The organism is Pseudomonas sp. MPDS, assembly GCF_013283895.1.
Taxonomy (GTDB): Bacteria; Pseudomonadota; Gammaproteobacteria; order Pseudomonadales; family Pseudomonadaceae; genus Aquipseudomonas; species Aquipseudomonas rhizophila.
Window position 1 is genome coordinate 1,452,740 of the sequence record NZ_CP054128.1, and the last position, 115,343, is coordinate 1,568,082.

The window sequence follows — 115,343 nt, forward strand, 5'->3', positions numbered from 1 at the left end:
GAAGCTTTGCGCCGAGAGTTTGAGAATCGAGGCGATGAACAGCACCAGCACCAGCGTGCGCATCACGTAGCGCGGCCAGTCAGCGACCCAGTACGCCGGTTGCACCTGGGCTTCGACGCCCACGGTGTAGCCCGGTTGATGAATGCTCGACGGGTTGTCGCCCGGTACAGCCTTGATCAGTCCCGGTTGTGCAGTGGCCGGGCCATCGGCCTCGGTGTTCACTTCAGGCTTGGTCTTGACCGGTGGACGATTGGTGTAGAGATCGCGCAGGCCAAAGAAGGCGAGGGTGGCGTAGGCCACCGCCAGCGTGGCGATTTGCAGGCCGGTGAGGTTGGCACGGGTCAGTTCCGACAGCGACCAGTCACCGAAGCTGAACATGGCGCCATACATGCGGCCGGCCACATGCAGGTTCTCGGCACGGAAGATCACCCAGCCCATCACCACCAGCAGGAACGTCAGTGCCCAACGGATCGGATTGATGCTGCGTGGCGTGGTGTTGATCCCCACCGCTTTTTCGATGGCCAGCCACATACCGTGCCAGGCACCCCAGATCACGTAGGTGATGTTCGCGCCGTGCCACAGACCACCGAGCAGCATGGTCAGGAACAGGTTGCGATAGGTCATCAGCGTGCCTTTGCGATTGCCGCCCAGGGTGATGTAGAGGTAATCGCGCAGCCAGGTCGACAGGCTGATGTGCCAGCGCCGCCAGAACTCGGTAATCGACTGGCTGATGTAGGGCTGCTTGAAGTTCTCCATGAAACGGAAGCCCATCATCAAGCCCAGGCCGATGGCCATGTCGCTGTAGCCGGAGAAGTCGAAGTACAGTTGCGCGGTGTAGGCCAGGGCGCCGAGCCAGGCATCGCCCGTGGTCGGGTTCTCCAGGGCAAAGCAATGATCGGCCACCACCGCCAGGGTGTCGGCGATGAACACCTTCTTGATGAAGCCCTGCATGAAGCGCGTGCAGCCTTCGGAGAACTTGTCCAGGGTGTGGGTGCGGTTGTTGAACTGATCGGCCAGGTCGCGGAAACGCAACACGGGGCCGGCGATCAGGTGCGGGAAGATCGCCACGAACGCTGCAAAGTCGATCAGGTTGTGGGTCGCCGGGGTATCACCGCGATACACGTCGATGATGTAGCTGATGGACTCGAAGATGTAGAACGAGATCCCGATCGGCAACAACACGTGGGTCAGGATGAACGGATTGAGACCGAAGCCGGTAATGATCGCGTTGAGGCTGTCCACACCGAAGTTGGCGTACTTGAAGTAGCCCAGGATGCACAGATCCACACCCACGCCGAGCAACAGCCAGCGCTGGGCGGGTTTGGTGCGCACGCCGGCGGCGCCGACTTTCAGGCCGATCCAGTAGTTCCACAGGGTGACGCCGGCGAACAGCGCAAGGAAGTCCACGCGCCACCAGGCATAGAACACATAGCTGGCCAGCAATAACAGCAGGTTGCGATAGCGTTGCCCGCTCAAGTAGTACAAGCCGAGAAAGATCGGCAAGAACAGGAACAGGAACACATTGGATGAAAATACCATCCCGATCTCTCCATGTTGAATCAACAGTCAAGGGCCAGAGCCCCCCCAAACCCCCCCATGAAAACCGGGAGGTTTTATTACATTTCAGACGCTTTGCTCCCACAGCTCCCCTGCCAGGCAGGGGATACGGCATCAGCTACCTTTTTCGCCTTTTTCCCATGACGGGTCGTACACCTTGGTCAAGTCCCCGCCGAGGCGGAACGTCTTGAACGGTTGCATTTCATGCTTGCGTTCCAGCACATCCTCGGGGCATGTGTAGAGGCTGCAGAACGGTTCCAGCCAGGCGAACTTGGAATCGATTTTCAGATCCTTCATGTCCTGCTCATCGCCGTTCTTGTCTTCGAATATCTCCGGGTCTTTCACCCCGGCCAGCACCTGGTCACCCAGGCGCTTGAGGGCGCCGTTGTTTTCCTGGCGCAGGTCCACGCCGTTGACCTGGGCGAAACTGGCGATCATCGCCAGGGGCGGCAGGGCATAGTTGTGATAGGACAGCGCCCGTTGCTTGCGCTTGAGTTCGTTGGGCAAGAAGCCCTCGGCGTCGACTTGGTTGACGCCGACCTTGTATTCCTTGACGGCCCAATCGAACAGGTCGCGGCGGTTGGTCGCCACGGCGGTGGCCATCACCGACCAGGCGGCCCAGTAGGAGTGGTTGTTGATTTTTTTCAGCGGCAGGTTGTCCCAGTCGCTCACCACCTGATCGGCCATCTTGCTGAACCAGCCTTCGATCAGTTGCGCCTGCTCCTGGTGATTGGCCAGTGGGCGAGACTCGGAGAACTTCAGGCGTACGTAGGCCGAAGCCATGCTTCCCAGGGCCCATTTGCGCATGGACTTGCCGGTGTGGTTGAAGTCCTTGGACATCAGCGCATCGGCCTTGGCCCAGGCGGTCAGCCAGTTCAGGGTGCATTCCAGCTGCTCGGGGCGGCCGTCACGCATGAATTGCATCACTTGTTTGCTGACGCCGCGTTCGATCCGGGTGATGTCGGAAGTGGCATCACGGAAGGCTTTTTCCGATTTCACGTTCAGCGTTGCGCGGGCCTTGTCGGAACCCTCGTACTTGCTGCGAAATTGCAGGGCGCCCGTGTAGGGCGTTGGTACTGCCTCGCAGCGCTCGTCAGAGCTGCCCGTCTTGAATTTTTCAATCGGTGCGAAGTAACCCTGGGGCGGGCGTAGCGGGGCCGCGGCCTGCGTCGCGCCGGCGAATATCGCCAGGGTCAGCAGGGACGGCGCCAGCAGCGTTTTCAACGTTCGGGTGCGCATGGTTCTAGTCATGAGACGAGACCTCATTGTCCGATTTGAGCCGTTTGTTGCCCGGCTTGCGGAGATGCGTTGCGTTTGCAGACTTTCGCTTCGATTTGCTGTGGCTCGGCACCGGCTTCAGGTCCCTGGACTTCTACAGCCAGCAGGTTCTGGGAAGCCCAGTCCTCGTCGGTGCGCAATTGGAAGGCGAAACGTCCGTCGGTTTCGGAAGTGTCCGGTTTTTCGATCTTGATATCCTCGTGGCGCCCATTCATGTACCAGAGGGTGGCTTGTAAGGTTTTCACCGACGTATCGGCGAAGCGGATATCGATCTGGTGGCTGCCGTTACGCAGGTCCATGTTCTTGCTGTTGACCATCAATTCGTTCTTGCCGGGCTTGAGGGCAGTCTTGCTGCTCATCAGCGCGGGCTTGCCTTCGCAACCGTTGTTGTCCAGCAGCGCCATCATCTGGCGATAGATGGTTTCCTGGTCCAAGCGATACAGCGGCGAGAATTCCCAGATGAGGATTTTCGGCGGGCTCTTCTGGAATTCTTCGCTGCCCAGGTACTGGATCATCGCGCCTTCCAGACCGCCGCCGGGGAAGGCGACGTTGAGGACGTCGGCGCCGATGGCTTCTTGAAGGAAGCCGGCGAAGTTGTAGTTCTTGCCGCTGTGACTGGTGCCCACGAGGGTGATTTGCGGATCACTGGAGTCGCCGAACAGGTCGCCGTCGCCGGCCTCGCCTTTAGGCTCGGTGGTGAACTGGTCCATGTACTGGACCGCGTAGCTGGTGCCGCACAGCTGGCCGGCCATGTTGTGCAGGGTGCCGGTCTTGCCCATGCGGCCGGACTTCTTGGTCTCGAACTCACGCTTGGGAATGTCGGCAAAGGCCGGGATCTGCTTGACCTTCTCGGCCACGATCTTCGCCGTGCGCTGGGCGCCGTACGGGGTCCAGTGCTGGTCGCCACGGAAGTAGAAATCGTGGGCCGGCAGGGTGTCGGGCAGGTTTTCGTTGGTCAACGGCGACAGGTCCGGCACCACATAACCCATCTGCGCGAAACGCCCGAGCATGCTCTTGTAGTTGGTCAGGGCCTTGTCGAAGTCGTAACTGGCCTTTTCCTGAGGGTTGAGTTTGTTGCGGTTCACCAGGCCCCGGGTCGGTTGATACACAAGCACCAGCTCAACGCCTTTTTTCTTGAACGCGTCGTGCAACTGCTGCATGCGCTTGTAGCCGGCCGGGGTGGTATTGAATTCGGTACGCAGGTCTTCCTGGGTACGGAACAGCCAATCACCCTGGGCCTGTACCAGCGTGGTGAAGTTCTGCTGATAGCGCGTGGTGTAGTTCTTCGCGTCATGGGCAGCAGGGCACAGGTTGCAGCACGGTTCGGCAGTAAACACAGGCGCTGTGATTTCAGCGGCGCGCGCGCCGCTTGTGGCGGCGAGAATGCCGGCAGTCAGGGCGGACAGGCCCAGAAGTTTGATCATCTGTGGGTTCATAAAGGTCATCCTCAGTCCCGCAATTCGGTCTGGCGTTCGACAGGGTCGATCAGCACGGCTTTCTGCTGGCGCACCAGCAGGTCGAGAATTTCATCCTGGCGCTCGCCCAGGATCCCCGAGAAGCTGATGCCGCTGGATTTGGTCGGCGCGAGCATGGACACGCGGTACAGCTCAACGCTCAACGGTGAGTCGATGGACAATGGGCCGCTGCCGTTGGCAGCCAGTTCACCACCGACCACGATCAGCGAGACCTGGGCGTCGAACGGGTCGAGCTTGATGTCCCGGTCGGTGTCGGACAGGTCCTTGATGTGGCCGTAAAGACCGGTCAGGCCGTTGGCCATGGACACGTTTTCGTAAAGGCGGATGTTCACGCTGTTACGAATCCGGATGCCGTGGCGCCGGTTGCTGATCACTTTGTTGCCCCACAACAGGTTGTCACCACTCTCGTAAAGCGTGATGCCGTCGGTGTGGTTCTTGTAGATCTCGTTGTAGGCGATCAGGTTGTTCACGCTGTTACGGTCGATCACCAGGCCCGAGAGTTTGTTGTCGTAGCTGCGGTTGTTGAAAATGAAACTGTCGTTGACCTCACGGGAAATAATGATCCCGTGCTTCTTCTTGGTCCCGTAGACGGTGTTGTCGGCGATGATCAGCCGATGGGAACGGTCGTGGGGGTCAATGCCGTAGACGATGTTGTCCTTGTAGGTGTTGCCCTTGACCACAAAGTCGTTGGTTTCGTAGCAATAGAAGCCGTACCACATGTCCGAGAACTCGGAATCGATGATCCAGCCGGTCGGTTCCGGGCGCTTGAGGACCTTGGCCATGTTGGGCGTGTACTGGGAAATACTGACCCCGTACGACTTACTGTTGGCGTAGCCGAAGCTGGCCATTTTGGTATTGACGATGTAAGTCTCGGTGCCGCCCCAGGACAGCAGGAACGGACGGAATTCGTTGGCCGAGCGGAACGTGGCGGGGCCATTGTCCTTTTCGCGCCAGCCAGTGACCTTGGTGTCGCGGATGAACATCTTTCCATCGTTGACCAGGAAGGAGCCGCCCTCTTGGGACAGGCGCAGTTCCTGGGTCTGTTGGTCGATTTCCAGAATGCCTTTTTCACCCACCACAATCGGAATCCTGGCCAGGAAGACACCTGGCGAGGTTTCCCTGAGGTACTGCTTGGGCACTTTCTTGGCCAGGTCCTTGAGGTTCATGTAGCCATCGTCGATGAAGATGGCCTGTGGGATGCCGTGCTGGCGCACCACCCACTCGGCCATCTTGTTGTCGCCGCCGATGAAGTCCTTCAAGGCGTTTTCCTGCATCATCCGGCGCACGCTGACCTTGCCGGGCTTGCTGCGCACGATCTTGGCCGCGGCCGCTTCGGCGGTGAAGCCTGTGAGGTCGGGCAGGGTCGGCGCAGCCAGTTCCAGCGGAGCGGTCGGCGCGCTGCTGACGGTGTAGGTCTTGGCCTGCTGCAGTTCCTTGACCACGTTGCCCGGTTTGACCACCGGTTCAACGTTGGCGAACGCCGACGAGCCGGCCAGCAGCATCGCTGCGGCCAACAGGCTGATCGAACCTTTCATCGCCTGGCTGTTCCTGAGGTAGCGGTTCATATCGGGCACTCCCATGGTCATTCGCATCAGAAGCGCCAGATCACGTCGACAAAGGCGCGATGCATGTATGAATCGACCTCTTTGCCGTAGGCGTCGCCAGGCTTGAACACACCGCCACGAAAGCGCACCAGCGCCGACGGCTCGTCGATGGACTGGCTCAGCGCTGCCGGCAGCAGGCCTTGCTTGAAGTACTTGGTGACCACAAGGTCGACTTCCTGGCCCAGGTCCTTGTTACCGTCGCGCAGTGGCAGGGACGAGGTGGACAGGATTGCGCCGGTCACATCGTCGGTGTTGTTTTCCACCGCGTTGATGCCGTTACTGCCCACAGGCTTGTTGCCGTCCACGCGCCAGAACTTGTGGTACACCAGGCTTGCGTCGTATTCGTCACGCAACTGCCAGGAACCGAACAGGCTGGCGCTCTGGGTGTTGGCCATTTCGCCACGGAAGGCTTCACCGAAACGGTGGACCCGCGAGCGGGTACCGGTGTAGTTCGAGCGGTTGCTTTGCAGACCGTTCTGTTCGTAGTCCTCGCTGGCGCGGGCATAGGCCGCACCGACTTGCCACTGCGGATCCAGGCGCAGACGGATGCCCAGGTCGGTGGCCCAGCCATCGACGTCGTCACTGCGCTTGAGTTGCGTAGGGCGCGTGCCATCGGCGTTGAGCGGGTTGACGGTGTCGCGATCGCCGGTCATGCCGGTCAGGCTGGCCCAGTAATTGACGGTGTTGGTGTTACGCCAGTTGTAGGCGTCACTGTTGGCTTCCAGGCCCAGCCAGGACAGGTCACCGTTCTGGGTCTTGTCCAGGGAATCGGTGGCTTCGCCCGGGGTCGGGTAATCGAGGCTGCCATTGTCGTGGGTATGGTGGGCACGGATTCCGGCCCACTGGCCTGGCATCCACTGGTAGCCCACGTCACCGTAGACGTGCAGGCGGTCCTTGTCGTCAGGCGACAATTCCTTGAGGTCGGTGCGGTATTCGCTGAAGCGCTCGGCGACACCCAGGTTGGCCCGCAACAAGGTGGTATCGAAGGTCCAGTTCAGGGCTTCGATGTTGGTGTCGCGCCATTGGCCGTCTTCGTTGCGCAGGCGTTGGCGACCGAATTTCAGCTGTTCGCCCGGGTAAGGGGTCAGGCCCCGATAGCCAATCCAGAATTCGCGCATGGCCAGGTAGTTCTTCTTGACTTCGCGATCACCGCTGTCGGTTTGCGCGGTCGCGTCATCGGACTGTTGCAGGGTGTCGGTCTCGATGGTGTCGGTAGACGTCACGGCCTGGGCCATGGCGTAGGCGCTCCAGGCACCGCGCTCACCGTAGATCCACGGACGCAGGTCCAGACCGATACCGTTGACGTCGCCGCCGCGCTGGGTGCCGAGGTCGCGATCGTCTTCGGACTGGGCGGTGATTTTCACGTCCAGGCCGAAGTTCTGGTCTTCAGTCAGGGCCGCCAGGGTCGGACAGGACCACAGCAGGGCAAACGACAGGCCAATACCGGCCTGCACAAAAGGATTGAGCTTCAAAGGCTTCATAGAGGTTCCTCGCCGTCATCTTCTTTTAGGGCTTGCAGTTCCAGCGTATCGGGGCTCATGGAGCCGCGAATGGCCTGCTCTTGTTGTAGCAGGCGCTGGGCTTGTGCAAGCTGGTTCGGCGGTAATTGGGCTTCGAGGGTCTGGGCAAGCTCGATGGCTTGCGGGGTGTTCTGGGCCTTGGCCAATTGACTGAACACATAGGCATTGACCGGGTCGGGCTTGGTGCCCTTGCCTTGGGAGAACAACTGGGCAATGGCGAAATCGGCGCTGTTCTGGCCGTTACGGGCGGCCTTGAGCAGATGGTCCAGAGCCTTTTGCGAATACACCTGGCCCAGGTAACCACGGCGATAGATCTGGCCCAGGTAGTAATCGGCGGCCACTTCGCGGCCAACGGCTTTCTGGAAATGCGCTTCGGCGACCTTGGCGTCAGCCGGCACCCATTTGCCTTCGTAGTACAGCTTGCCCAGCAACAGATCTGCACGTGGCTGATCGGCGGCGCGGCCGTTTTCCAGGTACTGCATCATCTTGTCGACGTCACCCAACTCGGGGAAGTCGTAGAGAATCTGCGCCAGGCTGACCCAGGCAGCGGGATAGCCAGGGGCGATGCCTTCGAGCAACGACTGTGCGGTTTTTTCGTCGGTCTTGCCCAGGCTCGCATCGGCCAGGACACGGGCGACGCTGTCCACACGCTGGGCGGAGACGGTGCCACTCTGGTGACCGGCCTGCATTTGCTTGAGCAACTCGGCCTGCTGTTCAGGCTGGCCGCGTTTCTGATAGACCGTGGCCAGTTCGACGTAGCAGATGTCGGTGGTGGCCAATGCCGCCTTGCAGACTTTTTCCACTTCATCCAGATGCTGGTCGTAGGTGCCCTGGGTGCGATAGAGCAGAATCTGCGCCAGGCCCGCTTCCGGGTAACCGGCGCTGCGCCATTGGCTGATCTGCTGCTGAGCGTTGACGTTCGGGAAGCTTTGGGGATATTGCAGGTACAGCATCGCCAGCGGGATCAGGGTGCCGCCCTGACCGTTAGCGAAGGCTTTCTTCAACAGGCCTTCGGCTTCGTGCTTTTCCGCTTCGCTGGAGCCAGGCTTTGCCACCAGCAGGCGACCCAGGCGAGCCTGGGCCCGTGGCGAGATATCGGCCGCGGCGCGGTAAGTCGCCTCGGCCTTTTTCATCTGCTCGGGGTCGCGGCTGTCCACCTGGATGTCGGCCAGGCCGACCTGGGCTTCGCTGTAGCCCAGGTCTGCCAGTTGCTGATAGTTCTGCTGTGCCAGCGTCGTGTCACCGCGCTTGAGGGCTTCGTTGGCCAGGCGCTGGTCGGGCAGGCCGGCGCAGCCGCTGAGGCCGATTGCCAGCGCCAGCGCACACAACGCATACCCTGTGTGGGAGCGAGCCTGCTCGCGATGCGGGCGGCTCGATACACCAGGCACACCGCTTTGATCCCATCGCGAGCAGGCTCGCGCCCACAGGGTATGCGGCGTCTTGTTGTCTTGTGGAGTCGTCACGAGCATGTCCTCCGCTTAAATACCGACAGCCATGGCTTTGTCGATCAGCCAGTTCAGGTTCGGGCCACGGTCGCTGGTAACTTCTACCGGCCGGCCGGCCAGCGAGCTGTCCAGGGGTTCGTCAGGCTGGATCAGTACACGGATATCAGACGACAGGTCGGCACTTTTCAGGCTGGTGCTGCTGACGATCTTGCCGGTACGGGTGGTGTCTTCGCCGGCAACCTGGAAGCTGACCGGAGTGCCTGGGCGCACGTCGCCGAACTGGCGATAGGAGAAGCGTGCTTCGACGTTGGCTTCGGTGCCCCGTGGGACCAGTTGGAAGATCACGTCACCCTTGCTGGCGTACTGACCGTCGGACACCAGTTGCTGGGACACGATGCAGTCGCACGGCGAGGTCAGGGTGCCGGTCATTTGCTTGCCGAACAGCTCCTCGACCTTGGCCGGTTGCAGCTGGTTGTCGTCCAGATGGCCCTTGAGCACATCGAGCATGCTGGTGCTGAACGTGGCCAGCGGGGCGCCTTTGGCGGCAACGCCGTCAGCCTTGACCAGACTCTGCACGGTGCCGTCGCGCGGCATGGTGATAGCCATGCCCGGTACGTTCACCAGGCCCGCCTGGGCGTGGCTGACGAAGTACATGCCGTACACCGACTTGAAGATGAAGCCGAATGCCGCCAGGCCGACGATAAAAATCGCCAGGCTGAAGGTCACGGCCCGCAGGCGGCCCAGGGCGGTCATGCCACCGTTGTCGTCCTTCTGCTTGCGCGCCTTGGTGAAGTTGTCGCGTTGCAAAGTCGCCAGCACATCGCCGACGCCGACGATGTCGCCGGCCAGGTGCGAGGTGATGATGTGACGCAGCGTCGAGATGTCCCGAGGCTCCAGATTCTGGAACTGGCAACCGGTACGACCGGTCTGGCGGTCGTAGGAGCGAACCTGCAGTTCCACGTCCATGGCCAGGCCAAGGTTGTCGATCACGAATTGCAGGCGGCCTTTGTACGCTTCGCCGACCTTGAGCGGCATCTGGCCGGCGTTGAAGCACAGGCCTCCGGCCGACAGGTCCAGGACCTTGACTTCCATGGGGGTACGGTCGGGACCGAAGAAGCGCAATTTGGCCGGGATTTTCACTCGGGCGTGTTGGCGCTGGGCTTCGGATTCATGCACTACGTTGACATTCACGGCGGTGTTCATAGGGGCGATTTCCTAGTTAATTCAGGCGAGTTCGGTCAGACCATCATCAGCAGCACGGCAACGAAAACGCTGCCGGCGGAGAAGGTCATGGTCCGAGACGACCAAGTGTTGAACCAACGTTGAAAGCTGGCGAGATCACGGGTCAGATGGGTGGGCTGGCGAGTCCAGGACTGTTGGTCGAGGCGGAAGAACACGTAGATCTTCACCAGCGCGCCAACGATCTGGTTGTAATACAGAATCGCCGGGTAGGCCGGACCGATCCGGTGTCCGGAGCACGACAGCAACAGGGTCAAGAGCAACCGAGTGATGCCGATCCACAGCAGGTACACCAGGATGAACGCGGTGCCGTACTTGAAGCTGGCAATCAGCGCCACGGTCAGGCCCAGCAGCGAGGTCCACATCGACACGCGCTGGTCGAACAGCACCACCGAAGTGAACAGGCCCAGACGCTTCATGCCCAGGCCCAGTGCCCGGGAGTTCTGCCGCAGGTTGTTGCCATACCAGCGGAACATCAGCTTGCGACTGGCCTTGATGAAGCTTTTTTCCGGCGGGTGCTCGACGGTGTTGATCGCCGCATCGGGTACGTAGAACGTGTCGTAGCCCAGGCGCATCAGGCTGAACCAGCTCGATTTGTCGTCGCCGGTGAGAAACTTGAAGCGGCCCAGGCGCCAGTGTTGCAGCGAGTCGCTTTCCACGTCGGCGATGAAATCCGGGTTGGTGACCACGGTGGCGCGGAACACCGACATGCGGCCGGTCATGGTCAGCACACGCTTGGACAGGGCCATGGAGCACATGTTGATGTGGCGCTGAGCGAAGCGCAGTTTGTGCCATTCGCTCATGATGTAGCCGCCGCGCACCTCGCAGAACTCGTTGGTGGTCAGGCCGCCGACGTTGCCGAACAGCTGGAACCACGGCACGGTCTTGCGCACCACGCCTTCGCCGAGCACGGTATCGCCATCGATCACGGCGACCACTGCACGGTCGTCCGGCAAGTGGCGGGAGATGGCGCGGAAACCGAAGGCCAGGCCGTCACGCTTGCCGGTGCCAGGAATGCGCACGAAGTCCAGCTTGACGTGCTCTGGCGGGTTCATGCGGGCCCAGAGGCTCTTGACCAGTAGTTCGTCGGACATTTCCACGATGGAGCAGACCACAGTGGTCGGCAGCCCGCAGTCGATGGCTTCGCGAATTACCGAACTGTAGACCTGGGCGGTCGTCAGCGCGTCGATCCGGAAGCTGGTGACCATCAGGTATACGTGGGACGGATCCGCCGCCTTGCCCAGCTTGCGTACCTTGCGGCGCAGATGCGGGTAGACGATGTACAGGAAGATCATGCCGCGCACGAAATGCGTCGCTCCCATGGAGTAACGCCAGATGCCCACGGCGCCGATCAGGAAAATGAAATCCTTGGATTCGGAATCGAACGTGGACGTGGGCAACGCCATGGCGATGCCCATCAATAAACTCAAGTAAAACAGCCAACCGGCGGCCTGAAGCAGGCCGTGCTTTAGCCTGTGCATAATCTGCATCCGTCTCTATCTCGGGCGGGCCTTGTGGGCGGCCCGATGGGTTAAGGCAGGCGAAAGGCCGGCCGGGCCTGGGCCCGGCCGGCAAACAGACTTACCAGCAGATGCCTTCGGTCCGGCCACTCGGGTTGGTGGCCTTGGACATGAAGCCAACCAGGTCGATGACCTGCTTGCCTTCCGGTACGTTCTCGGTCAGCGCGCGGAACTTCTCGTCGCGGTTGCCCAGGATGATGATGTCGGAGCTGTCGATCACCGAGTCGAAGTCGGAGTTGAGCAAGGACGAGACGTGAGGGATCTTCGACTCGATGTAATCCTTGTTCGCACCGTGGACGCGGGCGTATTCGACGTTGCTGTCGTAGATTTTCAGGTCGAAACCCTTGCCGATCAGCATTTCCGCCAGTTCCACCAGCGGGCTTTCACGCAGGTCGTCGGTGCCGGCCTTGAAGCTCAGGCCCAGCAGGGCGACTTTGCGCTTGTCGTGGCTGGAAACGATGTCGAAGGCGTTCTGCACCTGGGATTCGTTGCTGCGCATCAGCGAGTTGAGCAGCGGCGCTTCCACGTCCAGGGAACCGGCGCGGTAGGTCAGGGCGCGAACGTCCTTGGGCAGGCACGAGCCGCCGAAGGCGAAGCCTGGGCGCATGTAGTACTGGGACAGGTTCAGGGTCTTGTCTTGGCAGACCACGTCCATCACTTCACGGCCATCGACGCCGACTGCCTTGGCGATGTTGCCGATCTCGTTGGCGAAGGTCACCTTGGTGGCGTGCCAGACGTTGCAGGTGTACTTGATCATCTCGGCGACAGCGATGTCCTTGCGGATGATCGGCGCATCGAGCTCTTCGTACAGCGATTGCAGAACGTCGCCGGAGGCTTTGTCGAACTCGCCGATGACGGTCATCGGTGGCAGGTCGTAGTCCTTGATCGCGGTGCTTTCACGCAGGAACTCAGGGTTGACCGCGACGCCGAAATCGACACCGGCTTTTTTGCCGGAGCAGTCTTCCAGAATCGGGATGACCACATTCGCCACGGTGCCTGGCAGCACGGTGCTGCGAACCACGACGGTGTGGCGGGTGGTCTTGTCGCGCAGGACAAAACCGATCTCGCGGCACACCGCTTCGATGTAGTTGAGTTCCAGATCGCCGTTCTTCTTGCTCGGTGTACCGACGCAAATCATCGACAGGTCAGTATCACGAATCGCTTCGGCGAAGTTGGTGGTTCCGCGCAGACGGCCTGTTTCAATACCTTGTGCCAACAGCTCGCCCAGACCGGGTTCAACGATCGGCGATTTACCGGCGTTGATCATGTCGATTTTGTCTTTGGCGACATCTACGCCAACGACATCATGGCCCCGTGCAGACAGGCAACCGGCACATACTGCACCGACGTAACCCAAACCAAATATGCTAATGCGCATCGCATTTACCTCTGTTTTTCACGCCATTAAATGGCCGGAGTTAATAGTGTTCAGCGGTCATAGTGCACTCGGAAGTGTGGAATGCAGGCGCCACAGTGCCGTGTGCAGGCATACTAAGTTCCGAGTGTCTAAATAAGTGCACTCAAGTTGTGCGCAATGCGGCCTAGTTGTTATGACCTGCCCTGTTATGCAGCCAGTCCTCGTATTCGGGAACGTTCGTGCAAAGGTCCTTCACCTCCGATCCCTGGAAAAAAGCCCACAAAATCAGAAGCTTGTGTGCTCTGGCGAGCACGTTATAGGGGCGCAGCCTTGGCCTTGTAGGGGATAGTAATGGTGCGTTATCTCCTGTCCTTTATAAGATGGATCCAAATAGGCGACCGTTTCGCTAAATTGCCATGACAACTTGGTTACTTGGATCGACGGCCTATGTAAGTCATCTCTTACACGCACGGCGAGAATCGTTACGGGTGGTATGAGCCGTGCAATTTCACATAGTTCCGATCCGCTCATCGCGATTTTCGAAATTTTTCGAAATATTATGAAAGATGGCACTGACCTCATGATGATGGCACTCACCGTTTTGACCTTTGATAACGGGGAGTTAAGGGGGGTAGATATTTTTGTGCCACTACCGAATAAAAAATTTGGTGCCACTACGTAAAAAACTGACAGGTGTCGAGTGAAACAAAAGTTAGCGAGGGAAGGGGGCGATTTATTGGCGTCATGGAACTGACGAAGTGGGCGGGGAAGTTGGATGACGTGTTCGGGTTTGATCAAGGCCCCTGATCAAGGGGCCATATAAAGATGTGCTTTATTCGGGGGCATGGTCACGCAGGAACACCAGTTTGTCCGCGCTCGATTGTTGAGCATTGAAACGGTAGCCCTGGGCATCGAACTGCTTGAGTGCTGCTGGATCGTTGATGCGTTCCTGAATCACGAAGCGGCTCATCAGGCCGCGGGCCTTCTTGGCGTAGAAGCTGATGATTTTGTACTGGCCGTTCTTCAGGTCCTTGAACTCGGTATCAATGACCCGCGCTTTGAGCGCGCTGCGTTTGACCGCCGAGAAGTATTCATTGGAGGCTAGGTTCAACAGTATGTCGTCGCCCTGGTCAGCCAGCGCTTCGTTCAGCCATTCGCTGATGCGTGTGCCCCAGAAGGCATACAAGTCTTTGCCGCGGGCATTGGCCAGCTTCGTGCCCATCTCCAGGCGATAGGGTTGCATCAGGTCCAGTGGGCGCAGCAAGCCATAAAGACCGGAGAGCATGCGCAGATGCTCCTGGGCATAGTCGAAATCGGCTTCGGCAAAGCTTTGTGCATCGAGGCCGGTGTACACATCACCCTTGAAAGCCAGCAGAGCCTGTTTGGCATTGGCCGGGGTGAACGCCGGCGTCCAGCTGCCGAATCGTGCGGCATTGAGACCGCCGATCTTGTCGGAGACGTGCATCAGCTCGCTGATCTGTGCCGGCGAGAGTTCGCGCAACTGTTCGATCAGTTCCTGGGAATGATCCAGGTACTGCGGCTGGGTAAAACGCTCGGTGGCCGGCGGTGTTTCGTAATCGAGGGTCTTGGCGGGGGAAATCACCATCAGCATGCAATCGTCTCCTTCAAAGGTGCGGCGATTCTAGGGGGTTGTCCGGGTGGACTCCAGCTATTGGGGTGATAGGTGATGGATGGGCAAGCCTTGCTCCCACCGAGTCCTCTGACCACAAGGGTATTGCGTCAGGATCGGCTATGATGCGGCGCGGGTTTTGTTATGGAGACATCCCTTTTGCGCATCGTCCTTCTATTGTCGGCCTGGTTCCTGAGTTTCGCGGCCATTGCCGCACCCAGCGACATCGCCACCCTGGACCGCAGCACCTGGCCGGAACAGCTCACCAGCCCGACGCTGTTCGACGTGGCCTCGCGAGCCGAGATCCTGATGTTCGCCCGGGTCCTGCTGGACACCGATGCCATGGACGAAATCGCCCTCAAGCAGCACCTGGGGCTGCGCACAATCAATATGGCGGCGATCGACACCCTGCGCGCGCGGTTGTGGCAGCGACTGCTGAGCAACTACAACTTCGCTCAGCAAAGCTGCGATCAGGACGCTTCGTTCTGTTTTCTGGTGGAAGACCTGGCGACGTTGCGCGAAGAGGCGGGCAGGCTCACGCTCGATGAAAACTCCTACTACATCAAGTGGGCTGAGCCGAGCCGGATCTTCCACGCTCAATATCTGGACGAGTTGCTGCGCAAGGCCGCGTTGTTTCCGCAGACCAGCAGCGAAATTGCGCGTTTCGGCGATTACGAGCGCAACGGTGATGATCTGAATGACCGGCTGTTCCTGCTGACCTTCGACAGCGCGGCCAACATCACGCCGGACAATACCCCGTGGCTGACTGAATACCTGCGCAAGTCGAACATGAACGGCACCTTCTTCGTGCTGGGCAAGGACATCCAGGCGCGGCTTGCAGAGCGCTCGGTCAACCACCTCCAGGCCTTGTATTCGGGGCAATGCGTCGGTGTCCAGGGTTGGGAGTTCCGCTCCCACAGCCATTGGCAGGATTGGCAGGACTCGGTGCGGCGCAGCGTCGATCTGGTCAAGGGCAAGCTGCCGGAAAACTACGTGCCGCTGTTCCGCCCGCCCCAGGGCCAGCGCCGTGGCGATGCCGGCGCATTTTTCCGCAACCAGGGCCTGCAAGTGGCGCTCTGGGATATCGATCCTCAGGACAGCGCCGGCCGGCTCAACCCCGAGCAAAGCGCTCAGCGCACACTGACCCTGATGCTGTTGTGGCGCCGCGGCGTGATCAATTTCAACGTCAAGCAGGATGCGCTGAAAACGGCGCTGCCCTGGCTCATTACGCAAACGGCGCAAAGCGGGATCGGCTGGGAAGATTGTCGGGTCGCGTTTCGCTGATTTGGCCAAAGGCCCGGAAACACTGGGGGAGGAGGAGAATTCGGCGCACTTTCATGACGACCGGACTTCCGACTTTAACGGCGCAACGGCGCAACGCCAAGCGTTATTCGTCACTCTGAAAAATAAACTTCAAAAAAGCGTCAAAGTGCTTTTTCCTGTCATGTGTTTTGGAGTATCAAGAAGTCAGACCGCCGAAACCTGCAACACAGGTGGCGTCTTCCAAGACCCAGTTGTGTGCAGTTCACCTCAAGCCTTGCGGGTGAATTCGGTGGCTACTTCGAGGCGCAGCACTGTCACGGTATTGCGTCGAATGGCCCCCACAAAGGTGACCGAGTATGGATGACCACGGACGTAGCCCTTCCTCCAACCAGCCAATCCTCTATGTACTCGATACCAACGTATTGATCCACGATCCAAACGCACTCCTGAACTTCGAAGAACACCATGTTGCCATCCCGATGACCGTGCTCGAGGAGCTGGACAAGCTCAAGAGCGGGCATCACAGCGTCGCCGCCGAATGCCGGCAGGCGATCCGCCTGATCGACAAGACCCTGGGAGACGCGTCGCCCGAGGACGTTGAACTGGGTGTGCCGATCCAGCGTGGCAAAAGTGGTCCCAAAGGCCTGCTCTCGATCCTGATGAGCAAGCGCACCGAACCCAACCTGGTGCTGCCCGAACACCTGAACGACAACATCATCATCAACCAGTTGATCGACCTGCACGCGCGCAACCAGGATCAGGCCGTGGTTCTGGTGACCAAAGACATCAACATGCGCCTCAAGGCCCGCGCCTGCGGGATCGCGGCGGAGGACTACAGCACCGACCAATTGGTCGACGACGTATCACTGCTGCCCAACGGCTATCACACCATGACCGGCTCCTTCTGGGACCGGGTGAGCAAGGTCGAGACCCGTCAGGACCATGGTCGCACCTGGCACCAGGTGCAGTTGATCGACAATCTGCCGGCGGTGCACATCAATGAGTTCATCATCGACGAACAGGGTTTCGTCGGCTGGATCAAGGAAATCCAGGTCGACAAGCTGCTGATTCTCGATCTGCACCAGGAACCCCTGCTGCATCAGGAGGCCTGGGGCCTCAAGCCGCGGGATATCTACCAGAGCCTGGCCTTGTTCGCCTTGCTCGACCCGGATATCCACCTGGTCAACCTGTCCGGCGCCGCCGGTTCGGGCAAGACCATCCTGGCGCTGGCCGCCGCCATCGAACAGACCATGGTCAGCAAGCGCTACCGGCGCATCATCGCCACCCGTAGCGTGCAGGGCCTGGACCAGGAAATCGGCTTTTTGCCCGGCACCGAAGCGGAAAAAATGGAGCCTTGGCTGGGCGCCATCACCGATAACCTTGAAGCCTTGCACATGGATGACGAAAGCACTCATGGCAGCGTCGACTACATCCTCAGCAAAGTGCCGTTGCAGTTCAAATCCCTCAACTACATTCGCGGCCGCAGCTTCCAGCAGAGCCTGATCCTGATCGACGAATGCCAGAACCTCACCCCGCACCAGATGAAAACCATCATCACCCGTGCTGGCGCCGGTTCCAAAGTGGTGTGCCTGGGCAACCTGGCACAGATCGACACCCCTTACCTGTCCGCGACCAGTTCCGGGCTGACCTACCTGACCGAACGCTTCAAAGACTTCCCCAACGGGGTCCACATCACCCTGCAGGGCGTACCGCGCTCGATCCTGGCCGAATACGCCGAATCTCACCTGTAACTGACCATCAGAACCGGGCGACCTCAAGGTCGCCCGGTTTTTTTATGACTGTACGAAAACCCTGTGGGAGCGAGCAGGCTCGCGATAGCGGTGCATCAGCCACTATTTTTATCTGATACACCGCCTTCGCGAGCAAGCCCGCTCCCACAGGAGGATTTGCGGTGATTGGGCAATTGCGCTCGCCACAGGTGCGACAATCAGGCCTGCCGGAATCTGACTCACAGGTTTACAATCGATGCTCCCGATCAGGAGTAACCCTGTGCTGACTCATCTCGATTCCCAAGGTCGCGCCAACATGGTCGATGTGACCGACAAGGCCGTGACGTTCCGTGAAGCCACGGCCGAAGCCTTTGTGCGCATGCTGCCCGAAACACTGCAGATGATCGTCAGCGGTGGTCATCCCAAAGGCGATGTGTTCGCCGTTGCGCGCATTGCCGGCATTCAGGCGGCGAAAAAAACCAGTGACCTGATTCCGCTCTGCCATCCGCTGATGCTCACCAGCGTCAAGGTCGAGCTCAATGCCGAAGGCGAGGACCGGGTGCGCATCGTTGCCCGTTGCAAACTGTCGGGGCAGACCGGCGTGGAGATGGAAGCCCTCACCGCCGCCAGTGTTGCTGCGCTGACCATCTACGACATGTGCAAGGCCGTGGATCGGGGCATGACCATTGAAGGCGTGCGGGTGCTGGAGAAACTCGGCGGCAAGAGCGGCCACTTCCAGGCGGATGCACCATGAAAATTACCGTGAAGTTCTTTGCGCGTTATCGCGAAGCGTTGGGCGTTGATTCGCAGAAGGTCGAGGGCGATTTCTCCACGGTGGACGACGTGCGGATACTGTTGGCCGCGCGTGAAGGTTTCGATGTCTTGAAAGAACAAAACCTGATGTGCGCCCGCAACGAAGACCTGTGCCAGCTCGACGAGCCGCTGGTCGATGGTGACGAAGTGGCATTCTTTCCCACCGTGACCGGAGGCTGAGCCATGGCGATTCGGGTGCAAGCCGATCCGTTCGACCCGGGCGTCGAAGTCAACGCGATGCACGCGGCCAATGTTGGCGTGGGGGCGGTGGTGAGTTTTGTCGGCTACGTGCGTGACTTCAATGACGGCCTTGATGTGTCCGGGATGTTCCTGGAGCACTACCCGGGCATGACTGAAAAAGCCTTGGGCAAGATCGTCGCCGAGGCCGAGCAGCGCTGGCCGTTGCTCAAGCTGGAGGTCCTGCATCGCATCGGTGCCCTGGAGCCGGGCGAACCGATCGTCTTCGTGGCGGCCGCCAGTGCCCATCGCCAGGCGGCATTCGACGCCTGCGCCTTTGTCATGGACTACCTCAAGACCCGTGCGCCGTTCTGGAAAAAAGAAAACACCGCCGATGGCCCGCGCTGGGTCGAGGGGCGCGACAGTGATCATGCGGCGGCGGATCGCTGGAAGCGGTAGATAGCCTGTTGCTGATTCATTGCCTGCCAACCGCTATCGCGAGCAGGCTCGCTCCCACAAGGGATCCAGGTTGTACACAGTATTCGTGTTCGACGCAGGCCTCCTGTGGGAGCGAGCCTGCTCGCGATGAGGCCATTAGCCTCCCATCACTTTTCGCGGTTGCCCCAATTGACGATATGTACATTAAAGTCCAGTATGGATTTATAAGTACATAAAATCCGTCGCTTCACCTTTCTCTGCCAAAACCAACAACAAATCCGCGAGAGATCGATCATGAAAAAGCTCCCCCTCATCACCGGCCTGGCCTTGAGCCTGCTGGCCTCCAGCAGCCTGTTCGCCGCCGACAAGACCTTGCGTATCGGCATTGAAGCGGCGTATCCGCCGTTTGCTTCCAAGACCTCCGAAGGAAAGATCGAGGGCTTTGACTATGACATTGGCAACGCGCTGTGCGCGCAGATGAAGGTCAAGTGCCAGTGGATCGAAAGTGAGTTTGACGGGCTGATTCCGTCGCTCAAGGTGAAGAAAATCGACATGGCGCTGTCGTCCATGACCATCACCGAAGAGCGCAAGAAGTCGGTGGATTTTACTCACAAGTACTACTTCACCTCGTCGCGGCTGGTCATGAAGGAGGGCGCGGTGGTCGATGATCAGTACGCCAGTCTCAAAGGCAAGACCGTGGGTGTGCAACGGGCGACCACCACCGACCGCTTCGCTACGGAGGTCTTCGAACCCAAGGACGTGACAGTCAAGCGCTACAGCAACAACGAAGAAATCTACATGGACCTGGCGTCCGGTCGACTGGACGCGATATTCGCTGACACCATCCCGCTGGAGGATTTTCTGTCGATGCCCCGGGGCAAGGGCTACGCGTTTGTCGGGCCGGAGCTCAAGGACCCGAAATACGTCGGTGAAGGCGCGGGTATCGCGGTGCGCAAGGGCAATACCCAACTGGTGTCGGACTTGAACAAGGCCATCGACGGGATTCGGGCCAGTGGGGAGTATCAGAAGATTCAGGCCAAGTATTTCAAGTCGGATATCTATGGCGACTGATTGATCGTTATCGCGAGCAGGCTCGCTCCCACATTGGATCTCATTGAACACAAATAGCGTGTTCGACACAGACCCCCTGTGGGAGCGAGCCTGCTCGCGATGAGGCTAGGTCAGGCAAGAAAAACCTCAGCCCTTCAACTCCTTCAAATGCTTGTAAACCGTCGCTCGTCCCATGTTCAGCACATTGGCCACATAGTTGGACGCGCTCTTGCCCTTGAACGCGCCTTCGGCATGCAGCGCCAGCACCAGTTCGCGTTTATGGTCGCGGGTCAGCAGGTTCAGGCTCAACTGACGCTCGCGCATCCAGGCGTGGAGGAAGGTGTTGATCCGTTCCTGCCAGTCATCGCGAAACAGTGAGTCCGGTTGCGGGATCAACTTGCCCGGCGACAGGAACAGGTCCAGCGCGGCCTTGGCATTCTCGAACAGCGAAATATTCAGATTGATGCACAGCACCGCCAGCGGGCGCCCCCCTGCATCGCGTAGGACGCTGCTGAGGCTGCGGATTTTCTGCCCGTCCCAATTGAGTTTTTCGTATGGGCCGATGTTCCGTTCGCTGATCTCTTCGCTGAGCATGTCCTCCAGGGACGAGTCATCCCCTATCACGCGCTTGGACAGGTTGTTGGCGATGTAGTCGACTTTCTGCGTACGCAGGTCGTGCAGCACCACTTCGGCGTGAGGGTAGAACAGCGTGGCGATGGCGTCGGCGATGGTGCGGAAATTATCCAGTGTCGGATCAGGTTGCGGGGCATTCATGACAGGGCTCCGGGCAGCGTCAGCGCCCCGTGAAGCAGGGGCGCGCAGGAGTGTGCCGCAATCGTGGCGATGCGTCACCTGGGTGGGTTCAAGCCAGGCGTGCCGGCGACAGCTGGGTGGTGCTCAGGCCGAAACGGGTCAAGGTCTCGGGCAATGGCTCACCGCGCACCAGGGCCGCGCTGGCCTGACCCATGGCCGGGGACGTCTGGATGCCGTAGCCGCCCTGGGCCGCGACCCAGAACAACCCCGGTACCTGGGGATCGAAACCGGACAAGAGGTCGCCGTCGGGGACGAAACTGCGCAACCCGGCCCAGGTGCGGGTCGGACGGCGGATGGTCAGGGTGGTGGCTTCTTCGATCTGGTAGATGCCCATGGCAATGTCCAGTTCTTCAGGCTGCACGTCGTGAGGTTCCACCGGATCGGCATTTGCCGGCGAGCCGAGGAACATGCCGGCGTCGGGCTTCATATAGAACGACTCGTCGAGGCTCACCAGCATCGGCCAGTCATGAATGTCCACGCCCTCGGGGCCGGCAAAAATGAATGCCGCCCGCCGCTTGGGTTGCAGGCCCAGCTTGCGCGCGCCGGCCATTTCGGCGATGTGATCGGCCCAGGCGCCGGCCGCGTTGATCAGCACCGGAGCGCTGAAGGTCTGGCCAGCGGTTTCTACCTGCCACATCCCCTGATCGTCGCGGCTCAGGCCCAGCACTTCGGTGTCGGTGTGCACCTGACCGCCGTTGCGGCGGATACCGCGCAGGTAGCCTTGGTGCAGCGCATCGGTGTCGATGTCACAGGCGGTGGGGTCGTAGATTGCACCATGCACCTTGTCCCGTCGCAGGATCGGCAGTCGCACACAGGCTTCTTCGGCGCTGAGTAGCTGCATCTGCGGCACCGTGGCCTTGGCGCTGAGGTACTGGTTGTTCAGCTCGGCCGGGTCGCCGGTGAAATCCACGGTCATTTCGCCCCGTGGGGTGAGCAGCGGGTGCTCGCAGAAACCGGCCGGTGGGGCGTCGAAAAAGTCACGGCTGGCCTGGGTCAGCGCCCGCACCTGAGGCGTGCCATAGGCCGCGCTGTACAGCGCCGCCGAGCGCCCTGTGGAGTGGTAGCCCGGATGGGATTCGCGCTCGAGCACAATGACCCGACCGTGGGGGGCCAGCCAGTAACCGGTGGAAGCACCGGCGATGCCACCGCCGATGATGATGAAGTCTGCTGAGGTCATGAAGCTCTCCTGTGGAGCGCGGTGCCGGGAGTTAGTAAAACCTTGTGGGGAAATTGGCTGTGTCAGTTGTGCAACTGATAAAGCGCATTCGCCAGCGCAACGTCTTCCAACCCCAGGCCGATGGAGCGGAAAAACACATGGCGCTCATAGCCGGGACGCGCTACGTGTTCGCTGAGCAGTTCAGGCAAATCCCCAACCAGGCGTGACGCGTCCCAGCCGTGCTGTTCAGCGGCAATCAACATTTCACCGGCCGAACCGGGGGTGGTCTGACGATAGTCACAGAACACGTCCATGTCGTTGAGGCTCTGGGGGGGCACTTCGTGGGCACGCGGAGCATTGGTGCTGATGGAGGTAATCAGGGCTGGCTTGCTCAGTGTCTGTGGGTCGAGCACTGCCTTGGCGGACGAGGTGCAGAGCATCACCACATCGGCGTCGTGCAGCGCCGCTTCAAGGCTGGCAGCGATTTGCAGGCGCGGATCCAGCTCGGTGAGCGAAGCACGCTCTTGCGCCGATTTATTCTGCAGGCTGGGCGAATAGAGGCTGATGCTTTGCCAATCCCGCAGACCCTTGACGTATTGCACGTGGGCCCTTGCCACTGCGCCGCTGCCGATGACTGCCAAGCGCCGGGCCTGGAATGGGGCAAGGGCATCCACGGCGACGGCAGTGGTGGCTGCGGTGCGGGCGGTCGTCAGTTCGGCGGCGTCGCACAGCAGCAGTGGCTGGCCGGTCTGCATCGACATCAGCAGGGTCCAGGCGGTCACCAATGGACCTTGCTCGCGCACGATATACGGTGAGGTCTTGACCCCGTAGACCTGCTCTTCAGCCAGCACGCCCAGGTAGTTGATGAAATCCCCGGCGCCTTGGGGAAACTCCACAAGTTGCTGGGGCGGTTGGACGGCCTGTCCGGCGGCGAGGTCGTGGAACAGCTTGCGTAAAATCTGCGGTACGTCGACTTGGCCGAGCAGCTCTCGGGCCTGGGCTTGGGTCATCACGTAGGGCGTGCTGGACATCGGGACTCCGGGGTGCTTTGTGTAAACTAATTTGTCCATTATGGACTTATAGTTCTGTTGGGCAATATCCCGGACGAAAAAAAAGCGCAGCGTTAGCGGCTGCGCTTTCTGGTTCCTGACGACGGTTAAGGGCGTTTGCGCTCAACCGGCCGAAGTAGATGAGTCGGTGGGGTTTCGCAATTGATCTTCTTCCCCAGCAACGCTTCGATGGACGGCAACTGATAGGAGTCATCCTCACCGGCGAAGCTGATCGATACGCCAGCGGCGCCTGCACGCCCAGTACGCCCGATCCGGTGCACATAGTCATCCGGCACTTCCGGCAGGGTGAAGTTGATCACGTGGCTGATCCCGTCGATATGAATCCCGCGCCCGGCCACATCGGTGGCCACCAGCACACGGATCTTGCCTTCGCGAAAGCCTTCCAGCGTCTTGATACGCTTGTGTTGCGGCACGTCGCCCGACAACTGGGCGGCGTTGACGCCATCGCGTACCAGGCGCTCCTCGATACGACGTACTTCGTCCTTGCGGTTGGCGAACACCATCACGCGCTCCCAACCGTTGTCGTTGACCAGGTTGTAGAGCAGCTTGTACTTGTCGGCGCCGGCCACAGCGTAGATGTGCTGCTCGACGTTTTCGCTCGCGACGTTCAGCGCCTCGATCTCGACGATGGACGGGTCGGTGGTCCATTGCTTGGCCAGGTTCATCACGTCTTCGGTGAACGTGGCGGAAAACAGCAGGGTCTGGCGTTCGCTTTTCGGTGGGGTCTGGCGAATGATCTGGCGCACTTGCGGGATGAAACCCATGTCGAGCATGCGGTCGGCTTCGTCCAGCACCATCACTTCGACCATGTCCAGGTGCACATCGCCGCGCTGGTTGAAGTCCAGCAGGCGTCCCGGTGTTGCCACCAGAATGTCGCAGTGACGGGCTTCGAGGTGCTTGAGCTGCTTGTCGAAGTCCATGCCGCCGACGAACGTCATGACGTTCAGTCCGGTGTACTTGGTCAGGTCGGCGGCGTCCTTGGCGATCTGCACCACCAGCTCGCGGGTCGGTGCGATGATCAGCGCCCGTGGCTCGCCCATGTAGCGTTCTTTGGGCGGCGGGGTCTGCAGCAACTGGGTAATGATGGAAATCAGGAACGCGGCGGTCTTGCCGGTACCGGTCTGGGCGCGGCCGATGGCATCTTTACCGGCGAGGGTGAATCCCAGCACCTGCGCCTGGATTGGCGTGCAGTAGGGGAAGCCCAGGTCCTGGATGGCATGCATCAGTTCAGGGGCGAGTTTGAAATCATGGAAGCGGGTCTTGCCTTCCTGGGGTTCTACGACGAAATCCTCGAGCTTCCAGGCGACGACCGGCGGTTTTGGGGCGCGCTCGCGGCGTGGCTTGGGGGCTTCGTTGTGTGGCTGTTGCGGCGCGGGAGCGACAGGCGCGGTGGCCGCGTCTTTTTCTGTGTTCGCAACAGGCGTTGTCCGCCGCGGCTTTTTTTGCACCTCGGCACGACTCGGGCTGTGGGCAGGTGCGCTGGGGCCAGGCACGAGCTGCTCGGCCTCGCTTTTACCGAACATCTTCTTGAGTGCTTTGAGCACGGTCATCTCATCGATTGGTTAAGGAATGTACGCCGGCCAGTGTAATGCAAGAAACGGGCGCGGCGTAGTGTGATCGTCAAGGGGTTGACATGTCCTCACGCCCGCTTAGCGCAACCGCTCGCTCAGCCAGGTGCCGATGTCGCGAATCTCTTCGGGTAACACTTCATGGCCCATTGGGTATTCTTGCCATGTCACGGTGACACCATGCTGTTTCAAATACTCTTTCGCGGTCCGCCCCATGGGGTTGAGTACCACTTCGTCGTACTGGCCGTGTAGCGCCAATACCGGAATGCGCTGCTGGCTGGCCGACAATTGCAGTTCTTCGCTGAAAGTCGGTGCATAAGTGGACAGCGCGACTACGCCCCCCAATGGACCCTGCCATTTCACGAACGCGGTGTGATAGACCACCGCGCCGCCTTGGGAGAAACCTGCGAGGAAAATCCGCGAGGCGTCTATTCCAAGGGCTCGCTGGGCTTCGATCAGGTCGATGACCCGCTGCGCCGACACTTCCAGCTGTTGCTCGTCGATGGCCCGCGCGGGGCTCAGGGCGCGGATATCGTACCAACTCGGCATGGCGTAGCCGCCGTTGATGCTCACCGGCTGGGTCGGCGCTTGAGGCAGAACGAAACGTGTCGTGAGCAGGCTTTGCTGCAGCATTTCGGCCACCGGCAGGAAGTCGTAACGATCGGCGCCCAGGCCGTGGAGCCAGATGACGCACGCGTCGGCGGTGCCGCTGGGCTCGAGAATCAAGGGGTCGGTCATGGTCTGCTCCAAATCTGTGCGGGCGCGCTCATTCAGTGCGTTATTACAGTGCGGGCCCGGTGCCTCAGTTAATTAGATGTCGCAATCTTAAAAGTTTTTGTCTTGACGTGTCTCATAAGGGTCAAGCGCAGCGGTGTGGTACGGCGTTTGCTTTGAGGTAGCTTGAGTGATGATTCTTACGCTGCGCGGTAACACTATCAGCTTGACGCGCCGCATGGGATATCAGAAATCCGGTGATGGATGTTCGCCAATAGCCGCTACGGGCTTCGCGAACGTGAAGGGCTACAGCCCGTTCGGCCGATTGGTGAGAGATGAGGCAGGCGCCCTGTTTAGGGGCATTCTCATTATTAGACTCATAGCGAAGGTCCAGACGTCGGTTGACCCTAAAAAAAGCCAACAAGGGTCTGCAATGCCCCATAAGGGTGCGACAGGGCTCGAGCTCCGACACAACAAGAGCAAAACTGGAGGTTTGAATGAAGTTACTGAAATCCACCCTGGCCGTCGTGACTGCAGCAGCAGTGCTCGGCGTCAGCGGGTTCGCTCAGGCGGGTGCAACCCTGGATGCCGTACAGAAGAAAGGCTTTGTGCAATGCGGCGTGAGTGATGGCTTGCCGGGTTTCTCGGTACCCGATGCAAGTGGCAAGATTCTCGGCATTGACGCGGACTTCTGCCGTGCCGTGGCGGCTGCTGTGTTTGGCGATGCGACTAAGGTGAAGTTCAGCCAGTTGAACGCCAAGGAGCGCTTCACCGCGCTGCAGTCCGGCGAAATCGACATCCTTTCGCGCAACACCACCATGACCAGTTCCCGTGACGCGGGCATGGGCCTGAAATTTCCAGGCTTCATCACCTACTACGACGGCATCGGCTTCCTGGTAAACAACAAGCTGGGCGTCAAGAGCGCCAAGGAACTGGACGGTGCAACCATCTGCATCCAGGCCGGTACCACTACCGAGCTGAACGTCTCCGACTACTTCCGTGGCAATGGCCTCAAATACACCCCGATCACCTTCGACACCTCCGATGAAAGCGCCAAGTCGCTGGAATCCGGTCGTTGCGACGTGCTGACCTCCGACAAGTCCCAGCTGTTTGCCCAGCGCAGCAAGCTGGCCGCGCCGAAGGACTACGTGGTTCTGCCGGAAACCATTTCCAAGGAACCACTGGGCCCGGTCGTGCGTAACGGCGATGACGAGTGGCTGGCCGTTGTGCGCTGGACTGGCTACGCCATGCTCAACGCCGAAGAAGCCGGCATCACTTCGAAGAACGTTGAAGCTGAAGCCAAATCCACCAAGAACCCGGACGTCGCCCGTATGCTCGGCGCTGACGGTGAATATGGTAAAGACCTGAAGCTGCCCAAAGACTGGGTTGTCCAGATCGTCAAACAAGTCGGTAACTACGGTGAAGTGTTCGAGCGCAACCTCGGCAAAGGCACCCCGCTGGAAATCGATCGCGGCCTGAACGCGCTGTGGACCAACGGCGGCATTCAATACGCACCACCAGTGCGCTGATGGTTCTATCACCCGGTGGGCCAACCACCGGGTGATGTTCTGTTCCATTCTTTGCGGGGCACTTCATGCAAAATTCAATCGGCGCACCTAAGCAGAGGCTTAGCCTCAGCGATCCACGCGTGCGTGCCTGGGTATTTCAGATCGTCACCATTGTGGCGGTGGTTTCACTGGGCTGGTTTCTGTTCGACAACACGCAAACCAACCTAGAGCACCGGGGCATCACCTCCGGCTTCAGCTTTCTGGAGCGCAGTGCCGGGTTCGGCATCGCTCAAACCCTGATCGACTACACCGAAGCGGACAGCTATGCCCGCGTCTTTGTCATCGGGTTGCTCAACACTCTGCTGGTGACGTTCATCGGCGTGATCCTGGCGACGATTCTCGGTTTCATTGTCGGCGTGGCCCGACTGTCGAAAAACTGGATCATCGCCAAAGTGGCAACGGTGTATGTGGAGGTTTTCCGTAATATCCCGCCACTGCTGCAGATCCTGTTCTGGTACTTCGCGGTATTCCTCACCATGCCGGGGCCCCGCGCCGCCCATAACTTCGGCGACACCTTCTTTGTCAGCAGCCGGGGCCTGAACATGCCGGCCGCGCTGGTGGCGGACGGGTTTTGGCCATTCGTGATCAGCGTCGTGCTGGCCATCGTCGCCATCGTGCTGATGACCCGCTGGGCCAACAAGCGTTTCGAAGCCACGGGTGAGCCGTTCCATAAATTCTGGGTGGGCCTGGCGCTGTTCCTGGTAATCCCGGCGCTGTGCGCCCTGGTCTTCGGAGCCCCTGTGCACTGGGAAATGCCGGAACTCAAGGGCTTCAACTTCGTCGGTGGCTGGGTGCTGATTCCCGAATTGCTGGCATTGACGTTGGCACTGACGGTGTACACCGCGGCGTTCATCGCCGAGATCGTGCGTTCGGGCATCAAGTCGGTCAGCCACGGCCAGACCGAAGCCGCCCATTCCCTGGGCCTGCGTAACGGTCCGACCTTGCGCAAGGTGATCATCCCGCAAGCCCTGCGCGTGATCATCCCGCCGCTGACCAGCCAATACCTGAACCTGGCGAAGAACTCCTCGCTGGCGGCCGGTATCGGTTATCCGGAAATGGTTTCGCTGTTTGCCGGTACGGTGCTGAACCAGACCGGGCAGGCGATCGAAGTTATTGCGATCACCATGAGCGTGTACCTGGCGATCAGTATCAGCATTTCCCTGCTGATGAACTGGTACAACAAGCGCATTGCGCTGATCGAGCGGTGAGGAAAAACGCGCATGACATCCCATACTTTCAAACCTGACATGCCCCCACCGAGCAGTAGCATCGGCGTGGTGGCGTGGATGCGCGCGAACATGTTCTCCAGCTGGCTCAACACCTTGCTGACGTTGTTTGCGTTCTACCTGATTTACCTGGTCGTTCCACCGATCATCAGTTGGGCGATCCTCGACGCCAACTGGGTCGGCACCACACAGGCTGACTGCACCAAGGAGGGCGCCTGCTGGGTGTTCATCCAGCAGCGCTTCGGCCAGTTCATGTACGGCTACTATCCGACGGACCTGCGCTGGCGCGTGGACCTGACCGTGTGGCTGGCGGTCATCGGCGTGGCTCCGCTGTTCATCTCGCGCTTCCCGCGCAAGGCGGTCTACGGCCTGAGTTTCCTGGTGCTGTATCCGATCATCGCCTGGTGCCTGTTGCACGGTGGTGTATTCGGCTTGACCACCGTGCCGACCAGCCAATGGGGCGGCCTGATGCTGACCCTGGTGATCGCCACCGTCGGTATCGCCGGGGCTTTGCCGTTGGGCATCGTGCTGGCTTTGGGGCGGCGTTCGAACATGCCGGCGATTCGTGTGGTCTGCGTGACCTTCATCGAATTCTGGCGCGGCGTGCCGTTGATCACGGTGCTGTTCATGTCCTCGGTGATGCTGCCGCTGTTCCTGCCTGAAGGCATGAACTTCGACAAGCTGCTGCGGGCACTGATCGGCGTGATCCTGTTCCAGTCGGCCTACGTGGCTGAAGTGGTGCGTGGCGGCTTGCAAGCCATTCCCAAAGGTCAGTACGAAGCGGCCGCGGCGATGGGCCTGGGCTACTGGCGCAGCATGGGCCTGGTGATTCTGCCGCAAGCCCTGAAGATGGTGATCCCGGGTATCGTCAACACCTTCATCGCGTTGTTCAAGGACACCAGCCTGGTGATCATCATCGGCCTGTTCGACCTGCTCAACAGCGTGAAACAAGCTGCCGCCGACCCGAAATGGCTGGGCATGGCCACCGAAGGCTATGTGTTCGCCGCCCTGGTGTTCTGGATTTTCTGTTTTGGTATGTCCCGCTATTCCATGCATTTGGAACGCAAGCTGGACACTGGCCACAAGCGTTAGGAGCGTAGTTTATGAGTGAAGCGATCAAACAGCCTGTGAGCCCTGAAGGCATTATTCAGATGCAGGGCGTGAACAAGTGGTACGGCCAGTTCCACGTGTTGAAAGACATCAACCTGAACGTCCAGCAGGGCGAGCGTATCGTGCTGTGCGGCCCGTCGGGTTCCGGCAAGTCCACCACCATCCGTTGCCTCAACCGCCTGGAAGAACACCAGCAGGGTCGCATCGTGGTCGATGGCGTGGAACTGACCAACGACCTCAAGCAGATCGAAGCGATCCGCCGTGAAGTCGGCATGGTGTTCCAGCACTTCAACCTGTTCCCGCACTTGACCATCCTGCAGAACTGCACCCTGGCGCCGATGTGGGTGCGCAAGATGCCCAAGCGCAAGGCCGAGGAAATCGCCATGCATTACCTGGAGCGCGTACGCATTCCAGAGCAGGCGCACAAATACCCGGGCCAGCTCTCCGGCGGCCAGCAGCAGCGTGTGGCCATCGCCCGTGCCCTGTGCATGAAACCGAAAATCATGCTGTTCGATGAACCGACTTCAGCGCTCGACCCGGAAATGGTGAAAGAGGTTCTGGACACCATGATCGGCCTGGCCGAAGACGGCATGACCATGCTCTGCGTGACCCACGAAATGGGCTTTGCCCGCACCGTGGCCAACCGTGTGATCTTCATGGACAAGGGCGAAATCGTCGAACAGGCCGCGCCGAACGACTTCTTCGATAACCCGCAGAACGACCGCACCAAGCTGTTCCTGAGCCAGATTCTGCATTGATCCGGCCTTAGGCATTGAAATAGACCCGGACTTGTCCGGGTTTATTTTTGCCTGGGATTCAGGGTGTCAGAACGGTTGCCTGTTCCGGATGGCGGGTAGTCAACAACTGCTTCAAATCGGTGCCCTCGCTCAGTGCGAGTACTTCCGCCATCAGGTGGGGATGACGATCGAGCAGGCGCATCAGCATGAACAGTGGTTGCGGTGGGGCGACTTCGCCACGCTCGTAACGGGAAAAGGCGTTGTGTCCGCCGCCAGACAGCAGTTTCACCGCGTCTTTTTGCGTGAGGTGCAGTTTGCGGCGGATGCGTTTCATCTCCGCCGCCATCGCCTGGGCACAATCTTCGAGCAACTGATCGCTCGCCTGGGAATAACGTTGCGCGCTGTCGGTGTCGTGATCAAATTCGATTTCACCACAGACCCGGCACTCCCATCCGGCGATGTCGTGCACCTGCCGTGCTACCTGCTTGTAGTCGATGGTAAAGCTGCGGCCCTCAAAGTGCTGCATGGCGTCTTGAGTACCGCAGTTGACACATTGCTGCGTTTTCATTGGTCTTTCTCCTTGAAGGAGACTACCGGATGCCCACCGCCAGGGCGGTAGGTCACCTTGATGTAAATCTCCCGATCCTGAAATGTGGTGTGATAAACGTCCTGCCAGATTCGATGATCGGCATAGGTCGTCATCGATTTGTGCAACATCCTGTACTCCAGCGAGGCCATGATTTGCAGCATCCGGGCAGTGCTTAACGACATTCTTCGAGCGCCTTGCTGAGCGCTCATTGTGAATGCCTTGTTCCCCAGCCTGAGGACTTCGGCCTTGACGACTGCCAGGTCGTAGTGGGGTGTGCTCTTTTCCATAGAACTGTATGCCTTGTCCTTAAAATTACCCTTAAGGGGTAATTTTGACCAATCGAAAATTTCGCTCCTTTTCCCTCGCATTGACCTTAGGCGGTTGCCGTCCTACAAGAAGCTGACTAATCTGTCAGAAAATTCAACCCATGCTGCCTACCCCTGCGCTCAGCGAAGGCTATCGTGACTTCCCAAGCGTCATCGGCGCGCAGTGGCGCCAGAGCTTCGTCCTCGTCCTCAACCGGTGTTCGATCTGCACATCGAATCCTCGACGCTGTCGAACAACAGGTTCGGCAATGGGCCAAGGCCCTCCGTCGACAGTTGATCAATGAACCCTGAACCAGAGCTTTCCATGTCCCGCGATACGCTTGACCGCATGACCCCGACGACGCCCAAACGCGCCGCAGAGCTTGAACATTTGCTGATCGACGCCGAAACCGACGATGAGCAGACCCAGCAGGCCCCTCCATTGCTGCGCAAACCCTGGCTGTTACTGCTCGGGTTGATCCTGGTGGCGCTGAACCTGCGTCCGGCGCTGTCGAGCATGGCCCCATTGCTTAGTGAAGTTTCAAAAAGCCTTGGTTTGTCGGCTGCCCAGGCCGGCTTGCTGACGACGCTGCCAGTGCTTTGCCTGGGCCTGTTCGCACCGCTGGCGCCGGTGCTGGCGCGGCGCTTTGGAGCTGAGCGGGTAGTGTTGGGAATCTTGCTGGCCCTGGCCGGTGGGATCATTTTGCGCAGTTCTTTCGGCCAGATCGGCCTGTTTGCTGGCAGCATCCTGGCCGGCGCGAGCATTGGTGTGATCGGTGTGCTGTTGCCGGGCATCGTCAAGCGTGACTTCGCCAAACACGCCGGCGCCATGACCGGCGTCTACACCATGGCGCTGTGCCTGGGGGCGGCGATGGCGGCCGGGGCCACCGTGCCGTTGAGCGAGCATCTGAATCACAGCTGGGCGATGGGCCTGGGGTTCTGGGTGGTGCCGGCGCTGCTGGCCGCCGTGTTCTGGCTGCCGCAAGTGGGCCAGAAACACGGTGCTCATCAGGTGGCATATCGGGTTCGCGGTTTGCTGCGTGACCCGTTGGCCTGGCAGGTGACGTTGTACATGGGGTTGCAATCATCCCTGGCCTACATCGTGTTCGGCTGGCTGCCGTCGATCCTCATTGGCCGTGGCCTGACGCCGACCCAGGCCGGGCTGGTGTTGTCCGGCTCGGTCATCGTGCAACTGATCAGTTCCCTGGCGGCGCCCTGGCTGGCGACCCGGGGCAAGGATCAACGCCTGGCCATTGTGATCGTCATGGTCATGACCCTGGGCGGGCTGTTCGGATGCCTCTATGCGCCCATTGAAGGCTTGTGGGGCTGGGCGATCCTGTTGGGGCTTGGGCAGGGAGCAACGTTCAGCCTGGCGCTGACGCTGATCGTGCTGCGCTCGCGGGACGCCCATGTGGCGGCGAATCTTTCCAGCATGGCCCAAGGGTTCGGCTACACATTGGCGTCCATGGGGCCGTTCGCGGTCGGGGTGGTCCACGACTGGACCGGCGGCTGGAATGCCCTGGGCTGGATCTTCGGCGTGATTGGCCTGGGCGCGATCATTGCGGGCATCGGAGCCGGCCGGGCGCTATACGTTGGGGTCAGCAGCGAAAGAGTCAGTGATCTTCGCTGATGTTATTTTCATGGCGAATGACGATAGTGTTCCTCGCCAGAGCAGATTATCGTGCAGCTCTACTGAAGATTTTCGGAGCTTGTCCATGAGTGATGCCCACAACGCCTTGATCACCCGCTTCTACCAGGCCTTCCAGCGTCTGGATGCCGACGCCATGAGCGCCTGCTACACCGACGACGTGGTGTTCAGCGACCCGGCGTTCGGTGAGCTGCGCGGGCGCGATGCCGGCGACATGTGGCGCATGCTCACCACTCGGGCCAAGGATTTTTCCCTGACCTTCGATAACGTGCGCAGCGATGAGCGTACCGGCGGTGCCCACTGGGTCGCGACTTACCTGTTCAGCCAGACCGGCAACACGGTGGTCAATGACATTCAGGCACGGTTCGTGTTTCGCGACGGCAAGATTTGCGAGCACCATGACAGTTTTGATCTATGGCGCTGGTCCCGCCAGGCATTGGGCACCAAGGGCCTGCTGCTGGGCTGGACGCCGCTGGTGCGCAATGCCGTCAGAGCCCAGGCCCTCAAGGGGCTACGGGCGTTTCAGGCCAGTCGCTGATAAGATTGCGGCTTGTTTTCTACACGTCTGCTGAACATCCTGTGACGACCGCCAACCCATCCTCCGACCTGCCAGGGCAAGCTGCAGCCGAACCGGGCAAGCCCTGGTTCGTCTACCTGGTGCGGGCCGCCAACGGTTCGCTGTACTGCGGCATCAGTGATGATCCGGTACGGCGTTTCGCCAAGCATCAAAGCGGCAAGGGCGCGCGTTTTTTCCTTTCCAGCCCGGCGGTGGCGCTGGTGTACACCGAAGCCTGTCGCGACAAGGGTGAAGCCCTGCGCCAGGAGCGATTGATCAAGAAACTCAAGAAAAGCGCCAAGGAGTGCCTGGTGGCGAGTGCATCGATGTTCCATCAACCGCGCTGATACGGCTTCATCAGAAGGGTAGGCTGTCGGACCCTGGCACGCTAAGCTGCGGGACTTCCTCCCCGCAGTGGCGAACCTCATGTCAGAGCTGATTCTTCATCATTACCCGACGTCTCCCTTCGCCGAGAAAGCCCGCTTGTTACTGGGTTTCAAGGGCCTGTCCTGGCGTTCGGTGCATATCCCGCCAATGATGCCCAAGCCCGACCTGACGGCACTGACGGGCGGCTATCGCAAGACCCCGGTATTGCAGATCGGCGCGGATATCTATTGCGACACGGCGCTGATCGCCCGTCGGTTGGAGCAGGAAAAAGCTTCGCCGGCGTTGTTTCCCGAAGGCCGGGAGATGATTGCAGCGTCTTTTGCCGCATGGGCCGATTCGGTGGTGTTTCAACATGCGGTAAGCCTGGTGTTTCAGCCGGAGTCGGTGGCGGTGCGTTTCGCTAAGTTGCCGCCTGAAGTCATCAAGACGTTTATCAGCGATCGGGCCGGGCTGTTCAGTGGCGGTACGACCAAGCATCTGTCTGCCGAACAGGCCAAGCACCAATGGCCCACGATCATGGCGCGTCTTGAGCAACAGTTGCAGCGCGAGGAGGGTGACTTTCTGTTGGGCGATCCATCGATTGCCGACTTCGCCATGGCTCACCCTCTGTGGTTTCTCAAAGGCACTGCGGTGACTTCGCCGCTGGTAGACACCTACCCGGCGATCTCGGCATGGTTGGCGCGAGTGCTGGGTTTTGGCCATGGCGCGTCGCACGCGATGAGTTCCGAAGAGGCTTTGGAAGTGGCTCGCAACGCTGCGCCGGCAGCGCTGCCGGATGAGTCATTCGAGGAACCGAACGGGTTCACGAAAGGGCAGCAGGTGACGATTGCCGCAACCGATTATGGCGTCGACCCGGTGGCCGGAGAGTTGTTATTTGCCGGTCGTGAAGAGCTGATCCTGCGTCGCGAAGACGCGCTTGGCGGTGTGGTGCATGTGCACTTTCCACGGCTGGGTTTTCAATTATCAACCTGATAAGAAAGTCAGGCGCTCGATTAAAGCCGATCTGTCGCCCGGAGCAGGCAATTCCGGGCGTTTATTCCAGAAGCGATCACCCGATATTACAGCTCGCATAGAACCAGGTGTGGCGCATTGGGAGGAATAAGGCCTTGCAGGTCGAAGATCGTTGTGGCGCGGCGGATTGCATCGCTCGTGCTGCTCCCGTTGAAAACGGTGGTGGTCTGTATGACGGTTTGGTTCGGTGGCAGGAAGAGTTGGCAGGTGTATTGCGCGGCAGAGGCGGAACCGGCGTAGATCGCAATGAAAGACAACACCAAGGCGCGGTGGGTGATTTTTATAACGCGGTTTCGGGCTGGGTAGTGCTGTATCGAGTTCATTTTATATGCTCCGTCTGTTCAGGCGTTCTCGCAAGAGGTTCGGCTCAGCGACGGCTTCGGCTGAGGGGGCATATAAAAAATGAACGCTATTTCAGGCATTGATACTGTAGGAGTTGACAGTCCCGACTAATGGGCGCTTACCGTCTACCCAGGGCTTGCGCTCTGACTGGACCACCGCCATCGCGAGCAAGCTCGCTCCCACACTGGATTTGCAGTGGTAACAGGCTTGGCGTCCGCCACGAATCCCTGTGGGAGCGAGCCTGCTCGCGATGAGGCCATCCGATCCAGCATCATCGCTAGCGGACAAACCTATTTCGCGGACAGTGCCTCAAGGATGTTCTGCGGCTCAAAACCACGAATCAGCGTGCCATTTACATCCAGAATCGGGATCCCGCGCCCGCCCAGCGCCTCATAGGCCTTGCGCGCCTGAGCGTTTTTCTCGATATCGAACTCGCGATAGGGCACGCCTTTTTCATCCAGAAACCGCCGGGTCGCCTTGCAGTAACCGCACCAGTCGGTGGCGTACAGCACGACCCGGGCATCGGCCCGGATCTGTTCAGGCAGCATCTGCGAGGGATTGAATACCCGCTCGATCTTGCCCCAGTTCTGGTACGCCACAACCACCAGCAAAATCAGCAGAAACTTCTTCAGAACCTTTGCGAGCATCAGTTACGGCGCTTGAGCTGATCGGTCAGCGACGTGGGCAGGCCCTTGATGATCAGCGTGCCGGCTTCTTCGTCATATTCGATCTTGGAGCCCAGCAGGTGGGCTTCGAAACTGATGGACAAGCCTTCGGCGCGGCCGGTGAAGCGGCGGAACTGGTTGAGGGTGCGTTTATCCGCCGGAATCTCCGGCGACAACCCGTAGTCCTTGTTGCGAATGTGGTCGTAGAAGGCTTTCGGGCGATCTTCGTCGATCAGTTCGGACAGCTCTTCCAGGCCCATCGGCTCGCCGAGCTTGGCCTGGCTGCTGGCGTAATCCACCAGGGTCTTGGTTTTCTCCCGGGCGTCGTCCTCGGGCAGGTCTTCGCTTTCGACGAAATCACTGAAGGCCTTGAGCAGGGTGCGGGTTTCGCCGGGGCCGTCGACGCCTTCCTGGCAGCCGATGAAGTCGCGGAAATACTCCGAGACCTTCTTGCCGTTCTTACCCTTGATGAACGAGATGTACTGCCTGGACTGTTTGTTGTTCTGCCATTCCGACACATTGATTCGCGCTGCCAGGTGCAGTTGGCCCAGATCAAGGTGACGGGACGGGGTCACGTCCAGTTCGTCGGTGACCGCCACGCCTTCGCTGTGGTGCAGCAGGGCGATCGCCAGGTAATCGGTCATGCCCTGTTGATAATGGGCAAACAACACGTGGCCGCCCACCGACAGGTTGGACTCTTCCATCAGCTTTTGCAGATGCTCCACCGCCACGCGACTGAATGCGGTGAAATCCTTGCCGCCGTCGAGATACTCCTTCAGCCAGCCGCTGAACGGGTGCGCCCCGGACTCGGCATGGAAGAAGCCCCAGGCCTTGCCTTGTTTGGCGTTATAGCTCTCGTTGAGGTCGGCGAGCATGTTCTCGATGGCCGTGGACTCGCTCAACTCGGAGTCACGGGCATGGAGCACGGCGGGCGTGCCGTCGGGTTTTTTGTCGATCAGGTGGACGATGCAATGACGGATCGGCATGGATTTCTCGGCTGATGAAAGAGAGGAGGGCGCGCTCCCCCAAAAAGGCCCAGTGTACCGCAATCACTGGTTTTGGAACCCTGCAAAGCCCCTTTCAGACCCGTCCGACACGCCATATGCATTTTTTTACCGTTTTCGCGCAAGAAAGCTGACCAAATGGGTAGCTAGAGGCGGATATTTCACAGGCGTTGTGCTAGTTTTGCCCGGTCTTACGCGAAGTCACTGCGTTAAGCGTGCATTCAGCATTTGTCAGGTCGAACCAAACCCGGTTTTCGGCATCTATTACCCCGATCCGTCGTGGTGATTACCGAGGGTGTCTGATCCTCTGAGATCGGGCTCGATGGCTGACACTGCACTCTGCAATCCATATGAATTTGATAGGGAAGGAACACTACATGGCTCTTACTAAAGACCAACTGATCGCTGACATCGCTGAAGCTATCGACGCGCCTAAAACCACCGCGCGTAACGCTTTGGACCAACTGGGTCAGATCGTTGCCGATCAGCTGGAAAATGGCGGCGAAATCACCTTGCCAGGCATCGGCAAGCTGAAAGTCACCGAGCGTCCTGCCCGCACCGGCCGCAACCCTTCGACTGGCGCAGCCATCGAAATCGCTGCCAAGAAAGTTGTTAAGTTCGTTCCAGCCAAAGCGCTGACCGACGGCATCAACAAGTAAGATCGCGTTTAAAAGAAAACCGTGCTGCGGAGTGATCCGGGCACGGTTTTTTATTGCCTTGGAAAAAGTGGTCTGTGGTCAGGGCATTTGTGGCAGCAAGGCCTTGCTCCCACTCAGCCCTTGCGAACCCAACGCGACTGGCGCCACGCCTGCTGCTGTGCCTCGGTCTGGAAGGTCCAGGCCACAAAGCGGCTCTGCTTCTGCCCCTGGGACATTTCCACCACCTGGCTGTGCAGCGCCCCGGCCTTTTTCAAGGCGGTTTGAATCGCCGGTAGATTCGACGCCTTTGACACCAGCGTGCTGAACCACAGCACCTGGCTGGCCACCTGTGCGCTCTCGCCGATCAGTTGCGTCACAAACCGGGCCTCTCCGCCCTCGCACCACAACTCCGCCGCCTGACCGCCAAAATTCAGCACCGGCAGCTTGCGCTTCGGGTCGGCCTTGCCCAGCGCACGCCATTTGCGCTGGCTGCCCTTGGTGGCTTCCTCCAGGGAGGCGTGGAAGGGTGGGTTGCACATTGTCAGGTCGAACCGCTCGGCCTCTTCCAGCAAACCCAACAGGATCTGCTTGCGGTTGGCTTGTTGGCGCAGTTGGATGGCTTTGTTCAGCCCGTTGGACTGGACAATGGCTTTGGCCGAGGCAATGGCCGTCGGATCGATTTCCGAACCGAGGAAATGCCAGCGGTAATCGCTGTAGCCGATCAGCGGGTACACGCAGTTGGCCCCCGTGCCGATGTCCAGCACCTTCACCGCCGCCCCGCGTGGAATCGTTCCTTCGTTGTGACTGGCCAGTAAATCAGCGAGGAAATGCACGTAGTCCGCACGTCCTGGCACCGGAGGGCACAGGTAGTCGGCCGGAATGTCCCAATGGGCGATGCCGTAGAAGGACTTGAGCAGCGCCCGGTTGAACACCCTTACGGCTTCCGGGCTGGCGAAGTCGATGCTTTCCTTGCCATAGGGGTTGATGATCACGAACTTCGCCAATTCGGGCGTGGACTTGATCAATGCCGGGAAGTCGTAGTGACCCTGGTGGCGATTGCGTGGGTGCAGGCTGGCTTTCTCCCGCGGCACTTTGGCCTCGATGGCGGGTTTGGGCTTGGAGCGTGCTGGCTTGGGCGTGCGAGGGGCGGTCATGTGCGGGTCGATTCGGGGAGGGTTCAAAAAGTGGCGGGCATTGTCCCACATCCTGCCCCTGCGAACCCAACTGCAACGATCGGCGCGATCTACTGTGGGAGCGAGCCTGCTCGCGATAGCGGTGGGTCAGCTTGCACCAATGTTGAATGTACCGCCGTCATCGCGAGCAGGCTCGCTCCCACAGGGGGCAAGCGTGTTCACTAGAAAGTACCAGGCATAAAAAAAGGAGGTCCATCAGGACCTCCTTCTTCATTGGCAATCCCCGTTACAGGCTGGAGATCCGCGCATGTTGCTCGGCCAGCTTGCCCAAGGCCTGTTCAGCCTCGGCCAGTTTGGCGCGTTCCTTCTCGATGACTTCAGCCGGCGCCTTGTCAACGAAACCGGCGTTGGACAGTTTGCCGCCGACACGCTGGACTTCGCCCTTCAAACGCAGGATTTCCTTATCCAGGCGCGCCAGTTCGGCAGCCTTGTCGATCAGGCCGGCCATCGGCACCAGCACTTCCATCTCGCCAACCAAGGCGGTGGCGGACAGCGGTGCTTCTTCGCCAGCGGCCAGGACGGTCACTGATTCGAGCTTGGCCAGTTTCTTGAGCAGTGCTTCGTTCTCGTGGAGGCGGCGCAGGTCTTCGGCGCTGGCATTGTTCAGGAACAGGTTCAGCGGTTTGCCCGGACCGATGTTCATTTCGGCGCGGATGTTACGCAGGCCCAGCATGAAGGTCTTGAGCCATTCGATGTCGTCTTCGGCGGCCGGGTCGATGCGGGTTTCGTTGGCCACCGGCCACGGCTGCAGCATGATCGTCTTGCCTTGGGCGCCCGCCAGCGGAGCGACACGCTGCCAGATTTCCTCGGTGATGAACGGCATGAACGGATGCGCCAGGCGCAGGGCGACTTCCAGCACGCGCACCAGGGTGCGGCGGGTGCCGCGCTGGCGTTCGACCGGGGCGTTTTCGTCCCACAGCACTGGTTTGGACAGTTCCAGGTACCAGTCGCAATACTGGTTCCAGATGAACTCGTACAACGCTTGTGCCGCCAGGTCGAAACGGAACTGATCGAGCTGGCGGGTCACTTCGGCTTCGGTGCGTTGCAGCTGGGAAATAATCCAGCGATCAGCCAGGGTCAGCTCAAAGGCTTCGCCGTTCTGGCCGCAGTCTTCGCCCTTGTCCAGCACGTAGCGCGCGGCGTTCCAGATCTTGTTGCAGAAGTTGCGATAACCCTCGACGCGGCCCATGTCGAACTTGATGTCGCGACCGGTGGACGCTAGCGAGCAGAAGGTGAAGCGCAGGGCGTCGGTGCCGTAGCTGGCGATGCCGTCGGCGAATTCTTCGCGGGTGGCCTTCTCGATTTTCTTCGCCAGTTTTGGCTGCATCAGGCCCGAAGTGCGTTTCTGCACCAGGGTTTCCAGATCGATGCCGTCGATGATGTCCAGCGGGTCCAGGACGTTGCCCTTGGACTTGGACATCTTCTGGCCCTGACCATCGCGCACCAGGCCGTGCACGTAGACGGTCTTGAACGGGACTTGTGGCGTGCCGTCTTCGTTTTTCACCAGGTGCATGGTCAGCATGATCATCCGGGCGACCCAGAAGAAAATGATGTCGAAGCCGGTGACCAGTACGTCGGTGGAGTGGAATTTCTTCAGGAACTCGGTCTGCTGTGGCCAGCCCAGGGTGGAGAAGGTCCACAGGCCCGAGCTGAACCAGGTATCGAGTACGTCGTTGTCCTGTTGCAGAGCTACGTCCGGACCGAGGTTGTGCTTGGCGCGGACTTCGGCTTCATCGCGGCCGACGTAGACCTTGCCTGACTCGTCGTACCAGGCCGGGATGCGGTGGCCCCACCACAGTTGGCGGCTGATGCACCAGTCCTGGATGTCACGCATCCACGAGAAGTACATGTTTTCGTATTGCTTGGGCACGAACTGGATGCGGCCATCTTCTACCGCAGCGATCGCAGGCTCGGCCAGCGGTTTGGTGGATACGTACCACTGATCGGTCAGCCACGGCTCGATAATGGTGCCGGAGCGGTCGCCTTTCGGCACTTTCAGGCCGTGATCATCGACGCTGACCAGCAGGCCGGCTGCGTCGAATGCCGCGACGATCTGCTTGCGCGCTTCAAAGCGGTCCAGGCCGGCGTATTCGGCCGGGATCTGGCCGTCGACGCTTTCGTTCAGCGTGCCGTCGAGGTTGAACACCTGGGCCGCCGGCAACACGTTGGCGTTCTTGTCGAAGATGTTCAGCAGCGGCAGGTTGTGGCGCTTGCCGACTTCGTAGTCGTTGAAATCGTGGGCCGGGGTGATTTTCACGCAACCGGTGCCGAATTCGGGGTCGCAGTAATCGTCGCCGATGATCGGAATGCGCCGGCCAACCAGGGGCAGCTCGACGAACTTGCCAATCAGGGCTTGGTAGCGCTCATCGTTCGGGTTCACCGCAACGGCGGAGTCACCCAGCATGGTTTCCGGGCGCGTGGTGGCGACGATCAGGTAATCCTTGCCTTCGGCGGTCTTGGCGCCGTCGGCCAGCGGGTACTTCAGGTTCCACAGGAAGCCTTTCTCGTCGTGGTTCTCCACTTCGAGGTCGGAAATGGCCGTGTGCAACTTGGTGTCCCAGTTGACCAGGCGCTTGCCGCGATAGATCAGGCCGTCTTCATGCAGGCGCACGAAGGCTTCCTTCACCGCTTCCGAAAGACCGTCATCCATGGTGAAGCGTTCGCGGCTCCAGTCCACGGACGAGCCCAGGCGACGGATCTGGCGGCTGATGTTGCCACCGGACTCGTCTTTCCATTCCCAGACTTTCTCGAGGAATTTCTCGCGTCCCAGGTCATGGCGGTTCTGGCCCTGGGCTTCGAGGCGACGTTCCACCAGCATCTGCGTGGCGATGCCAGCGTGGTCGGTGCCCGGCTGCCAAAGGGTGTTGCGGCCTTGCATGCGGCGGAAACGGATCAGGGCATCCATGATCGCGTTGTTGAAACCGTGGCCCATGTGCAGGCTGCCGGTGACGTTCGGCGGCGGGATCATGATGGTGTAGGAATCGCCCGCGCCTTGCGGAGCGAAATAATTCTCGGACTCCCAGGTGTTGTACCAGGAAGTTTCAATGGCGTGCGGCTGGTAGGTCTTATCCATGCGCGGCGGGACCCTATTGGCATTTATTCAGGAAAAGCCGGGAAGTATAGCGGGCGGGGGAGATGCAAGCCACACGCAGCAAGCGAGAAGCCGGACACGGTTGAACCCTGTGGGAGCGAGCCTGCTCGCGATGAGGCCAGCAGATTCAACATCAATGGGGACCGACAGTCCGTTATCGCGAGCAGGCTCGCTCCCACAGGATGTTCACAATGAGGCAGAGGGCGTTATTCGTACTGACTCAGCAATCGCTCCATCCGCGCATCCAGCCGGCGCTTGATCTCGGTCTCGATGTGCGGAGCGAAGTCGTCGATGACGTCTTGCATGATCAATTGCGCGGCGGCGCGCAGTTCGCTTTCCAGGTGCAACAGCGCATCGGGGCCTTTGGCCTCGGCCTTGGGCGCCGGCTTGGGTTCGGGCTGGCCGTTGATCGGCTCGAACAGCAGTGGAATCTGCTCGTCATGCTCGGGCTCGTGCTCCACCGTATCGGTCAACAGCGGTGGTTGCAGGTTGTCGTCGCCGAGCAGTTGGCGGATCGACTCGAGGTCGTCCAGCAGGTGCGTGGGCTTTTGTGGCGGTTTTGGAGTGTCCATCGTGGGCTCAGAGTCGCTGTAAACGGTGGTCTTGCAGAGGATAGCCCTGTTCGCGGTAGAAACGGAAACTCTCCCGCGCGGCTTGCCGGATGCCCGGGTCTTCCACCACCACTTCCGCCACACGGGCGAAGCGCTGGGCAAAAGGCGGCACTTTCAGGTCAAGGTTGACCAGCAAGTCCTGGTGCTGACCGCAGTCATCTCCCAGCCCGAGCACGATCAATCCTTCGGGTTCGTTTTCGGCCGGGCCATGGGGTACGAAGCTCTCGCCCTTGAAGGCCCACAGACGTGCATCGAGGTCATCGCGCTGGGCGGCATCGCTGCAATGCAGGTAGATGCGGTGGCCCATGCGCCAGGCCTTTTCGGTGAGCTTGCAGGCGAAATCCAGCCGCGCCGACGGATCGGCGCTGGGCAGGATGTAGAAATCGACTTTGGTCATTGCAGTTCCTGAGCCGCCGTTGGCGCCGCCCGAAGGCGACGCCAACGCCGGTCATCGGTGTCAGGCCTTGGCGCGGTCCAGCAGGTATTGGGTCAGCAGGGGAACCGGCCGGCCGGTGGCGCCCTTGTCCTTGCCGCCGCTGGTCCAGGCTGTGCCGGCGATGTCCAGGTGCGCCCAGTTCAGGTTCTTGGTGAAGCGCGAGAGGAAGCACGCCGCGGTGATCGTCCCGGCTTTCGGGCCGCCGATGTTGGCGATGTCGGCGAACGGGCTGTCCAGCTGCTCCTGGTATTCGTCGAACAGCGGCAATTGCCAGGCGCGGTCGTCGGCTTGCTGGCCGGCGCTGAGCAGTTGACCGATCAGCTCGTCGTTGTTGCCCAGCAGGCCCGAGGTGTGGGCGCCGAGGGCGACGACGCAGGCGCCGGTCAGGGTGGCGATGTCGATCACCGCTTGCGGCTTGAAGCGTTCGGAGTAGGTGAGGGCGTCACACAGCACCAGGCGGCCTTCGGCGTCGGTGTTGAGGATTTCCACGGTCTGGCCGCTCATGGTGGTGACGATGTCGCCTGGACGCGAGGCGTTACCGCTGGGCATGTTCTCGGCGCAGGCCAGGATGCACACCAGGTTGATCGGCAGTTGCAGTTCGAGCACGGCGCGCAGGGTGCCGAACACGCTCGCGGCGCCGCCCATGTCGTACTTCATTTCATCCATGCCGGCGCCCGGCTTGAGGCTGATGCCGCCGGTGTCGAAGGTGATGCCCTTGCCGACCAGTGCGTACGGCTTCTCGGACTTCTTGCCACCGTTGTATTGCATGACGATCAGGCGTGGCGGCTGTGCGCTGCCCTGGCCGACGGAGTAGAACGAGCCCATGCCCAGGTCTTTGATTTTCTTTTCGTCGAAGACTTCGACTTTCAGGCCCTTGAATTCCTTGCCCAACGCCTTGGCCTGTTCACCCATGAACGTCGGGTGGCAGATGTTCGGTGGCAGATTGCCCAGGTCGCGGGTGAAGGCCATGCCGTTGGCGATCGCGGTGGCGTGGGTCACGGCACGCTGAACTTCAGCCTGGGCAGCCTTGATGGTCAGCAGGGTGATTTTTTTCAGGGCGCGGGGTTCGGCTTTCTGGCTCTTGAACTGGTCGAACTGGTATTCGCCGTCCACCAGGGTTTCAGCCAGCAGGCGGTTTTTGCCGTAGCTGTCGCGACCCTTGACCACCAACTCGTCCAGCGCCAGGACGGCATCAGCGCCACCCAGACCCTTGAGGGTGCCCAACACGCCGGCGATGATTTTACGGAACGGACGGTCGCCCAGTTCGGCGTCCTTGCCCACGCCCACCAGCAGCACGCGCTCGGCCTTGAGGTTGGGCAGGTTGTGCAGCAACAGGCTCTGGCCGACTTTGCCAGCCAGGTCGCCGCGCTTGAGCACAGCGCTGATGGCACCGCCGCTCAGGCTGTCGAGTTGGGTGGCGACGACGCCGAGCTGGCGGTTTTCACCGACGGCAACCACCAGCGTGGCGGTTTTCAACGTTTCTGGGCTGACGCTTTTTACAACCAGTTCCATGTCCGGATCCCTGAATGAATGGTCAAGATGCCAGGCGCCGACACAATGGCGCGCTGAGCGAGCTTCTTCTATATAAGAGAAGCGCCGGTGCTTGCCGGCGACAAAGGCCGCAGTTTGAACCCCGGCGCCAGGGCCTGACAACCCCACCGACAGCGCTAAATTGTGGCTTTAAGCACCGGGTTAAAGCGTGCGAAGTGACAGGCGCCCCCAATCACAGGATAATGCGGCTCTTTTTTCGGCGGCGCGCTGTGGCGGGCCGGCTCGATACATTTGCTTGTTTGGCCGCCTTAGGGTTTGTATGAAAAGTCGCCGAGCGGCGATCAGGCAAGGCGAAAACAGGCGAGGAAGCGGAGTTGACTGGTTGTCAATGAGCATTCCGAGCCTGTTTTCAACGCAGCATGATCGTCGCGCAGGCACTTTTCGTACAAATCCTAGCCTGACAGCCCTGGAGTGTCTGGTGTGATCGTCTTCCGTTATCTATCCCGCGAAGTCCTGCTGACCCTGAGCGCCGTCAGCGCCGTGCTGCTGGTCATCATCATGAGCGGGCGCTTCATCAAATACCTCGCCCAGGCGGCCTCCGGTGCCCTGGACCCAGGCTCGCTGTTCCTGATCATGGGCTTTCGCCTGCCGGGCTTTTTGCAACTGATCCTGCCGCTGGGGTTGTTCCTGGGCATTCTGCTGGCCTACGGCCGGTTGTACCTGGACAGCGAAATGACCGTGCTGTCGGCCACCGGCATGAGCCAGCAACGCCTGTTTCGCATGACCCTCTTCCCGGCCACTCTGGTGGCGCTGGTTGTGGCCTGGCTGAGTCTTAGCCTGGCGCCCCAGGGAGCCAACCAGTTCCAGATGCTGATCAACCAGCAGGACGCCCTGACCGAGTTCGACACCTTGGTGCCCGGGCGCTTCCAGGCCCTGCGCGACGGGACTCGCGTCACCTATACCGAAGAACTCTCGGAAGACCGGGTCGACCTGGGCGGCGTCTTCATTACGCAAAAGAACGTGTCTTCCGACACCAAGAAGGACCGCGGCATTTCGGTGCTGGTGGCTGAGAAGGGGCGTCAGGAAATCAACCCCGACGGCAACCGCTACCTGATCCTGGAAAACGGCTACCGCTACGACGGCAAGCCGGGGCAGGCCGATTACCGGGCCATCAAGTACGACACCTATGGCGTATTGCTGCCCAAGCCCGAGGTCAGCGACGAAGTCACCGACCGCGATGCCATGCCCACCTCCAGCTTGCTGGGCAACAACGACATTCGGGCGCGCACTGAATTGCAATGGCGCCTTTCGCTGCCGCTGCTGGTATTCATCGTGACCCTCATGGCGGTCCCACTGGCGCGAGTCAATCCGCGCCAGGGCCGTTTCCTCAAGCTGCTACCGGCGATTCTTCTGTATATGGCTTACCTGACCATCCTGATTTCCGCCCGTAGCGCGCTGGAGAAAGGCAAGATCCCGCCCGCGCTGGGCCTTTGGTGGGTGCATTCGATCTTCCTGGCGATTGGCCTCGGGTTGCTCTACTGGGAACCACTGCGCCTGAAGCTGGCCAGTCGTCGCAGCGCGCTGGAGGTGGCCCGTGGTTAAACTCGATCGGTACATCGGCAGCAGTGTGTTCATGGCGATTCTCGCGGTGTTGGGGATCATTCTTGGCCTGGCGACCCTGTTCGCCTTCATCGATGAAATGGGTGATGTCAGCGACACCTATACCTTGATGGACGTGTTGAGTTACGTATTGCTGACCGCCCCGCGGCGACTCTACGACATGTTGCCGATGGCGGCGCTGATCGGTTGCCTGATCGGCCTGGGCAGCCTGGCAAGTAACAGCGAGCTGACCATCATGCGCGCCGCCGGTGTTTCCGTTGGTCGGATCGTCTGGGCCGTGATGAAACCGATGCTGGTGCTGATGCTGGTGGGTTTGCTGGTCGGCGAATACGTTGCCCCGGCCACCGAAAACACCGCTCAGGCCAACCGTTCCCTGGCCCAGGGTGGTGGCGACGCACAAAGCGCCAAGCACGGCCTGTGGCACCGCCAGGGTGACGAGTTCATCCACATCAACTCGGTCCAGCCCAACGGTGTCCTGTACGGCGTGACCCGCTACCGCTTCGACGACCAGCGGCACATGCTGTCGTCGAGCTTCGCCAAGCGCGCCAAGTTTGTTGAAGATCACTGGCAGCTCAATGATGTCACCACCACGTTGTTCCATGACAAGCGCACCGAAGTGGTCGCTGCGCCGCAAGAGCGTTGGGACGTGGCGCTGAGCCCGCAGTTGCTCAGCACTGTGGTGATGGCGCCGGACTCCCTGTCGATTACCGGTTTGTGGGGGTATATCCACTATCTGGCGGATCAGGGCTTGAACAACGGTCGCTACTGGCTGGCTTTTTGGGTCAAGGTGTTGCAGCCGCTGGTCACCGCAGCCTTGGTGCTGATGGCGATTTCCTTCATCTTCGGCCCGCTGCGTTCGGTGACCCTCGGTCAGCGTGTGTTTACCGGCGTACTGGTGGGTTTCACCTTCCGTATTGCCCAGGATTTGCTGGGGCCGTCGAGCCTGGTATTCGGTTTCTCGCCGCTGTTTGCGGTGCTGGTACCGGCCGCCGTCTGCGCCTTGGCCGGGCTCTGGCTGTTGCGCCGGGCCGGTTGATCAGCGCACCGATGGCGAGGGGGCTGCGGGGGCAAGGCTGTGTGGGAGCAAAGCTTGCTCCCACTTGCGCGGTGTATCAGGTACAATTCCCGGCTATTTTTCGGCGGGCCATGCCTGCAGCCTTTTTGAGTGTTGATCCGTGAGTGATTTGAGTCATATCCGCAATTTCTCCATCATCGCCCACATTGACCATGGTAAGTCGACGCTGGCTGATCGCTTCATCCAGATGTGCGGCGGCCTGGCCGAGCGTGAAATGGAGGCCCAGGTCCTGGATTCCATGGATCTGGAGCGTGAGCGCGGGATCACCATCAAGGCCCACAGCGTTACGCTCTACTACAAGGCCCGCGACGGCATTACCTATCAGCTGAACTTCATCGATACCCCGGGCCACGTCGACTTCACCTATGAAGTCAGCCGGTCGCTGGCGGCCTGTGAAGGTGCATTGCTGGTGGTCGATGCCGGCCAGGGCGTCGAGGCGCAATCGGTTGCCAACTGCTACACGGCCATCGAGCAGGGCCTGGAAGTCATGCCGGTGCTGAACAAGATCGACCTGCCCCAGGCCGATCCGGACCGCGTGAAGGAAGAAATCGAGAAAATCATCGGCATCGATGCCACCGACGCGGTCACTTGCAGCGCCAAGACCGGCCTGGGCGTGGACGAAGTGCTCGAGCGCCTGGTGACCACCATTCCTGCGCCGACCGGCAATATCGAAGATCCGCTGCAAGCGTTGATCATCGATTCCTGGTTCGACAACTACCTGGGCGTCGTCTCCCTGGTTCGCGTGCGCCACGGCCGCGTCAAGAAGGGTGACAAGATCCTGGTCAAATCCACCGGCAAGATCCACCTGGTGGACAGCGTCGGTGTCTTCAACCCGAAACACACCGCCACCGTTGATCTGAAGGCCGGTGAAGTGGGTTTCATCATCGCCGGCATCAAGGACATTCACGGTGCACCGGTCGGTGACACCCTGACCTTGAGCTCCACCCCCGACGTCGATGTGCTGCCCGGCTTCAAGCGTATCCAGCCTCAGGTCTACGCCGGCCTGTTCCCAGTCAGCTCCGACGACTTCGAGGATTTCCGCGAAGCCCTGCAAAAGCTGACCCTGAACGACTCGTCCCTGCAATACACCCCGGAAAGCTCCGACGCCCTGGGCTTTGGCTTCCGTTGCGGATTCCTGGGCATGCTGCACATGGAGATCATCCAGGAGCGCCTGGAGCGCGAGTACGACCTGGACCTGATCACCACGGCGCCGACGGTAATTTTCGAGCTGCTGCTCAAGAACGGCGAAACCATCTACGTCGACAACCCGTCCAAGTTGCCGGATCTGTCGGCCATCGAGGATATGCGCGAGCCGATCGTGCGGGCCAACATCCTTGTGCCGCAGGAGCATCTGGGCAACGTCATTACCCTGTGCATCGAAAAGCGTGGCGTGCAGCACGACATGCTGTTTCTCGGTACTCAGGTCCAGGTGACCTACGACCTGCCGATGAACGAAGTGGTGCTGGACTTCTTCGATCGCCTGAAATCCACCAGTCGCGGCTATGCTTCGCTGGACTATCATTTCGATCGTTACCAATCGGCTAATCTGGTGAAGCTGGATGTGCTGATCAACGGTGAGAAAGTCGATGCCCTGGCATTGATCGTGCACCGTGACAACGCGCACTACAAAGGTCGTGCATTGACCGAGAAGATGAAGGAACTGATTCCGCGGCAGATGTTCGATGTGGCAATCCAGGCCGCCATTGGTGGGCAGATTGTGGCGCGTACAACCGTCAAGGCGCTCAGAAAGAACGTATTGGCCAAATGCTATGGCGGCGACGTCAGCCGTAAGCGCAAGCTGTTGGAAAAGCAGAAGGCCGGTAAAAAACGCATGAAGCAGGTTGGTAACGTGGAAATTCCACAGGAAGCCTTCCTTGCGGTGCTCAGGTTGGATAGTTAGGTCCTATGTCGCTAAATTTCCCGCTGTTGCTGGTTATCGCCGTGTTCGTCTGCGGCCTGTTGGCGTTGCTTGATCTGTTGTTCCTGGCGCCGCGGCGCCGGGCTGCCATCGCCTCCTATCAGGGCAGCGTCAGCCAGCCTGATGGGGTGGTGGTCGAAAAACTCAACAAGGAACCGCTGCTGGTCGAATACGGCAAGTCGTTCTTTCCGGTGTTGTTCATCGTACTGGTGCTGCGCTCGTTCCTGGTGGAACCGTTCCAGATCCCGTCCGGCTCAATGAAGCCGACCCTGGATGTGGGCGATTTCATCCTGGTGAACAAGTTCTCCTACGGGATCCGCCTGCCGGTGATCGACAAGAAGGTCATCGAAATCGGTGACCCGCAACGCGGCGATGTCATGGTGTTCCGTTTTCCTAGCGATCCGAACGTCAACTACATCAAGCGTGTGGTCGGCTTGCCGGGAGACAAGATTCGCTACAGCGCCGACAAGCGCCTGTTCGTCAACGGCGAACTGGTGGCCGAACGGTTGATCGGCTCCGAGCCGGGCACACTGGGCAGCGCCGAGCTCTACCAGGAAAAGCTCGGCGAGGCCGAACACCTTATCCGCAAGGAAATGAGCCGTTACCGCGCCGCACCGGACCATTCGTGGACCGTGCCGGCCGGGCACTATTTCATGATGGGCGACAACCGCGACAACTCCAACGACAGCCGGTACTGGGATGATCCGAACATTCCCAAGGACATGCTGGGCATGGTCCCCGACCGTAATATCGTCGGCAAGGCCTTTGCGGTCTGGATGAGCTGGCCGGAACCCAAACTCAGTCACCTGCCGAATTTCTCGCGGGTTGGCCTGATCAAGTAATCACACACGGCGCTGTTGAACACAGCGCCGAATGCATTTCTGGAGCCTGCACAAGGCTGCCCGAAGGCATGAAGCCAACGATAGTCAGGACGTCATTTTTGAACACAGCGTTAATTGTCCCAAGCCAACGGCGCTTCGCGGCCGTGGTGGTGGAATCCAGCCACGAACTCAGCGTGGGTAAACCGTGAGCGTTTCTCTAAGCCGTCTCGAGCGTCAGCTCGGCTACACTTTCAAGGATCAGGAGCTGATGCTTCTGGCTCTCACTCACCGCAGTTTTGCCGGGCGCAACAACGAACGCCTGGAATTTCTGGGTGATGCCATCCTCAACTTCGTGGCTGGCGAGGCATTGTTCGAACGCTTCCCGCTGGCTCGGGAAGGCCAGTTGTCGCGTTTGCGCGCGCGCCTGGTCAAAGGTGAGACCCTGGCCGTGCTGGCCCGCGGTTTCGACCTGGGTGAGTACCTGCGCCTGGGCTCCGGTGAATTGAAGAGCGGCGGTTTCCGTCGTGAGTCGATTCTGGCCGATGCCCTGGAAGCGCTGATTGGCGCGATCTATCTGGACGCCGGCATGGAAATGGCGCGCGAGCGCGTGCTGGCCTGGCTGACCTCCGAGATCGACAGCCTGACGCTGGTGGACACCAACAAGGACCCGAAAACCCGTTTGCAGGAATTCCTGCAATCGCGCAGTTGCGAGTTGCCGCGTTACGAAGTGGTGGATATCCAGGGCGAGCCGCATTGCCGAACCTTCTTCGTCGAATGCGAAGTGGTCTTATTGAATGAAAAAAGCCGGGGTCAGGGTGTGAGTCGTCGTATTGCCGAACAGGTAGCGGCCGCCGCAGCACTGATTGCCCTGGGCGTGGAGAATGGCAATGACTGATACAACCGTCACCCGCTGCGGCTATGTCGCCATTGTCGGCCGGCCGAACGTGGGCAAGTCCACGCTGCTCAATCACATCCTGGGCCAGAAGCTGGCGATCACTTCGCGCAAGCCCCAGACCACCCGCCACAACATGCTGGGTATCAAGACCGAAGGCGCCGTACAGGCGATCTACGTTGATACCCCCGGCATGCACAAAGGTGGCGAAAAAGCGCTGAACCGCTACATGAACAAGACTGCTTCGGCGGCGCTGAAAGACGTCGATGTGGTGATCTTCGTGGTTGATCGCACCAAGTGGACCGAAGAAGACCAGATGGTTCTCGAACGCGTCCAGTACGTGACAGGTCCCTTGATCGTGGCGCTGAACAAGACCGACCGCATCGAAGACAAGGCCGAATTGATGCCGCACCTGAGCTGGTTGCAGGAGCAACTGCCCAACGCCCAGATCATGCCCATCTCGGCCCAGCACGGCCACAATCTCGATGCGCTGGAGCGGGTGATCGCCGAGCACCTGCCGGAAAACGATCACTTCTTCCCCGAAGACCAGATCACCGACCGCAGCAGCCGCTTCCTGGCCGCCGAACTGGTGCGCGAGAAAATCATGCGCCAATTGGGCGCAGAGCTGCCGTACCAGATCACCGTGGAAATCGAAGAGTTCAAGCAGCAGGGCAAGACCCTGCACATCCATGCGCTGATCCTCGTCGAACGCGACGGCCAGAAAAAAATCATCATTGGCGACAAGGGCGAGCGTATCAAGCGCATCGGCACCGAAGCGCGCAAGGACATGGAGCTGTTGTTCGACTCCAAGATCATGCTCAACCTGTGGGTCAAGGTGAAGGGTGGTTGGTCCGATGATGAGCGGGCGCTGCGGTCGTTGGGTTACGGCGACCTGTAAAGCTCTTCCTGAGTGCATGAATTTCCATTGTGGGAGCGAGCCTGCTCGCGATAGCGGTCTGTCAGTCAACATTCCTGTTGAATATCAGTCCCTCATCGCGAGCAGGCTCGCTCCCACAGTGGTTTGTGGTTGTCAGTAATACTGCGTTTACTCATTGAGAGCTGCGATCCCATGCCGCCAACCCAACCCACCGCCCAACCCGCCTACGTTCTGCATTCGCGCGCCTACCGCGAAAGCAGCGCCTTGGTGGACTTTCTTACGCCCCAGGGGCGACTGCGGGCGGTGTTGCGGGGCGCGCGTGGCAAGGCCGGAACGCTGGCGCGGCCGTTCGTGCCGCTGGAAGTGGAATTCCGGGGGCGGGGCGAGTTGAAGAACGTCGGGCGCATGGAAAGCAACGGTGTTGCGGCCTGGCTTAACGGCGAGGCGTTGTTCAGCGGCCTTTATCTCAACGAGCTGCTGATCCGCCTGCTGCCCGCCGAAGACCCCCATCCCGCAGTGTTCGATCACTATGCCGCCACACTGTTGGCCCTGGCCGAGGGTCGCCCTCTGGAACCGCTGTTGCGTTCCTTCGAATGGCGGCTACTGGACGATCTGGGCTACGGTTTTGCCCTGAACACCGACCTGCATGGCGAGCCCATCGCAGCGGACGGTTTGTATCGGCTGCAGGTGGATGCCGGCCTGGAACAGGTCTACCTGCTGCAACCCGGGTTGTTCAATGGCACCGAACTTCTGGCCATGGCCGAGGCCGACTGGAGTGCGCCGGGCGCGCTCTCGGCGGCCAAGCGTCTGATGCGCCAGGCCCTGGCGGTTCATTTGGGCGGTCGGCCGCTGGTCAGTCGCGAGCTGTTTCGCAAGCCTTGATCAACCCGTATGCTGTGGGCCGAATCTCTGTCCATCTCAGGAGCGCTTTTCGTGAGCACCAGCAATCGCATTCTTCTCGGCGTGAACATCGACCATGTCGCCACCCTGCGCCAAGCCCGTGGTACCCGCTACCCGGACCCGGTCAAGGCCGCGCTGGATGCTGAAGAGGCAGGCGCCGACGGCATCACCGTGCACCTGCGTGAAGACCGCCGTCACATCCAGGAGCGCGACGTACTGCTGCTCAAGGACGTGTTGCAAACGCGCATGAATTTCGAAATGGGCGTGACCGAAGAAATGATGGTGTTTGCCGAACGCATCCGCCCCGCGCACATTTGCCTGGTGCCCGAGACGCGTCAGGAGCTGACCACCGAAGGCGGCCTGGACGTAGCGGGGCAGGAAGCACGGATCAGGGCGGCGGTGGAGCGTTTGTCGAAGATCGGCGCAGAGGTGTCGCTGTTCATCGACGCCGACGAGCGGCAGATCGAAGCCTCCAGGCGCGTCGGTGCCCCGGCCATCGAACTGCACACTGGCCGTTATGCCGATGCGCAAACGCCCACCGAGGTGGCTGAAGAGCTGCAGCGGGTAGCCGACGGCGTCGCCTTCGGTCTGGCCCAGGGCCTGATTGTGAATGCTGGCCATGGCTTGCATTACCACAACGTCGAGGCCGTCGCGGCCATCAAGGGCATCAATGAACTGAACATTGGCCATGCGCTGGTGGCCCATGCATTGTTTGTCGGGTTCAAGTCGGCGGTGGCTGAAATGAAAGCGCTGATCCTGGCAGCCGCCAAAGTTTGATGCATACGCAGGGCCCATGTGGGAGCGAGCCTGCTCGCGATAGCGGTCTGACATTCACCATTGATGTCGACTGACACACCGCTATCGCGAGCAGGCTCGCTCCCACAAGGGGGCCTCAGTGTATTGGGGATTCAGAGCGGCGGGGTTTCTGGATTTGGCTTGCTCTTGTCGACGCCCGGCACGTGCAGGTTGCCCTCGGCCACCTGGTCGCCTTCGAGCTGCGGCTGTGTGACCCAGGTCAGGATGTCGTAGTAGCGGCGGATGTTTGCCACGAAATGCACCGGTTCACCGCCCCGGGCGTAGCCGTAGCGGGTTTTGCTGTACCACTTCTTCTGGGAAAGGCGCGGCAGGATCTTCTTCACATCCAGCCACTTGTTCGGATTCAACCCTTCCTTGGCCGCCAGTTTGCGAGCGTCATCCAGGTGACCGCCACCCACGTTGTAGGCGGCGAGGGCGAACCAGGTGCGGTCCGGCTCCTCGATGCTCTCGTCCAGTTGTTCTTTTATGTAGGCCAGGTACTTGGCGCCACCCATGATGCTCTGCTTGGGGTCCAGGCGATTGGACACACCCATGGCCTGGGCGGTGTTCTGGGTCAGCATCATCAGGCCGCGCACACCGGTCTTGGACGTGACTGTCGGCTGCCACAGTGATTCCTGGTAGCCGATGGCCGCCAGCAGGCGCCAGTCGACTTTTTCCGCCTTGGCGTAGTTCTTGAAATGCTTCTCGTACTTGGGCAGACGCTGCTGCAAATGCTGGGCGAAGGTGTAGGCGCCGACATAACCCAGGACATCAACGTGCCCGTAGTAGCGATCCTTCAGGCGTTGCAGGGTGCCATTCTTCTGCACTTTGTCCAGGTAGGCGTTGATTTCGTTGAGCAGGCTGTTGTCTTCGCCAGGGGCCACGGCCCAGCTCTGGTTGCTGGCATCGCCCAGGTCGAAAGCGACCCGCACGTTGGGGAAGTACACCTGGTTCATTGCCACTTCGTTGGAGTCCACCAGCGTCAGGTCGATCTGGCCTTCATCCACCATGCGCAGCAGGTCGACGACTTCTACCGCGTCGGACTCTTCGTATTCGATGCCGGGATATTTCTGTTTCAACTGCGCCAATTGTTCGGCGTGGGTGCTGCCCTTGAGCACCATGATCTTCTTGCCCGCCAGGGCGGCCGGGTCGGTGGGGCGTGACTGGCCGTTGCGGTAGATGATTTGTGGGGTGACTTCGAGGTAGGAGTGGGAAAATCGCACCTGACTCTTGCGTTTTTCGCTGCTGACCAGGCCGGCGGCAGCCAGTACCGGGCCGTTGGGCTTGCCCAGCTGGGTGAAAAGGTCATCGAGGTTGTCGGCGGTCTCGATTTTCAGCTCCACCCCCAAATCGTCGGCGAAACGCTTCACCAGCTCGTATTCGAAGCCGGTTTCACCATTGCGATCCTGGAAGTAGGTGGCGGGGCTGTTTCGGGTAACCACCCGCAGCACGCCATCCTCCTTCACGCGCTCCAGTGTGTTGGGTTTCTCAACACAACCACTGAGCACCAGGAAGAGTCCGGTTGCGATCAGCCACTTGGCGTACCGCGGACGCAAAGCCGTTGGGGAAAACATCTGCGCAGTATACGCAAACGGCCCCGACCGCCATATCTCGACAGCAGAAGGCCAGTCTGCTAGCGGTTGCAAAACGTGTCCGCAACACAGGCGGGCCGGGGGGCGCCGTGTTTTGCCCCGATGAAAAATATCTCGGTACGACCGTGCAAACGGGGGCCGGAAGAGCCATTCCTGCAAAGACCGACATTCGGCCAGCATCGTACGTGCCGTTTCGGGTGCCGTCGCCAGCGGTTTAGGCTAGAATGCACGGCCTCAAAGCACACCCCCTTCCCGAGGCTGTCCCGAAGATGTTGATCCTGCGCGGCGCTCCTGCCCTTTCTGCCTTTCGCCACAGCAAACTCCTTGAGCAACTGAGCCAGAAGGTTCCGGCTGTCAGTGGCTTGTATGCTGAATTCGCTCACTTCGCCGAAGTCACCGGCGGTTTGACCGGCGACGAACAGCAGGTGCTCGCGCGCCTTCTGAAGTACGGTCCCAGTGTTCCTGTCCAGGAGCCGACCGGTCGTCTGTTCCTGGTGCTGCCACGTTTCGGCACCATTTCGCCATGGTCGAGCAAGGCCAGCGACATCGCCCGTAACTGCGGCCTGGCGAAAATCCAGCGCCTGGAGCGCGGCATTGCCTTTTATGTCGCCGGTGAGTTCAGCGAGGCCGAGGCCCAACTGATCGCCGAGGGCCTGCATGACCGCATGACCCAGATCGTCCTGGGCAACCTGGAGCAGGCCGCGGGCCTGTTCAGCCATGCCGAGCCAAAACCGCTGACCGCCATCGATGTGCTGGGCGGCGGCCGTGCCGCACTGGAAAAAGCCAACGCCGAACTGGGCCTGGCCCTGGCCGAAGACGAGATCGATTACCTGGTCAACGCCTTCCAGGGCTTGAAGCGCAACCCCCACGACATCGAACTGATGATGTTCGCCCAGGCCAACTCCGAGCACTGCCGGCACAAGATCTTCAACGCCAGTTGGGACATTGATGGCCAGAGCCAGGAAAAAAGCCTGTTCGGCATGATCAAGAACACCTATCAGATGCACAACGAAGGTGTGCTCTCGGCCTACAAGGACAACGCCGCGGTGATCGTCGGCAACGTCGCCGGGCGTTTCTACCCGAACCCTGAGACCCGCCAGTACGGTGCGGTCCAGGAGCCGGTGCACATCCTGATGAAGGTCGAGACTCACAACCACCCGACCGCCATCGCCCCGTTCCCGGGTGCGTCCACCGGTTCCGGTGGCGAGATCCGCGACGAAGGCGCCACCGGTCGCGGTGCCAAGCCCAAGGCTGGCCTGACCGGCTTCACCGTATCGAACCTGCAGATCCCGGGCTTTGAACAGCCGTGGGAAAAGCCCTACGGCAAGCCCGAGCGCATCGTCAACGCGCTGGACATCATGATCGAAGGTCCTCTTGGGGGCGCGGCGTTCAACAACGAATTCGGCCGTCCGGCCCTGACCGGTTACTTTCGTACCTTCGAGCAATCCATCACCACCCCTCGCGGTGAAGAAGTGCGCGGCTACCACAAGCCGATCATGCTCGCCGGCGGCATGGGCAACATCCGCGCCGAACACGTGCAGAAAGGCGAGATCCTGGTCGGTTCCAAGCTGATCGTCCTCGGTGGGCCGGCCATGCTGATCGGCCTGGGCGGCGGCGCCGCTTCCTCCATGGCCACCGGCACCAGCTCGGCGGACCTGGACTTCGCCTCGGTCCAGCGGGAAAACCCGGAAATGGAACGCCGTTGCCAGGAAGTCATCGACCGTTGCTGGCAGTTGGGTGAACACAACCCCATCAGCTTCATCCACGACGTCGGCGCGGGCGGCCTGTCCAACGCCTTCCCGGAATTGGTCAACGACGGTGGCCGTGGTGGCCGCTTCGAACTGCGCAACATTCCGAACGACGAGCCGGGCATGGCCCCGCACGAAATCTGGAGCAACGAATCCCAGGAACGTTATGTCCTGGCGGTCGGCCCGGCCGACTTCGAGTGTTTCCAGGCCATTTGCGAACGCGAGCGCTGCCCGTTCGCCGTGGTCGGCGAAGCCACTGCCGAGCCGCAACTGACCGTGACCGACAGCCACTTCGGCAACAGCCCGGTGGACATGCCGCTGGAAGTGCTGCTGGGCAAGGCTCCGCGCATGCACCGTTCGGCCGTTCGCGAAGCCGAGCTGGGCGATGATTTCGACCCGTCGACGCTCGACGTTGCCGATTCCATCGAACGCGTCCTGCACCACCCGGCCGTGGCGAGCAAAAGTTTCCTGATCACCATCGGCGACCGCACCATCACCGGCCTTGTGGCCCGTGATCAAATGGTCGGCCCGTGGCAGGTGCCGGTGGCCGACGTTGCCGTGACCGCCACCAGCTTCGACGTCTACACCGGCGAAGCCATGGCCATGGGTGAGCGCACGCCGTTGGCGTTGCTGGACGCTCCGGCGTCGGGCCGCATGGCGATTGGCGAGACCCTGACCAACATCGCGGCCTCGCGCATCGGCAAGATCTCCGACATCAAACTGTCGGCCAACTGGATGTCCGCCGCCGGTCACCCGGGTGAAGACGCCCGCCTGTACGACACCGTCAAGGCTGTCGGCATGGAGCTGTGCCCGGAGCTGGGCATCACCATTCCGGTGGGCAAGGACTCCATGTCCATGGCCACGCGCTGGAACGATGAGGGCGTGGACAAGAGCGTCACCTCGCCGCTGTCGCTGATCGTCACCGGTTTCGCCCCGGTCACCGACATCCGCCAGACCCTGACCCCGCAACTGCGCATGGACAAGGGCACCACCGACCTGATCCTGATCGACCTGGGCCGTGGCCAGAACCGCATGGGCGCCTCGATCCTCGCCCAGGTGCACGGCAAGCTCGGCTCGCAAGCGCCGGACGTCGACGATGCCGAAGACCTGAAGGCGTTCTTCGCGGTCATCCAGGGCCTCAACGCCGACGGTCATCTGCTGGCCTACCACGACCGTTCCGACGGTGGTTTGCTGACCACCGTGGTGGAAATGGCTTTCGCCGGCCATTGCGGCCTGAGCCTGACCCTCGACAGCGTTGCCGAGTCTACGGCTGAAATCCCGGCCATCCTGTTCAACGAGGAACTGGGCGCGGTGATCCAGGTTCGCCAGGACGCCACCCCAGACATCCTTGCCCAGTTCAGCGCAGCGGGCCTGGCCGACTGCGTCTCGGTGATCGGCCAGCCGATCAACAACGCCCACATCAACATCACCTTCAACGGCGACACCGTCTTCGAAGGCCAGCGCCGTCTGTTGCAGCGCCAGTGGGCGGAAACCAGCTACCAGATCCAGCGCTTGCGGGACAATGCCGACTGCGCCGAGCAGGAATTCGACGCGCTGCTGGAAGAAGACAACCCGGGTTTGAGCGCCAAGCTCAGCTACGACGTCAATCATGACGTGGCCGCGCCTTACATCAAGAAAGGCATTCGCCCACAAGTGGCGGTGCTGCGTGAGCAGGGTGTCAACGGTCAGGTGGAAATGGCGGCGGCGTTCGACCGCGCCGGTTTCAACGCGATCGACGTGCACATGAGCGATATCCTGGCCGGCCGTGTCGACCTGAACGACTTCAAGGGCATGGTCGCCTGTGGCGGTTTCTCCTACGGCGACGTGCTGGGTGCCGGTGAAGGCTGGGCCAAGTCGGCACTGTTCAACAGCCGCGCCCGCGACGCGTTCCAGGGCTTCTTCGAACGCACCGACAGCTTCACCCTCGGCGTGTGCAACGGTTGCCAGATGATGTCCAACCTGCACGAGTTGATCCCGGGCAGCGAGTTCTGGCCGCACTTCGTGCGTAACCGTTCCGAGCAGTTCGAAGCGCGCGTGGCGATGGTCCAGGTCCAGGAATCCAACTCGATCTTCCTGCAGGGCATGGCCGGTTCGCGCATGCCGATCGCCATCGCCCACGGCGAAGGCCATGCGGAATTCGAAAGCGAAGAAGCCCTGCTCGAAGCCGATTTGTCCGGTTGCGTGTCGCTGCGGTTCGTCGACAACCATGGCAAGGTCACCGAAACCTACCCGGCCAACCCGAACGGCTCGCCGCGCGGAATCACCGGCCTGACCAGCCGCGACGGCCGCGTCACGATCATGATGCCGCACCCCGAACGTGTGTTCCGCGCGGTGCAGAACTCGTGGCGTTCGGACGACTGGAACGAAGACGCACCATGGATGCGCATGTTCCGCAACGCCCGCGTCTGGGTGAACTAAGGGCGTGTACAAGCTCTGCTTCTTCGTCCCGGCCAGCCACCTGGACGTGGTCAAAAGCGCCGTATTCGCCGCCGGTGGCGGACGGATCGGCGCCTATGACCACTGCGCCTGGCAAGTGCTGGGCCTGGGCCAGTTCCGCCCCTTGGACGGCAGCCAGCCGTTCATTGGCGAAGCGGGGCAGGTCGAGCAGGTCGAGGAATGGAAAGTGGAGCTTGTCGTGGCCGATGAGTTGATTCGTGCGGCGGTGGCGGCGTTGAAGCAGAGCCATCCCTATGAGACACCGGCTTATGAAGTGTGGCGGTTGGAGGATTTTTGATCGTCCGACCGTTGAATGAGAAACCCGCTGATTGATTCAGCGGGTTTTTTATTGGTCGCGATATAGGTTGAAACACAACTGTGGGCACGGACCTGTGGCGAGGGGATTTATCCCCGCTGGGCTGCGCAGCAGCCCTCAAGCCAGGCAATTCGGTGTTTCAGGCAGATTGAGTTGTTGGCTTAGGGGACTGCTGCGCAGTCCAACGGGGATAAATCCCCTCGCCACAGGGAACTCATGTGTGGTCGGGCGCTACGGCCGGATCTCGATCATGGTGCCATCCGGCACCAGGTTCCACACCTCGCGCATGTCCACATTGCGCATGGCAATGCAGCCGTCGGTCCAGTCCAGGGTGTGGAACAGCTGCTCAGGGTTTTCTTCGGAATCCGGGGTGCCATGGATCATGATCATGCCCCCCGGTTCCACGCCTTCACGGCGGGCGCGGGCGGCGTCGCTGATGTTGGGGTAGGAAATGTGCATCGACAGGTAGAAGCGGTCGCTGGTCTTGCGCCAGTCGATCCAGTAGAAACCCTCGGGGGTGCGTTTGTCGCCTTCGATCAGCTTGGGGCCTTTTTTGGCGCCTTTGCCCAATGAAATGCGATAGGTCTTCAGTGGTTTGCCGTCGTTGATCAATTGCAATTGATGGGCGGACTTGAGCACCAGCACTTTTTCGATGGTCTTGCCGTTGTAGGTTCCCACCGCAGAAGCCTGGGACACCGCAGCGAACGACAAGCAGAACAGGACAAGCAACCAGCGCATTGAAACGATATCCCTAGAGGTGTCGCGGCTATTATGGATTTTTAGGTATTGGCAGGCTGGGCCAGCGGCGGGATCGATTCGGATCGCACCGGGTAGTCCTCGGTTCGCCGGTCAGCATAGAAGTATTCTAGGGTACGGCCCACCGTGCGGAAAGCCAGCTCGTCCCAGGGAATGTCCGCTTCGTCGAACAGTTTCACTTCCAGGCTCTCGGGCCCGGCGGCGAAATCTTCGTCCACCAGCTCGGCGCGGAAGAATACATGCACCTGGCTGATATGCGGAACATCGATCAGCGTATAAATGCTCAGGTTGCGCACGCGGGCGCAGGCTTCTTCGGCGGTCTCGCGCACGGCGGCCTGCTCGACGGTTTCGCCGTTCTCCATGAAACCTGCCGGCAATGTCCAGTAACCGCGCCGTGGCTCGATGGCACGCCGGCACAGCAGCACTTTGCTGCCCCAGGTCGGCACGCAACCGGCCACGATATTGGGGTTCTGGTAGTGGATGGTGTGGCAGGTATCGCAGACAAAGCGCAAGCGCGAGTCGCCTTCGGGGATACGCTGGGTTACCGGGTTACCGCACTGGCTGCAGAATTTCATGCTTGGGTTCCTGAATGCTGCGCCTATCTTGGCGTCTGCGGGCGGCTGTCGGCAAGTTGTCGTTTCGCGACACGTCGCAGTGCAGGGGTTGGGCGGCTTGCCTGATTGGTGCATGATGCAAGGTAGCGAATAAATCGAGAAGTCTCATGCTGGACGAGCTACTGCATCGAGTAAGCAACCATACCCCACGTGATCTGGAGACTGACCGACGTTTCCCTGAAGCGGCGGTGCTGGTGCCCATTACCCGCAGTGACGAGCCGGAACTGGTCCTGACCCTGCGCGCCAGCGGGCTTTCGACCCATGGCGGCGAAGTGGCATTTCCCGGTGGGCGTCGCGACCCGGAAGACCCGGACCTGATTTTCACCGCCTTGCGCGAAGCCGAAGAAGAAATCGGCCTGCCCCCCGGCCTGGTGGAAGTGATCGGCCCCCTCAGTCCCTTGATCTCGCTGCACGGCATTAAGGTCACGCCCTACGTGGGGGTGATTCCCGATTACGTCGAATACCAGGCCAACGATGCCGAGATCGCCGCGGTGTTCAGCGTACCGCTGGAGTTCTTTCGCAAGGACCCGCGCGAACACACGCATCGCATCGACTACCAGGGCTGCAGTTGGTATGTGCCCAGCTATCGTTTTGGCGAGTACAAGATCTGGGGCCTGACGGCGATCATGGTGGTCGAACTGGTCAACCTGATGTTCGACGCCGGCATTGACCTGCACACCCCGCCCAAGACTTTCATCAATACCTGAAGCCCCGAGGAACCTCATGAAATACCGCCTGGGTGATGCCCGTGTCGAAACCCACCCACAGAGCTGGGTCGCCCCCAACGCCACACTGGTGGGCAAGGTCCGCCTCGAAGAAGGCGCCAACGTCTGGTTCAACGCGGTGCTGCGTGGCGATAACGAACTGATCCTGATCGGCAAAAACAGCAACGTGCAGGACGGCACGGTGATGCACACCGACATGGGCTTCCCGCTGACCATCGGCACCGGCGTGACCATCGGCCATAACGCCATGCTTCACGGTTGCACGGTGGGGGACTACAGCCTTATCGGCATCAATGCGGTGATCCTCAACGGCGCGAAGATCGGCAAGAACTGCATCATCGGCGCCAACTCGCTGATCGGCGAAGGCAAGGAGATTCCTGACGGTTCGCTGGTGATGGGCTCACCCGGCAAGGTTGTGCGGGAATTGACCGAAGCGCAGAAGAAGATGCTCGAGGCCAGCGCGGCGCACTATGTTCACAACGCGCAGCGCTACGCCCGCGACTTGGCCGAGCAAGAGCAATGAACCCGCCAGAACGCCCGGTTCCGTCGCCCTGCGTGAACATCTGCGCCCTGGACGATGACGACATCTGCACCGGCTGCCAGCGCACCGTGGCGGAAATCACCCGTTGGAGCCGGATGGACAACGATGAGCGACGCAGTGTTCTGGCGTTGTGTCATGAAAGGGCCAAGGCCAGTGGGTTGGTGTGGATGTTGCCGGTGAGGCGCTGACGCCCACACAAGACTCTGTAGGAGCACATACCTGTGGGAGCAAAGCTTGCTCGCGATGCAGGCACCCAGGTCGTCAGGTGGACCGCGTGATCGTTCATCGCGGGCAAGCTTTGCTCCCACAGGTTTGGCTTCCACAGATATTTTTCCTCAAAATCTTTATTTCAGCGACGCCACCGATCCAAACCCACCACTCCCAGCGCAATCGCGACAAACCCCGCCAATATCCCTGCGGCATTGATGAGCACCTGTGGATAACCCAGGTTCGCCACGTCAATGAAAGGGTAGGGGTACGCCGCCAGTAATTCCCCCCGCAGCAGGAGCCACGCGAAGTACACCACCGGGTAAATCATCCACAGCCCGATGTGCTTCATGCGCAAGGTGCCCTTGGGCACGCAGAACCACCAGTAGGTCATGAACAGCAACGGCATTACGTCGTGCAGCAATTCGTCGGCCACGAACTGCCAGCCTTCGGGTTGCCACAGATGTCGCAGCAGCAGGTTGTAGGCCAGGCCGACCAAGGTAATGCTCACGGTAATGCCGCTGCTGACCCCCGGCTGCAAGAACCAGCGCCGGGCCGGCGATTCTCGCTGGATCAGTTCCCAGGTCAGCACCACGGCCACCAGAGTGTTGGTCAGCACGGTGAAGAAACTGAGAAAGTTCACCAGGCCGCCGAGCAAGCTCGCGCCCAGTTCCCAGCGACCGAGCAGGATCAGGTACAACTGGATGCTCAACCCCGCCCAGCCCAACAGGGCCGCCACTGACACGAAACACTGTCGCAGCGCGGGGCGCCGACGGATCTGAATGTCCACGGCTCAGACCGGTCGTTTGGTGCGCATCAGCTTGATGTACAGCCGCTCGACTTTCTCCCGCGCCCACGGCGTCTTGCGCAAAAAGGTCAGGCTGGACTTGATGCTCGGGTCGCTCTTGAAGCAACGAATGTCGATGCGCTCGGCCAGACCCGACCATTCGTAGTGCTGCACCAGGGCGTTGAGGATCTGCTCCAGCGTCACGCCGTGCAGCGGGTTGTTGTTGGATTCGGTCATGGGAGGCCTTCGCGCAAAGAGGTGTAAAGCCGCGCACCTTAGCCGAGGTGCCCGCGTGGTGGAAGTATCACTGAAACGCTGCCTGTTTGTTTCGCGGCTTTGCGCAACGCCTACTGTTACCGAATCCGAAATGATTCATGTCAGTAAAAGGCCTTTCTCTATTTGTAACAGGACATTATCCTTGCGCCGCCTGCTGAAACGCTTCTTCTGCCGTGCCAAAGCCCCCGGCGTTCAGCGAATCCCCTAAAAAGATCAAGAATTCCTTCTTTATGTTCGATGTTCAGACTCTGCAAGACAGCGCTGTCCGGCACTGTATTGCCGCCAGAAACACCCTTCACCTGATGGCCGGTCTCGGCGTCTTGGGCATTGCCATCGGCGCTCAGGCCGCTCCCGCGTTCGACAGCGACTCACCCTGGATGCTGGGTGACTGGAACGGCACGCGAAGCGAACTCGCGAAAAAAGGCTACGACTTCAAGTTCGATTACACCGGTGAAATGGGCAGCAACCTGCACGGCGGCTACGACCATGACCGCACCGCTCGCTACAGCGACCAGTTCGCCTTCGGCACGCACCTGGACCTGCAGAAAATCCTCGGTTGGCACGCCGCCGAGTTTCAACTGACGGTCACCGAGCGCAGCGGCAATAACATCAGCAATGACCGGATCAACGACCCGCGCGTTGGCGGTTTCACTTCCGCCCAGGAAGTCTGGGGCCGTGGCCAGACCTGGCGGTTGACGCAGATGTGGTATCAGCAGGCATTTTTCGATGACCGGCTCGATATCAAGGCCGGTCGTTTCGGTGAGGGCGAGGATTTCAACAGCTTCCCCTGCGACTTCCAGAACCTGGCGTTCTGCGGCTCGCAAGTGGGCAACTGGGTGGGCGGCATCTGGTACAACTGGCCGGTCAGCCAGTGGGCGCTGCGGGTCAAGTATCACCTCACGCCTGAGCTGTATGCGCAGATCGGGGCTTATGAACAAAACCCCTCGAACCTGGAAACCGGTAACGGCTTCAAGCTCAGCGGCAGCGGCACCCAGGGCGCCGTAGTGCCGGTGGAGCTGGTGTGGTCGCCCAAGCTCAATGGTCTGCCGGGCGAATACCGCGCCGGTTATTACTACAGCAGTGCCAACGCCACCGACGCCTACAAGGATCGCAACGGCCAGCCGGCCGCCCTGAGCGGCGAGGCGTATCGCAGCGCGTCGAGCAAGCATGGCGTGTGGTTGGGGGCGCAACAGCAACTGACCAGTGTCGCCAGTGATCATTCCCGTGGCCTGAGTGTGTTCGCCAACGCCACGATGCACGACAAGAAAACCAACGCCATCGACCACTATGTCCAGGCCGGTCTCGTCTACAAGGGGCTGTTCGACGCCCGCGCCAGGGATGACATCGGTTTTGCCCTGGCTCGGGTTCACGTCAACCCGGCTTACCGCAAGAACGCCGAGGCCACCAACCAGGCCCGCGCCGTCCAGGGTTACGACAACCCGGCCTTTTTGCCGCCTCAGGACACCGAGTACAGCGCCGAGTTGTATTACGGCGTACACGTGACGAACTGGCTGACCGTGCGCCCGAACCTGCAGTACATCCGCCATCCAGGTGGCGTGGACAAGGTCGATGACGCGCTGATTGGCGGGATCAAGATTCAGTCGTCGTTCTAGTCAGTGCACAAGACCCTTGTGGGAGCGAGCCTGCTCGCGGTAGCGATTTCACATCCAACATTGAAGTCGACTGTCACGCCGCCATCGCGAGCAAACCCGCTCCCACAGCATCCGCTTCAACCCAATTACCTCTTTCAACTGAACCATGCCCCCTCAAGATCGTCATCTACAGTGACTACTTGCGCGGGACTCCTTAAAACCTCACGGAGAATCACACTATGAGCACTGAGGGTGCTATGAGTCGAAGCCGTCTGCTACCGAGCCTGCTCGGCATTCTGCTTCTATTGATGGGCCTGGCCCTGTTGGCGGGGGGAATCAAGCTGAGCACGCTTGGCGGCTCGCTGTATTACCTGCTGGCCGGTATCGGCCTGGCGCTGACCGGCGTGCTGCTGATCATGGCCCGGCGTGCAGCCCTGGGCCTGTACGCGCTGGTGCTGTTCGCCAGCACCGTGTGGGCGCTGTGGGAAGTGGGCCTGGACTGGTGGCAACTGGTGCCGCGCCTGGCAATGCTGTTTGCCTTGGGCATCGTCATGTTGCTGCCGTGGTTCCGCCGTCCACTGTTGACCCCCGACGCTTCGCCCATGGGCACCCGTGCTTTGGGCGCCGCCGTGGTCATTGCCGGCATCACCGCGCTCGCCAGCCAGTTCACCAATCCGGGTGAAATCGAGGGCCAACTGGACCGCGACAGCGTGCCTGGCATGACCAACACCGCCCCGGCGATGCCGGACGGGGATTGGAACTCCTATGGCCGCAGTGCCCATGGTGACCGTTATTCGCCCCTGGCGCAGATCACCCCCGAGAACGTCAGCAAGCTGGAACCGGCCTGGACCTATCGCACTGGCGACCTGCCAGGGCCGAACGACCCGGGTGAGACCACGGCGGAAAACACACCGCTGAAGGTCAACGGCATGCTCTACGTGTGCACGCCCCACAGCCAGGTGATTGCTCTGGAGCCTGAAACCGGCAAGGAAATCTGGCGGTTCGATCCGAAGCTTTCCACGCAGAAAGCGGAAAACTTCAAGGGCTGGGCCCACATGACCTGCCGCGGCGTGACCTATCACGATGACGCGGTGTACGCCTCGGCCGAGCAGAGCCCGACCGGCGCGGCCAGCACCACGCCGGCGAGCACCGTGTGCCCACGCCGGATCTTCCTGCCGACCGCCGACACGCGCCTGATCGCGCTGAACGCCGACACCGGCAAGATGTGTGAAGACTTCGGTGACAAGGGCCAGGTCGACCTGACCGCCAACATTGGCGGCTTCACGGCCGGCGGTTACTACTCCACGTCGCCACCGGCCGTGACCCAGAACCTGGTGGTGATCGGTGGCCACGTCACCGATAACGTCTCCACCGACGAGCCAAGCGGGGTCATCCGCGCCTATGACGTGCACACCGGCGAGCTGGTGTGGAACTGGGACAGCGGCAACCCGGACGACACTACGCCGATTGCCGAAGGCCAGACCTACACCCGTAACTCGCCGAACATGTGGTCCATGTTCAGCGTCGATGAAAAACTCGGCATGCTCTACCTGCCGATGGGTAACCAGACGCCCGACCAGTTCGGTGGTTTCCGTACACCAGAATCGGAGAAATACGCCGCCGGCCTGACCGCGCTGGATATCGCCACCGGCAAGGTGCGCTGGTACTTCCAGTTCACCCACCACGACCTGTGGGACATGGACGTGGGCGGGCAACCGACGCTGATGGACTTGAAAACCGCCGATGGCGTGAAGCCGGCGGTACTGGCATCGACCAAGCAGGGCAGCATCTACGTGCTGGACCGCAGCAATGGTCAGCCGATCGTGCCGATCAAGGAGATCCCGGTGCCGCAAGGCGCGGTAGAGGGTGACTACACCTCGCCGACCCAGCCGATGTCCGACCTGAACTTCGTGCCGCCGGTCCTCCAGGAACGCGACATGTGGGGCGTGACCCCGTTCGACCAGATGCTGTGCCGGATCGACTTCAAGTCGCTGCGCTACGAAGGCATGTTCACGCCGCCGTCGCTGCAAGGCTCGATCGTCTACCCAGGTAACTTCGGCGTGTTTGACTGGGGCGGTATTTCGGTTGATCCGGTACGCCAGATCGCTTTCGTCAATCCGAGCTACATGGCGTTCAAGTCGAAACTGGTTCCTGCGGCCGAAGTGGCCGGCGGTCCGGGGCGCAAGAGCGAGACCGAAGGCGTGCAGCCGAACAAAGGCGCGCCGTATGGCGTGATCCTCGAAGCGCTGCTTTCGCCAATGGGCCTGCCTTGCCAGGCACCGGCCTGGGGTTATGTGGCGGCCGTTGACCTGACCAACAACAAAACTCTGTGGATGCACAAGAACGGCACCGTGCGTGACAGCTCGCCGGTACCGATCCCGCTGAGCATGGGCGTACCGAGCCTGGGCGGCGCCTTCACCACCGCCAGCGGCCTGGCGTTCCTGAGCGGTACCCTCGACCAGTACCTGCGTGCCTATGACGTGAAAAACGGCAAGCAACTGTGGGAAGGCCGCCTGCCAGCGGGCGCCCAGACCACGCCGATGACCTACACCGGCAAGGACGGCAAGCAGTACGTGCTGGTCGTTGCCGGTGGCCATGGTTCCCTGGGTACCAAGCAGGGTGACTATGTGATCGCCTATAAACTGCCGGATTAAGCGGGAGTGATCGTTCCCACGCTCCTGCGTGGGAATGCATCCTCCGACGCTCTGCGTCACCGTTTCAGAAGCGGAACGCGGAGCGTCCCTGGCGGCGTTCCCACGCTGAGCGTGGGCACGATCTGGGGTAAACCGGCGCTCATGAAAAAGGCGACACCTTTGCGGGTGTCGCCTTTTTCTTTAGCCCAATGTCATCCCAAGTTAGCTGTGGGAGCAAAGCTTGCTCGCGATGCTGGCGCCCTGGTCTTCAGGTGGACCGCGTTATCGTTCATCGCGGGCAAGCCTTGCTCCCACAGATCACCATGAGGCAAGCGATACTGCTTACAACTCGATCTTGACGGCCTGGGAAGCCCGGGTCGCCTTGGCGCGGGCGGCGTCGATGGACTCGTCTCGCGCCAGGGCCACGCCCAGGCGGCGCTGGCCGTTGACTTCCGGTTTACCGAACAGGCGCAGGGCGGTGTCCGGTTCGGCCAGGGCAGCGCCGAGGTTGGCGAAAGCGGTCTGGGTCGACTGGCCTTCCACCAGGATCACCGCCGAGGCCGATGGGCCGAACTGGCGGATCAGCGGAATCGGCAGGCCGAGGATGGCGCGGGCGTGCAGGGCGAACTGCGACAGGTCCTGGGAAATCAGCGTCACCAGACCGGTGTCGTGTGGGCGCGGCGAGACTTCGCTGAACCACACCTGGTCACCCTTGATGAACAGCTCGACGCCAAACAGGCCGCGACCACCGAGGGCCTCGGTCACGGCTTTAGCCACGCGCTCGGATTCAGCCAGGGCCACCGGGCTCATGGCTTGGGGCTGCCAGGATTCCTGATAGTCGCCTTTTTCCTGGCGGTGACCGACCGGTGCGCAGAAGGTGGTGCCGCCAACATGGCGCACGGTAAGCAGGGTGATTTCATAGTCGAAATCGATGAAGCCCTCGATGATCACCCGGCCCTTGCCGGCACGGCCGCCTTCCTGGGCGTAGTCCCAGGCTTTCTGCACGTCATCGGCACTGCGCAGCAGGCTCTGGCCCTTGCCCGAGGAACTCATCACCGGCTTTACCACGCACGGGAAGCCCAGGGTTTCAACGGCCTTGCGGTAGTCTTCCACGGTGTCGGCGAAGAAATACGGCGAGGTCGGCAGACCCAACTCTTCGGCGGCCAGGCGCCGGATGCCTTCGCGGTTCATGGTCAGTTGCGCGGCGCGGGCGGTGGGGATCACGGTGAAGCCTTCAGCTTCCAGTTCCACCAGCGTGGCGGTGGCGATGGCTTCGATTTCCGGCACGATGAAGTGCGGCTTCTCGGCCTCGATCACCGCGCGCAGGGCCGCGCCATCGAGCATGTTGATCACATGGCTGCGATGGGCCACTTGCATGGCCGGCGCGTTGGCGTAGCGATCCACGGCAATCACTTCAACGCCCAGGCGCTGCAGTTCGATTACCACTTCCTTGCCCAGTTCACCGCTGCCACACAACAAAACGCGGGTCGCGGTGGGCGACAATGGAGTTCCGATACGGGTCATCTGAAGGTCCTCAAACAGGAGCGGAGCATCGAGGGTCGCGCGCCGGGCGAGCTTCCCATGGGGAGAAAGCGCGGCATTTTACATGAACCGCAGGTTTTGGCTTCAGCCGGTGACGGCCTGTTTGCGCAAACGCCAGGCCATGATCAGCCACACTGCCGTGACCCCGGCGAATTTCGAGACCAGCGCGGTGATCACCACGGCCGGTGTCAGGGCATCGATCATGCCGAAGAAAATGAAGGTGTCCAGAGGAATACTCAGGGCCGAACTGATCCACAACCGGTCATGCAGCGGACGCTTGGTGATGGAGAACACCAGCCAGTCAATGCATTCGGATACCGCGAATGCCGTGGCGCTGGCCAGGGCAATGGTCGGGTCGGAGGTGACGTAGGACAACACCAGCGCCACCAGCATCGCCACGATGGCGCCGTGGCCGAATCGAGTTTGCACCATGTCGCGCAGGACAAACACCAGCCCGCCCCAGGCCGACCAGATGATGTCCAGGTGCGGCGCGGCGGAAAACGCGAAGTTGATCAGCACGACGCTGCTGATATAGGCGATCAGGAAAAGCATGGATCGGGGTACCTGGTGGGGTGTAAATCAAGTATTCAAGAGCGACGATAGCCCTGTGGGAGCAAAGCTTGCTCGCGATGCAGGCGCCTCGCTTTCTGAAAGACCTCATTGCCTTCATCGCGGGCAAGCCTTGCTCCCACACAGGTTGTGTTCGGTCAGTGGGTGCAGGGTACTTTAGCAGGCCAGCACGCCGCACCTCATTCCTCCTCGCTGTCATCCGCCTTCCAATACCCCACCGCCTTCACAAAATCCTGATCCAACCCTTTCTCCTCCAACAACACCTTGCGAATCTGTCGCGATACCTTGCTCTCGGTGGCGACCCAGGCGTACAGCTTGCCGCCGGGCATTTCCAGGTGGCGCACGGTGGTCAGCAGATTGTTCTGGCGGCCTTCGCGCAGCACCCAAATCACGTGTACTTGCGCGGGGCTGTGAAGGATTTGCTGCTCGGCGCCGTTTTCCACTTCCACCACCACCAGCGCACGCCGGTTGGCCGCCAGGTTTTCCAGGCGACGGGCGATGGCGGGCAGGGCGGTTTCGTCGCCGATCAGCAGGTAGTGGTCGAAGATGTCCGGGACAATCATCGAGCCCCTTGGCCCGGCGATGTTGAGGTATTGCCCGGGCGTCGCTTGGGTCGCCCAGGTCGCGGCAGGCCCATCGCCATGCAGCACAAAGTCGATGTCCAGCTCCAGCGTCTGCAGGTCATAACGGCGCGGGGTGTAGTCGCGCATTTGCGGCATCGGGCCCTGATCCTTGCCAGCGCCGGGGGCGAAATTTTCCAGGGCGGCGTGTTCCTCGGCGTTCTGTGGGAACAGCAGTTTTACGTGATCGTCGCTGCCGAGGCTGGTGAACCCGGCCAGTTCCGGCCCGCCCAGGGTGATGCGGCGCATGCGCGGAGTCAGGTCCTGCACTCGCAACACTTGCAGGCGGCGGCGCTTGATCTCGTGGCTGACTCGGTGAATGGTATTTGGATCGACTTCAGTCATTGGCTGGGCTCCGAAACAGGTGGACGGTCGGGACCGTCGATAATGGCTTTGGCGGTGTTGTTGAGCAGGTCGCGAATCCGCAAAGTTTCTTCCGGGCTCCACCGGCCATGGTGTTTGTGCAGCGCATTGCGCAGGTTATACACCGCTTCGTGGATTTCCGGGGGGCGGTCTTGGCCGCGCAGGGAGCGCTTGCTCGCTTCAATGCGCATGCGTACCTCATTCAGCGCCGGGGTCTGGTCTTCAAGGAATAGACGTCCGGCGTCGGTCACGCTGTAGCGTTTTTTTCCACCTTCGGCGTTGCCTGCGATCAAAACGCCCATTTCCAGGAAGGTCAGCGTCGGATAGATCACGCCGGGGCTGGGGCTATAGGCGCCGTCGAACATGTTTTCGATCCGGCGGATCAAGTCGTAGCCGTGGCAGGGCTGCTCGCCAATCAGCGCGAGCAACAGCAATTTCAGGTCACCGGAGGCGAAGACCCGGGGGCCCCGGCTACCACGCTCACGGCCTGCGGGTCGACGTTCGAAACCATCGTGTTCATCGTGTTCATCGTGTTTTCGGCTGGGATGGGAAGGGGGGACTGTCATATGCCTGCTCTCCGTTCTGCATAAGATAGAACTGAGATATATCTTTATCCGTAGATATATCTTTGACCCTCGATATATCTTGGAACTAAGATATATCGAAGTTGGGTTCCAATTTTTTGAAAAAGATAAGACCTTACCCGAATCCCTTGCCTGTACGGGCGGCAAAGTAGGCCACTGTCTGCATTCGCAGTGTTAAATCCAGGGTGTGGCTTGCAGGTGTGGGTTGTTTCTTACATCCAAACTTCGGTTTTATATAAAACAGCGTATTTTTCGTTATTGCGCATGGCGGTTTGGCTACGTGCCTTTGGGAATAGGCCTGCTTATTTTTAATTAAAGAGAGTGGATCATGCTCCGGCGTTGAGGTCAGGCCAGGCTGTAGTGGGTCTGCAACTTCAAGCCTTCTCTTTATGCTATGAACAGGTGTCAAACATGCTCAAACAAATCGTATCCGGTACTGCTCTGATCGCCGCAGCCCTGAGTTCCTCGCTGGTCTTCGCTCTGGACGATGCTCGCTCCTCTATTCATATCACCGCGACGATTCCCACCAAGCAGTTCCATGTACTGCCACGCAACCCTGACTTCGGTAAGGATGAAGTCATGCACTACAACCCGGTGACCAACTCCTTGAGCCCTTTGCGTCAGACCTTCGACGTGAAGAACACCGATGGTTCGGTGCATGCCTACCTCTTGGGTGGTCAGCCTTCGTTGACCAACGGTACGGACGCCATTCCCCTCATCGCCAGGTTCAACAATGTCACCCTGACCGAGTTTCCTCAGGAAGTGGTGACTGACGCGGCATCCACTCCAGGTACCCAGGCCGACATGCTCATCATGGCCTCGACCGTGCCTCTGGAGAGCCAGGTCGGTCAATACACCGCCGACTTCACCGTGATCTTCGACGCGGTGCCTCGCCCGTAAACCCTTCACTGCCCGATGGCTTTTCTCGTCCTGCGGGCATGAACGCAGGCCGGCCGCCCGGCCGGCCTGTACCTGGAACGTCCCGATAGTTTGCTGATATGAGAATCCATTGATGTTTGTGATGACACCCATCGTGGGTGCGCTGGCGCTGTTGTTGTGCGCCAGTGCATTGGCTGCGCCGACCGCCCCGGGTACGACGCCCAGAAGTCTGTTGTCCCAGGCCAAGGGGCTGCCGGAGGAGTTTGAAGCCCACTTTTTCGATGTGCCTCTGGCGGTTCGTATGGAACTCGATCAACAGTACCTCGGCGAAGCCATGGTGGTGTTGACACGCGATGATCGTATTACCTTGCTCGAATTCACCGACACCCAGGACAGCCCGATCCCGCCCGTCGAGCGCGGGCAATGGGAGCAACTGCTCAAACAGGGGCGCGCCTTGGGTGCCTGCGAAGCCAAATGCACGGCGGGGCTGCTGGCGGTGCATTACAGCCTTGAACATTCACTGGTGTCGATCCTCACTGAAAAAGTGGAGCGCGGCAGCGTGGAGAAACGTTATTACGATCAGCCACAGGGGGGCAGCCTGGGCTTGATCGTCAATAACCAACTCAATCTCAACGGTGGTCAGGAGCAGGATACGGGCGGGCGTTATGGCCTCAATGCCAGTTCCAGCGTGGGCAACTGGACCCAGTCGTTCGATCTGCAGCTGTCGCGCCTGGGCGGGCCGGACGATAAGCTCTACCACGCCGTTCATGAGCTGCACACCCAGCGCGAGATGCAAGACAGTTTTTTGCGCCTGGGTTATTTCATGCCGGGCTCCGATGGTTTGAACCGTCAGATCCGTTCGTTCGGGGCCAACCCGGATACCGCGCTGGGGGTCATGTACGGCAGTTCCGATAGCCTGGTGATCAATAATCCCAAGCCCAGCGTGTACCCCATTTATGTCACCGCCAGTCGTCAGGCGGCGGTGGAGATCTACCGCAACGGCCTGTTGCTCAATACCCAGGCCGTCAGCGCCGGCTTGCAGAGCCTGGATACCCGGCCATTGCCCGGCGGCATCTATGAAGTGGAAGTGCGGCTGATCGAAGACGGGCAGACCACCGCCACGTCCCAGGAGCTGGTCTACAAGCCCAACAACTGGCGCAGTGCCGATGATCGCTGGCGCTACAACCTGTTTGCCGGCCGCGAAACCAAACTGCTGAGCAATTGGGATGATCAACCCTCGGGCTTCACGACTGCCGGGGTCGGTCTCAATTACTTGCTGCACCCGCGAGTGGTGTTGGGGCTTTCCACGCGCCAGGTGCAGGACAAGCTGCAGTACGGCACCTCGGTGGACTGGACGCTGCCCGCCAACACCAGCTTCTTTGCCAACGTTTACCAGACCGAGCAGTACGGCACGGGCATGGACCTGCAGGCGTTGTACAGCTACGGTCTGGGCAGTGTGGTGGCCAGCCATAATCGCAGTTGGCTGGACACGCGCAACACTTACGAAACCCTGCCTGACGGCACCCGTATCCGCCAGCGCGACGTGTTCGTCGGCCAGACCAGCAATTCGTCGCTGTCGGTCTCCCATCGACTGAGCAACAAGTCGTCGATCAACGGGCGGCTGTTCTACAGCGAAGGCAATGTCGAGGGCGCCGGTGTGGACCTGGGATGGTCCCAGCGTGGCAAGCTTGGCGGCAGCGATGCCAACTGGCGGTGGTCGGTGTTCGACCGTCCGGGCACCTCCAGTACCGCCGATCGACGAAATCGCGGCGTGGACCTGAGCGTCAGCGTGGCCTTGGGCGGGCCGGGCGAGTATTGGTCAGGCAGTATCGGCACCCGCACCTCCCGTGACGGAACGCGGGACAACAATGGGTCGCTGAGCTATCGCCGGGACCTGCAGGATCACGTGCTGCAAAGCGTGTCCGCCACGGTACTGGCCGATACCTATGGCGTGGGCCTGTCCGGCCTCGCCAGTTTCGACACCGATACGGTGTACGGCGACGGTTTCATCCAGCGCTCTTCCTACAACGACAACCTCACCGGTGGCTTGAACCTCAGCAGCACGGTGGCCGTGGGTGGCCAGAAAGTCGTCTTCACCGGCCTGCCCCAGAGTGGCGGCGCGGGCATGATCGTGGATGTGGAAACCGACCTGGACGACATCGTCCTACTCGCCGACGACCTGACGGGTGGCACCACCACCCTGCGTCCCGGCCGCAACTTCGTACCCATCACTGCCTATCAGAACAGCCTGTTGACCTTCGACTTCGACGGCGTGCATCCACCGGCGGCCAACATCGAGCCTTCACGCAGCCGCTATCACTTGAACAAAGGGGGCGTGGACTACCGCAAAGTCAGCGTGATGAGAAGCGTGACCGTGCTCGGTCGTCTGCTGGACGCGCAGGGCCAGCCGCTCAAGGGCCATCACGTGATCAACCACGCCAGCCGTGGAGTCAGCGAGGTGGACGGTTTCTTCTCCATGGAGATGAACGCCAGCTCCCCGACGCTTGAAGTGCGCTATGGCAATGACTTGCTTTGCCAGTTCCGCCTCGACCCGGATAACGCCAATAGCGAGGGCGATGTGTTGATGATCGGTGATTTGCGCTGCACGCCAGACACCCTGGCCGACAGCAACAACCCGATCGAGACGGCGGGTTGAACTTGATCCTGGCGCGCCGGCTAGCGTGGTGCGCCCTTCAACATTGCAAGCAGTGTTCCGTGAAACGGTCGCCATCGGCCGCCTTCCATTCATGAGGTTTTGGTAATGAAGCGCTTATTGGTTCTGTGTGGTTTGTCGCTGTTTTCGCTGATGGCCCAGGCCGGGCCGCAGATTAATGTCGGGGTGGTCTACGACTATCTCGAAGGCGACAAGAGCACCTACATGAAACGGATCTTCAACGGCGGAACGTCCACCGCATTCGTCAAGGTCGACATCCTCGAGATTCTTTACAGCGATGACGGCAGCTACCTGGAGGTGCCGCTGCAGGATCAGGACGGCGTACTCGCCAGGAATGGTCTGATGGCCAGCCCGGCGCGCCTGATCGTGCCGGCCAACGGCATGCAGGGCACGCGTTTGCTGTTCATGGGCGATCGCAGCAAAGAGCGGTACTTCCGGGTTCGCTTCGTACCGGTGGTGCCGGAGGCCGAGGACGAGTTCGCCGTCAGCACCGAGGAACGCGAGCAATACAAGAAGGAACGGATCGCCGCCGGGGTGAAGGTGCTGGCCGGCTTCGGCACGGTGTTTTTTGTCAGGCCCAAGGAGACCCGTTTCGAGACGGCCATCGATGACAGCGCCGATCGCTACCTGGTGCGCAACAACGGCAACAGCGTGGTGGTGATCGATGAGTTCAAGGATTGCGCTGCGCAAAAAGACAACGATTGCCGGCCGACCACCAAGCACCACGTCATGGCCGGTCGCACCTTTTCGTTCGACAAGGAGCCTGGGCGTGAGTACCGCTTCAGCCTGATCGAAGGTCGCGAGGAAAAAGCCATTGAGATCAAAGGCTGACGGTATGCCGTCACTGAACCGCCGTTGGCGCCACAGGTAATCATCATGTTCAAGACGCTGTTACGTACCCTCCTGTTCACCGCCTTGACGCTGCCGGGTTTGCCCGCGTGGGCAGCGCTGGAGCGGGAAACGTTCGAACTCTTCGTCACCATCCCGACGATCGACTTCCATGTGCTGCCGGTCGACCCGCAACTGGTCGAGCGTGAACAACCGATGCTGTTCAGCACCCTGACCTCCGGGCTCCTGCCGCTGCGGGCCAATTACGAAGTGAAGAACATCAACGGGGCCATTGGCGCCCGTCTGGGGCAAGAGGCTTACCTGTCCAATGGCCGTGAGCGCATCGACCTGCAGGTGACGTTCAACAACGTCCAACTGACCCTGGATTCGGCCCAGGTGGTCTCGGCCGCCGAGGCCCGGCCCGGTCGGCGTGTGGGGCTGGAAATCATCGCCGTCAAGACCGAGGAGGAGTATGCGCCTGGGGATTATTTCGGCACCGTGCACATGGTGTTCGATGCCATTGCGCCGTAGGGCAATTGCGGTTTATTGGAGTAAGTCGAAATGAGTCGTTCAAATATCTTCGAGCACGGTGTTTCGTTGTGCCGAGCAGTCACGGTTTTTGCCTTGTTGTTGACAGGCGTTCCGACGGCCAATGCGCTGACCCGGGAGATCACTGCAGTCTTCAGGCCGGACCCAGCTAAACCTCAAGAGAATAAATTTCGCAATACCACTCCGACCACGGGTTACTGCGCGTCATTTCCAAATCAATGCAAGACGATGTTCAGCATTCGCTTGCCTATCACTTTCAGTTCGACCCTTCCTATCGAAGCGAATCATGGGGACGCTCGGCAAGGTGCGATGTTCAAAGTGCCTGCCGGTTGGCGCTCGCTACAAGTAACCCATGCAAGTACGGGTGAAACTGAAGTCGTTGAAATACGTTTGTCCGGCATAGGTTCGGAATACCGACTTCCTGTTAACGCAGCCGACTTGGTCGGTGGAGGTGTTGACGCTTTAAAGGCTCATAACCTGTTATGGGGTTCTAGCTGGGTCAGTGCGCCCTCGCCATGTCGATTCGGCGGTAATGCACCTTATAACGTCAATTGGTACGGTTTTTTCTGGACCACCCCGGTAGAAGGTGTGTGCGCCAAAAGGGCTCGTTACTTGATCCCCAGCATGACTTACCGTTATCTGGATTTTGCCTACGAATTGCGTACCCCCAATCCCTTGACCATGTCGACCGGTCAATACACGGGCTCGCTGACTTATAGCGTTGGTCCGGGGCAGGACTTCGATATGGGCGATGTGATGATCCCGAATGATTCAATAATCGCGTTCAATTTCAAACTGGATGTCGAACACACCCTCAAGGTCGAAGTGCCTCCTGGCGGCAACAAGGTCGTGCTCGAACCTCAGGGCGGTTGGCAGGCCTGGTTGAGCCAGGGGCAAAAACCGACGCGGTTGTTTCGTGACCAGACCTTCCACATCTCAGCCTCGTCGCGTTTCAAGATGGGCCTGCAATGCCAGTTCGCCGGTTCGAGTGATAACACCTGCCTGCTCTGGGCACCCAGCTCCGGCCAGATGGTGCCGGTGAATATCAGTGTGACCCTGCCCAATGGCCTGACCGACGCTGGTGGCCAACCGGTCAACCGCCGTCGGCTCTATCTCGATGGAAGCGGCACCGAGTTGTTCCAGCCGGGGCATTACATCGAGCGCCGGTCGGGAACGATGCACTTTGAAGTCACCCGCAACCAGGTCGAGGAAATGCTGGCCGGCGATGCCAAGAGTTACATAGGCAATGTGACGGTGATCTGGGATTCGGAGGTCTAGCGGTCCACCATCGCTCCTAAGGGGTTGGATTGAGTCAATGGCGCGCCACCAACGGCTGGCACTGGGTATGGCTACCCGGTTGCAAGTACGGCGAGAGGAACGGCGCCATGCCCTTGAGCACCTGCACCGGCAAGGCCGAGGTGAATTTGAAGTTCTGCGCCGAAACCCCCGGCACATAGGCGGTGAGGGTGCCGAAATGGCTGTCGCCGATGTAGAACACAAAGGTCGCGGTGCGGTTGATCGACTTGGAACTGATGACCCGCCCGCCGGCGCCAACGGCTTCGATGCGATTGTCGCCGGTGCCGGTCTTGCCACCCATCGATAACGGCGTGCCATCGGCCAGGGTGAAACTGCCGGCCACCCGTTTCGCGGTGCCGGCATCGACCACCTGGGACAACGCACCGCGCAACGCCCGGGCCACTTCCACCGGCATCACGCGTTTGCCGTTATCCGGATCGCTGATCAGCCGTGTCTCATAAGGGGTATTGACGGCGAAGTCGAGGCTGTCGACGCGCAGCGCCGGGAGCCGGATGCCGTCGTTGAGGATGGTGCCCACCAGCTCCGCCAGCGCGGCGGGGCGGTCGCCGGAGCTGCCGATGGCGGTGGCCAGCGACGGCACCAGATGGTCGAACGGGTAGCCGACTTTCTGCCAGCGTTGGTGGATATCAAGGAAGGCCTCGACTTCCAGCATGGTGCGGATACGACTGTCGCGGGCGCTCTTGTGCCGGCTTTTGAATAGCCAGCTGTAGACCTCCTGGCGTTCGAACCGGCTGGCTTTGACGATCTGGCTGAACTTGGCATCAGGATTGTTCAGCAGATAACCCACCAGCCACAGGTCCAGCGGATGGACTTTGGCGATAAAACCCTGGTCGGGCAGGTCATAGTTGCCCGGGCCGTAGCTGCTGTAGAGCCGTTCCAGGCGTTCGTCGGTGAGCTTTTCGGCGCTCTTGGCCGACTTGAGGTGCGAACGCACAAAGTGGTTGAAGCTTTCCTGGCTGTCGCCGGGAAAGAAATAGCGGTGCACGGCGGCCAGGCGGATCGCCGTGGGGCGCATGCCGTCGAGGAAGGTTTCGAGACGCTGGCCGGTGTCCTTTTTCTGGTACTTCTTCCAGAACTTGAGCAGGAAGGTGGTGCCTTCGCGGTCGGCAAACTGGGCCAGGTACTCCTGGCGGCGCGGATTCTTGTCGTCCTTGAGCAGCTCCGAACTGTTGTCGGGACCCGCGTACGTGGCGTAGCGCACCAGGTCACGCATCAGGCGAATGAATGGCAGGTTGATCGACTCGCGCAGGGCGTCGCGCAAGGTAGGATTACGGCCGTTATCTTCCTTACGGAAATTATTGAAGGTGTGCAGCCCGCCGCCGGTGAAAAACGCCTCGCCGGGGCTGGCTGAATAGGTACGATCCAGCGCCGCCTCCAGCATCGTCGGCAGGTTGCGATCGCTGTGCTGGATCAGGTAGTCGACGGCCCAGCGGGAGAGGCGGTCCTGGTCGGCGATCTCGGCTTTTTTCAATGTTGCTGGGGTTTCGTGGGCATAACGTTCGTGCAGTTCGGCGATGATCTGCAGGTAGGTGGTGAGCACCCGTAACTTGGCGGTGGAGCCCAGTTCCAGTTTGCTGCCTTCGTTGATATCAAAGGGTTGGTCGGTGCTGTCGGTCTGCACGCGCACGCGCGAGCCGTCCGGGGTCAGCTCCAGCAGGGTGAAGCTGTAGCGCACCTGGGCGGTGCTGGTCGGCGTCAGAAGACGTTCGCCCATCAGGCCGATTTCGGCAGCGAACGCCGGGTCCGCCAAGCGCTTGAGGTAATCGGTGGCCTGGGTCTGCAAGTCGTTTTGCAAGGTGCTGGTGGCGGAGAGGTCCAGGCGATCGAGGTCGTAGAACGAGCGGTTGAGCAGCGTGGCCAGACGACTGCGGGCGGCGCTGATGCCCTTGTTGATTTCGTTGGGCTGAATGGTGGGTTGCTGCACCCAGTCGCGATAACTGACCTTGCTTGCCAGGGTCGCTTCGGCCAAGGAGGCGTCGATCACGCCGTTCTGGGCCAGCAGCCGGACGTGGCTGTCGGTCAGGCGCGCCAGTTCGTCCCGGCCTTTGGACAGGTAATAGGAGGGGCGGCGCTGGGCGATCATCAACGACAGCATTTCCCGCAGGGCCAGGCCTTTTTCCGCGAGGCTGGCGGGGTCTGTCGCGGTGCTGGACAAGCGTTCGTTGGCACGCTTGAAATCGGCGCCGTACCAGACCCGCAAACCTTCGGCCATGCCGTGGACTTCGCCATGCCCCGGTACGGCGGAGAGCGGCACGCTGTTGAGGTAGTCGCGAATGATTTTCTGCCGGGCCTCAAGGGTCTGCGGGCCCGCCTGATAGGCACGCACACTGGCGGAAATCATCTGGCGGATTTTCTCCGCTCCCGACCCGGTGAGGCCGTCGGCGGAGTGGCGGTACTTTTCCAGCTGCGTCGCCAGTGTACTGCCCCCGGCGGACTGCCCAGGCAGACTCAGGAGCTTGGCGACTTGTGACCACGCCGCCATGCCGAAGCGCGGCCAGTCCACCGCCGGGTTGGCCTGGGGGTGCTTGGGGTCGAGCAGAAAGCGGTTCTCGATGAACAACAGGCTTTGCACCACCACGGGGGGGATTGCCTCGAAGCTGGCGTACAGTTGCTGCGGGTACTTGAACTGGTACAGCGGCGCGACGCGGCAATCGGTGATCGTCAGGCCGGCCTGGATCTTTTCCGCATAAGGGGCAAACAGGCCCTTGTCGACGTAGTTCATCAAGGCCGGGGAGAAACGTGCCTGGGCCTGGATCACATAATCGCGCTTGAGCAACCGCGGCAGGAATTCATCCAGCGAGCTGTAACCCAACCGCCGGTCGAACGGACCTGCGCCAGGGTAGACGATGGCGTCGCTGGGCCCCGGTTGCACCGAATAGGTCAAAGACGCGGCGTACCGGCTTAGCTCCTGGGCTTGAAACCTGGACGTGCGCATTTCCTTGGCCACCGCCAGGCCGACCACCACCACGATAATCAACAGCAACAACCAGAACGCTCGCCAGCCATGCCCTGCGCGGCGTTTTTTTTGGGGTAAAGGTGCTTCTTCCATACGTTCAGTCGGGCCCACAGGTTTACTCGAATCGGTTTGCCATAACGCGCCCATAGTCGACTGATCCATTCACGCATTGATCGGGACTTGTTTGAAGCTTAGACGGTGGCGGCGCGGGCGGCGGGGAAATTGTGGACAAGCCAATGTCATAGGCCGCGCCGACGATCCTCTGTGGCGAGGGGATTTATCCCCGTTGGGCTGCGCAGCAGCCCTTCTGAAGCATTCTCGATCCTCATGATATTGCGACTGCTGCGCAGTCGAGCGGGGATAAATCCCCTCGCCACAGGTGGTGGGAGCTTCAAAGCCATTCAGTGTCCCATAGGGGGTAATCGCCTATGCGTTCCACCAGTCCTGCGCGAAGTGGATTGGCAATGATGTAGCGGGCGAAGGGGAGCAGGTCTTCGTTGTCACGGATCGCACGGTCGTGGAAGCCGCTTTGCCAGAGAGGGCCACAAGCCTCGGTTTTGCTGTTCACGCTATGGGCGCATCGAGCTTTCGTAGCGCCGATGACCCGGCTTAGTTGGTTATCGATGAGTTGCAGCAGCCAATGGAAATGATCCGGCATGACCACCCAGGCCAAGGATTTCACCTAGCCGGAATCATGAGCGCGTTTTAGTTCTGCGACCAACAGTCTTCCAACTTGCCAGTCGGCAAAAACCGGCCGCCGACGATGAATAACGGCAGTCACCAGATAGGCCCGTCCATGCTCCGAATAACGTCCTCGGCGCAAGAGATGGGAATTGGGTCGTGGATGCATTCCTTGCTTCCTTTGATAGAGGGGGTGAATGCAGCTTAGCCATGGCGCTGTCGTTTCGACGCTGAAACGGCTGAACGAATATTCCGAAACTTTCGTAGGTCCTGTGGCGAGGGGATTTATCCCCGCTCGACTGCGCAGCAGGCGCAAAGGTCGTGAGCATTGTCTGAGAGATTGAGGAAGCTTCTCAGAAGGGCTGCTGCGCAGCCCAGCGGGGATAAATCCCCTCGCCACAGGGGCTGTTCAGCCCAAGAACCCTGCGCTAGAGCCATCGGCATGTCCCCGGGCATGACGCTGCACCATCGCTGTGCAATACTCGGCGCCGTTTTACGAATTGACTGTAATCCCAGGCAATACGTCTCCATAGATGGGTATAGGGATGAGGTTTATCCCTGATTTTCCCTGGTTTTACAGTGAAACTCTCTGCCTCTGGCTTTTTATACTGCACGACCCGCTGATCCTGCGGCTTTTGTTCTACAGGACGGTCTGTCCACAAAACAGACCCGGTTTCGGCAAGGTGGCAGGCCTATCGGCTTGCGGCTTTGGAGACTCGGTGGTCAATCCAATAACAAAACGAGGTTGTATCCCTATGCCTGTCGGCAATCATCTGCCCCATGGCGAGACCGCTCAGGGTGGTCCGCTCAAACGTGAACTCGGCGAGCGGCATATCCGCCTGATGGCGCTCGGCGCTTGCATCGGTGTCGGGCTGTTCCTCGGCTCGGCTAAGGCCATCGAAATGGCCGGTCCGGCAATCATGCTGTCCTACATCATTGGTGGCCTGGCGATCCTGGTGATCATGCGTGCGCTCGGCGAGATGGCCGTGCACAACCCGGTGGCCGGCTCGTTCAGTCGTTATGCCCAGGACTACCTCGGGCCGCTGGCGGGCTTCCTGACCGGCTGGAACTACTGGTTCCTGTGGCTGGTTACCTGCGTGGCGGAAATCACCGCGGTGGCGGTGTACATGGGCATCTGGTTCCCCGACGTGCCCCGCTGGATCTGGGCCCTGGCGGCACTGATCAGCATGGGCTCGATCAATCTGATCGCGGTCAAGGCCTTCGGCGAATTCGAGTTCTGGTTCGCCTTGATCAAGATCGTCACCATCATCGCCATGGTCATCGGCGGCGTGGGCATCATCGCTTTCGGGTTCGGCAACGACGGCGTGGCCCTGGGTATTTCCAACCTCTGGACGCACGGCGGTTTCATGCCCAACGGCGTGCAGGGTGTGTTGATGTCCCTGCAAATGGTGATGTTCGCCTACCTGGGTGTGGAAATGATCGGCCTGACCGCCGGTGAGGCGAAGAACCCGCAGAAAACCATCCCTAACGCCATCGGTTCGGTGTTCTGGCGGATCCTGCTGTTCTACGTCGGCGCTCTGTTTGTGATCCTGTCGATCTACCCCTGGAACGAAATCGGCACCCAGGGCAGCCCGTTCGTGATGACCTTCGAGCGCCTGGGTATCAAGACCGCCGCCGGCATCATCAACTTCGTGGTGATCACTGCGGCGCTGTCGTCCTGCAACGGCGGTATCTTCAGCACCGGGCGCATGCTCTACAGCCTGGCGCAGAACGGCCAGGCCCCGGCTGGTTTCGCCACCACCTCGGCCAACGGCGTGCCGCGCCGCGCGTTGCTGCTGTCCATCGCCGCGCTGCTGCTGGGCGTGCTGCTCAACTACCTGGTGCCGGAAAAAGTCTTTGTCTGGGTGACCTCCATCGCCACCTTCGGTGCGATCTGGACCTGGGTGATGATCCTGCTGGCCCAGCTCAAATTCCGTAAAAGCCTGAGCGCTTCGGAACGTGCGGCCCTGAAATACCGCATGTGGTTGTACCCGGTCAGTTCGTATTTGGCGCTGGCGTTCCTGGTGCTGGTGGTGGGCCTGATGGCCTACTTCCCCGACACCCGTGTGGCCCTCTACGTGGGCCCGGCGTTCCTGGTGCTGCTGACGGTGTTGTTTTATACCTTCAAGTTGCAGCCCACGGGTGATGTGCAGGGGTCGATGGATACCGCTTCATAAATTGCCGGCAATAAAACGAAAAGCCCCGGTCGAATGATCGGGGCTTTTTCTCAAGGGGATACCCCTCGTACCGTGGAGGATCCTGTCTCATGCCTGATGGCACTGCCGTCAAGCGGCGGCGACTTCCTGCGGCTCAAAACTGTCCGCCCGCGCCATCTGCCACATCCGCGAATAAAACTCCCCATTGACCTCACCCGTCAGCAATTCCCCCGGTTTCAAGAACACATGCAACTGGGAAAACAGCTTGATTTCAGTGGCGGACATGCGGCGGACCAGATGTTTGGGTTGCAGTTGTGAAGGATGGTCGAGGCCGGCGGCGGCGAGCATTTCGGCCAGGGCCTTGAGGGTGTTGCGGTGGAAGTTGTAGACCCGCTGGGCCTTGTCCGGCACAACCAGGGCGCGCTGGCGCAGGGTGTCCTGGGTGGCGACGCCGGTAGGGCATTTGTTGGTATGACAGCTTTGGGACTGGATGCAGCCGATGGCGAACATGAAGCCCCGCGCGGCGTTGGCCCAGTCGGCACCGATGGCCAGGACGCTGGCGATGTCGAAGGCGCTGACGATCTTGCCGCTGGCGCCGAGCTTGATTTTGTCCCGCAGGTTCAGGCCCACCAAGGTGTTGTGGACAAACAGCAGGCCCTCGCGCAACGGCACGCCAATGTGGTCGGTGAATTCCACTGGCGCTGCACCCGTGCCACCTTCCTTGCCGTCCACCACGATGAAGTCGGGCAGGATGCCGGTTTCCAGCATGGCCTTGGCGATGCCCATGAACTCCCAGGGGTGGCCCAGGCAGAACTTGAAACCCACTGGTTTGCCACCGGACAGTTCGCGCAATTGCTGGACGAACTGCATCAGTTCGATCGGTGTGGAGAAAGCACTGTGGCGTGACGGTGAAACGCAGTCCTCGCCCATGAGGATGCCACGGGTTTCGGCGATTTCCCGGGTGACCTTGTGCTTGGGCAGAATTCCGCCATGGCCGGGCTTGGCGCCCTGGCTCATCTTGATTTCAATCATCCGCACCTGCGGGTTTTGCGCTTGGGCGGCGAAGCGCTCCGGGTCGAAGCGACCTTCACGGGTGCGACAGCCGAAATAGCCGCTGCCCAGTTCCCAGGTCAGGTCGCCGCCGTGTTCGCGGTGATAAGGGCTGATGCTGCCTTCGCCCGTGTCGTGGGCGAAATTGCCGAGCTTGGCGCCCTGGTTCAACGCCCGAATGGCGTTGGCGCTCAGGGAACCGAAGCTCATGGCGGAGATGTTGAACACCGACGCTGAATACGGTTGGGTGCATTGCGGTCCGCCGACCGTCACGCGAAAACCGCTGGGGTCGCTTAACGGAGCCGGGCGCATGGAATGGCCGATGAATTCGAAACCGGTCTGATAAACATCGATCAGGGTGCCGAACGGTTTGTCGGCGCTTTCGTTCTTGGCCCGGGAGTACACCAGGGAACGCTGTGCGCGCGAGAAGGGCAGGGCGTCGCTGTCGGATTCGAGCAGGTACTGACGAATTTCCGGGCGGATGCCTTCGACCAGATAGCGGATATTACCCAGGATCGGGTAGTTGCGACGCACGGCATGGCGGTTCTGCAGCAGGTCGAACAGTCCCAGCAGACTTAACAGACCTGTCACCAGCGTGATCGGCCAGAGCCAGTCGTGTTGCAGAAACGGTAGGCTGGCGAGGGTGAAAACTACGCAGCCGGCAAAGAAGGCGTAACGGCTCAGTAAAGACAGGCTCATGCGGTTTCCTTCGGGTGAGCGATGGGGTGGGGCGGTGCAGGCATTCTGCGCTGGCAGCGAAAGGGCGGGCAACTGTGGCGAGGGGATTTATGCTCGCTGGGGTGGGGGCAACCCCTGCTCGCTAAACAGGCGCCTCGGTTTCTGAAGACCGATCGCCTCCATCGCGGGCAAGCCTTGCTCCCACACAGCGCGATCTCAGCTCGCCTGTTTCATCTGCCGCACCGGCAACTCCACGCGGAAGGTAGTTCCCACCCCGACCTCGCTGCGCACTGTGATCTCGCCGTTGTGTTTTTTCACGATGCCGTAGGACAGTGAAAGTCCCAGTCCCGTGCCCTGGCCGACAGGTTTGGTGGTGAAGAACGGGTCGAAGATTTTTTGCAGTGTCTCAGGCGGCATGCCCGAGCCGTTGTCGGCGACTTCGATCCACACGGTGTCTTCTTCAATGCCGTTGCGCAAGGTGATGGTGCCACGCTCGGGGCCGATGGCCTGGGCGGCGTTGACGATGAGGTTCATGATCACCTGGTTGATCTGCGACGGCAGGCATTCGACTTCCGGCAACGGGCTGTATTGCTTGATCACGTCGGCCTTGTACTTGATTTCATTGGCGACGATGTTCAGCGTCGAATCCAGGCCTTGTTGCAAGTTGGCCATCTGCCATTCCTGGTTGGAGTCGACGCGGGAGAAGTCCTTGAGGTCCTTGACGATCTGCCCGACCCGACTGATGCCGTCCTTGGACTCTTTGATCAGCAGTGGAATGTCCTCGACGAGGAAGTCCAGCTCCACCTGCTCGCGCAGCTTTCTCAGATTCACTACCAGTTCCGGCGAAGAAATGGCTTGCTCGGCACTGTCATAGGCCTGGAGCATCTCCTGGAGTTTGCCAAAGTAGCCATCCAGGGCCCCCAGATTGGAAGAAATGAAACCGATCGGGTTGTTGATTTCGTGAGCGACCCCGGCGGCCAACTGGCCCAGCGAGGCGAGTTTTTCCGACTGGACCAACTGGCTTTCCAGCATCTTGCGTTCGTCGATTTCCATCTGCAGCAAAGAACTGGCCTGTTTGAACGCCTGGGTCCGCTGCTCCACCAGCTCCTCGAGTTTGCTCATCTGCAATTGCGCGCGGGAAGTCATTTCCCACTTGGTGGTCAGGGTGTTGGCCATTTGCTGGACTTCGATGTTGTCGAAGGGTTTCTTCAGAATCAGCAACCGGTCATGGCCATTGAGGCGGTCCAGCAGTTCGTCCCAGGAATAGTCCGAGTAGGCGGTGCAGACCACCACTTGCAACAGTGGGTCGTGCTTCCAGAGTTCCTCGATGGTTTTGGCGCCATCCCAGCCCTCGGGCATGCGCATGTCGACAAAGGCCAATGCATAAGGGTGCTCCGTTGCCAGCGCTTGCAGCAGTTTGTTCAGACCTTCCTGGCCGCCGTAGGCCGAGTCGAGTTCGAATACGGTGCCGGCCGGTTTCGGTGCGTCGCCGAACAAGGCGTTTTCCATGTCCAGTAGATCGACATTGACCTGATCCTCCGGCGTGAGGATTTTGCGGAAATCGTCATGGATGGCCGGTGTATCGTCGATCAACAGGATGCGGCGGTTGCTCAGATTATTCATGCTCACCTTCTGCGAGTTTCAAGGGCAGTTGCAACACGAACGTTGCTCCTGTGCCTGGTCCCTCACTGTGAGCGGTGAGGTGGCCGTTCATCTCAATGGCCGCGAGCGCGCAACTGTGCAAACCGAACCCGTGGCCTTCCTTACGGGTGGTAAAACCATGGGCGAAGATACGCGTCATGTTTTCCGCCGGGATGCCTTCGCCTTCATCCTTGACACTGATCTGCAGGGTATCGTCATTGATCACCGTGGCCTTGAGGGTCATGTTCCGTGCGTGGTTGGAAACCCCCGCCATGGCGTATTTGGCGTTGCTGATCAGGTTGATCAGAATCAGCAGCAAGCGGTGTTTGTCGCCCAGGATCCGCGGCACGTCGCCGTATTCCTTGAGCACCGTCACGTGGTGTCGGGTCAGGGCGCCGGAGTTCATGCGCAGGGCGTCTTCGAGCAGTTCGCTGACCACCAAAGGCTCCACCAGGCTGTTGGCGCCGGCATAGGATTGCTGGGTGGAGACAATATCCTTGATGTGATCCACGCTCTTGCTCAACTGGGCCAACTCGTCGGTAAGGCCTTGCTGTTCGACCGCGATGGCCTCCACCAACTGGTTCAGATAGCCGGGCAACAGCTTGCCTTTTTCGTCTTCGGTAAGGAAGTGCCCCAGGTCGTGGGGGTGTTCATTGATCAGTTGCATCGCCTTGCCCAGTCCCAGGGCCTTGCTGCTGCGCAGTTTACGGCTGATCAGGTCGGCGGAGATGTTCACACTGTTGAGCACGTTGCCAACGTTGTGCAGCACGTTGGTGGCGATTTCCGCCATGCCGGCCTGACGGGCGGTGTCCATCAGTTCGCTCTGGGTGTCCTTGAGTTGGCGGGTGCGCTCTTCGACCCTTAGCTCCAGCTCGTCGTTGGCGGTTTGCAGGGCGTTGTTGGCGCGTTTGGTTTCGGCGAAGCTGCGCATCAGCCGGATGGCCAGCCAGATCAGGATCAACACCAGGAACGTGGCGAAAACCAGCAGAAGAATATGGTTGCGCTGATGCCTGGCGGCAGCTTTCTCCTGGTCTTTGTCCAGTAGGCTGGTGATGGTGTCCAGTCGGCCGGCCACGGGAACGGCTTCGATTCCCTGCAAGAGGTCATTGACCCTGGGTTGTTCGCGCAAGATCAGCGCGATGTGCCTGCTCAGGATATCGACGGATTTTTGCAGGCCTTCCGGCAGACGCTCCTTGTTGACGTCCAGCCGATTCAGGCCTAGCAGCACTTCGGCGGCTTGCTCACGGGTGGCCAGATGGGCGAACTCCATGGAACTGAGCAACAGGTCGTAGGTATCGATGGCAACGTTTTGCAGCTGCAGTTTGTCGGCGTCCGAAAGCTGGGCGAACTGGGCCTGGATGTCATCTTCGGCGGTGGGCAGGAAGGCGAGGGAATTGCGCAGTACCGCATTGTGGGATTTGAATCTTTCCACCAGGCGGGTTTTCTCCTTCACCGCCTTGAGGTATTCGTCGCGCTCCTGTTCCCAGCTTGACGGTGCGTGGCGAGCCGGTTCCGATTCGATGGCGTTGAGGCGCTGCCACAGACGTGCCATCTCATTGAGGGGCGAAACTAGGGGGTCATAGTTTTGGCTCAAAGCCATCCGGGATTTAAGGACTTCGTTGTCCCAGATGGCGTCCTGCTGTTTGAGCAGGCGGATCAGGTCCCGAGATTCAATGTACGAGGCGGCCTGCTGTGCACTCGACTGGATGTACATGAACAGCAGGATCGACACCAGCAAGAGGCCGACGAATGCCAGACCGAGGCGACGCAGGGCGGTCATAGCGGCTTGCCCTCCCGTTCGCCGGTGAGGGTCTTGAGGAATTCGACGATCAGTTCCGTGTCGTTCTTCAAGGGTTCACGGCCCAACTGGTACTTGAACATCACTTCCACCGCGTTCTCCAGGGTAGGCGCTGACCCGGCGTGAAAGTACGGGGCGGTGATGGCGACGTTACGCAGACTCGGCACCTTGAAAACCTGGCGGTCAGCCTCGTCGCCAGTGACGTTGAAGCGGCCCTCGTCGGCCCGGGTAGGGTTGCCCCGGTCCTGGATGTAGTCGCCCATCACGCCGAATTTCTGGAACATGTTGCCGCCGATGTTCACGCCCTGGTGGCAGGCGATGCAGCCGTATTCCTTGAAGCGCTGGTAACCGAACTTTTCCCGGGGTGTGAGGATGTCGGTGTTGCCCAGCAGGTACTGGTCGAAACGTGAATTTGGGGTCAGCAGGGTGCGTTCATAGTCGGCCAGGGCACCCTGGATGTTGGCCTGGGTCACGCCGTCGGGGTAGGCATCGTTAAAATCCCGGGCGTAGTCCGGGTCCTGGCCGATGCGCTTGAGCACCGTTTCCCAGGTACTGCCCATTTCCGCAGGGCTGGTCACGACGATGTGCACCTGTTCTTCCAGAGTGTCGACGCGGCCGTCCCAGAACTGATGGAAGTTCAGGCTGGCGTTGAACACCGTGGGTGTATTGAACTCCACTGGTTTACCGTCGAAGCCCAGGGAAAACTGTTTGTCGTCGGCGCCACCCTTGTCCAGGCGATGGCAACTGGCACAGGACAGGGTGTTGTTGACCGACAGCCGCGGGTCGTTGAAAAGCCGCAGGCCCAACTGGACGCGCTTGGGGTCCAGGGTCGGAATGGGGGGCAGCGGTTTGAGCGGTTCATCCAACGGCTCGGCGTGAACGGTCACGCTCAATCCCACCAGCAGGCCGAGGGCCAGAATCAGTCCATGTGACGCCATGGGATGCTTTCCTTGAAACTTTTGGTTGATGGAACTCAGGTGTGTTCACGCAAACGGGTTGTGGCGTTGTTCCCACTCGCTCATCCACAGGGCAAAGGCCTGTGGCTCCACGGCCTTGCTGAAGTAGTACCCCTGGGCTTCCTCGCACTGGTGAGCCTTGAGGAACTCCAGTTGCTCAAGGGTTTCCACGCCTTCGGCAATGATGTGCAGGTTCAGGCTCTTGCCCAGGCTGATGATGGTGCTCACCAGCTTTGCGTCATTACTGTCGATGCTCAGGTCGCCGACGAACGACTGATCGATCTTCAACACATCCACCGGAAATTTCTGCAGGTAGCTCAGGCTCGAGTAGCCGGTGCCGAAATCGTCGATGGCCAGCCGTATTCCCAGGCGTTTGACGGCCTTGAGGATGGCGACGGTGGTGTCGACGTTCTGCATCAGCACGCTTTCGGTGATCTCCAGTTCTAACTGTGTCGGGTCGAGACCGGTTTCCTTGAGGGTCCGGGCGATGCCTTCGACGAAACCGCGCTGGCGAAAATCGATGGTGGAGACGTTCACCGACAGGTAGAGCGGGCGCATGCCATCGGCTTGCCAGCGACAGGCCTGCTGGCAGGCTTCCTGGAGCACCCATTGGCTCAGCGGGACGATCAGGCCGCTGTCTTCGGCCACGGGGATGAAGTCCGATGGATAGATCAAGCCGATGTCAGGCCGGTTCCAGCGCACCAGCGCTTCGGCGCCGACCACTTTGCCACTCCTCAAATCGATCTTGGGCTGGTAGTGCAGCACGAACTCCTTGCGTTGCAAGGCCAGGCGCAGGCCCGATTCGATGGTTTGCTGCTGTCGCGCCCGACGGTTCATGTCTTCAGTGAAAAAACGGTAGTCGTTGGGGCCGGTTTCCTTGACGTTGCGCATCGCCGTTTCGGCTTTTTTGATCAACGCCACGGCATCGAAACCGTCGGCCGGATACATGCTGATGCCCAGGCTTGCGGTAACGGTCAGGTCGTGTCCGTCGATGGGGTGGGGCGTGCTGATGGCCGTCAGCAGTTTGTCGGCCACGCCTTTGGTCTGTTGCGAGTCGGTGATGTCTCCCAGTATCACCACGAACTCATCGGAGCCGTAGCGAAACACCGAGTCGGATTCACGCACCACCGTTGCCAGCGCCCGGGCCACCCGCTTGAGCATTTCGTCGCCCACCGGGTGCCCCAGTGCGTTATTGATACGCTTGAAACGGTCCATGCCGATGAACATCACCGCCAGTTGCCGGTCGTGGCGACGGCACTGGGCCATGGCCTGGGTCAGGCGATCACCGAGCAACATGCTGTTGGGTAACTCGGTGAGTACGTCGTATTGCAGCAAGTGGGAGACTTTCAGCAACTCCTGGACCCGTTCCTCGATGGTGCGCTCCAGACTGCGCATTTTTCTCGCCGCATCCTGGGCCAGTTGCCATTTCCAGGTCATGGCACTGGCCATCTGGCGGATTTCCAGGGTGTCGAAGGGTTTCTTCAGGATCAGCAACTGATCGTCGAACTCGATGCGTTCGGACATGGTTTCCCAGGAATAATCCGAAAACGCCGTGCACAGCGCGATTTGCAGCCGTGGGTCGGCCTCCCACAAACGCTCGATGGTTTGCAGGCCGTCCCAGCCCGGCGGCATGCGCATGTCGGCGAACACCAGCGCATAGGGCTGGCCTTCGGCCTGGGCGCGCTTGACCAGTTCCAACGCCTCTTCGCCCTGATAGGCCGAATCGATCTGAAATTGCAGACGGCTGACCTGGGGTGTGCCAAACAGCAGGCTTTCAGTGTCGTCCAGCGAGTCGTCGCTACCGGCGCCCGGGCTGAGGATCTTGCGGAAGTCCTGGTGGATCGCCGGCGTGTCGTCCACCACCAGGATTCGCCTGTTCGCCGGCACCGACATGGGGTTCATGGGTTGCTCTCCGATAACTGGCTGGCAGGCCGGGTCCAATGGTCCGTCACGGGAACGATGGTGCCGGCCTTGAGCAGTTCGCTGGCTTGCCCACTGTCTACGGCAGTGCTGAAGTAATGCCCCTGGGCCTGCATCGACCCGCCGCTGGACATCAGCGTGGTGCGTTGCTCCTGTGTTTCGACGCCCTCGGCAATGATCCCGATGCCCACATCCCGGGCGAAATTGATGATCGCTCGCAGCGTCATTGCGTTCTCGGGGTCGGCGTTGGCGCTGTCGAGAAACCGTTGGGCGAGCTTGAGATGGTTGACCCGGTAGGTCTTGAGGTAATCGAACGAGGAGTACTCGGTGCCGAAATCATCGATGGCAATTTGTACGCCCAGTTCGCACAGACGTGGCAGCACGTCGTTGTGGGTCCACTTGGTTTGCGCCAGGGTGGCTTCGGTGACATCAAAGCGCAGGTCCCAAGGGGCCAGTTCCCAGCGGGCGGTGGTACGTAGCACGTCATAGATCAGCTCGGGACCGGTCTTGAGTTGCGTCAGGGACAGGTCGATGGCGATCACCGGGGGCGCCATGCCCTGGTCACGCCACTGGCGCATCTGTTGACAGGCCTGGTCCAGCACCCAATGCCCCAGGCCAACGATGATCCCGGTCTTCTCGGCGGCCGGCATGAACGATGCCGGCTCCAGCCAGCCGCGCTCAGGGTGGTTCCAGCGCACTTGCACGCCCATGCCCAGGATTTTGCCGGTGCCCAGGTCGACCTCCGGCAGGTAGTGCAAATGCAGCTCGTTGTTTTCGATGGCCTGGCGCAGGTCATTGGCCAGGGCGACGCGGTCGGTGACTTCCTGATTAATCTCCTCGCTATGGAAATGGTACTGGTTGCGGCCCTTTTCCTTGGACCGGTACAAGGCCATGTCGGACTGTGCCATCAGGCTGTCGGCGCTTTGGCTCTGGGAGGAATACAGGCTGATGCCGATGCTCACGGAGATCCGCACTTCGTTGCCGTCCAGGGAATAGGGCGCCACCAGGGCATCCCGGATCTTGGCGGCCAGTGCGGCGCAATGGGTCGCTTCGTGGACATCCAGTTGCAGGATGGCGAACTCGTCGCCACCCAGGCGCGCTACCACGTCGTTTTCCCGGGTACAGCCCTTGATGCGTGCGGCGACCTCCTGCAGCAGCAGGTCGCCGATCGGGTGACCCAGGGTGTCGTTGATCCGCTTGAAATGGTCCAGGTCCAGGTAAAACATCGCAAACGGTGCCGCCCCCCGGCGAGCCGCGGCAAAGGCTTGATGCAGGCGCTCGATCATGGTGGCGCGGTTGGCCAGCCCGGTCAGGCCGTCGGTGCGGGCCAGCAGGGCGATTTTCTCCTCGGCCAGCTTGCGTTCGGTGATGTCAAGAATGATGCCTTCCACTTCCAGCAGCAGGCCCTGTTCGTTGCGCACCGGAATGTAGCGGTTTTCCACCCAGCGGAACGCGCCGTCGCCCGTGCGCATGCGGAACTCGATGGACGCCCCCGCTGTGTCGCGGTTCAAGACGCGGACCATGGCGTCGTCGATCTTGCTTTGGTCGTCGGGATGGATCAGGGTTTGCGCCCAGTCCGGCGAGTTGACCAGTTGCGCCGCCGCGTGGCCGAACTTGGTGATGTTGTGGGAAATGTACATCAGCGCGAACGGCGGCTCGCCACGCAGGCGGTACAGGATGGTCGGGCTGTTCTGCACGATGATGTTGGCGTCGGCCAGCTCCCGCGTGCGCTCCTGCACCGCGCGTTCGAGCATGTCCATTTTCAGCGCCGCGTCTTCGGTCATCTGCCATTTGACGGTCAGGGTACTGGCCATCTGGCGGATCTCGATGGCATCGAAGGGTTTTTTCAGGATGAGCAGGCGGTCGCCCAGTTCGAGGCGCTCGGCGATGTCTTCCCAGGAATAATCCGAATAGGCGGTGCACAGCGCCACTTGCAGCTTGGGGTCGACGCGCCATAGCCGTTCGATGGTTTCAAGGCCGTCCCAGCCAGGGGGCATACGCATGTCGATGAACGCCATGGCGTAGGGTTTGCCCTCGGCCAAGGCAGATTCGACCTTGTTCAGGGCTTCCATGCCCTGGAAGGCCGAATCGAGCACGAAACTCTGGCTGGCAACCGCCACAGGCGCGCCGAACAGGGCTGCTTCAGCGCTGCTCAGGCTGTCCTCGGGGGTAGCATGGGGGCTGAGGATCTTACGAAAATCCTCGTGGATCGTCGGAGTGTCATCGACGATCAGGATCCGCCGGTTGGCCCTTTCCGTCGGCAGGCTCATGGCCGTGCACCGTCGCGATGCTGACTGTTGAACCGTGGATACATCTGATATCCCTTCCGTTGGCATGAGTATTCTGGCCTGTACTTGGCCCTTCATGGTCTACAGCATAGCTGTCTCATTGAGATGCGCTCGGCCGGTCAAGGCAAAATCGTGTCTAAATTCACGCAATCTACTAGCCTCTAATTCGGGGGTAGCGTAGAACAGGTGTCGTTAACAGGAGGGGGGTCCAATGGAAGATCAATCGCAGGATGTACCGGTCAGGAAGCCGACGGTACTGTTGGTCGATGATGAAGAGTCGATTCTCAATAGCCTGCGTCGGTTATTGCGCAGCCAGCCGTACGAAATCCTGCTGGCTGACAGTGGCGCCAAAGCCCTGGAAATCCTCAAGGAGCGGCCGGTCGATCTGGTCATGACCGATGCCCGCATGCCCAACATGGACGGCGCCACTTTGTTGGCGCAGATTCGCAAGCTTTATCCATCGACCTTGCGCATCCTGCTCACCGGTTATGCCGATGTGGACATGATGACCAAGGCCATCAACGAGGGGCAGTTGTATCGCTACCTCAGCAAACCCTGGAACGACGAGGAACTGGTGCAGGCCCTGCGTCAGGCCCTGGCGCACCAGCACTCCGAAAGCGAGCGCCAGCGCCTCGAAGCGCTGAACCGTGAACAGAACGAACAGCTGCGGATACTCAACACCACCCTGGAAAAACGCGTGGCGTCGCGCACCGCCGAGCTGCAGCAGACCGCCGACATGCTCGACCTGGCCTATGACGAGCTCAAGCGCAGCTATGTGACCGGCACCGAAGTGTTTTCGCTGATCGCCAACCTGCGCCTGCCCAAGGCCAAGCAGACCAACCGGCAGATCATCGAGCTGATCCGGGTCTACAGCAGGCTGCACTTTCTGGACGAGTCCACCGACCGCGACCTGACCATGGCCGCGGCGCTCTACAACATCGGCAAACTGAGCTGGACCGACAACATGATGGTCACGCCCGCCGACATGCTGCACCACACCGAGCTTGATCTCTACCGGGCCTATCCGAAGCAGAGCGAGTCGCTGCTGATGACCCTGGACCCGATGAAAGACGCCGCGCGCATCATCCTCCATCACCAGGAACGTTGGGACGGCAGCGGTTTTCCCGACCATCTGCGAGGCGAGGCCATTCCGTTCGGTTCGCGACTGTTGAAACTGGCGGTGGACTTCATCGAACTGCAGCGCGGGTTGATCCTGGAGCGGCAGATGAACAGCGACGAGGCGCTGGTCTACATCCGCAAATACGCCGGCAAACTGTACGACCCGGGCATGGTGGAGGACTTCATCAAGGCGTGTGGTGAATACCTGGACGACGTGACCTTGTCGGATCCGACGGTGCAGGTCATGACAACCCGCGACCTGACGGCCGGCATGATCCTGGCGCGCAACCTCAACGCCGACAACGGCATGCTGTTGCTCAACGCCGGCAAGGTGCTGAGCGCGCCTCTGGTGGAAAAGCTCATTGCTTTCGAAGCGATGGAAGGGGCGCGCTACAGCGTGTTCGTCAAAATCCCCGAAGAGGCAGACCCTTCGGTGCCGAAGCCGATGTTGGGGTGATGCAGATCTGACTGAGAGTACAGTCATCCTGTGGGAGCGAGCTTGGCTCCCACAAAAACTGCTCCCACAGTGGTTTTGTGTGGCGTCTGAAGGTGGCGCCGGGCTTTGCTCCCATCGCTGCGCTCTGTACCCTTGCGAGCATTTTTCTGCCCAGGGCATTTCATCATGACCACTCCCATCATCCGCATCGCCGCCGCTCTGTTGATCGGACCGGACGGCCGGACCTTACTGGTGCGCAAGCGCGGCACCCAGGCCTTCATGCAGCCGGGCGGCAAGATCGAGGCCCATGAGCAACCGGTCCAGGCCCTGGCCCGTGAGCTGGACGAAGAGCTTGGGCTGACGATTGATCCGGCACAGGCCCGTTACCTGGGGGCGTTCAGTGCCCCGGCCGCCAACGAGCCGGGTTTTGTCGTGCAGGCTGACGTTTTTTTACTGAGCATCGATGCGCCGGTTTCTCCCGCCGCCGAGATTGAAGAAGTGCGCTGGATCGACCCGGCCAGTGACAGCGATCTGCTGCTGGCGCCGTTGACAGGCGAGGTGATCCTGCCGTTTTATCGAGCCAGCCTTCTCGAGACGTGCTGACCCCAGACTCAAGGACTGACGCCCATGATTCCATTGCCGGACCTGCTGATTTTCGCCGCCGCCGCGTTGCTGATGGTGCTCACGCCCGGCCCGAACATGATCTACCTGATTTCCCGTTCGATCTGCCAGGGCCGCAAGGCCGGCGTCACCTCCCTGCTGGGGGTGGTGGCGGGCTTCTTCGTGCACATGTTTGCCGCGGCGGCGGGGCTGACGGCGGTGTTCCTGGCGGTGCCCATGGCCTATGAGGTGTTGAAATGGGCCGGCGCGCTGTACCTGTTGTGGCTGGCCTGGCAGGCAGTCAAGCCCGGCGCACGTTCGCCGTTCCAGGCCCAGCAACTGCCGGCGGACTCGACGCGCAAGCTGATCACCATGGGGTTCCTCACCAGTGCCCTGAATCCAAAGATTGCAGTGTTTTACCTGTCGGTGTTCCCGCAGTTCATCAGTCCGGAACACGGCTCGTTGTTCACCCAGAGCATCATCCTCGGGCTGACCCAGATCAGCGTCAGTTTCAGCGTCAACCTGCTGATTGCCTTGTTCGCCGCCGGCATTGCCTCCTGGTTCGTCCATAACCCCACCTGGTTGGCGGCGCAGCGCTACTTCATGGGGTTTGTGCTCGGCGCGCTGGCGTTGCGCCTGATGCTTGAACAACGGCGTTCGGCGTGAGCATTCGACGGCTTGCAGCGGGTGATGCCCAGGCGTATCGCGACCTGATGCTCCAGGCCTACGCGCTTCATCCCCAAGCTTTCACCTCCAGCGTCAGCGAGCGAGCGGCGATGCCCATGAGGTGGTGGGAATCACGTCTGAGCAGTCGGCTGGATGTGTTGTTGGGGGCGTTTGTCGAGCATGAACTGGTGGGCATTGTCGGGCTGTCCCTGGAGCCGCGGGAAAAAGCCCGGCACAAGGCCACGTTGTTCGGCATGTACGTCGCTGACTCTCATCGCCACGCTGGCCTCGGCTACCAACTGGTGCAGGCGACACTCGAAGAAGCCCGACGCCATTCGTTTTTACGGCTGGTGCAACTGACCGTCACCGCCGGCAACGATCCTGCCGTCAGGCTCTACCAGCGCTGCGGTTTCGTGCTGTACGGCCTGGAGCCGATGGCGATACGGGTGGACGAGGACTACCTCGACAAGATCCATATGTGGCTAGAGCTCTAAACCTACCGCCATCCTCTGTCCGGGGGCGGCTTCTATGGCGTGCCAACCAACCCCCCTGTGGGGCGAGCTGAACTTGCGATAGCGGCTGCACATCCACCATCACTGTTGGCTGACATACCGCCATCGCGAGCAGGCTCGCTCCCACAGGGGATTTGTGCCGTAAACACTATCGATGCCACCCAACAAATCCCTGTGGGAGCGAGCCTGCTCGCGATGGGCGCGACTCGGTATTACCGAACGGCACTCACCCCATCCAACGTCGAAAACGAAGTGTCCTTGGCCGTCAGCAGAAAGTCGCGCATGTAGGGCGCATCGAGCATGTCGGTGCGCACGGCGGCATACAGCGTGGCGAACAAACCTTTCTCTCCCAGCCGCTTGGCCTTCACGTAGCCCCGCGAGCTGTATTCATGCAGTGCCCAATGGGGCATGCCGCAGACGCCACGACCGCTGGCCACCAGTTGCATCATCATCACCGTCAGTTCAGACGTGCGCACCTGGGCCGGTTCGATGTCGGCCGGTTCCAGGAAACGGGTGAAGATGTCCAGGCGATCGCGCTCCACCGGGTAGGTGATCAGGGTTTCGCTGACCAGGTCTTCGGGCACGATGTAGGGTTTGTTCGCCAGTCGGTGCTGGTTGGCTACGGCGAGCATCGCTTCGTAGGTGAACAGCGGCACGTAGGTGATGCCCGCCAGTTCCAGCGGGTCGGAGGTCACCACCAGGTCCAGGTCGCCCCGGGCCAGGGCCGGCAGTGGGGCGAAGGCGAAGCCCGAGGCCAGGTCCAGCTCGACTTCCGGCCAGGCGTCGCGGAACTGGTCGATGGTGGGCATCAGCCACTGAAAGCAACTGTGGCACTCGATGGCCATGTGCAAGCGCCCGGCGGTGCCTCCGGCCAACCGACCGATGTCCCGCTCGGCGCTGCGCAGCAACGGCAGGGTGGCGTCGGCCAGTTGCAGCAGGCGCAGGCCGGCACTGGTGAAACGCACCGGTTTGGTCTTGCGCACGAATAACTGCATGCCCAAGCGTTCTTCCAGTTCCTTGAACTGGTGGGAAAGGGCGGACTGGGTCAGGTGCAGGCGTTCGGCGGCTTCGACCAGGCTATCGGCTTCGCGCAGGGCATGCAGAGTCTTGAGGTGGCGGATTTCAAGCACCGTGGGCTCCATGAGTAAAACTCGTGATCAACACGAAAAGGTTGAGTTTGTCTCATGTGGGGCTGGCTGTCGACAATGGCGCCATCTTTTACAGGAGGACACACACCATGGCCCTGGCCCACACCTTAGGTTTTCCCCGCATCGGCGCCGACCGCGAACTGAAAAAAGCCCTCGAAGCCTACTGGAAGGGCGACCTGGCACCGGCCGCGCTGCAAGCGGTGGGCCGTGAATTGCGGGCCCGGCACTGGCAACTGCAGAAAGAGGCCGGCATCGACCTGCTGCCGGTCGGTGATTTCGCCTGGTACGACCAGGTGCTCAGCCACACTTTGACCCTGGGTGCCGTCCCGTCGCGATTCCACAACACCCTCGACGCCCAGGCCAAGCCGACCCTCGACACCCTGTTCGCCATGGCCCGAGGCGCCACCGCTGCCTGCTGCGGAGCTGATCACGGGCAAGCCCAATACGCTCAGGAACTGACCAAGTGGTTCGACACCAACTACCACTATCTGGTCCCGGAGTTTTCCGCCGACCAGCGCTTCGCCCTGAGTTGGGAGCAACTGTTCGAAGAAGTGGACGAGGCCCATGCCCTGGGACATCAGGTCAAACCGGTGATCATCGGCCCTTTGACGTATCTGTGGCTGGGCAAGGCCAAGGGCGAGGACTTCGACAAGCTCGACCTGCTTGAACGTCTGTTGCCGGTCTACGGTGAAATCCTCAATCGCCTCAAGGCCCAGGGCGTGGAATGGGTGCAGATCGACGAGCCGATCCTCACCCTCGACCTGCCCCTGGCCTGGAAAAGCGCGTTCGAGCGGGCTTATCACATCCTTCAGTATTCGCCGTTGAAAAAGCTGGTGGCGACCTATTTCAGTGGTCTGGAAGACAACCTCGGCCTGGCGGTGAGCCTGCCGGTGGACGGTTTGCACATCGACGCGGTACGGGCGCCGGAACAACTGGGTCAGGTGCTCGATCGACTGCCGACCTACAAAATCCTGTCGGTGGGGTTGGTCAATGGCCGCAACGTCTGGCGCTGTGAACTGGAACAGGCCCTGGCGCAATTGCAGCCGGCCCAGGAGCGTTTTGGCGACAACCTCTGGGTCAGCACTTCTTGCTCACTGTTGCACAGCCCCGTGGACCTGGAGCGTGAAGACCGACTGGACCCTGAACTCAAGAGCTGGCTGGCCTTTGCCGTGCAGAAATGCGGTGAAGTGGCGGTACTGCGCGATGCGCTCAACGATCCCCAGGCACCCGGTGTGCAACACGCCTTGGCCGACAGCCGTGACGTGCATGCTCGTCGTGCCGGCTCGACACGCATTCACAAAGCCGAGGTTCAGGCCCGCCTCGCCGCGATACGACCACAGGACAGCCAGCGGCGCTCGCCGTTTGCCCAGCGCATGGAGCAGCAGCGCGCCCGTCTGAAACTGCCGGCCTTTCCCACCACCACCATTGGTTCATTCCCGCAGACTCCGGCGATTCGCCTGGCGCGCCAGGCCTACAAGCAAGACAAGCTGTCGGCCAACGATTATCAGGACGCCATGCACACTGAGATCCGCCATGCCGTGCAGATCCAGGAACGCCTGGGCCTGGATGTGCTGGTACATGGCGAAGCCGAACGCAACGACATGGTGGAATATTTCGCCGAGCAACTGGACGGCTACGCCTTCACCCGTTTCGGCTGGGTCCAGAGCTACGGTTCGCGTTGTGTGAAGCCGGCAATCATCTACGGCGACATCAGCCGGCCGAAAGCGATGACCGTCGACTGGATCCGCTACGCCCAAAGCCTGACCGACAAGGTGATGAAGGGCATGCTCACCGGCCCCGTGACCATGCTGATGTGGTCGTTCCCTCGCGAGGACGTCTCGCGTCAGGTCCAGGCGCAACAACTGGCCCTGGCCCTGCGTGACGAAGTGCAGGACCTGGAAAAGGCCGGGATCAAAATCGTGCAGATCGACGAAGCTGCATTCCGCGAAGGCCTGCCCCTGCGACGCGGGCAATGGCAGGCGTACCTGGACTGGGCCGTGGAGGCCTTCCGCTTGAGCGCATCGGGTGTAAGCGACGAAACCCAGATCCACACCCACATGTGCTACAGCGAATTCAATGATGTGATCAAGGCCATCGCCGACATGGACGCCGATGTCATCACTATTGAAACCTCGCGTTCGGACATGGAGTTGCTGGAGGCTTTCGAAGCGTTCGAGTATCCCAACGATATCGGCCCGGGTGTCTACGACATCCACTCGCCACGGGTGCCGGACACGGCCGAGATGGTGGCGTTGATGAGCAAGGCGGTGAAGCGGATTGCGGCGGACCGGCTGTGGGTCAACCCCGATTGCGGCCTGAAGACCCGGGCGTGGCCGGAGACAGAGGCGGCGCTGGTGAACATGGTGGCGGCGGCGCGGCAGTTGCGCAGTCAGTTGGCCTGAAGCCCGAATACTCTTACAGGTCAGGGGGAGTGCTCTGCTTTGCTTCATTTGACCGGGTGGAGCGACCACTTGGCAATCTTCATCAAACTGTCACGCAACTGTGGCAGCGCGCTTGAACAAACTTCATCAGACTCGCGCTCTACTGGGGTTCTGCGTTTTGGTGTTTCTTCATGCGTGTATTTATCTTTCTGGCCGCGTTGTTGTTCGGCCTGCCGTCGATTGCGGCTTCTCGATGTGATGTCAACGTTGCGACCCAACGGGTCGATCTGGATCAGGTCAGCCTGGCGTACCAGAGCATCGGCCGTGCCTCCGACCCGGCGTTGTTGCTGGTGATGGGCTTGGGCGGGCAGTTGATACATTGGCCGGACGAGGTGGTGGCGGCCCTGTGCGAGCAGGGCTTTCGGGTGATTCGCTACGACAACCGCGACGTGGGCTTGTCCGCCTGGCGTCAGGCGCCCGGCAGCGCCAACCTGGCCTTTGAAGCCTTGCGCTACAAGCTGGGCCTGCCCGTGGCCGCGCCCTACACCTTGACCGACATGGCCGACGACGGCTTGGGGTTGATGGACGCGTTGCAAGTGCAAAGCTTTCACGTGCTGGGGGTGAGCATGGGCGGGATGATCGCCCAGCATATGGCGGCCATGGCGCCGCAGCGGGTTGAGAGCCTGACCCTGATCATGACCAGCTCGGGTGCCGAAGGCCTGCCGGCACCCAGCGAAACCCTGGTGCAGCTGTTGTCCCGGCGCAGTGCACCGAATCGTGAAGTTGCCCTGGAACAACAGGCCGATCTGCTGGCCGCCCTGGGCAGTCCGATGGTGGTGGATGATCGTCAAGCACTGTTGCATCAGGCCGCCCAGGCCTATGACCGGGCCTTCAACCCCGAAGGCGTGCAACGCCAGATCATGGCGATCATGGCCGAGCCGAGCCGGGTGGCGCTGCTCAATCAACTGCGCGTGCCGACCCTGGTGGTTCACGGCACCGCCGACCCGTTGTTGCCGGTGATGCACGGTGTGCACCTGGCGGCGCACATCCGTGGCAGCCGCCTGAAGCTGATACCGGGCCTGGCCCACCGGTTTCAAGAAGCGTTCAAGGAACCGTTGCTGGGGGCGGTGTTGCCCTACTTGCAGCAGCATCGCGAAGACACCTCGCATTGGGCGCAGATCGAGCCGGTGCAGGTGCCGAATCTGCTGTAGCTTTTCCCGTGATAAGGGGACTGATCTGTGGCGAGGGGATTTATCCCCGCTGGGTTGCGAAGCGACCCCAAAACTGGCGCCTCGGTATGTCAGGCTGATCATGTTCGATTGCTTGGGGCCTGCTGCGCAGTCCAGCGGGGATAAATCCCCTCGCCACAGGGGGCTTGCGGTGAAACAGCTAGCGCGTCTGCGCCTGCTCCACCAACCACTCCATCAGCGCCTGCAACTGCTCCGACGCTCCGGGCTTGCGCGGATACACCAGGTGATAGGCCAACCCGGTCCTGACCTTCAGTTCGAAGGGCATCACCAGTCGCCCGGCGTTCAGGTCGTCGCCGATCAGCGACCAGTCGCCAATCGCCACGCCCGTGCTTTGGGAGGCCAGGGACATCGCCAGGTCCAGGGTTTCGAAATGCTGGCCTTTGCTGACGTTGCTCAGTTGCACCTGCGCAGCCTCCAGCCAAGCGTTCCAGTCGCGCTCGTCACTGGTGGGATGAAGCAGCAGATGGTGTTGCAGGTCGGCGGGTGAGCGCAGCGGCACCGGACCTTCAAGCAGTGGACGCGAACACACCGGTGTCAGTTGTTCGTCGAACAAGTGCAGGCTCGTCAATGAAGGCGCGGGCGGCGGCCCATAGACCACCGCGGCGTCGAAGGTTTCGCGCTGGAAATCCACGCCGTGGCGGACGGTGGTGGTCAACTCCACCGGTATGTCCGGTCGTACCTTTTGCCATTGCAGCAAACGCGGCATCAGCCAGCGCAGCACGCAGGTCGGCGCCTTGAGTCGCACGCTCTGGCGTTTCTCGCCGATCTGCTCCACCGCTTCCGCGATCAGGCCGAACACCTGTTGCGCCCGTGGCAACCACGCCTGTCCCTGCGGCGTCAGGCTCAGGCCCCGTGCCTGACGCAGGAACAGCGCGTAACCCAAATGCTCCTCCAGCCCGGCGATCTGCCGGCTCACCGCGCCCTGGGTGATGTGCAACTGTTCCGCCGCCCGGGTGAAGTTGCAGCACTGGGCGGTGATCAGAAACGTGTGCAGCGCCGGGAGCGGAGGAAGTCGTTTCATTTGGAATCGAGCCATGATGTAGGGACATGGCTAGTATGACTTTTTATCCATTGTTGCGGCTATGGCCTGGCCGTTCCAATAACGCCATTCCCCGAAAACAAGAAGGTCAGTGGCAATGGCGACGTGCGGCGAAGTATTGGTCAAGTTACTCGAAGGTTATGGCGTGGAGCAGGTGTTCGGGATTCCCGGCGTGCACACCGTCGAGTTGTATCGTGGGCTGGCCCGTTCCAGCATCCGCCATGTGACGCCGCGTCACGAACAGGGCGCCGGCTTCATGGCCGATGGTTACGCCCGCGTCAGCGGCAAGCCCGGTGTGTGCTTCATCATCACCGGCCCCGGCATGACCAACATCACCACCGCCATGGGCCAGGCCTACGCCGATTCGATCCCGATGCTGGTGATCTCCAGCGTGCAGTCCCGCAGCCAGTTGGGCGGCGGGCGCGGCAAACTCCATGAACTGCCGAACCAGAGCGCGTTGGTGAGTGGCGTGGCGGCGTTTTCCCACACGCTGATGTCCGCCGCCGAGTTGCCGGGAGTGCTGGCCCGGGCTTTCGCCTTGTTCCAGGCCGGTCGCCCGCGGCCGGTGCACATTGAAATTCCGTTGGACGTTCTGGTCGAAGACGCCGATGCCTTGCTCGCCACAAGGCCAGTGAACATCAGCCGTGCCGGGGCCGCGCCGAGTGCCGTGGCGCAGATGTCGGCGATGCTGGCGAAGGCCCGCCGGCCGCTGATCCTGGCCGGTGGCGGCGCCATTGATGCCGCCCGCGAACTGACCGAACTGGCTGAATGCCTCGGCGCCCCCGTGGCATTGACCATCAACGCCAAAGGCTTGTTGCCGTCGCGTCATCCTCTGCTGATCGGTTCCACGCAAAGCCTGGTGGCCACCCGAGCACTGGTGGCCGAGGCCGACGTGGTGCTGGCCATCGGCACGGAGTTGGCCGAGACCGACTACGACATCACCTTCGCCGGCGGCTTCGAAATCCCCGGTGCATTGCTGCGCATCGACATCGACCCGGACCAGACCGTGCGCAACTACCCGCCGCACCTGGCGCTGGTGGCCGATGCCCGCAGCGCCAGCCAGGCCTTGCTCGATGGGTTGAAGCAACAATCCCTGACCCAGCGCAACAGCGATTGGGGCCAGGTGCGTGCCGCGCGGTTACGGGCGGATCTGGACCGGGACTGGGACGTCGCGACCCGCGCGCAGACCTTGTTCATCGACACGGTTTTGCAGGCCTTGCCCGACGCGGTATTCGTCGGTGACTCCACACAACCGGTGTACACCGGCAACCTGACCTTCAACCCGGAACATCCACGTCGCTGGTTCAATGCGTCCACCGGCTACGGCACCCTCGGCTATGCCTTGCCGGCGGCCATCGGCGCCTGGCTCGGCGGCATCGATTCGGGTAAGGGGCGCCCGCCCGTGGTGTGCCTGATCGGTGATGGCGGCTTGCAGTTCACCCTGCCGGAGCTGGCCAGCGCCGTGGAAGCAGGCGTGCCAGTGATCGTGCTGCTGTGGAATAACCAGGGTTACGAAGAGATCAAGAAATACATGGTCAACCGCGCCATTGAACCGGTGGGCGTGGACATCTACACCCCGGATTTCATTGGCGTGGCCAAGGCCCTGGGCTGCTTTGCACAGGCGGTCGACGGCGTGGCGCCATTGCGCGCCGCATTGCTGGAGGCCCACGACCGCCAGGGCCCGACCCTGATCGAAATCGATCAGGCGCGCTGGATGCTGGGGGTGGCCCAATGAGTTTCCCCACCACCCAGGACGGCCTGTACATCAACGGCCAATGGTCATCGGGCGATCAGCATTTGCGGGTGATCAACCCGGTCACCGAGGCGCTGCTGACCACGGTCAATGGCGGCGATGAGCGCGCCGTCGATCAGGCCTTGAACGCGGCGACCCAGGCTTTGGCGCAATGGTCGAACACCACCGGCGCCGAGCGCGGGGCGCTTCTGCGCCGTATCGCCGTCGGCGTGCGGGCCGCTCGTGAGCGCTTGATGCACCTGCAATCGAGCAATAACGGCAAACCCCTGTTCGAAGCGGCCATCGATGTCGACGACGTGGTCGCCACCTTCGAGTATTACGCCGAACTGGCCGAAGGGCTGGACGCTCGGCAGGACAGCCCACTGGCATTGCCCAGCGATGACTTCAGGGCACGCCTGCGCCGCGAACCCTGCGGTGTGGTGGGCTTGATCGTGCCGTGGAATTTCCCGATGGTCACCACCGCCTGGAAGCTCGCCCCGGCCTTGGCTGCCGGCTGTTGTGTGGTGCTCAAACCTTCGGAGGTGACACCGCTGCCGGAGTTGGAACTGGCGTCGATCATCGCCGAGTGCGGCTTACCCCACGGCGTGTTCAACCTGATCTGCGGCACGGGGCTGGCCGTGGGCGCGCCGCTGGCGACAGATCCGCGCGTGGCGAAGATTTCCTTTACCGGCAGCAATGCGGTGGGGGTGCAGGTGATGCAACGGGCGGCGGAAACGGTGAAGGGCGTCAGCCTGGAGCTGGGTGGCAAGTCGTCGCTGCTGGTGCTGGCCGACGCTGATCTGGAGCTGGCGGTGGAGCTGGCCTGTGGTGGCGGTTTCTTCAACGCCGGACAAATGTGCTCGGCCACCAGTCGCGTGCTGGTCGCCGATGAGCTGGCCGACGAGTTCCTGCAACGGCTCAAGACTCGCGCCGAAGCGATTCGCGTGGCTGATCCGTTTGACCCTGACGTGGAGATGGGCGCGCTGGTCAACCAGGCGCAATACCAGCGGGTGCTTGGGCATATCGACCGGGGCTTGAGCGCCGGGGCGACGCTGGTGTGCGGCGGACAACGCCCCGCGCATTTGCCGCGCGGCTATTTTCTACAGCCGACAGTCTTCACCGACGTGCCTGTGGACAGCGAGCTGTGGTGCGAAGAAATCTTCGGGCCGGTGCTGTGTGTGCGCCGTTTCACCTCCCTGGAGCAAGCGATTGCCCTGGCCAATGACAGCCGTTTCGGCCTGGTGGCCAGTGTCGTCAGTCGCGATACCGAAGTTGCCGAACAGGTGGCCAATGCACTGCAGGCGGGACTGGTGTGGATCAACGCCCCCCAAGTGATCTTTCCCCAGGCGGCGTGGGGCGGTTACAAGCAGAGCAGCATGGGCCGCGAGTTGGGGCCTTGGGGGCTGGCGGCGTTTCAGGAGATCAAACATGTGGTGCGGGCGGTTTGAATGCTAGAAGTGGGCTGTCTTTACTGGCCCCATCGCGAGCAGGCTCGCTCCCACAGTTGATCTGGGTGAACGGAGAATTTGTGTTCAACACAGAGCCCTTGTGGGAGCGAGCCTGCTCGCGATGAGGCCGGCACAGCCAACCCAAAAATCAGCTCAGACGGTCATCCGCAACCGCGCCAGATCCCGCAGCGGCGGCGCGCCGAACAGGCGGCTGTACTCGCGGCTGAACTGCGAAGGGCTTTCATACCCCACCCGATACCCCGCCGCCGAAGCTTCCAGCCCTTCGGCCAGCATCAGTCGCCGGGCTTCCTGAAGGCGCAGTTGTTTCTGGTATTGCAGCGGGCTCATGGCCGTCATGGCCTTGAAGCGGTGATGCAGGGTCGAGACGCTGAGGTTCACTTCCCGGGCCAGGTCATCGATGCGCAACGGTTGCTCGAAATGGCCATTGAGCCATTTGATCGCCTGGCTGATGCGATGGCTCTGACTGTTGGTAATGGCGATTTCGTACAGCCGATAGCCCTGAGGGCTGCGCAGCAGGCGGTACAGAATCTCCCGGCGCACCAGGGGCGCGAGCATGGCGATGTCTTTCGGGCTGTCGAGCAAGCGCGTCAGGCGCAACACGGCGTCGAGCATCGGCGTGTCCAAGCGTTCTACATACAGGCCGCGACCGGTGGGGCGCGTCGGTACGCCGAGGGGGCCTGCGTCGGCAATCAGCGCGGTGATTTCCGCCGGATCGATGTCCAGGCGCAGGGCCAGGATCGGCTGATCGGGCGAGACGCTGGCGATGCAACCACTCAGGGGCATCGAGACCGAGACCACCAGGTAATGGAGCGGATCGTAGTTGAACAACTCATCCGCCAGGCGCACCTGCTTGCTGCCCTGGGCCATGATGCACAGCGCCGGTCGCGCCAGCACCGGTGCGAATTGATGGGCTTGACTGTGGCGCGACAGATTCAGCGAGTCGATGGCCGTGGCGTAGTTGCCGTCTTCACTGGTATTGCGGGCGATGATCGACGCCAGTTCGGCGCGCTGTTGTTCCAGATACGTGTCCAGCGGGACGTGGGCGTGGTCAAGCGGCGACATGCCGGAATCCTCGGGAAAGGGGGAGCGATGAGCAGAGCTTATGTTTGTGCAAGTTGCAGTGGTAGCCACATCCTGTCGAAAGCTTGCCTGATCCTGCACGGTGCATCGATTCACCATGGCTTAATGTGACAAAAACTTGCTTGAAACCTTTTGTTTCAACTTTCCCGGATCCTCGCGGATGAAGGACCGATTGGGTCCCGCTCCCGCGCAGGATTGTGCAATGGGTCGGCAGGAATCGACTAACCAGGCTGGCGTGGTGGCGCTTAACCTTTGATCCTGTCGCAGCCTGTCCCGGGCTGCACAACGGATTACCTGGGAGGTTGAACATGTCTACACAGATCCCCGTCAGTCACATGGCCTTTGTGCGGGCCCGTTCCGGTTGCTCCAAGCCATTGGGTGCACGCCTGAGTACGCTGATCACGCCTTCGCGCCAGGCTCCCGGATGCCTGCATTTTGCCTTGCAGCAATCGCAATGCGACGCCGATCTGTGGCTGGTGTCCGGGCTCTGGGTCAATCAACAGGCGATGGATGCTTATTTCAACTCACCGGCCATGGCGATCTTCGCCGAGCTGGTACAGGACCTGGTGGTGAGCAGCCTGGATTTCCACACCTTCCGGGAAGTGTCCGCCGCCCAGGCGACCGAAGGGTGCCTGGCGAAGGTACACAAACTGGCGGGTTGAAGGTTTAATGAGCGTCATTTTCCATCGCCAGGATGCGCAATATGGCACGTAAAGCCTTTGAAACCTTCGAAGCTGTTTCCGCGGTCGTCCCCAAAGAGGGCGGCTACTACGCGGCGATTGCCACCAAAGCCATTGGTGGTTCCGGTGCGCCGCGTTTTAACAAGGTGCTTGAAGATCAGACGTTCAAGACGGCCACTGATGCCGACTCGGCGGCGGCCATTGAGTTGACCCATCTCAAGGGTGTGGGCGATGAGGGCGAGCTGATCTGGAACCCGCGAGATTAACGTTATGGGAGCAAGGCTTACCCGCGATGCAGTCACCTCGGTTCAAAAGACAGGCCGCGTTGTCTTCATCGCGGGCAAGCCTTGCTCCCACAGATAAACGCTGTGTCGTGCACTGCTATTGAGGACGGTGCATCTTGAACAGCGCCTCGGGACCCAACTGGAAATAATCCGCCGGCCCGCCGCCGCGCAAAATCGGCTCGGCGGCGGCGGTGTCGTATACCCCATCCTTCAACAACCATTTGGCGATATGCACGGCGACCACCTCGCCGAGAATCAGCCAACTGGGCACCAATGCCTTGTCCGCGCGCTGCAACTGGATGATCTGGGTGACCTTGCATTCGAAGGACACCGGGCTTTGCGCCACGCGTGGCACCTGGATCACCCGTGATGGCGCTGGCGTCAAACCGGCCAGTTCGAATTCATTGACCTTTGGCGCGACCATGGCGCAGCTCTGGTTCATCTGCTCGGCCAACGGGCGTGTCGCCAGGTTCCAGGCGAATTCGCCGGTCTGTTCGATGTTGTTCAGGCTGTCTTTGCGCCCGACGCTGCAGAAGCCGATGATCGGCGGAATGTAGTTGAAGGCGTTGAAAAAACTGTAGGGCGCCAGGTTCAGGTGCCCTTCGGCGTCCTGGGAGGAAATCCAGCCGATGGGGCGTGGGCCGACGATGGCATTGAACGGGTCGTGGGGCAGGCCGTGGCCGTGGGCGGGTTCGTAGTAGTGGATGTCGTCGGGCATGAGGCGAGGGTCCTGGGGATGGATTTTGAGGATGTTGTGGATAGTGCAGGGGGCGACTGTTTTTGTCAGCACCTGGCAAGCCTGCTCACTCATTTGCTCTTCAGGGTTCACGGAACTTTCGTCTGCCACACAATCCTGTGGGAGCGAGCCTGCTCGCGATGACGGTGTAGCAGGGGACGTAGGGGTTGAATGTGCTGACCTCTTCGCGAGCAGGCTCGCTCCCACAATTTGTTCTTCAGTGAGACCACTTTTGTGTTGGGCTTGAGGCTGACCGTTTTCCTGTACCCCAAAAACAACTAAGCCCGGCCGAAGCCGGGCTGTGAGAGAGCCTCGTTGGGATTAGCTGAGAGAGGCGGTGTTGGTGCGGTCAAAGCCGTCTTCAGCGATAGCGTTCGAGCCAGTGCGGTCGAAGCCGTCTTCAGCGATAGCGTTCGAGCCAGTGCGGTCGAAGCCGTCTTCAGCGATAGCGTTCGAGCCAGTGCGGTCGAAGCCGTCTTCAGCGATAGCGTTGGAGCCGGTGCGGTCAAAGCCGTCTTCGGCGATAGCGTTGGAGCCGGTGCGGTCAAAGCCGTCTTCAGCGATAGCGTTCGAGCCAGTGCGGTCGAAGCCGTCTTCGGCGATAGCGTTGGAGCCGGTGCGGTCGAAGCCGTCTTCAGCGATAGCGTTCGAGCCAGTGCGGTCAAAGCCGTCTTCGGCGATAGCGTTGGAGCCGGTGCGGTCGAAGCCGTCGGCGGCAACGGTGGCAGCGCCGGTGCGGTCGTAACCGTCAGCGGCAATGGCCGACTGAGTGCGGTCGAAGCCATCGGCGGCGAAGGTGTTGGCGGCCAGTACGGACAGGGTCAGGGCGAGGATCAGTTTGGTTTTCATGGTCGTTCTCCGAAGTGGTTGGCGTTGATCGCCTTGGGTGTGGAATTCATATTACGCTTGTTAAATCGATTAAAAAGCGCAAAAAAACGCTCAAACAAATCGTATTTATCGATTGGTTGCTCGTTGTTACTGATCGGCGATAAATGTCATCACCGGCGTACCCGAACAGCGTTTTGGTGAGGATGAGGATGTAGGGCGGGCATTAACCAGAGATTAATGTCGGATAAATCTTCGGACACGAGGCACAAAAAAAGGGGCGAACCCATTCAGGTTCGCCCCTTTCGTTTTTGTGTGTGCGCAGGTCAGTCGGTCAAGATCCGCGAATGCTTGCGGGTGTCTTTCATGGTGATGTAGACCAGCAGCGACACGGCGATGCACGCCGTCACGTACCAGTAGTAGCCGGTTTCCATGCCGATGCTCTTGAACCACAGGGCGATGTATTCAGCGGTGCCGCCGAAGATCGATACGGTCAAGGCGTACGGCAAACCGACGCCCAGGGCGCGGATCTCGGTGGGGAACAGCTCGGCTTTGACCACGGCGTTGATCGAGGTGTAGCCGCTGACGATGATCAGCGCCGCCATGATCAGGAAGAACGCGCCCCACCAGGTCTGGATGGTGTGCAGGGTGGTCAGGATCGGTACGGTGAACAGCGTCCCCAGGATGCCGAAGGCGATCAGGATCGGCCGCCGACCGACCTTGTCCGACAAACCGCCGATCAAAGGTTGCAGGCACATGAACAGGAACAGGGTGGCGGCGGAAATGGTGGTGGAGTCGGAAATGCTCATGCCGACCGTGTTCACCAGGTATTTCTGCATGTAGGTGGTGTAGGTGTAGAACGCCAGGGTGCCGCCCATGGTCAGGCCGACCACAGTCATCAACTCTTTTGGATGGCGCATCAAGGTGCGCATGGCGCTTTCCTTGGCTTTTTCCTTTTTGGTGAACGACTCGGTTTCTTCCATGCCGCGACGCAGGTACAACGCCACTATCGCGCACAACGCGCCGATGGCGAATGGAATGCGCCAGCCCCAGGCATACAGCTCTTCGGTGGTGAGGAACCGTTGCAACACGATCAGCACGCCGAGGGCGATGAGTTGGCCGGAGATCAGGGTCACGTACTGGAAGCTGGAGAAGAAGCCGCGACGTTCCTTGGTGGCCATCTCGCTCAGATAGGTTGCCGAGGTGCCGTATTCACCGCCCACCGATAGGCCCTGAAGCAAGCGGGCCACTACCAGCAGGATGGGGGCACCGACGCCGATGGTTTCATAGCCGGGGCTCAGGGCGATGATCAGCGAGCCGAAGCACATCAGGTACACCGAGGCCATCAGCGCCGCCTTGCGGCCGGCGCGATCCGCGTACAGGCCCATCAACCAGCCACCGATCGGACGCATCAGGAAGCCCACGGCGAAGATCGCGGCGGTTTTCATCAGTTGCGCGGTGGAGGACCCGGCCGGGAAGAATACTTTGGCGAAGTACAGCGAGAAAGCGGCGTAGACGTACCAGTCATACCACTCGACCATGTTGCCGACCGAACCGCTGAAAATCGACTTGATCCGGCTGGCAGTGGTTCTTTCACGGGCGGGCGCGGCGGCCGACCCGAGGGGAAGGGCGTTGGAGTTATCCATTGAAGGATCCTTCGTTTAATTGTTTTTGTGGAGCGCGTGGGAACGCAGCCTGCCAGGGCTATAGCAGGAGCTGTGCCAGGTGGGAGAAGGCCGGTCTAGAGGGGTTTTGAACGCTGGGTGAGCGGATTGGCGCTCATTTTTGCTGTGGAATGAGCGGGAATCCGCTCATCCTTGAGGTCATCATTCTTGGCTGCTGGCCTCATCGCGAGCAGGCTCGCTCCCACAGGGTTCTGTGTATGCAGGTCCAATGTGGGAGCGAGCCTGCTCGCGATGGCGCCAGTACCGACACCCGAAGGCTCAGGGCGACGAGGTTGAAGGCGTGAACTCCAGGTTCAGCTCTCCCCGATATTGCCCGGTATTCTTGTCGATCTGCCGAAACTGCGGCGTCTCCAGGGTGATCGGCCAGGGCGTGCACACGACCGGGAAGGGGACGTTGGGCAAGCGCACGGCGCGGATATCGGCATTGTTGATACCGGTAAAGGTCACCGGTTGACCTGAGACATGCTGTGTCTCGCCCAGGTTGGCGGTGCGGGTGCGAACTCGGTATTCGATACGGTTACGTTCGTCCGTCCCCCCGGAGGTGTGCTTCACGAAGAAGCGCCCGGCCATGCCGGGTACGGGGTTTTTGTCGGTGACGCGCATTTCGAAACGCTGGCTGTTGGAGTTGTAGCCGTCGTAGAGGCAGGCATCGACGACAGCCTGGCCGGAGACGATACCTCCGGGGCCATTGATCAACGGGCGGGTGCGCAGGTTCAGGTCCACCTGCGGGGTGCTGATGCCGTGGGCGGGCAGGTAGATCTGCACGTTATTGTGATCGGTCACGTCCAGCTTGAAATCGACGGTGTAGATATGGGCGTCTCCGATTGGCTGCGAGTAGAACCTCCTGAGCTTCATGACCAATTGCGCCGTCCAGATGCCACCGGCAGGCAATTTGGCGAGTTCTGACCGAGGAATCCAGAGGGTGGAGGCCGTACCCGTCGCATCCACTCCCTCGCAATTGCCATGTGATGTCGAGGTCAGCATCCAGGTGCTGGAACCCCACACCCCGCAGGGGCTGTGGATCGGGAGTCTGCGTGTAATGTTGCCTTTGACGGTCAGAACCACGGACAGTCGGCTGCGTTTCTCCGTGAAACGCAGCTTTATCTCGGTGGTGCCATATCTGCCTCCGGTGGTGGTCAGGCACTGGCCTGTTGCTGGATCGGTGTTGGACAGACAGACAAAATGCATTGTCTTATAGCCTGCGCCTGCCACGGGCTGTTCGTGCCAGCCATGGGTCATCCGCGTCCAGATGTAATGATCGGCGGGCGGAGTCGAGCGGTCGAATTGCAGCATCTCGGATTGATAGTGGTTGCTGGGATGGATGTCCCCGAGCGCCGGTAGCGCAGCGAACGCGCCAATCAGTGCGCCAAGGCGACGGGCCCAACGGTGAAAGATCAGATTCATGGCTGGTTTCTCTTGTCTGACGATAACGCGGCGCTGCGGCGCGCGGTCCAGCGTTCCAGTCGGTCGGGGTCGCGCAGGTCTCTGGGCAGAGCGTCCAGGGTGGTGCTCTGGCAGGTCAGCGTGCCGACCTGGCGCAAGCTGCTGCGAGCGGTGGCCGACTGCACGGCGCAGGCATGCACGCCGTTCAGGTCCAGGGCGAACAACGGTTGCGGGGGCTTGTTGAGATCGACGACGAAGCTGCCGTCCTCGGCGGTTTCCATCATCGCTGCGTTGAGGATGGCCGCCTGTGCCAGCGGTTGTCCCCGGGCGTCCACCAGGCGTCCGATGTAGGTGTAGCTGAGGCTGGACTCGATGCGCTGCACCGCCAGCTTGCCGGGTGGCAGGAACCAGTCGCGGCTGCCGTTGCCGACATTCACCGAGCTCAGGTTCTGGCGCGAGGCATCGGCATCGCTGATGCGAGTCTGGGAGACCTCGAAGCCATTGATCGGAATCAGCCGTTTCTCGCCGAAGCCGATGCTGGTCTGGGCGCCGTAGCCGCCACTGACCTTGGCCGCGGCGCCGGTGGCGTTTTCCATTGGCGCAGCGACGATGCCGACGGCGGCGCCAGGGCCTGTGCCGCCCTGGCCGGGGCCCCAGAAGAAACCTTCGCGCCCCAGTGCCAGTGAGGAAGAGTGGTTGCCGCTGAGCCCAGGGCGTGAATCATGCCGGTCACCGCCGCGCTGTGACATCGCCAGGCTCGTTTCGCCCCAGCTACGTTCGAGTCGCCCGGCCAGTTCGGCGTCCCAGCGGCCCAGGTCGTCGTAACCCAGCCCGGTATTCATCTCGTTGCGACCTTGCTCGCTGTCCCAGACACGGGTATGGGCCAGGCTGGTCCGGACGCTGTCGCTGGCGGCCTGCTCGCGGCGCGCGTCCAGGCCGACACTGGTCTGCCGGAAGCCACCGGATGTCGAGCGCTCGTTATGGGACAGACTGAGGCTCAGGTACAGGCCGTGGTCGGTCGGCCGATTGCCGCTCTGATTGCGAAACGCGCCCACGCGGTGGGTGAGGTGGAACTGGCCCAGGCGATGCCCGCGAGAGAACCCCACCTGCAGGGTGCGGGCCCAGGTGGCGGTGGTCAGTTCGTCGGTCAGGTCCGGCTCGCCGGGCAACGTGTTCCAGTAGTAGGACGGATTCACCTGGGCATAACGGTTGTAGCTATAGCCGGCGGTGAGGGCGCCGCCGGCCAACGGCAGCGATGCGCTGGCCGTCAGCGATTCGTTGCAGCCACTCTGCTGGTAGGTGCGGCGGTTGTGCTCGCAGGACGGGCTGCGCAGCGAGTAGCGATAGAGATTCCAGGACAGGCCATGGTTGAACGTGAACTGCTGGCTGTTGCCGCTCGCCCCGTCGTTCCCCTCCAGGAGGGCGGCCGACAGCGACCAACTGCTGGCGCCCAGCGTGCCGGCCCAGTCCAGGCGGCTTTCGTTGTAGAACGCGGTGTCCAGCCAGGTGATCGCGCTGGTGAGCGCCAGGTTATCGAGCAGTGGTACCCGCAGGCCGGTCTGGGCCACGGCGGCGGGATCTTGTTCGTACAGGGAATGCTCGGCCGTGCGCCCACCCTGTAAAAACCATTGCACGGTGTCATCCCCCAGGCCGTTGCCGTCGGTGCGGCTGAAGGGCACGGTTTCGGTACGGGTTACCTGGCCGTTTTCGATCACCCGCAGGGTCACCGGATAACTGCCGTTGGGGAAGGTTCGGGTGTCGACGTTCTGCACACCGGCATCCAGATAAGAAGTGGAGAGCAGTTCTTCGCCGCGAAAGGCATCGACGCGGGCGCGTTGGGTCAGGATCAGGGAGATGGGCGTGCCCTGTCCGACGACGTCGCGATTGAGGTAGGCCAGGGTGGTGCCGACACGGGCGCCGTCGATCCGGCCCAAGGGCAGCAGGCTGAAGTTGAAGTTGCCGCCTTCGGCGCTGGACAGGTTGCTCATGTCCATGCGTCCCGCCTGTGCGTAGTGTTCACGGTCGAAGTCTCGCCGGTAGTAGGCGTTGTTGAATTCCAGGTTGCTGTCACTGCCGCGCTTGTTCTGGTTGGCCTGATAGGTCCAGGTGAACCCCAGGTGACTGTTTTCTCCCAGGCCGAGTGCGCCGAGGCCGCTGGCACCCAGGGCGCGGTAACTGTCGGACTGGGCGATATTGATGTTTTGCCGGTGGACGAGGGCATTCTCTGCCTCGCTCGGCGTGTGCAGCCGCAGGGCCGAGGCCTCGTTGGTCGGCAGCCAGTCCTTGCGCAGCAGGACCTGGAGACGGGCCCCGGCCTCATCGAGAATCACGGCCACTGCCTCGGTTTCGAGATAGCCGCAACTCGCCTCGCTGGCCAGGCCGTAGGAGCAGGCCAGCTGGCTATTGCTGGGCAAGGGCTGTGACAGTAATGGCAGCAGTTCCTGAGGCGAGGCCAGTACGCCGGCTTCCACCAGCAGGGCCGCGATGCGCTCAGGTTGCTTGAATTCGATCCGGCCGGGCTGGACCAGCACCGGGTGCACGCCGAGATTGCGGTTGAACAGTTGTAGTTCGAGCTGTTCCACCTGTCCTTCGACCAAGGCTTCGAAGCCGGCCGGCACCTGAGTCAAGGCGTCGGTCGCGGCCCAGGCGCCTTCGGCCAGCGCCCATGAAAGGGAGATGGAGATAGCTGTGAAGTGGCGTTTCATACGTGGCCTTGATGCAGGAAAGGGGGTACGACGACGCCGTACCCCCTTGGGAGGAACGGTTGTGTTTACGGTTGCTGAGTCAGCACCAGGCTGACGATGCCTTCATAGCGGCCAGCGTTTGCGATAGCGCCAACGGTGGTTTGCTTGATCTCCAGCATCTGCTCGATCGAGCCGCTGGTCGGGTCGCCACCGGGGAACAGGTCGGCCGCCGACAAGGCGACGCCGGTGGTGCTCAGCGTTCTGCCACCAAAGGTGACGGACAGGGGAACCGCGGTGGAAGCCGGGTTGGTCATGTTGGCCAGGACGGGGCTGGTGATCAGCCTGATGGTCATGTCCTTATCGGTGTCATTGCTGAAGACCCGCGTGCCCAGACGGGTGGGTTGCAGACCCGCACCCGGCAGGTAGCTCATCTCCATG

At 60.8% G+C, this 115,343-nt stretch carries 97 protein-coding genes and 1 pseudogene (2 of these 98 running past the window's edge); 47 read left to right on the plus strand and 51 right to left on the minus strand.

The genetic code is table 11. The annotated features are described in order from the left end of the window. From HQ912_RS06325 to HQ912_RS06365, 9 genes are all read right to left on the minus strand, one after another. On the minus strand, window positions 1-1,539 hold the 5' portion of the coding sequence (locus tag HQ912_RS06325) for an MBOAT family O-acyltransferase (RefSeq protein WP_173406583.1). The gene continues 27 nt to the left of window position 1, outside the view; the window shows 1,539 of its 1,566 coding nt (coding positions 1-1,539); it begins with the start codon at window positions 1,537-1,539; its stop codon lies beyond the left edge, outside the window. 132 nt (window positions 1,540-1,671) lie between these two features. Further along, complete coding sequence (locus HQ912_RS06330) at window positions 1,672-2,796, minus strand: mannuronate-specific alginate lyase (protein ID WP_047228840.1); 1,125 nt, start codon at window positions 2,794-2,796, stop codon at window positions 1,672-1,674. Window positions 2,797-2,819: 23 nt separating this feature from the next. After that, a complete protein-coding gene (locus HQ912_RS06335; RefSeq protein WP_173406584.1) occupies window positions 2,820-4,271 on the minus strand; it encodes an alginate O-acetyltransferase in 1,452 nt (483 codons plus the stop codon). Between the two features lie 11 nt (window positions 4,272-4,282). Then, complete coding sequence (gene algG, locus HQ912_RS06340; protein ID WP_047228842.1) at window positions 4,283-5,875, minus strand: mannuronan 5-epimerase AlgG; 1,593 nt, start codon at window positions 5,873-5,875, stop codon at window positions 4,283-4,285. A gap of 26 nt (window positions 5,876-5,901) precedes the next feature. After that, window positions 5,902-7,386 carry an alginate export family protein gene (locus tag HQ912_RS06345; protein WP_047228909.1) on the minus strand — a complete coding sequence of 495 codons (1,485 nt, stop codon included), beginning with the start codon at window positions 7,384-7,386 and terminating at the stop codon, window positions 5,902-5,904. A 5-nt stretch (window positions 7,387-7,391) separates the two neighbouring features. Continuing rightward, entirely contained in the window at window positions 7,392-8,897 is a 1,506-nt protein-coding gene (gene algK / locus HQ912_RS06350; protein ID WP_269458132.1) for an alginate biosynthesis TPR repeat lipoprotein AlgK, read from the minus strand. Between the two features lie 15 nt (window positions 8,898-8,912). After that, on the minus strand, window positions 8,913-10,082 hold the full coding sequence (locus HQ912_RS06355) for an alginate biosynthesis protein Alg44 (protein WP_047228844.1): 1,170 nt from the start codon (window positions 10,080-10,082) through the stop codon (window positions 8,913-8,915). A 35-nt stretch (window positions 10,083-10,117) separates the two neighbouring features. Continuing rightward, complete coding sequence (gene alg8, locus HQ912_RS06360) at window positions 10,118-11,599, minus strand: mannuronan synthase (protein WP_370695168.1); 1,482 nt, start codon at window positions 11,597-11,599, stop codon at window positions 10,118-10,120. A 100-nt stretch (window positions 11,600-11,699) separates the two neighbouring features. Next, window positions 11,700-13,016: a nucleotide sugar dehydrogenase gene (locus HQ912_RS06365; RefSeq protein WP_047228846.1), complete on the minus strand. Its 1,317-nt coding sequence runs from the start codon at window positions 13,014-13,016 to the stop codon at window positions 11,700-11,702. A gap of 472 nt (window positions 13,017-13,488) precedes the next feature. Between HQ912_RS06365 and HQ912_RS06370 the strand changes: the two genes are divergently transcribed. Further along, a complete protein-coding gene (locus HQ912_RS06370) occupies window positions 13,489-13,677 on the plus strand; it encodes a hypothetical protein (RefSeq protein WP_173406585.1) in 189 nt (62 codons plus the stop codon). Between the two features lie 150 nt (window positions 13,678-13,827). Here HQ912_RS06370 and yaaA read toward each other — a convergent pair whose 3' ends face one another. Next, window positions 13,828-14,607 carry a peroxide stress protein YaaA gene (gene yaaA, locus HQ912_RS06375; protein WP_047228847.1) on the minus strand — a complete coding sequence of 260 codons (780 nt, stop codon included), beginning with the start codon at window positions 14,605-14,607 and terminating at the stop codon, window positions 13,828-13,830. A gap of 177 nt (window positions 14,608-14,784) precedes the next feature. Here yaaA and HQ912_RS06380 point away from each other — a divergent pair, with 177 nt between their 5' ends. The 6 genes from HQ912_RS06380 (at window position 14,785) to HQ912_RS06405 (ending at window position 20,117) form a co-directional block, all read left to right on the plus strand. Beyond that, a complete protein-coding gene (locus HQ912_RS06380) occupies window positions 14,785-15,909 on the plus strand; it encodes a polysaccharide deacetylase family protein (RefSeq protein ID WP_047228848.1) in 1,125 nt (374 codons plus the stop codon). 335 nt (window positions 15,910-16,244) lie between these two features. After that, window positions 16,245-17,639, plus strand: a complete 1,395-nt coding sequence (locus HQ912_RS06385; RefSeq protein ID WP_047228849.1) for a PhoH family protein — start codon at window positions 16,245-16,247, stop codon at window positions 17,637-17,639. A 259-nt stretch (window positions 17,640-17,898) separates the two neighbouring features. Further along, on the plus strand, window positions 17,899-18,372 hold the full coding sequence (gene moaC, locus HQ912_RS06390) for a cyclic pyranopterin monophosphate synthase MoaC (protein ID WP_076383624.1): 474 nt from the start codon (window positions 17,899-17,901) through the stop codon (window positions 18,370-18,372). Then, window positions 18,369-18,611: a MoaD/ThiS family protein gene (locus HQ912_RS06395; RefSeq protein WP_047228851.1), complete on the plus strand. Its 243-nt coding sequence runs from the start codon at window positions 18,369-18,371 to the stop codon at window positions 18,609-18,611. The genes moaC and HQ912_RS06395 overlap by 4 nt, the downstream gene beginning before the upstream one ends. Before the next feature lie 3 nt (window positions 18,612-18,614). Then, the gene (gene moaE / locus HQ912_RS06400) at window positions 18,615-19,067 is read left to right on the plus strand and encodes a molybdopterin synthase catalytic subunit MoaE (RefSeq protein ID WP_076383625.1); all 453 of its coding nucleotides are present in this window, start codon (window positions 18,615-18,617) and stop codon (window positions 19,065-19,067) included. Between the two features lie 273 nt (window positions 19,068-19,340). Continuing rightward, window positions 19,341-20,117, plus strand: coding sequence for an ABC transporter substrate-binding protein (locus tag HQ912_RS06405; protein WP_173406586.1), 777 nt, complete (start codon window positions 19,341-19,343; stop codon window positions 20,115-20,117). 126 nt (window positions 20,118-20,243) lie between these two features. Here HQ912_RS06405 and HQ912_RS06410 read toward each other — a convergent pair whose 3' ends face one another. The 5 genes from HQ912_RS06410 to HQ912_RS06430 form a co-directional block, all read right to left on the minus strand. Next, window positions 20,244-20,870, minus strand: a complete 627-nt coding sequence (locus HQ912_RS06410; RefSeq protein WP_076383627.1) for a transcriptional regulator — start codon at window positions 20,868-20,870, stop codon at window positions 20,244-20,246. Window positions 20,871-20,958: 88 nt separating this feature from the next. Beyond that, window positions 20,959-22,086 (minus strand): NAD(P)/FAD-dependent oxidoreductase, encoded by a 1,128-nt coding sequence (locus tag HQ912_RS06415; protein ID WP_107321919.1) that lies wholly within the window; start codon window positions 22,084-22,086, stop codon window positions 20,959-20,961. 62 nt (window positions 22,087-22,148) lie between these two features. After that, a complete protein-coding gene (locus tag HQ912_RS06420; protein ID WP_160893330.1) occupies window positions 22,149-23,096 on the minus strand; it encodes an ornithine cyclodeaminase family protein in 948 nt (315 codons plus the stop codon). Between the two features lie 125 nt (window positions 23,097-23,221). Continuing rightward, window positions 23,222-24,685, minus strand: coding sequence for an ATP-dependent RNA helicase RhlB (rhlB, locus tag HQ912_RS06425; RefSeq protein ID WP_047228857.1), 1,464 nt, complete (start codon window positions 24,683-24,685; stop codon window positions 23,222-23,224). Between the two features lie 99 nt (window positions 24,686-24,784). Beyond that, window positions 24,785-25,441 carry an alpha/beta hydrolase gene (locus HQ912_RS06430; protein WP_173406587.1) on the minus strand — a complete coding sequence of 219 codons (657 nt, stop codon included), beginning with the start codon at window positions 25,439-25,441 and terminating at the stop codon, window positions 24,785-24,787. A gap of 473 nt (window positions 25,442-25,914) precedes the next feature. On the opposite strand from HQ912_RS06430, the gene HQ912_RS06435 reads away from it, so the two are divergent. The 4 genes from HQ912_RS06435 (at window position 25,915) to HQ912_RS06450 (ending at window position 30,079) form a co-directional block, all read left to right on the plus strand. Continuing rightward, window positions 25,915-26,946, plus strand: coding sequence for an amino acid ABC transporter substrate-binding protein (locus HQ912_RS06435; protein WP_047228859.1), 1,032 nt, complete (start codon window positions 25,915-25,917; stop codon window positions 26,944-26,946). 65 nt (window positions 26,947-27,011) lie between these two features. Further along, entirely contained in the window at window positions 27,012-28,193 is a 1,182-nt protein-coding gene (locus tag HQ912_RS06440; RefSeq protein ID WP_047228860.1) for an amino acid ABC transporter permease, read from the plus strand. A gap of 12 nt (window positions 28,194-28,205) precedes the next feature. Next, window positions 28,206-29,303 (plus strand): amino acid ABC transporter permease, encoded by a 1,098-nt coding sequence (locus HQ912_RS06445; protein ID WP_047228861.1) that lies wholly within the window; start codon window positions 28,206-28,208, stop codon window positions 29,301-29,303. A gap of 11 nt (window positions 29,304-29,314) precedes the next feature. Beyond that, complete coding sequence (locus tag HQ912_RS06450) at window positions 29,315-30,079, plus strand: amino acid ABC transporter ATP-binding protein (RefSeq protein ID WP_047228862.1); 765 nt, start codon at window positions 29,315-29,317, stop codon at window positions 30,077-30,079. A 58-nt stretch (window positions 30,080-30,137) separates the two neighbouring features. On the opposite strand, the gene HQ912_RS06455 is transcribed toward HQ912_RS06450, so the two are convergent. Together HQ912_RS06455 and HQ912_RS06460 are read right to left on the minus strand one after the other, a co-directional pair. After that, window positions 30,138-30,626, minus strand: a complete 489-nt coding sequence (locus HQ912_RS06455) for a type II toxin-antitoxin system MqsA family antitoxin (RefSeq protein ID WP_047228863.1) — start codon at window positions 30,624-30,626, stop codon at window positions 30,138-30,140. Continuing rightward, complete coding sequence (locus HQ912_RS06460) at window positions 30,623-30,934, minus strand: type II toxin-antitoxin system MqsR family toxin (RefSeq protein WP_047228864.1); 312 nt, start codon at window positions 30,932-30,934, stop codon at window positions 30,623-30,625. Before HQ912_RS06460 ends, HQ912_RS06455 begins: the two co-directional genes overlap by 4 nt. 319 nt (window positions 30,935-31,253) lie before the next feature. Here HQ912_RS06460 and HQ912_RS06465 point away from each other — a divergent pair, with 319 nt between their 5' ends. The 4 genes from HQ912_RS06465 to HQ912_RS06480 all read left to right on the plus strand — a co-directional run bounded on the left by HQ912_RS06465 (window position 31,254) and on the right by HQ912_RS06480 (window position 34,515). Further along, window positions 31,254-32,582 carry a CynX/NimT family MFS transporter gene (locus HQ912_RS06465; protein ID WP_047228865.1) on the plus strand — a complete coding sequence of 443 codons (1,329 nt, stop codon included), beginning with the start codon at window positions 31,254-31,256 and terminating at the stop codon, window positions 32,580-32,582. Window positions 32,583-32,667: 85 nt separating this feature from the next. Next, entirely contained in the window at window positions 32,668-33,138 is a 471-nt protein-coding gene (locus tag HQ912_RS06470) for a nuclear transport factor 2 family protein (protein WP_047228866.1), read from the plus strand. A gap of 41 nt (window positions 33,139-33,179) precedes the next feature. Beyond that, window positions 33,180-33,503, plus strand: coding sequence for a GIY-YIG nuclease family protein (locus tag HQ912_RS06475; protein WP_076383632.1), 324 nt, complete (start codon window positions 33,180-33,182; stop codon window positions 33,501-33,503). 79 nt (window positions 33,504-33,582) lie between these two features. Next, window positions 33,583-34,515, plus strand: coding sequence for a glutathione S-transferase family protein (locus tag HQ912_RS06480; protein ID WP_173406588.1), 933 nt, complete (start codon window positions 33,583-33,585; stop codon window positions 34,513-34,515). An 86-nt stretch (window positions 34,516-34,601) separates the two neighbouring features. Here HQ912_RS06480 and HQ912_RS06485 read toward each other — a convergent pair whose 3' ends face one another. From HQ912_RS06485 to yejK, 3 genes are all read right to left on the minus strand, one after another. Further along, window positions 34,602-34,877, minus strand: a complete 276-nt coding sequence (locus HQ912_RS06485) for a hypothetical protein (RefSeq protein WP_173406589.1) — start codon at window positions 34,875-34,877, stop codon at window positions 34,602-34,604. A 309-nt stretch (window positions 34,878-35,186) separates the two neighbouring features. Continuing rightward, window positions 35,187-35,543, minus strand: a complete 357-nt coding sequence (locus tag HQ912_RS06490; protein ID WP_173406590.1) for a glutaredoxin family protein — start codon at window positions 35,541-35,543, stop codon at window positions 35,187-35,189. Then, window positions 35,543-36,547 (minus strand): nucleoid-associated protein YejK, encoded by a 1,005-nt coding sequence (gene yejK / locus HQ912_RS06495; RefSeq protein ID WP_173406591.1) that lies wholly within the window; start codon window positions 36,545-36,547, stop codon window positions 35,543-35,545. Before yejK ends, HQ912_RS06490 begins: the two co-directional genes overlap by 1 nt. A 395-nt stretch (window positions 36,548-36,942) precedes the next feature. Here yejK and HQ912_RS06500 point away from each other — a divergent pair, with 395 nt between their 5' ends. After that, window positions 36,943-37,224 (plus strand): HU family DNA-binding protein, encoded by a 282-nt coding sequence (locus tag HQ912_RS06500; RefSeq protein WP_047228872.1) that lies wholly within the window; start codon window positions 36,943-36,945, stop codon window positions 37,222-37,224. A gap of 113 nt (window positions 37,225-37,337) precedes the next feature. On the opposite strand, the gene rlmF is transcribed toward HQ912_RS06500, so the two are convergent. The 5 genes from rlmF to HQ912_RS06525 all read right to left on the minus strand — a co-directional run bounded on the left by rlmF (window position 37,338) and on the right by HQ912_RS06525 (window position 44,046). After that, entirely contained in the window at window positions 37,338-38,357 is a 1,020-nt protein-coding gene (rlmF, locus tag HQ912_RS06505) for a 23S rRNA (adenine(1618)-N(6))-methyltransferase RlmF (protein ID WP_047228873.1), read from the minus strand. A gap of 265 nt (window positions 38,358-38,622) precedes the next feature. Next, window positions 38,623-41,469 (minus strand): valine--tRNA ligase, encoded by a 2,847-nt coding sequence (locus HQ912_RS06510; protein WP_139049213.1) that lies wholly within the window; start codon window positions 41,467-41,469, stop codon window positions 38,623-38,625. A 224-nt stretch (window positions 41,470-41,693) separates the two neighbouring features. Further along, entirely contained in the window at window positions 41,694-42,059 is a 366-nt protein-coding gene (locus tag HQ912_RS06515) for a hypothetical protein (protein ID WP_047228875.1), read from the minus strand. A 7-nt stretch (window positions 42,060-42,066) separates the two neighbouring features. Continuing rightward, on the minus strand, window positions 42,067-42,495 hold the full coding sequence (locus HQ912_RS06520; protein WP_047228876.1) for a DNA polymerase III subunit chi: 429 nt from the start codon (window positions 42,493-42,495) through the stop codon (window positions 42,067-42,069). Between the two features lie 60 nt (window positions 42,496-42,555). Beyond that, window positions 42,556-44,046 (minus strand): leucyl aminopeptidase, encoded by a 1,491-nt coding sequence (locus tag HQ912_RS06525; RefSeq protein WP_047228877.1) that lies wholly within the window; start codon window positions 44,044-44,046, stop codon window positions 42,556-42,558. A 459-nt stretch (window positions 44,047-44,505) separates the two neighbouring features. Between HQ912_RS06525 and lptF the strand changes: the two genes are divergently transcribed. The 8 genes from lptF (at window position 44,506) to pdxJ (ending at window position 52,905) form a co-directional block, all read left to right on the plus strand. After that, complete coding sequence (gene lptF / locus HQ912_RS06530) at window positions 44,506-45,627, plus strand: LPS export ABC transporter permease LptF (protein ID WP_047228878.1); 1,122 nt, start codon at window positions 44,506-44,508, stop codon at window positions 45,625-45,627. Continuing rightward, a complete protein-coding gene (gene lptG / locus HQ912_RS06535; RefSeq protein WP_047228879.1) occupies window positions 45,620-46,681 on the plus strand; it encodes an LPS export ABC transporter permease LptG in 1,062 nt (353 codons plus the stop codon). The genes lptF and lptG overlap by 8 nt, the downstream gene beginning before the upstream one ends. Window positions 46,682-46,820: 139 nt before the next feature. After that, window positions 46,821-48,620 carry a translation elongation factor 4 gene (gene lepA, locus HQ912_RS06540; protein WP_047228880.1) on the plus strand — a complete coding sequence of 600 codons (1,800 nt, stop codon included), beginning with the start codon at window positions 46,821-46,823 and terminating at the stop codon, window positions 48,618-48,620. 5 nt (window positions 48,621-48,625) lie between these two features. Continuing rightward, on the plus strand, window positions 48,626-49,480 hold the full coding sequence (lepB, locus tag HQ912_RS06545; protein ID WP_047228881.1) for a signal peptidase I: 855 nt from the start codon (window positions 48,626-48,628) through the stop codon (window positions 49,478-49,480). A gap of 184 nt (window positions 49,481-49,664) precedes the next feature. Continuing rightward, on the plus strand, window positions 49,665-50,354 hold the full coding sequence (gene rnc / locus HQ912_RS06550; protein WP_047228882.1) for a ribonuclease III: 690 nt from the start codon (window positions 49,665-49,667) through the stop codon (window positions 50,352-50,354). Continuing rightward, window positions 50,347-51,249 (plus strand): GTPase Era, encoded by a 903-nt coding sequence (era, locus tag HQ912_RS06555; RefSeq protein ID WP_047228883.1) that lies wholly within the window; start codon window positions 50,347-50,349, stop codon window positions 51,247-51,249. The genes rnc and era overlap by 8 nt, the downstream gene beginning before the upstream one ends. A gap of 171 nt (window positions 51,250-51,420) precedes the next feature. Next, window positions 51,421-52,110: a DNA repair protein RecO gene (gene recO, locus HQ912_RS06560; protein ID WP_076383636.1), complete on the plus strand. Its 690-nt coding sequence runs from the start codon at window positions 51,421-51,423 to the stop codon at window positions 52,108-52,110. A 9-nt stretch (window positions 52,111-52,119) separates the two neighbouring features. After that, a complete protein-coding gene (gene pdxJ, locus HQ912_RS06565) occupies window positions 52,120-52,905 on the plus strand; it encodes a pyridoxine 5'-phosphate synthase (protein ID WP_218575751.1) in 786 nt (261 codons plus the stop codon). A 131-nt stretch (window positions 52,906-53,036) separates the two neighbouring features. Here pdxJ and mltF read toward each other — a convergent pair whose 3' ends face one another. Continuing rightward, window positions 53,037-54,497, minus strand: a complete 1,461-nt coding sequence (mltF, locus tag HQ912_RS06570) for a membrane-bound lytic murein transglycosylase MltF (RefSeq protein WP_047228886.1) — start codon at window positions 54,495-54,497, stop codon at window positions 53,037-53,039. A 287-nt stretch (window positions 54,498-54,784) separates the two neighbouring features. Between mltF and purL the strand changes: the two genes are divergently transcribed. Both purL and HQ912_RS06580 read left to right on the plus strand, forming a co-directional pair. Continuing rightward, entirely contained in the window at window positions 54,785-58,681 is a 3,897-nt protein-coding gene (gene purL / locus HQ912_RS06575) for a phosphoribosylformylglycinamidine synthase (protein ID WP_047228887.1), read from the plus strand. A 4-nt stretch (window positions 58,682-58,685) separates the two neighbouring features. Then, a complete protein-coding gene (locus tag HQ912_RS06580; protein ID WP_047228888.1) occupies window positions 58,686-58,997 on the plus strand; it encodes a YqfO family protein in 312 nt (103 codons plus the stop codon). Between the two features lie 249 nt (window positions 58,998-59,246). On the opposite strand, the gene HQ912_RS06585 is transcribed toward HQ912_RS06580, so the two are convergent. Both HQ912_RS06585 and HQ912_RS06590 read right to left on the minus strand, forming a co-directional pair. Beyond that, on the minus strand, window positions 59,247-59,753 hold the full coding sequence (locus HQ912_RS06585) for a murein L,D-transpeptidase family protein (RefSeq protein ID WP_047228889.1): 507 nt from the start codon (window positions 59,751-59,753) through the stop codon (window positions 59,247-59,249). Between the two features lie 41 nt (window positions 59,754-59,794). Further along, window positions 59,795-60,346, minus strand: a complete 552-nt coding sequence (locus tag HQ912_RS06590; RefSeq protein ID WP_047228890.1) for an NUDIX hydrolase — start codon at window positions 60,344-60,346, stop codon at window positions 59,795-59,797. Window positions 60,347-60,492: 146 nt separating this feature from the next. Here HQ912_RS06590 and HQ912_RS06595 point away from each other — a divergent pair, with 146 nt between their 5' ends. Genes HQ912_RS06595 through HQ912_RS06605 form a run of 3 tightly spaced genes read left to right on the plus strand, consistent with a single transcriptional unit; the run spans window position 60,493 to window position 61,839 of the window. Further along, entirely contained in the window at window positions 60,493-61,092 is a 600-nt protein-coding gene (locus HQ912_RS06595; protein ID WP_047228891.1) for a CoA pyrophosphatase, read from the plus strand. A 16-nt stretch (window positions 61,093-61,108) separates the two neighbouring features. Beyond that, complete coding sequence (locus tag HQ912_RS06600) at window positions 61,109-61,633, plus strand: gamma carbonic anhydrase family protein (protein WP_092456398.1); 525 nt, start codon at window positions 61,109-61,111, stop codon at window positions 61,631-61,633. After that, window positions 61,630-61,839: a DUF1289 domain-containing protein gene (locus HQ912_RS06605; protein ID WP_047228893.1), complete on the plus strand. Its 210-nt coding sequence runs from the start codon at window positions 61,630-61,632 to the stop codon at window positions 61,837-61,839. The genes HQ912_RS06600 and HQ912_RS06605 overlap by 4 nt, the downstream gene beginning before the upstream one ends. A gap of 161 nt (window positions 61,840-62,000) precedes the next feature. Here HQ912_RS06605 and HQ912_RS06610 read toward each other — a convergent pair whose 3' ends face one another. After that, window positions 62,001-62,648: a Pr6Pr family membrane protein gene (locus tag HQ912_RS06610; protein WP_047228894.1), complete on the minus strand. Its 648-nt coding sequence runs from the start codon at window positions 62,646-62,648 to the stop codon at window positions 62,001-62,003. A gap of 3 nt (window positions 62,649-62,651) precedes the next feature. Continuing rightward, window positions 62,652-62,882 (minus strand): VF530 family DNA-binding protein, encoded by a 231-nt coding sequence (locus HQ912_RS06615; protein ID WP_047228895.1) that lies wholly within the window; start codon window positions 62,880-62,882, stop codon window positions 62,652-62,654. Between the two features lie 269 nt (window positions 62,883-63,151). Between HQ912_RS06615 and HQ912_RS06620 the strand changes: the two genes are divergently transcribed. Then, window positions 63,152-64,534: a carbohydrate porin gene (locus tag HQ912_RS06620; protein ID WP_173406592.1), complete on the plus strand. Its 1,383-nt coding sequence runs from the start codon at window positions 63,152-63,154 to the stop codon at window positions 64,532-64,534. Between the two features lie 218 nt (window positions 64,535-64,752). Then, entirely contained in the window at window positions 64,753-67,167 is a 2,415-nt protein-coding gene (locus HQ912_RS06625; RefSeq protein ID WP_047228897.1) for a glucose/quinate/shikimate family membrane-bound PQQ-dependent dehydrogenase, read from the plus strand. A 321-nt stretch (window positions 67,168-67,488) separates the two neighbouring features. Here the strand turns inward: HQ912_RS06625 and purT are convergent, their stop codons facing one another. The 4 genes from purT to HQ912_RS06645 form a co-directional block, all read right to left on the minus strand. Then, window positions 67,489-68,670: a formate-dependent phosphoribosylglycinamide formyltransferase gene (purT, locus tag HQ912_RS06630; protein WP_047228898.1), complete on the minus strand. Its 1,182-nt coding sequence runs from the start codon at window positions 68,668-68,670 to the stop codon at window positions 67,489-67,491. Window positions 68,671-68,772: 102 nt separating this feature from the next. Continuing rightward, complete coding sequence (locus HQ912_RS06635; RefSeq protein WP_047228899.1) at window positions 68,773-69,240, minus strand: preQ0 transporter; 468 nt, start codon at window positions 69,238-69,240, stop codon at window positions 68,773-68,775. A 197-nt stretch (window positions 69,241-69,437) separates the two neighbouring features. After that, window positions 69,438-70,223 carry a siderophore-interacting protein gene (locus HQ912_RS06640; RefSeq protein ID WP_173406593.1) on the minus strand — a complete coding sequence of 262 codons (786 nt, stop codon included), beginning with the start codon at window positions 70,221-70,223 and terminating at the stop codon, window positions 69,438-69,440. Continuing rightward, window positions 70,220-70,807: a PadR family transcriptional regulator gene (locus tag HQ912_RS06645; RefSeq protein WP_173406594.1), complete on the minus strand. Its 588-nt coding sequence runs from the start codon at window positions 70,805-70,807 to the stop codon at window positions 70,220-70,222. Before HQ912_RS06645 ends, HQ912_RS06640 begins: the two co-directional genes overlap by 4 nt. A 429-nt stretch (window positions 70,808-71,236) precedes the next feature. Between HQ912_RS06645 and HQ912_RS06650 the strand changes: the two genes are divergently transcribed. The 5 genes from HQ912_RS06650 to HQ912_RS06670 all read left to right on the plus strand — a co-directional run bounded on the left by HQ912_RS06650 (window position 71,237) and on the right by HQ912_RS06670 (window position 77,033). Continuing rightward, a complete protein-coding gene (locus tag HQ912_RS06650; protein ID WP_107321930.1) occupies window positions 71,237-71,725 on the plus strand; it encodes a CS1 type fimbrial major subunit in 489 nt (162 codons plus the stop codon). 112 nt (window positions 71,726-71,837) lie between these two features. Continuing rightward, entirely contained in the window at window positions 71,838-74,360 is a 2,523-nt protein-coding gene (locus tag HQ912_RS06655; protein WP_173406595.1) for a TcfC E-set like domain-containing protein, read from the plus strand. A gap of 105 nt (window positions 74,361-74,465) precedes the next feature. Next, window positions 74,466-75,209: a pilus assembly protein gene (locus HQ912_RS06660; protein WP_047228904.1), complete on the plus strand. Its 744-nt coding sequence runs from the start codon at window positions 74,466-74,468 to the stop codon at window positions 75,207-75,209. A gap of 45 nt (window positions 75,210-75,254) precedes the next feature. Further along, a complete protein-coding gene (locus tag HQ912_RS06665) occupies window positions 75,255-75,737 on the plus strand; it encodes a CS1 type fimbrial major subunit (RefSeq protein ID WP_047228905.1) in 483 nt (160 codons plus the stop codon). Window positions 75,738-75,767: 30 nt separating this feature from the next. Then, window positions 75,768-77,033: a hypothetical protein gene (locus tag HQ912_RS06670; RefSeq protein ID WP_230682631.1), complete on the plus strand. Its 1,266-nt coding sequence runs from the start codon at window positions 75,768-75,770 to the stop codon at window positions 77,031-77,033. A 34-nt stretch (window positions 77,034-77,067) separates the two neighbouring features. On the opposite strand, the gene HQ912_RS06675 is transcribed toward HQ912_RS06670, so the two are convergent. Together HQ912_RS06675 and HQ912_RS06680 are read right to left on the minus strand one after the other, a co-directional pair. Continuing rightward, window positions 77,068-80,175, minus strand: a complete 3,108-nt coding sequence (locus HQ912_RS06675) for a transglycosylase domain-containing protein (RefSeq protein WP_076383644.1) — start codon at window positions 80,173-80,175, stop codon at window positions 77,068-77,070. 244 nt (window positions 80,176-80,419) lie between these two features. Further along, window positions 80,420-80,878 (minus strand): annotated as a pseudogene (locus HQ912_RS06680) (REP-associated tyrosine transposase). Window positions 80,879-81,464: 586 nt separating this feature from the next. On the opposite strand from HQ912_RS06680, the gene HQ912_RS06685 reads away from it, so the two are divergent. Further along, entirely contained in the window at window positions 81,465-82,886 is a 1,422-nt protein-coding gene (locus HQ912_RS06685) for an amino acid permease (RefSeq protein WP_047230406.1), read from the plus strand. A 108-nt stretch (window positions 82,887-82,994) separates the two neighbouring features. Here the strand turns inward: HQ912_RS06685 and HQ912_RS06690 are convergent, their stop codons facing one another. From HQ912_RS06690 to HQ912_RS06715, 6 genes are all read right to left on the minus strand, one after another. Continuing rightward, a complete protein-coding gene (locus HQ912_RS06690) occupies window positions 82,995-84,614 on the minus strand; it encodes an FMN-binding glutamate synthase family protein (protein WP_160893312.1) in 1,620 nt (539 codons plus the stop codon). 195 nt (window positions 84,615-84,809) lie between these two features. Beyond that, entirely contained in the window at window positions 84,810-86,216 is a 1,407-nt protein-coding gene (locus HQ912_RS06695; protein WP_107321936.1) for an ATP-binding protein, read from the minus strand. After that, the gene (locus HQ912_RS06700) at window positions 86,209-88,014 is read right to left on the minus strand and encodes a DAHL domain-containing protein (RefSeq protein WP_076383647.1); all 1,806 of its coding nucleotides are present in this window, start codon (window positions 88,012-88,014) and stop codon (window positions 86,209-86,211) included. The genes HQ912_RS06695 and HQ912_RS06700 overlap by 8 nt, the downstream gene beginning before the upstream one ends. Next, window positions 88,011-88,970 (minus strand): cytochrome-c peroxidase, encoded by a 960-nt coding sequence (locus tag HQ912_RS06705; RefSeq protein WP_076383648.1) that lies wholly within the window; start codon window positions 88,968-88,970, stop codon window positions 88,011-88,013. The genes HQ912_RS06700 and HQ912_RS06705 overlap by 4 nt, the downstream gene beginning before the upstream one ends. 45 nt (window positions 88,971-89,015) lie before the next feature. Then, complete coding sequence (locus HQ912_RS06710; protein ID WP_076383649.1) at window positions 89,016-90,890, minus strand: putative bifunctional diguanylate cyclase/phosphodiesterase; 1,875 nt, start codon at window positions 90,888-90,890, stop codon at window positions 89,016-89,018. Further along, window positions 90,887-93,178 (minus strand): EAL domain-containing protein, encoded by a 2,292-nt coding sequence (locus HQ912_RS06715; RefSeq protein WP_173406596.1) that lies wholly within the window; start codon window positions 93,176-93,178, stop codon window positions 90,887-90,889. Before HQ912_RS06715 ends, HQ912_RS06710 begins: the two co-directional genes overlap by 4 nt. Before the next feature lie 229 nt (window positions 93,179-93,407). On the opposite strand from HQ912_RS06715, the gene HQ912_RS06720 reads away from it, so the two are divergent. The 4 genes from HQ912_RS06720 (at window position 93,408) to HQ912_RS06735 (ending at window position 96,511) form a co-directional block, all read left to right on the plus strand. Further along, window positions 93,408-94,772 carry an HD domain-containing phosphohydrolase gene (locus HQ912_RS06720; protein ID WP_047230399.1) on the plus strand — a complete coding sequence of 455 codons (1,365 nt, stop codon included), beginning with the start codon at window positions 93,408-93,410 and terminating at the stop codon, window positions 94,770-94,772. Window positions 94,773-94,937: 165 nt separating this feature from the next. Continuing rightward, window positions 94,938-95,354 carry an NUDIX hydrolase gene (locus tag HQ912_RS06725; protein ID WP_047230398.1) on the plus strand — a complete coding sequence of 139 codons (417 nt, stop codon included), beginning with the start codon at window positions 94,938-94,940 and terminating at the stop codon, window positions 95,352-95,354. Between the two features lie 24 nt (window positions 95,355-95,378). Next, window positions 95,379-96,017 carry a LysE family translocator gene (locus HQ912_RS06730; RefSeq protein WP_047230397.1) on the plus strand — a complete coding sequence of 213 codons (639 nt, stop codon included), beginning with the start codon at window positions 95,379-95,381 and terminating at the stop codon, window positions 96,015-96,017. After that, window positions 96,014-96,511, plus strand: a complete 498-nt coding sequence (locus HQ912_RS06735; RefSeq protein WP_160893302.1) for a GNAT family N-acetyltransferase — start codon at window positions 96,014-96,016, stop codon at window positions 96,509-96,511. Before HQ912_RS06730 ends, HQ912_RS06735 begins: the two co-directional genes overlap by 4 nt. A gap of 230 nt (window positions 96,512-96,741) precedes the next feature. On the opposite strand, the gene metR is transcribed toward HQ912_RS06735, so the two are convergent. Then, complete coding sequence (gene metR, locus HQ912_RS06740; RefSeq protein WP_047230407.1) at window positions 96,742-97,659, minus strand: transcriptional regulator MetR; 918 nt, start codon at window positions 97,657-97,659, stop codon at window positions 96,742-96,744. Between the two features lie 107 nt (window positions 97,660-97,766). On the opposite strand from metR, the gene metE reads away from it, so the two are divergent. Further along, window positions 97,767-100,079: a 5-methyltetrahydropteroyltriglutamate--homocysteine S-methyltransferase gene (gene metE, locus HQ912_RS06745; protein WP_173406597.1), complete on the plus strand. Its 2,313-nt coding sequence runs from the start codon at window positions 97,767-97,769 to the stop codon at window positions 100,077-100,079. A 170-nt stretch (window positions 100,080-100,249) separates the two neighbouring features. After that, window positions 100,250-101,269: an alpha/beta fold hydrolase gene (locus tag HQ912_RS06750; RefSeq protein ID WP_173406598.1), complete on the plus strand. Its 1,020-nt coding sequence runs from the start codon at window positions 100,250-100,252 to the stop codon at window positions 101,267-101,269. Window positions 101,270-101,447: 178 nt separating this feature from the next. On the opposite strand, the gene HQ912_RS06755 is transcribed toward HQ912_RS06750, so the two are convergent. Further along, the gene (locus tag HQ912_RS06755) at window positions 101,448-102,329 is read right to left on the minus strand and encodes a LysR substrate-binding domain-containing protein (protein ID WP_076383655.1); all 882 of its coding nucleotides are present in this window, start codon (window positions 102,327-102,329) and stop codon (window positions 101,448-101,450) included. A 115-nt stretch (window positions 102,330-102,444) separates the two neighbouring features. Between HQ912_RS06755 and HQ912_RS06760 the strand changes: the two genes are divergently transcribed. Both HQ912_RS06760 and HQ912_RS06765 read left to right on the plus strand, forming a co-directional pair. Next, window positions 102,445-104,082, plus strand: a complete 1,638-nt coding sequence (locus HQ912_RS06760) for a 5-guanidino-2-oxopentanoate decarboxylase (RefSeq protein WP_047230392.1) — start codon at window positions 102,445-102,447, stop codon at window positions 104,080-104,082. Next, on the plus strand, window positions 104,079-105,527 hold the full coding sequence (locus HQ912_RS06765; RefSeq protein WP_173406599.1) for an aldehyde dehydrogenase family protein: 1,449 nt from the start codon (window positions 104,079-104,081) through the stop codon (window positions 105,525-105,527). The genes HQ912_RS06760 and HQ912_RS06765 overlap by 4 nt, the downstream gene beginning before the upstream one ends. Window positions 105,528-105,680: 153 nt before the next feature. Here the strand turns inward: HQ912_RS06765 and HQ912_RS06770 are convergent, their stop codons facing one another. Then, window positions 105,681-106,610: an AraC family transcriptional regulator gene (locus tag HQ912_RS06770; protein WP_047230390.1), complete on the minus strand. Its 930-nt coding sequence runs from the start codon at window positions 106,608-106,610 to the stop codon at window positions 105,681-105,683. Window positions 106,611-106,936: 326 nt separating this feature from the next. Here HQ912_RS06770 and HQ912_RS06775 point away from each other — a divergent pair, with 326 nt between their 5' ends. Together HQ912_RS06775 and HQ912_RS06780 are read left to right on the plus strand one after the other, a co-directional pair. Beyond that, window positions 106,937-107,290 carry a putative quinol monooxygenase gene (locus HQ912_RS06775; protein WP_047230389.1) on the plus strand — a complete coding sequence of 118 codons (354 nt, stop codon included), beginning with the start codon at window positions 106,937-106,939 and terminating at the stop codon, window positions 107,288-107,290. A gap of 41 nt (window positions 107,291-107,331) precedes the next feature. Beyond that, complete coding sequence (locus HQ912_RS06780) at window positions 107,332-107,574, plus strand: hypothetical protein (protein WP_160893300.1); 243 nt, start codon at window positions 107,332-107,334, stop codon at window positions 107,572-107,574. Between the two features lie 115 nt (window positions 107,575-107,689). Here HQ912_RS06780 and HQ912_RS06785 read toward each other — a convergent pair whose 3' ends face one another. From HQ912_RS06785 to HQ912_RS06810, 6 genes are all read right to left on the minus strand, one after another. Continuing rightward, window positions 107,690-108,310 (minus strand): flavin reductase family protein, encoded by a 621-nt coding sequence (locus HQ912_RS06785; RefSeq protein WP_047230387.1) that lies wholly within the window; start codon window positions 108,308-108,310, stop codon window positions 107,690-107,692. Window positions 108,311-108,649: 339 nt separating this feature from the next. Further along, on the minus strand, window positions 108,650-109,177 hold the full coding sequence (locus tag HQ912_RS06790; RefSeq protein ID WP_173406600.1) for a heme utilization protein: 528 nt from the start codon (window positions 109,175-109,177) through the stop codon (window positions 108,650-108,652). 302 nt (window positions 109,178-109,479) lie between these two features. Continuing rightward, on the minus strand, window positions 109,480-110,799 hold the full coding sequence (locus HQ912_RS06795) for an MFS transporter (protein ID WP_047227120.1): 1,320 nt from the start codon (window positions 110,797-110,799) through the stop codon (window positions 109,480-109,482). A 297-nt stretch (window positions 110,800-111,096) separates the two neighbouring features. Then, window positions 111,097-112,242, minus strand: coding sequence for a CfaE/CblD family pilus tip adhesin (locus tag HQ912_RS06800; RefSeq protein ID WP_107321948.1), 1,146 nt, complete (start codon window positions 112,240-112,242; stop codon window positions 111,097-111,099). Continuing rightward, a complete protein-coding gene (locus HQ912_RS06805) occupies window positions 112,239-114,926 on the minus strand; it encodes a TcfC E-set like domain-containing protein (protein ID WP_047227119.1) in 2,688 nt (895 codons plus the stop codon). Before HQ912_RS06805 ends, HQ912_RS06800 begins: the two co-directional genes overlap by 4 nt. 65 nt (window positions 114,927-114,991) lie before the next feature. Next, window positions 114,992-115,343: the 3' portion of a CS1 type fimbrial major subunit gene (locus HQ912_RS06810; protein WP_047227118.1), read on the minus strand. It continues 146 nt past the right edge of the window; 352 of the gene's 498 nt are visible here — the last part of the coding sequence; its start codon lies off the right edge, out of view — the gene reads right to left on this strand; its stop codon occupies window positions 114,992-114,994.

Excerpts from the sequence above, each read along its gene's own strand:
- HQ912_RS06330 (WP_047228840.1), bottom strand. The coding sequence starts at position 2,796 with ATGCGCACCCGAACGTTGAAAACGCTGCTGGCGCCGTCCCTGCTGACC.
- HQ912_RS06335 (WP_173406584.1), bottom strand. The coding sequence starts at position 4,271 with ATGAACCCACAGATGATCAAACTTCTGGGCCTGTCCGCCCTGACTGCC.
- algG (WP_047228842.1), bottom strand. The coding sequence starts at position 5,875 with ATGAACCGCTACCTCAGGAACAGCCAGGCGATGAAAGGTTCGATCAGC.
- HQ912_RS06355 (WP_047228844.1), bottom strand. The coding sequence starts at position 10,082 with ATGAACACCGCCGTGAATGTCAACGTAGTGCATGAATCCGAAGCCCAG.
- alg8 (WP_370695168.1), bottom strand. The coding sequence starts at position 11,599 with ATGCACAGGCTAAAGCACGGCCTGCTTCAGGCCGCCGGTTGGCTGTTT.
- HQ912_RS06365 (WP_047228846.1), bottom strand. The coding sequence starts at position 13,016 with ATGCGCATTAGCATATTTGGTTTGGGTTACGTCGGTGCAGTATGTGCC.
- HQ912_RS06370 (WP_173406585.1), top strand. The coding sequence starts at position 13,489 with ATGAGCCGTGCAATTTCACATAGTTCCGATCCGCTCATCGCGATTTTC.
- yaaA (WP_047228847.1), bottom strand. The coding sequence starts at position 14,607 with ATGCTGATGGTGATTTCCCCCGCCAAGACCCTCGATTACGAAACACCG.
- HQ912_RS06385 (WP_047228849.1), top strand. The coding sequence starts at position 16,245 with ATGGATGACCACGGACGTAGCCCTTCCTCCAACCAGCCAATCCTCTAT.
- HQ912_RS06395 (WP_047228851.1), top strand. The coding sequence starts at position 18,369 with ATGAAAATTACCGTGAAGTTCTTTGCGCGTTATCGCGAAGCGTTGGGC.
- moaE (WP_076383625.1), top strand. The coding sequence starts at position 18,615 with ATGGCGATTCGGGTGCAAGCCGATCCGTTCGACCCGGGCGTCGAAGTC.
- HQ912_RS06405 (WP_173406586.1), top strand. The coding sequence starts at position 19,341 with ATGAAAAAGCTCCCCCTCATCACCGGCCTGGCCTTGAGCCTGCTGGCC.
- HQ912_RS06410 (WP_076383627.1), bottom strand. The coding sequence starts at position 20,870 with ATGAATGCCCCGCAACCTGATCCGACACTGGATAATTTCCGCACCATC.
- HQ912_RS06415 (WP_107321919.1), bottom strand. The coding sequence starts at position 22,086 with ATGACCTCAGCAGACTTCATCATCATCGGCGGTGGCATCGCCGGTGCT.
- HQ912_RS06420 (WP_160893330.1), bottom strand. The coding sequence starts at position 23,096 with ATGTCCAGCACGCCCTACGTGATGACCCAAGCCCAGGCCCGAGAGCTG.
- rhlB (WP_047228857.1), bottom strand. The coding sequence starts at position 24,685 with ATGACCGTGCTCAAAGCACTCAAGAAGATGTTCGGTAAAAGCGAGGCC.
- HQ912_RS06430 (WP_173406587.1), bottom strand. The coding sequence starts at position 25,441 with ATGACCGACCCCTTGATTCTCGAGCCCAGCGGCACCGCCGACGCGTGC.
- HQ912_RS06435 (WP_047228859.1), top strand. The coding sequence starts at position 25,915 with ATGAAGTTACTGAAATCCACCCTGGCCGTCGTGACTGCAGCAGCAGTG.
- HQ912_RS06440 (WP_047228860.1), top strand. The coding sequence starts at position 27,012 with ATGCAAAATTCAATCGGCGCACCTAAGCAGAGGCTTAGCCTCAGCGAT.
- HQ912_RS06445 (WP_047228861.1), top strand. The coding sequence starts at position 28,206 with ATGACATCCCATACTTTCAAACCTGACATGCCCCCACCGAGCAGTAGC.
- HQ912_RS06450 (WP_047228862.1), top strand. The coding sequence starts at position 29,315 with ATGAGTGAAGCGATCAAACAGCCTGTGAGCCCTGAAGGCATTATTCAG.
- HQ912_RS06455 (WP_047228863.1), bottom strand. The coding sequence starts at position 30,626 with ATGAAAACGCAGCAATGTGTCAACTGCGGTACTCAAGACGCCATGCAG.
- HQ912_RS06460 (WP_047228864.1), bottom strand. The coding sequence starts at position 30,934 with ATGGAAAAGAGCACACCCCACTACGACCTGGCAGTCGTCAAGGCCGAA.
- HQ912_RS06465 (WP_047228865.1), top strand. The coding sequence starts at position 31,254 with ATGAACCCTGAACCAGAGCTTTCCATGTCCCGCGATACGCTTGACCGC.
- HQ912_RS06470 (WP_047228866.1), top strand. The coding sequence starts at position 32,668 with ATGAGTGATGCCCACAACGCCTTGATCACCCGCTTCTACCAGGCCTTC.
- HQ912_RS06480 (WP_173406588.1), top strand. The coding sequence starts at position 33,583 with ATGTCAGAGCTGATTCTTCATCATTACCCGACGTCTCCCTTCGCCGAG.
- HQ912_RS06485 (WP_173406589.1), bottom strand. The coding sequence starts at position 34,877 with ATGAACTCGATACAGCACTACCCAGCCCGAAACCGCGTTATAAAAATC.
- HQ912_RS06490 (WP_173406590.1), bottom strand. The coding sequence starts at position 35,543 with ATGCTCGCAAAGGTTCTGAAGAAGTTTCTGCTGATTTTGCTGGTGGTT.
- yejK (WP_173406591.1), bottom strand. The coding sequence starts at position 36,547 with ATGCCGATCCGTCATTGCATCGTCCACCTGATCGACAAAAAACCCGAC.
- HQ912_RS06500 (WP_047228872.1), top strand. The coding sequence starts at position 36,943 with ATGGCTCTTACTAAAGACCAACTGATCGCTGACATCGCTGAAGCTATC.
- rlmF (WP_047228873.1), bottom strand. The coding sequence starts at position 38,357 with ATGACCGCCCCTCGCACGCCCAAGCCAGCACGCTCCAAGCCCAAACCC.
- HQ912_RS06510 (WP_139049213.1), bottom strand. The coding sequence starts at position 41,469 with ATGGATAAGACCTACCAGCCGCACGCCATTGAAACTTCCTGGTACAAC.
- HQ912_RS06515 (WP_047228875.1), bottom strand. The coding sequence starts at position 42,059 with ATGGACACTCCAAAACCGCCACAAAAGCCCACGCACCTGCTGGACGAC.
- HQ912_RS06520 (WP_047228876.1), bottom strand. The coding sequence starts at position 42,495 with ATGACCAAAGTCGATTTCTACATCCTGCCCAGCGCCGATCCGTCGGCG.
- HQ912_RS06525 (WP_047228877.1), bottom strand. The coding sequence starts at position 44,046 with ATGGAACTGGTTGTAAAAAGCGTCAGCCCAGAAACGTTGAAAACCGCC.
- lepB (WP_047228881.1), top strand. The coding sequence starts at position 48,626 with ATGTCGCTAAATTTCCCGCTGTTGCTGGTTATCGCCGTGTTCGTCTGC.
- era (WP_047228883.1), top strand. The coding sequence starts at position 50,347 with ATGACTGATACAACCGTCACCCGCTGCGGCTATGTCGCCATTGTCGGC.
- recO (WP_076383636.1), top strand. The coding sequence starts at position 51,421 with ATGCCGCCAACCCAACCCACCGCCCAACCCGCCTACGTTCTGCATTCG.
- pdxJ (WP_218575751.1), top strand. The coding sequence starts at position 52,120 with ATGCTGTGGGCCGAATCTCTGTCCATCTCAGGAGCGCTTTTCGTGAGC.
- mltF (WP_047228886.1), bottom strand. The coding sequence starts at position 54,497 with ATGTTTTCCCCAACGGCTTTGCGTCCGCGGTACGCCAAGTGGCTGATC.
- purL (WP_047228887.1), top strand. The coding sequence starts at position 54,785 with ATGTTGATCCTGCGCGGCGCTCCTGCCCTTTCTGCCTTTCGCCACAGC.
- HQ912_RS06585 (WP_047228889.1), bottom strand. The coding sequence starts at position 59,753 with ATGCGCTGGTTGCTTGTCCTGTTCTGCTTGTCGTTCGCTGCGGTGTCC.
- HQ912_RS06590 (WP_047228890.1), bottom strand. The coding sequence starts at position 60,346 with ATGAAATTCTGCAGCCAGTGCGGTAACCCGGTAACCCAGCGTATCCCC.
- HQ912_RS06595 (WP_047228891.1), top strand. The coding sequence starts at position 60,493 with ATGCTGGACGAGCTACTGCATCGAGTAAGCAACCATACCCCACGTGAT.
- HQ912_RS06600 (WP_092456398.1), top strand. The coding sequence starts at position 61,109 with ATGAAATACCGCCTGGGTGATGCCCGTGTCGAAACCCACCCACAGAGC.
- HQ912_RS06605 (WP_047228893.1), top strand. The coding sequence starts at position 61,630 with ATGAACCCGCCAGAACGCCCGGTTCCGTCGCCCTGCGTGAACATCTGC.
- HQ912_RS06615 (WP_047228895.1), bottom strand. The coding sequence starts at position 62,882 with ATGACCGAATCCAACAACAACCCGCTGCACGGCGTGACGCTGGAGCAG.
- HQ912_RS06620 (WP_173406592.1), top strand. The coding sequence starts at position 63,152 with ATGTTCGATGTTCAGACTCTGCAAGACAGCGCTGTCCGGCACTGTATT.
- HQ912_RS06625 (WP_047228897.1), top strand. The coding sequence starts at position 64,753 with ATGAGCACTGAGGGTGCTATGAGTCGAAGCCGTCTGCTACCGAGCCTG.
- purT (WP_047228898.1), bottom strand. The coding sequence starts at position 68,670 with ATGACCCGTATCGGAACTCCATTGTCGCCCACCGCGACCCGCGTTTTG.
- HQ912_RS06635 (WP_047228899.1), bottom strand. The coding sequence starts at position 69,240 with ATGCTTTTCCTGATCGCCTATATCAGCAGCGTCGTGCTGATCAACTTC.
- HQ912_RS06640 (WP_173406593.1), bottom strand. The coding sequence starts at position 70,223 with ATGACTGAAGTCGATCCAAATACCATTCACCGAGTCAGCCACGAGATC.
- HQ912_RS06645 (WP_173406594.1), bottom strand. The coding sequence starts at position 70,807 with ATGACAGTCCCCCCTTCCCATCCCAGCCGAAAACACGATGAACACGAT.
- HQ912_RS06650 (WP_107321930.1), top strand. The coding sequence starts at position 71,237 with ATGCTCAAACAAATCGTATCCGGTACTGCTCTGATCGCCGCAGCCCTG.
- HQ912_RS06655 (WP_173406595.1), top strand. The coding sequence starts at position 71,838 with ATGTTTGTGATGACACCCATCGTGGGTGCGCTGGCGCTGTTGTTGTGC.
- HQ912_RS06660 (WP_047228904.1), top strand. The coding sequence starts at position 74,466 with ATGAAGCGCTTATTGGTTCTGTGTGGTTTGTCGCTGTTTTCGCTGATG.
- HQ912_RS06665 (WP_047228905.1), top strand. The coding sequence starts at position 75,255 with ATGTTCAAGACGCTGTTACGTACCCTCCTGTTCACCGCCTTGACGCTG.
- HQ912_RS06670 (WP_230682631.1), top strand. The coding sequence starts at position 75,768 with ATGAGTCGTTCAAATATCTTCGAGCACGGTGTTTCGTTGTGCCGAGCA.
- HQ912_RS06675 (WP_076383644.1), bottom strand. The coding sequence starts at position 80,175 with ATGGGCGCGTTATGGCAAACCGATTCGAGTAAACCTGTGGGCCCGACT.
- HQ912_RS06685 (WP_047230406.1), top strand. The coding sequence starts at position 81,465 with ATGCCTGTCGGCAATCATCTGCCCCATGGCGAGACCGCTCAGGGTGGT.
- HQ912_RS06690 (WP_160893312.1), bottom strand. The coding sequence starts at position 84,614 with ATGAGCCTGTCTTTACTGAGCCGTTACGCCTTCTTTGCCGGCTGCGTA.
- HQ912_RS06695 (WP_107321936.1), bottom strand. The coding sequence starts at position 86,216 with ATGAATAATCTGAGCAACCGCCGCATCCTGTTGATCGACGATACACCG.
- HQ912_RS06700 (WP_076383647.1), bottom strand. The coding sequence starts at position 88,014 with ATGACCGCCCTGCGTCGCCTCGGTCTGGCATTCGTCGGCCTCTTGCTG.
- HQ912_RS06705 (WP_076383648.1), bottom strand. The coding sequence starts at position 88,970 with ATGGCGTCACATGGACTGATTCTGGCCCTCGGCCTGCTGGTGGGATTG.
- HQ912_RS06710 (WP_076383649.1), bottom strand. The coding sequence starts at position 90,890 with ATGAACCCCATGTCGGTGCCGGCGAACAGGCGAATCCTGGTGGTGGAC.
- HQ912_RS06715 (WP_173406596.1), bottom strand. The coding sequence starts at position 93,178 with ATGAGCCTGCCGACGGAAAGGGCCAACCGGCGGATCCTGATCGTCGAT.
- HQ912_RS06720 (WP_047230399.1), top strand. The coding sequence starts at position 93,408 with ATGGAAGATCAATCGCAGGATGTACCGGTCAGGAAGCCGACGGTACTG.
- HQ912_RS06725 (WP_047230398.1), top strand. The coding sequence starts at position 94,938 with ATGACCACTCCCATCATCCGCATCGCCGCCGCTCTGTTGATCGGACCG.
- HQ912_RS06730 (WP_047230397.1), top strand. The coding sequence starts at position 95,379 with ATGATTCCATTGCCGGACCTGCTGATTTTCGCCGCCGCCGCGTTGCTG.
- metE (WP_173406597.1), top strand. The coding sequence starts at position 97,767 with ATGGCCCTGGCCCACACCTTAGGTTTTCCCCGCATCGGCGCCGACCGC.
- HQ912_RS06750 (WP_173406598.1), top strand. The coding sequence starts at position 100,250 with ATGCGTGTATTTATCTTTCTGGCCGCGTTGTTGTTCGGCCTGCCGTCG.
- HQ912_RS06755 (WP_076383655.1), bottom strand. The coding sequence starts at position 102,329 with ATGAAACGACTTCCTCCGCTCCCGGCGCTGCACACGTTTCTGATCACC.
- HQ912_RS06760 (WP_047230392.1), top strand. The coding sequence starts at position 102,445 with ATGGCGACGTGCGGCGAAGTATTGGTCAAGTTACTCGAAGGTTATGGC.
- HQ912_RS06765 (WP_173406599.1), top strand. The coding sequence starts at position 104,079 with ATGAGTTTCCCCACCACCCAGGACGGCCTGTACATCAACGGCCAATGG.
- HQ912_RS06770 (WP_047230390.1), bottom strand. The coding sequence starts at position 106,610 with ATGTCGCCGCTTGACCACGCCCACGTCCCGCTGGACACGTATCTGGAA.
- HQ912_RS06775 (WP_047230389.1), top strand. The coding sequence starts at position 106,937 with ATGTCTACACAGATCCCCGTCAGTCACATGGCCTTTGTGCGGGCCCGT.
- HQ912_RS06780 (WP_160893300.1), top strand. The coding sequence starts at position 107,332 with ATGGCACGTAAAGCCTTTGAAACCTTCGAAGCTGTTTCCGCGGTCGTC.
- HQ912_RS06785 (WP_047230387.1), bottom strand. The coding sequence starts at position 108,310 with ATGCCCGACGACATCCACTACTACGAACCCGCCCACGGCCACGGCCTG.
- HQ912_RS06790 (WP_173406600.1), bottom strand. The coding sequence starts at position 109,177 with ATGAAAACCAAACTGATCCTCGCCCTGACCCTGTCCGTACTGGCCGCC.
- HQ912_RS06795 (WP_047227120.1), bottom strand. The coding sequence starts at position 110,799 with ATGGATAACTCCAACGCCCTTCCCCTCGGGTCGGCCGCCGCGCCCGCC.
- HQ912_RS06800 (WP_107321948.1), bottom strand. The coding sequence starts at position 112,242 with ATGAATCTGATCTTTCACCGTTGGGCCCGTCGCCTTGGCGCACTGATT.
- HQ912_RS06805 (WP_047227119.1), bottom strand. The coding sequence starts at position 114,926 with ATGAAACGCCACTTCACAGCTATCTCCATCTCCCTTTCATGGGCGCTG.